The organism is Albimonas marina (assembly GCF_029223255.1).
Classification (GTDB): domain Bacteria; phylum Pseudomonadota; class Alphaproteobacteria; order Rhodobacterales; family Rhodobacteraceae; genus Albimonas.
Genome location: NZ_JARHUC010000011.1, coordinates 56,040 through 166,504 on the forward strand (window position 1 = coordinate 56,040; position 110,465 = coordinate 166,504).

The 110,465-nt window shown below is 73.5% G+C and carries 97 protein-coding genes (1 of these 97 only partly in view); 32 read left to right on the plus strand and 65 right to left on the minus strand.

What is annotated here, in order from left to right; translation table 11 throughout:
• The 4 genes from P2H44_RS23675 to P2H44_RS23690 all read left to right on the plus strand — a co-directional run.
• Positions 1 to 1,178 carry the 3' portion of an MATE family efflux transporter gene (locus P2H44_RS23675; RefSeq protein WP_275767690.1) on the plus strand. The gene continues 253 nt to the left of window position 1, outside the view, so only the last 1,178 of its 1,431 coding nucleotides appear in the window; its start codon lies beyond the left edge, outside the window; the stop codon is at positions 1,176 to 1,178.
• Between the two features lie 161 nt (positions 1,179 to 1,339).
• On the plus strand, positions 1,340 to 1,660 hold the full coding sequence (locus P2H44_RS23680) for a 2Fe-2S iron-sulfur cluster-binding protein (protein WP_275767692.1): 321 nt from the start codon (positions 1,340 to 1,342) through the stop codon (positions 1,658 to 1,660).
• Positions 1,661 to 1,812: 152 nt separating this feature from the next.
• Positions 1,813 to 2,115, plus strand: coding sequence for a hypothetical protein (locus P2H44_RS23685; RefSeq protein WP_275767694.1), 303 nt, complete (start codon positions 1,813 to 1,815; stop codon positions 2,113 to 2,115).
• Between the two features lie 412 nt (positions 2,116 to 2,527).
• On the plus strand, positions 2,528 to 3,391 hold the full coding sequence (locus P2H44_RS23690) for an urea carboxylase-associated family protein (RefSeq protein ID WP_275767696.1): 864 nt from the start codon (positions 2,528 to 2,530) through the stop codon (positions 3,389 to 3,391).
• Positions 3,392 to 3,486: 95 nt separating this feature from the next.
• Here P2H44_RS23690 and pip read toward each other — a convergent pair whose 3' ends face one another.
• Positions 3,487 to 4,452, minus strand: coding sequence for a prolyl aminopeptidase (pip, locus tag P2H44_RS23695; protein WP_275767698.1), 966 nt, complete (start codon positions 4,450 to 4,452; stop codon positions 3,487 to 3,489).
• Between the two features lie 60 nt (positions 4,453 to 4,512).
• Here pip and ubiG point away from each other — a divergent pair, with 60 nt between their 5' ends.
• The 3 genes from ubiG to P2H44_RS23710 all read left to right on the plus strand — a co-directional run bounded on the left by ubiG (position 4,513) and on the right by P2H44_RS23710 (position 7,308).
• On the plus strand, positions 4,513 to 5,295 hold the full coding sequence (gene ubiG, locus P2H44_RS23700) for a bifunctional 2-polyprenyl-6-hydroxyphenol methylase/3-demethylubiquinol 3-O-methyltransferase UbiG (RefSeq protein WP_275767700.1): 783 nt from the start codon (positions 4,513 to 4,515) through the stop codon (positions 5,293 to 5,295).
• On the plus strand, positions 5,292 to 6,107 hold the full coding sequence (locus P2H44_RS23705) for an MBL fold metallo-hydrolase (RefSeq protein ID WP_275767701.1): 816 nt from the start codon (positions 5,292 to 5,294) through the stop codon (positions 6,105 to 6,107). The genes ubiG and P2H44_RS23705 overlap by 4 nt, the downstream gene beginning before the upstream one ends.
• Before the next feature lie 454 nt (positions 6,108 to 6,561).
• Positions 6,562 to 7,308: a hypothetical protein gene (locus P2H44_RS23710; protein WP_275767703.1), complete on the plus strand. Its 747-nt coding sequence runs from the start codon at positions 6,562 to 6,564 to the stop codon at positions 7,306 to 7,308.
• A 40-nt stretch (positions 7,309 to 7,348) separates the two neighbouring features.
• On the opposite strand, the gene P2H44_RS23715 is transcribed toward P2H44_RS23710, so the two are convergent.
• From P2H44_RS23715 to P2H44_RS23740, 6 genes are all read right to left on the minus strand, one after another.
• On the minus strand, positions 7,349 to 8,167 hold the full coding sequence (locus P2H44_RS23715; RefSeq protein ID WP_275767705.1) for a hypothetical protein: 819 nt from the start codon (positions 8,165 to 8,167) through the stop codon (positions 7,349 to 7,351).
• Position 8,168: 1 nt separating this feature from the next.
• Positions 8,169 to 8,786, minus strand: a complete 618-nt coding sequence (locus tag P2H44_RS23720; protein ID WP_275767707.1) for a cysteine hydrolase family protein — start codon at positions 8,784 to 8,786, stop codon at positions 8,169 to 8,171.
• 12 nt (positions 8,787 to 8,798) lie between these two features.
• Entirely contained in the window at positions 8,799 to 9,599 is an 801-nt protein-coding gene (locus P2H44_RS23725; protein ID WP_275767709.1) for an ABC transporter permease, read from the minus strand.
• Positions 9,596 to 10,543, minus strand: a complete 948-nt coding sequence (locus P2H44_RS23730) for an ABC transporter permease (RefSeq protein WP_275767711.1) — start codon at positions 10,541 to 10,543, stop codon at positions 9,596 to 9,598. The genes P2H44_RS23725 and P2H44_RS23730 overlap by 4 nt, the downstream gene beginning before the upstream one ends.
• Positions 10,544 to 11,399: 856 nt before the next feature.
• A complete protein-coding gene (locus P2H44_RS23735) occupies positions 11,400 to 12,512 on the minus strand; it encodes an ABC transporter ATP-binding protein (protein WP_275767713.1) in 1,113 nt (370 codons plus the stop codon).
• A gap of 10 nt (positions 12,513 to 12,522) precedes the next feature.
• Positions 12,523 to 13,644: an ABC transporter substrate-binding protein gene (locus tag P2H44_RS23740; protein WP_275767714.1), complete on the minus strand. Its 1,122-nt coding sequence runs from the start codon at positions 13,642 to 13,644 to the stop codon at positions 12,523 to 12,525.
• Between the two features lie 486 nt (positions 13,645 to 14,130).
• Here P2H44_RS23740 and P2H44_RS23745 point away from each other — a divergent pair, with 486 nt between their 5' ends.
• Positions 14,131 to 15,231, plus strand: coding sequence for an isopenicillin N synthase family dioxygenase (locus tag P2H44_RS23745; RefSeq protein ID WP_275767715.1), 1,101 nt, complete (start codon positions 14,131 to 14,133; stop codon positions 15,229 to 15,231).
• Positions 15,232 to 15,473: 242 nt separating this feature from the next.
• Here P2H44_RS23745 and P2H44_RS23750 read toward each other — a convergent pair whose 3' ends face one another.
• From P2H44_RS23750 to P2H44_RS23765, 4 genes are all read right to left on the minus strand, one after another.
• Entirely contained in the window at positions 15,474 to 16,439 is a 966-nt protein-coding gene (locus P2H44_RS23750) for a transglutaminase family protein (RefSeq protein ID WP_275767717.1), read from the minus strand.
• Positions 16,436 to 19,060: a circularly permuted type 2 ATP-grasp protein gene (locus P2H44_RS23755; RefSeq protein ID WP_275767719.1), complete on the minus strand. Its 2,625-nt coding sequence runs from the start codon at positions 19,058 to 19,060 to the stop codon at positions 16,436 to 16,438. The genes P2H44_RS23750 and P2H44_RS23755 overlap by 4 nt, the downstream gene beginning before the upstream one ends.
• Positions 19,061 to 19,703: 643 nt before the next feature.
• Entirely contained in the window at positions 19,704 to 23,108 is a 3,405-nt protein-coding gene (locus P2H44_RS23760) for a transglutaminase family protein (RefSeq protein ID WP_275767721.1), read from the minus strand.
• 394 nt (positions 23,109 to 23,502) lie between these two features.
• A complete protein-coding gene (locus tag P2H44_RS23765) occupies positions 23,503 to 23,703 on the minus strand; it encodes a CsbD family protein (RefSeq protein ID WP_275767723.1) in 201 nt (66 codons plus the stop codon).
• A 175-nt stretch (positions 23,704 to 23,878) separates the two neighbouring features.
• On the opposite strand from P2H44_RS23765, the gene speB reads away from it, so the two are divergent.
• The 6 genes from speB to P2H44_RS23795 all read left to right on the plus strand — a co-directional run bounded on the left by speB (position 23,879) and on the right by P2H44_RS23795 (position 29,999).
• Entirely contained in the window at positions 23,879 to 24,841 is a 963-nt protein-coding gene (gene speB / locus P2H44_RS23770) for an agmatinase (RefSeq protein ID WP_275767725.1), read from the plus strand.
• 182 nt (positions 24,842 to 25,023) lie between these two features.
• Positions 25,024 to 25,569 carry a gamma carbonic anhydrase family protein gene (locus tag P2H44_RS23775; protein WP_275767727.1) on the plus strand — a complete coding sequence of 182 codons (546 nt, stop codon included), beginning with the start codon at positions 25,024 to 25,026 and terminating at the stop codon, positions 25,567 to 25,569.
• Between the two features lie 569 nt (positions 25,570 to 26,138).
• Positions 26,139 to 27,863 carry a tyrosine-protein kinase domain-containing protein gene (locus tag P2H44_RS23780; RefSeq protein ID WP_275767729.1) on the plus strand — a complete coding sequence of 575 codons (1,725 nt, stop codon included), beginning with the start codon at positions 26,139 to 26,141 and terminating at the stop codon, positions 27,861 to 27,863.
• Between the two features lie 285 nt (positions 27,864 to 28,148).
• The gene (gene efp, locus P2H44_RS23785) at positions 28,149 to 28,709 is read left to right on the plus strand and encodes an elongation factor P (RefSeq protein ID WP_275767731.1); all 561 of its coding nucleotides are present in this window, start codon (positions 28,149 to 28,151) and stop codon (positions 28,707 to 28,709) included.
• 2 nt (positions 28,710 to 28,711) lie between these two features.
• Positions 28,712 to 29,032: a cupin domain-containing protein gene (locus tag P2H44_RS23790; protein WP_275767733.1), complete on the plus strand. Its 321-nt coding sequence runs from the start codon at positions 28,712 to 28,714 to the stop codon at positions 29,030 to 29,032.
• A gap of 169 nt (positions 29,033 to 29,201) precedes the next feature.
• Complete coding sequence (locus tag P2H44_RS23795) at positions 29,202 to 29,999, plus strand: inositol monophosphatase family protein (RefSeq protein ID WP_275767736.1); 798 nt, start codon at positions 29,202 to 29,204, stop codon at positions 29,997 to 29,999.
• Positions 30,000 to 30,352: 353 nt separating this feature from the next.
• On the opposite strand, the gene P2H44_RS23800 is transcribed toward P2H44_RS23795, so the two are convergent.
• Positions 30,353 to 30,754: a GFA family protein gene (locus P2H44_RS23800; RefSeq protein ID WP_275767738.1), complete on the minus strand. Its 402-nt coding sequence runs from the start codon at positions 30,752 to 30,754 to the stop codon at positions 30,353 to 30,355.
• Between the two features lie 355 nt (positions 30,755 to 31,109).
• Here P2H44_RS23800 and P2H44_RS23805 point away from each other — a divergent pair, with 355 nt between their 5' ends.
• The gene (locus P2H44_RS23805; RefSeq protein ID WP_275767740.1) at positions 31,110 to 31,892 is read left to right on the plus strand and encodes a dimethylsulfonioproprionate lyase family protein; all 783 of its coding nucleotides are present in this window, start codon (positions 31,110 to 31,112) and stop codon (positions 31,890 to 31,892) included.
• A 294-nt stretch (positions 31,893 to 32,186) separates the two neighbouring features.
• Here the strand turns inward: P2H44_RS23805 and P2H44_RS23810 are convergent, their stop codons facing one another.
• Positions 32,187 to 34,100 carry a peptidoglycan -binding protein gene (locus P2H44_RS23810; protein WP_275767742.1) on the minus strand — a complete coding sequence of 638 codons (1,914 nt, stop codon included), beginning with the start codon at positions 34,098 to 34,100 and terminating at the stop codon, positions 32,187 to 32,189.
• A gap of 3 nt (positions 34,101 to 34,103) precedes the next feature.
• Positions 34,104 to 35,312 carry a coiled-coil domain-containing protein gene (locus P2H44_RS23815; protein ID WP_275767744.1) on the minus strand — a complete coding sequence of 403 codons (1,209 nt, stop codon included), beginning with the start codon at positions 35,310 to 35,312 and terminating at the stop codon, positions 34,104 to 34,106.
• Between the two features lie 404 nt (positions 35,313 to 35,716).
• Between P2H44_RS23815 and P2H44_RS23820 the strand changes: the two genes are divergently transcribed.
• From P2H44_RS23820 to P2H44_RS23835, 4 genes are all read left to right on the plus strand, one after another.
• Positions 35,717 to 37,291 carry a flagellin gene (locus P2H44_RS23820; protein WP_275767745.1) on the plus strand — a complete coding sequence of 525 codons (1,575 nt, stop codon included), beginning with the start codon at positions 35,717 to 35,719 and terminating at the stop codon, positions 37,289 to 37,291.
• A gap of 181 nt (positions 37,292 to 37,472) precedes the next feature.
• Positions 37,473 to 37,898, plus strand: coding sequence for a flagellar biosynthesis regulator FlaF (flaF, locus tag P2H44_RS23825; RefSeq protein WP_275767747.1), 426 nt, complete (start codon positions 37,473 to 37,475; stop codon positions 37,896 to 37,898).
• Position 37,899: 1 nt separating this feature from the next.
• Positions 37,900 to 38,316: a flagellar biosynthesis repressor FlbT gene (flbT, locus tag P2H44_RS23830; RefSeq protein ID WP_275767749.1), complete on the plus strand. Its 417-nt coding sequence runs from the start codon at positions 37,900 to 37,902 to the stop codon at positions 38,314 to 38,316.
• A 12-nt stretch (positions 38,317 to 38,328) separates the two neighbouring features.
• Positions 38,329 to 39,171: a DUF1217 domain-containing protein gene (locus P2H44_RS23835; protein WP_275767751.1), complete on the plus strand. Its 843-nt coding sequence runs from the start codon at positions 38,329 to 38,331 to the stop codon at positions 39,169 to 39,171.
• Between the two features lie 508 nt (positions 39,172 to 39,679).
• Here P2H44_RS23835 and P2H44_RS23840 read toward each other — a convergent pair.
• Entirely contained in the window at positions 39,680 to 40,105 is a 426-nt protein-coding gene (locus P2H44_RS23840; protein WP_275767753.1) for a hypothetical protein, read from the minus strand.
• Positions 40,102 to 40,419, minus strand: a complete 318-nt coding sequence (locus P2H44_RS23845) for a rod-binding protein (protein WP_462976321.1) — start codon at positions 40,417 to 40,419, stop codon at positions 40,102 to 40,104. The genes P2H44_RS23840 and P2H44_RS23845 overlap by 4 nt, the downstream gene beginning before the upstream one ends.
• A gap of 103 nt (positions 40,420 to 40,522) precedes the next feature.
• On the opposite strand from P2H44_RS23845, the gene P2H44_RS23850 reads away from it, so the two are divergent.
• Both P2H44_RS23850 and P2H44_RS23855 read left to right on the plus strand, forming a co-directional pair.
• Complete coding sequence (locus P2H44_RS23850; RefSeq protein WP_275767755.1) at positions 40,523 to 42,148, plus strand: flagellar hook-length control protein FliK; 1,626 nt, start codon at positions 40,523 to 40,525, stop codon at positions 42,146 to 42,148.
• Positions 42,149 to 42,157: 9 nt separating this feature from the next.
• Positions 42,158 to 42,847 carry a flagellar hook capping FlgD N-terminal domain-containing protein gene (locus tag P2H44_RS23855; protein ID WP_275767757.1) on the plus strand — a complete coding sequence of 230 codons (690 nt, stop codon included), beginning with the start codon at positions 42,158 to 42,160 and terminating at the stop codon, positions 42,845 to 42,847.
• Positions 42,848 to 42,943: 96 nt separating this feature from the next.
• On the opposite strand, the gene P2H44_RS23860 is transcribed toward P2H44_RS23855, so the two are convergent.
• From P2H44_RS23860 to P2H44_RS23885, 6 genes are all read right to left on the minus strand, one after another.
• Positions 42,944 to 43,885, minus strand: a complete 942-nt coding sequence (locus tag P2H44_RS23860; protein ID WP_275767759.1) for an ABC transporter permease — start codon at positions 43,883 to 43,885, stop codon at positions 42,944 to 42,946.
• Between the two features lie 499 nt (positions 43,886 to 44,384).
• Entirely contained in the window at positions 44,385 to 45,434 is a 1,050-nt protein-coding gene (locus P2H44_RS23865; RefSeq protein ID WP_462976323.1) for an ABC transporter permease, read from the minus strand.
• 73 nt (positions 45,435 to 45,507) lie between these two features.
• The gene (locus P2H44_RS23870) at positions 45,508 to 47,061 is read right to left on the minus strand and encodes an ABC transporter ATP-binding protein (RefSeq protein WP_275767763.1); all 1,554 of its coding nucleotides are present in this window, start codon (positions 47,059 to 47,061) and stop codon (positions 45,508 to 45,510) included.
• Positions 47,058 to 48,464, minus strand: a complete 1,407-nt coding sequence (locus P2H44_RS23875) for an amidase family protein (protein WP_275767765.1) — start codon at positions 48,462 to 48,464, stop codon at positions 47,058 to 47,060. Before P2H44_RS23875 ends, P2H44_RS23870 begins: the two co-directional genes overlap by 4 nt.
• Before the next feature lie 68 nt (positions 48,465 to 48,532).
• Positions 48,533 to 49,522, minus strand: a complete 990-nt coding sequence (locus tag P2H44_RS23880) for a BMP family protein (protein ID WP_275767767.1) — start codon at positions 49,520 to 49,522, stop codon at positions 48,533 to 48,535.
• A gap of 502 nt (positions 49,523 to 50,024) precedes the next feature.
• Complete coding sequence (locus tag P2H44_RS23885; RefSeq protein WP_275767769.1) at positions 50,025 to 51,329, minus strand: amidohydrolase family protein; 1,305 nt, start codon at positions 51,327 to 51,329, stop codon at positions 50,025 to 50,027.
• 249 nt (positions 51,330 to 51,578) lie between these two features.
• Here P2H44_RS23885 and P2H44_RS23890 point away from each other — a divergent pair, with 249 nt between their 5' ends.
• Positions 51,579 to 52,694: a CaiB/BaiF CoA transferase family protein gene (locus P2H44_RS23890; protein ID WP_275767771.1), complete on the plus strand. Its 1,116-nt coding sequence runs from the start codon at positions 51,579 to 51,581 to the stop codon at positions 52,692 to 52,694.
• 16 nt (positions 52,695 to 52,710) lie between these two features.
• On the opposite strand, the gene P2H44_RS23895 is transcribed toward P2H44_RS23890, so the two are convergent.
• The 11 genes from P2H44_RS23895 to P2H44_RS23945 all read right to left on the minus strand — a co-directional run bounded on the left by P2H44_RS23895 (position 52,711) and on the right by P2H44_RS23945 (position 65,003).
• A complete protein-coding gene (locus tag P2H44_RS23895) occupies positions 52,711 to 53,463 on the minus strand; it encodes a sulfite exporter TauE/SafE family protein (RefSeq protein ID WP_275767773.1) in 753 nt (250 codons plus the stop codon).
• A gap of 375 nt (positions 53,464 to 53,838) precedes the next feature.
• Positions 53,839 to 56,094, minus strand: a complete 2,256-nt coding sequence (locus P2H44_RS23900) for a hybrid sensor histidine kinase/response regulator (RefSeq protein ID WP_275767775.1) — start codon at positions 56,092 to 56,094, stop codon at positions 53,839 to 53,841.
• A gap of 46 nt (positions 56,095 to 56,140) precedes the next feature.
• Entirely contained in the window at positions 56,141 to 57,370 is a 1,230-nt protein-coding gene (locus tag P2H44_RS23905; RefSeq protein WP_275767778.1) for an FIST N-terminal domain-containing protein, read from the minus strand.
• A gap of 146 nt (positions 57,371 to 57,516) precedes the next feature.
• Complete coding sequence (locus P2H44_RS23910; RefSeq protein WP_462976322.1) at positions 57,517 to 58,260, minus strand: LuxR C-terminal-related transcriptional regulator; 744 nt, start codon at positions 58,258 to 58,260, stop codon at positions 57,517 to 57,519.
• A 130-nt stretch (positions 58,261 to 58,390) separates the two neighbouring features.
• Positions 58,391 to 60,154, minus strand: a complete 1,764-nt coding sequence (locus P2H44_RS23915) for a PQQ-dependent methanol/ethanol family dehydrogenase (RefSeq protein ID WP_275767780.1) — start codon at positions 60,152 to 60,154, stop codon at positions 58,391 to 58,393.
• A gap of 230 nt (positions 60,155 to 60,384) precedes the next feature.
• On the minus strand, positions 60,385 to 60,933 hold the full coding sequence (locus P2H44_RS23920; protein WP_275767782.1) for a tetratricopeptide repeat protein: 549 nt from the start codon (positions 60,931 to 60,933) through the stop codon (positions 60,385 to 60,387).
• Positions 60,930 to 61,721 (minus strand): ABC transporter permease, encoded by a 792-nt coding sequence (locus P2H44_RS23925; RefSeq protein WP_275767784.1) that lies wholly within the window; start codon positions 61,719 to 61,721, stop codon positions 60,930 to 60,932. The genes P2H44_RS23920 and P2H44_RS23925 overlap by 4 nt, the downstream gene beginning before the upstream one ends.
• Complete coding sequence (locus P2H44_RS23930) at positions 61,718 to 62,443, minus strand: ABC transporter ATP-binding protein (protein WP_275767786.1); 726 nt, start codon at positions 62,441 to 62,443, stop codon at positions 61,718 to 61,720. Before P2H44_RS23930 ends, P2H44_RS23925 begins: the two co-directional genes overlap by 4 nt.
• Entirely contained in the window at positions 62,440 to 62,865 is a 426-nt protein-coding gene (locus tag P2H44_RS23935) for a hypothetical protein (protein WP_275767788.1), read from the minus strand. Before P2H44_RS23935 ends, P2H44_RS23930 begins: the two co-directional genes overlap by 4 nt.
• A 3-nt stretch (positions 62,866 to 62,868) precedes the next feature.
• Entirely contained in the window at positions 62,869 to 63,831 is a 963-nt protein-coding gene (locus P2H44_RS23940; protein WP_275767790.1) for a YVTN family beta-propeller repeat protein, read from the minus strand.
• A 2-nt stretch (positions 63,832 to 63,833) separates the two neighbouring features.
• Complete coding sequence (locus P2H44_RS23945) at positions 63,834 to 65,003, minus strand: ABC transporter substrate-binding protein (protein ID WP_275767792.1); 1,170 nt, start codon at positions 65,001 to 65,003, stop codon at positions 63,834 to 63,836.
• Positions 65,004 to 65,172: 169 nt separating this feature from the next.
• Here P2H44_RS23945 and pedF point away from each other — a divergent pair, with 169 nt between their 5' ends.
• The 7 genes from pedF (at position 65,173) to P2H44_RS23980 (ending at position 72,177) form a co-directional block, all read left to right on the plus strand.
• Positions 65,173 to 65,892, plus strand: a complete 720-nt coding sequence (gene pedF, locus P2H44_RS23950; protein ID WP_275767794.1) for a cytochrome c-550 PedF — start codon at positions 65,173 to 65,175, stop codon at positions 65,890 to 65,892.
• A complete protein-coding gene (locus P2H44_RS23955; protein WP_275767796.1) occupies positions 65,892 to 66,803 on the plus strand; it encodes a substrate-binding periplasmic protein in 912 nt (303 codons plus the stop codon). The genes pedF and P2H44_RS23955 overlap by 1 nt, the downstream gene beginning before the upstream one ends.
• A 116-nt stretch (positions 66,804 to 66,919) precedes the next feature.
• Positions 66,920 to 67,516 (plus strand): SRPBCC family protein, encoded by a 597-nt coding sequence (locus P2H44_RS23960; protein WP_275767798.1) that lies wholly within the window; start codon positions 66,920 to 66,922, stop codon positions 67,514 to 67,516.
• 81 nt (positions 67,517 to 67,597) lie between these two features.
• Positions 67,598 to 68,083, plus strand: a complete 486-nt coding sequence (locus P2H44_RS23965) for a (2Fe-2S)-binding protein (RefSeq protein ID WP_275767800.1) — start codon at positions 67,598 to 67,600, stop codon at positions 68,081 to 68,083.
• A 14-nt stretch (positions 68,084 to 68,097) separates the two neighbouring features.
• Positions 68,098 to 70,476 (plus strand): xanthine dehydrogenase family protein molybdopterin-binding subunit, encoded by a 2,379-nt coding sequence (locus P2H44_RS23970; RefSeq protein ID WP_275767802.1) that lies wholly within the window; start codon positions 68,098 to 68,100, stop codon positions 70,474 to 70,476.
• A gap of 52 nt (positions 70,477 to 70,528) precedes the next feature.
• Entirely contained in the window at positions 70,529 to 71,326 is a 798-nt protein-coding gene (locus P2H44_RS23975; RefSeq protein ID WP_275767804.1) for an FAD binding domain-containing protein, read from the plus strand.
• A gap of 287 nt (positions 71,327 to 71,613) precedes the next feature.
• Positions 71,614 to 72,177, plus strand: coding sequence for a manganese efflux pump MntP (locus tag P2H44_RS23980; RefSeq protein ID WP_275767806.1), 564 nt, complete (start codon positions 71,614 to 71,616; stop codon positions 72,175 to 72,177).
• Between the two features lie 19 nt (positions 72,178 to 72,196).
• Here P2H44_RS23980 and P2H44_RS23985 read toward each other — a convergent pair whose 3' ends face one another.
• The 23 genes from P2H44_RS23985 to P2H44_RS24095 all read right to left on the minus strand — a co-directional run bounded on the left by P2H44_RS23985 (position 72,197) and on the right by P2H44_RS24095 (position 96,641).
• Positions 72,197 to 73,357: a M24 family metallopeptidase gene (locus tag P2H44_RS23985; RefSeq protein ID WP_275767808.1), complete on the minus strand. Its 1,161-nt coding sequence runs from the start codon at positions 73,355 to 73,357 to the stop codon at positions 72,197 to 72,199.
• Between the two features lie 150 nt (positions 73,358 to 73,507).
• Positions 73,508 to 74,431 (minus strand): FAD:protein FMN transferase, encoded by a 924-nt coding sequence (locus P2H44_RS23990; protein ID WP_275767809.1) that lies wholly within the window; start codon positions 74,429 to 74,431, stop codon positions 73,508 to 73,510.
• A complete protein-coding gene (locus P2H44_RS23995; RefSeq protein ID WP_275767811.1) occupies positions 74,428 to 76,569 on the minus strand; it encodes a 4Fe-4S binding protein in 2,142 nt (713 codons plus the stop codon). The genes P2H44_RS23990 and P2H44_RS23995 overlap by 4 nt, the downstream gene beginning before the upstream one ends.
• 307 nt (positions 76,570 to 76,876) lie before the next feature.
• Positions 76,877 to 77,944: a hydrogenase expression/formation protein HypE gene (hypE, locus tag P2H44_RS24000; RefSeq protein WP_275767813.1), complete on the minus strand. Its 1,068-nt coding sequence runs from the start codon at positions 77,942 to 77,944 to the stop codon at positions 76,877 to 76,879.
• A gap of 10 nt (positions 77,945 to 77,954) precedes the next feature.
• Positions 77,955 to 79,091, minus strand: a complete 1,137-nt coding sequence (gene hypD, locus P2H44_RS24005; RefSeq protein ID WP_275767815.1) for a hydrogenase formation protein HypD — start codon at positions 79,089 to 79,091, stop codon at positions 77,955 to 77,957.
• Positions 79,088 to 79,378: a HypC/HybG/HupF family hydrogenase formation chaperone gene (locus P2H44_RS24010; RefSeq protein ID WP_275767817.1), complete on the minus strand. Its 291-nt coding sequence runs from the start codon at positions 79,376 to 79,378 to the stop codon at positions 79,088 to 79,090. Before P2H44_RS24010 ends, hypD begins: the two co-directional genes overlap by 4 nt.
• A 3-nt stretch (positions 79,379 to 79,381) precedes the next feature.
• Positions 79,382 to 80,863, minus strand: a complete 1,482-nt coding sequence (locus P2H44_RS24015) for a sigma-54-dependent transcriptional regulator (RefSeq protein ID WP_275767819.1) — start codon at positions 80,861 to 80,863, stop codon at positions 79,382 to 79,384.
• A 4-nt stretch (positions 80,864 to 80,867) separates the two neighbouring features.
• Entirely contained in the window at positions 80,868 to 81,797 is a 930-nt protein-coding gene (gene hypB / locus P2H44_RS24020; RefSeq protein WP_275767821.1) for a hydrogenase nickel incorporation protein HypB, read from the minus strand.
• The gene (gene hypA, locus P2H44_RS24025; RefSeq protein ID WP_275767823.1) at positions 81,797 to 82,138 is read right to left on the minus strand and encodes a hydrogenase maturation nickel metallochaperone HypA; all 342 of its coding nucleotides are present in this window, start codon (positions 82,136 to 82,138) and stop codon (positions 81,797 to 81,799) included. Before hypA ends, hypB begins: the two co-directional genes overlap by 1 nt.
• Positions 82,138 to 83,019: a hypothetical protein gene (locus tag P2H44_RS24030; protein ID WP_275767825.1), complete on the minus strand. Its 882-nt coding sequence runs from the start codon at positions 83,017 to 83,019 to the stop codon at positions 82,138 to 82,140. Before P2H44_RS24030 ends, hypA begins: the two co-directional genes overlap by 1 nt.
• 53 nt (positions 83,020 to 83,072) lie before the next feature.
• Positions 83,073 to 83,882 (minus strand): [NiFe]-hydrogenase assembly chaperone HybE, encoded by an 810-nt coding sequence (hybE, locus tag P2H44_RS24035; protein WP_275767827.1) that lies wholly within the window; start codon positions 83,880 to 83,882, stop codon positions 83,073 to 83,075.
• Positions 83,879 to 84,721, minus strand: a complete 843-nt coding sequence (locus P2H44_RS24040; RefSeq protein ID WP_275767829.1) for a hydrogenase expression/formation protein — start codon at positions 84,719 to 84,721, stop codon at positions 83,879 to 83,881. The genes hybE and P2H44_RS24040 overlap by 4 nt, the downstream gene beginning before the upstream one ends.
• Positions 84,722 to 84,740: 19 nt before the next feature.
• Complete coding sequence (locus P2H44_RS24045) at positions 84,741 to 85,154, minus strand: thioredoxin domain-containing protein (protein WP_275767831.1); 414 nt, start codon at positions 85,152 to 85,154, stop codon at positions 84,741 to 84,743.
• Positions 85,155 to 85,166: 12 nt separating this feature from the next.
• Positions 85,167 to 85,490: a HypC/HybG/HupF family hydrogenase formation chaperone gene (hypC, locus tag P2H44_RS24050; RefSeq protein WP_275767833.1), complete on the minus strand. Its 324-nt coding sequence runs from the start codon at positions 85,488 to 85,490 to the stop codon at positions 85,167 to 85,169.
• Entirely contained in the window at positions 85,490 to 86,137 is a 648-nt protein-coding gene (locus P2H44_RS24055) for a HyaD/HybD family hydrogenase maturation endopeptidase (protein ID WP_275767835.1), read from the minus strand. The genes hypC and P2H44_RS24055 overlap by 1 nt, the downstream gene beginning before the upstream one ends.
• A 360-nt stretch (positions 86,138 to 86,497) precedes the next feature.
• Entirely contained in the window at positions 86,498 to 87,250 is a 753-nt protein-coding gene (cybH, locus tag P2H44_RS24060) for a Ni/Fe-hydrogenase, b-type cytochrome subunit (protein ID WP_275767836.1), read from the minus strand.
• A 10-nt stretch (positions 87,251 to 87,260) separates the two neighbouring features.
• Entirely contained in the window at positions 87,261 to 87,464 is a 204-nt protein-coding gene (locus P2H44_RS24065) for a hypothetical protein (protein WP_275767838.1), read from the minus strand.
• A 14-nt stretch (positions 87,465 to 87,478) separates the two neighbouring features.
• A complete protein-coding gene (locus tag P2H44_RS24070) occupies positions 87,479 to 89,269 on the minus strand; it encodes a nickel-dependent hydrogenase large subunit (protein WP_275767840.1) in 1,791 nt (596 codons plus the stop codon).
• 3 nt (positions 89,270 to 89,272) lie between these two features.
• Positions 89,273 to 90,382, minus strand: coding sequence for a hydrogenase small subunit (locus P2H44_RS24075; RefSeq protein WP_275767841.1), 1,110 nt, complete (start codon positions 90,380 to 90,382; stop codon positions 89,273 to 89,275).
• A 206-nt stretch (positions 90,383 to 90,588) separates the two neighbouring features.
• Positions 90,589 to 92,871, minus strand: coding sequence for a carbamoyltransferase HypF (hypF, locus tag P2H44_RS24080; RefSeq protein WP_275767842.1), 2,283 nt, complete (start codon positions 92,869 to 92,871; stop codon positions 90,589 to 90,591).
• A gap of 1 nt (position 92,872) precedes the next feature.
• On the minus strand, positions 92,873 to 94,300 hold the full coding sequence (locus P2H44_RS24085) for a nickel-dependent hydrogenase large subunit (protein WP_275767844.1): 1,428 nt from the start codon (positions 94,298 to 94,300) through the stop codon (positions 92,873 to 92,875).
• Positions 94,297 to 95,289, minus strand: coding sequence for an NADH-quinone oxidoreductase subunit B family protein (locus tag P2H44_RS24090; protein WP_275767846.1), 993 nt, complete (start codon positions 95,287 to 95,289; stop codon positions 94,297 to 94,299). The genes P2H44_RS24085 and P2H44_RS24090 overlap by 4 nt, the downstream gene beginning before the upstream one ends.
• On the minus strand, positions 95,286 to 96,641 hold the full coding sequence (locus tag P2H44_RS24095) for a sensor histidine kinase (RefSeq protein ID WP_275767848.1): 1,356 nt from the start codon (positions 96,639 to 96,641) through the stop codon (positions 95,286 to 95,288). The genes P2H44_RS24090 and P2H44_RS24095 overlap by 4 nt, the downstream gene beginning before the upstream one ends.
• Before the next feature lie 140 nt (positions 96,642 to 96,781).
• On the opposite strand from P2H44_RS24095, the gene P2H44_RS24100 reads away from it, so the two are divergent.
• A complete protein-coding gene (locus P2H44_RS24100) occupies positions 96,782 to 98,062 on the plus strand; it encodes a DUF3422 family protein (protein ID WP_275767850.1) in 1,281 nt (426 codons plus the stop codon).
• Positions 98,063 to 98,080: 18 nt separating this feature from the next.
• On the opposite strand, the gene P2H44_RS24105 is transcribed toward P2H44_RS24100, so the two are convergent.
• The 8 genes from P2H44_RS24105 to P2H44_RS24140 form a co-directional block, all read right to left on the minus strand.
• The gene (locus tag P2H44_RS24105) at positions 98,081 to 98,923 is read right to left on the minus strand and encodes a fructosamine kinase family protein (RefSeq protein ID WP_275767852.1); all 843 of its coding nucleotides are present in this window, start codon (positions 98,921 to 98,923) and stop codon (positions 98,081 to 98,083) included.
• Between the two features lie 232 nt (positions 98,924 to 99,155).
• Positions 99,156 to 99,758: a hypothetical protein gene (locus P2H44_RS24110; protein ID WP_275767854.1), complete on the minus strand. Its 603-nt coding sequence runs from the start codon at positions 99,756 to 99,758 to the stop codon at positions 99,156 to 99,158.
• A gap of 50 nt (positions 99,759 to 99,808) precedes the next feature.
• Positions 99,809 to 100,381: a hypothetical protein gene (locus P2H44_RS24115; RefSeq protein ID WP_275767856.1), complete on the minus strand. Its 573-nt coding sequence runs from the start codon at positions 100,379 to 100,381 to the stop codon at positions 99,809 to 99,811.
• The gene (gene parE / locus P2H44_RS24120) at positions 100,374 to 102,404 is read right to left on the minus strand and encodes a DNA topoisomerase IV subunit B (RefSeq protein ID WP_275767858.1); all 2,031 of its coding nucleotides are present in this window, start codon (positions 102,402 to 102,404) and stop codon (positions 100,374 to 100,376) included. Before parE ends, P2H44_RS24115 begins: the two co-directional genes overlap by 8 nt.
• A gap of 167 nt (positions 102,405 to 102,571) precedes the next feature.
• The gene (locus tag P2H44_RS24125) at positions 102,572 to 102,805 is read right to left on the minus strand and encodes a DUF1413 domain-containing protein (protein WP_275767860.1); all 234 of its coding nucleotides are present in this window, start codon (positions 102,803 to 102,805) and stop codon (positions 102,572 to 102,574) included.
• Between the two features lie 2 nt (positions 102,806 to 102,807).
• Complete coding sequence (locus P2H44_RS24130) at positions 102,808 to 103,674, minus strand: alpha/beta fold hydrolase (protein ID WP_275767862.1); 867 nt, start codon at positions 103,672 to 103,674, stop codon at positions 102,808 to 102,810.
• A gap of 54 nt (positions 103,675 to 103,728) precedes the next feature.
• Positions 103,729 to 104,541, minus strand: a complete 813-nt coding sequence (locus P2H44_RS24135; RefSeq protein WP_275767864.1) for a DUF1194 domain-containing protein — start codon at positions 104,539 to 104,541, stop codon at positions 103,729 to 103,731.
• Positions 104,542 to 104,548: 7 nt separating this feature from the next.
• Positions 104,549 to 104,977, minus strand: a complete 429-nt coding sequence (locus P2H44_RS24140; RefSeq protein ID WP_275767866.1) for a VOC family protein — start codon at positions 104,975 to 104,977, stop codon at positions 104,549 to 104,551.
• Positions 104,978 to 105,068: 91 nt separating this feature from the next.
• Here P2H44_RS24140 and thyX point away from each other — a divergent pair, with 91 nt between their 5' ends.
• A complete protein-coding gene (gene thyX, locus P2H44_RS24145; protein ID WP_275767868.1) occupies positions 105,069 to 106,001 on the plus strand; it encodes an FAD-dependent thymidylate synthase in 933 nt (310 codons plus the stop codon).
• A gap of 359 nt (positions 106,002 to 106,360) precedes the next feature.
• Here thyX and pyrF read toward each other — a convergent pair whose 3' ends face one another.
• Positions 106,361 to 107,092, minus strand: coding sequence for an orotidine-5'-phosphate decarboxylase (gene pyrF, locus P2H44_RS24150; protein WP_275767870.1), 732 nt, complete (start codon positions 107,090 to 107,092; stop codon positions 106,361 to 106,363).
• A gap of 223 nt (positions 107,093 to 107,315) precedes the next feature.
• On the opposite strand from pyrF, the gene clpB reads away from it, so the two are divergent.
• Positions 107,316 to 109,922 (plus strand): ATP-dependent chaperone ClpB, encoded by a 2,607-nt coding sequence (gene clpB, locus P2H44_RS24155; protein ID WP_275767872.1) that lies wholly within the window; start codon positions 107,316 to 107,318, stop codon positions 109,920 to 109,922.
• The last annotated feature ends 543 nt before the right edge of the window (positions 109,923 to 110,465 follow it).

Below are 110,465 nucleotides of genomic sequence, written 5' to 3' on the forward strand. Positions count from 1 at the left end.
GCTTCTCGATCGCCGCCGGGGCGCTGGTCAGCCGGGAGCTGGGCGCGCGGGACCGCCAGGCGGCGCGGCGGATCGCGGGCTCGACCATGACGCTGGCCTGCGGGTTCCTGGTGCTGGGGGCGCTGGCGCTGGTGGCGATGCGCCGCCCGGTGGTGCGCCTGCTGGGCGCCGAGGGCGAGGTGCTGGAGGAGGCGGTCGACTTCCTGGCGATCACCCTGCCGACGATGCCGTTCATGACCTTCGGGATGCTGGGCTCCTCGGTGCTGCGGGCGGCGGGGGATGCGCGCCGCGCGATGATGGTGACGCTGTCGGCGGGGATCGTGGTGGCGCTGGCGGCGCCCTTCCTGATCTTCGACGAGGTGCTGGGCCTGCCGGGGCTGGACCTGGGCATCACCGGCGCGGCGCTGGCGCTGGCGCTGACCCGGTTCACCACCGCGACCATGGGCTACCGCTTCTGCGTGGGGGTGCACGACCTGGTGGCGCGGCCGACCTGGCGGGCGCTGCGCGCGGATACGGGGCGGGTGCTGCGGATCGCAGCGCCCAGCGGGCTGGCGCAGATGTCGACGCCGGTCGCGAACGCGATCCTGACCGCCGCGATCTCCCACTACGGGCCTAGCGCGGTGGCGGGCTGGGCGGTGGTCAGCCGCATGACGGTGCTGGCCTTCGCGGGCGTGCTGTCGCTGGCCGGCGCCATCGGGGGCATCTTCGGGCAGAACTACGGGGCGGGGCTGATGCACCGGGTGGTGCGCACCTATCGCGACGCGGTGGTGTTCTGCTTCCTCTACGTCGGCGCGATCTGGGCGATCCTCTACGCGGCCTCGGGCGCGATCTCGGCGGGGTTCAGCCTGTCGGAGGAGGGGGCCGAGGTGGTCCATGCCTTCGCCACGCTGGGGGCGGCGGGCTTCATGTTCGCCGGCTGCGCCTTCGTCGCCACCGCCGCCTTCAACACCCTGGGTCGCCCGCTGGGCGCGACCGCGGTGAACTGGGGCCGCGACGGGCTGGCGGTGCCGCTGATGCTGTGGGTCGTGGCCGGAACGGTCGAGGGGGCCGAGGGCGTGGTCTACGCCCAGGCCGCCGGCATGGCCGCCGCGGGCCTGGTCGCGGGCTGGGCCGGCTGGCGCTTCGTGACTGGCCTCGCCGAGCGCATCGAACGCTCCCGCGCCGCGATGGCCGCCTGAGGGCGGGGGCCCGCGGGCCCGGCCGAGTGACGTTGCGTGAGCTTCGGCGCGGCGGCGCGGCGGGTGACGCGCGCGTGCGGTTTGGCTCTGGCTTCCGGGCGAAAGGCGGGCTAGGACCGGCCGATACCCAATGCGACGCACCGGAGGCGGGAGAGGCCTGCATGGTCAAGATCACCTACATCGAATTCGGCGGAACCGAGCACGTCGTGGACGTGGAAGAGGGCCTGACGGTGATGGAAGGCGCGCGCGACAACGGGATTCCGGGCATCGAGGCCGACTGCGGCGGCGCCTGCGCCTGCTCGACCTGCCATGTCTACGTCGATCCCTCCTGGACCGGGAAGCTGCCGGAGAAGGAGGCGATGGAGGAGGACATGCTCGACTTCGCCTTCGAGCCCAAGGAGAACTCCCGCCTGACCTGCCAGCTGAAGGTGACGCCCGAGCTCGAGGGGCTGGTGGTGCGGATGCCGGAGAAGCAGATCTGAGACCGCGCCGTCCCGCCGCGCGGGAGGCTGACCCCGGCCGCGGCCGCCGCCTGATCGCGGCGGCGGCGGCCTTCGTCTGTCTGGCGGGCGCCGCTGCGCCGGCGGGCGGGCAGGAGGCGGGGCGCCTCGACGGCCCCGGCTTCGCCCGCGCGGTGGAGGGCTGGACCCTGCACTACGGGCTGGGCGGGCGGCTGTTCGGCTCGGAGCAGTATTTCCCTGGCGGCTCGGTGCAGTGGCGCGACGCCTCGGGCCTGTGCCTGCACGGGCGCTGGGAGGCCGACGACGGCCTGATCTGCTTTCTCTACGAGGACGACCCCGACGACCGCCGCTGCTGGGCGGTGGCGCTGGACAATGGCGCGGTGACCGCCTGGATGCCGGGCGCCCAGGGGCGCCTGCGCGAGGCCTGGCGGGAGAGGGCCCCCCTGGACTGCCCGGCCCCCGACCTCGGGGCCTGAGGCGCCGCGGCGGGCGTCGCGCGCGGGGGTCCTGAAGGGCTCGCGGCGCGGGGCGGGCGGGGGCGCGTTTGGGCGCCGTTTCCTGGGGCGGGCGGAGGGAGGAGCCTCCGACGTTGCGCCTCCGGGTCGTTTTCGCCTTTTGCTGAGACGGCCGGCAGGGCCGGCCTCTGGCGAGCGTGCTGGCCGAGTCGCGCCGCGCCTCAAGGCCAAGCCCGGCTTCGCCGGGTCGCCTCGCGAGCCTTGACCCGCGACCCGACTCGCCTCGTCCGCGGGCGGGGCGCATTGCGGAGCGCCGGGCGGGCGGGGCGCGGAGGCCTCCGGGGCCCCGTGGGCGAGGCGGTTGCGGGGCGCGCCTCTGGTCTCTGCGCGCGCCGCGGGGCAGGGTGGCGGGCGAGCCTTCCGGGAGAGATCCATGCCGCGTCCGCCCTCCGCCGTGCCCGAGCCCGAAGACGCCGACCTGCGCCGGGCGGCGCGGCCGGTGGTGGCCTATCCCGACGACGCGCTGCCGCCGCCGGACCTGGCGCGCTACGCCGCGGCGCTGGCCTCGGCGCAGGCGGTGGACGAGGCGCTGGTTCCCCCGCGCGAGGCACGCTGCATCGCGGTTCCGGCGGGGCACTTCCTGCGCATCGTCTCGGTCGACGGGCCGCAGGTGGGGGACCTGAACCTGTGGAACGCGGCGCGGCTGGAGGAGCGGTTCTTCTCCGGCAAGACCCGCGCCCTGCACGGGACCCACGTCACCCGCGGCCACAGGTTGTGGAGCGTGCTGCCCTGGCTGCGCCCGCTGGCGACGATCGTGGCGGACGACCTGGAATGGTACGGGTTCGACGCCGACGGGGGCGGAGTGCACGACGTGATCGGCACCCGCTGCGATCCCTACACCAACCGGCTGCTCTCGGGCGGCGACTACCACCACTGCTGCCATTCCAACCTGGTGCGGGCGCTGGCGGAGGCGACGGGGCTCGCGCCCGAGGCGGCCGAGCCGCTGGTGCATGACGTGCTCAACGTCTTCATGTGCACCGGCTTCACCCGCGACACCCACCAGTATTTCATGAAGGCGAGCCCGGTGCGCCCGGGCGACGCGCTGACCCTGTTCGCCGAGATCGACCTGCTGGCGGGCCTGTCGGCCTGCCCGGGGGGCGACTGCTCGGCCTCGCATTCCTCGGACGCCGCCGCCTGCTTCCCGCTGAGGATGGAGGTGCTGCGCCCGGATCCTGCGACGCTGGAGGGGTGGGAGAGCCCGGGGCCCTCGGCCTACGACCGCAGCCACGGGCTCTGAGCCCGGAGGGGGCCGCGACCGAGGGGGTTCGACGCCCCCGAGGACGCCCACCTGGCCTTTGAGAAACGTCGGAAGGGGCCGGGGGCCCGGCGGGATCAGCCGCGCAGGCCGTTCATGATCTCGACGAGCTTCACGGCGATGCCGGGCTCGGACAGCGCGTGGCCGCCCTGCTGGATCATGTGGAGCTGGGAGCCGGGCCAGGCCTCGTGCAGCAGCTGCGCCGAGAGGGGCGGGCAGATCAGGTCGTAGCGGCCCTGGACGATGTGGCCGGGGATGTTCGCCAGCCGCGGCGTGTTCGCGAGGATCTGGTCGTCGCGCTCGAGCCAGCCCTGGTGGACGAAGTAGTGGCACTCGATCCGGCTGAAGGCCCGCGCATAGGCGCCGTCGGGGCCGTGGCCGCCGCCGCCCTGCAGCGTGGCGCAGGCGGCCTCCCACCCGGCCCAGAGGCGGGCGAAGCGGGTCTGCTCCATCAGGTCGTCGGAGGTCAGGCGCTTGTGGTAGGCGGCGATCAGGTCGTGACGCTCGGCCTCGGGCACCGCCTCGGCGAAGCGCTTCCACTCGACCGGGCGGAACTGGCCGGCGCCGCCGCCGTAGAACCAGGCGAGCTCGCGCTTCATCATCAGGAAGACGCCGCGCAGCGCCATCGCCTCCACCCGCTCGGGGTGGGTCTCGGCGTAGAGCAGCGAGAGCGTCGCGCCCCAGGAGCCGCCGAAGAGGATCCACTTGTCGATGCCCAGCTTCTCGCGGATGCGCTCGATGTCGGCGACGAGATCCCAGGCGGTGTTCTCGGCGAGGCTCGAGTGCGGGCGGGAGCGGCCGCAGCCGCGCTGGTCGAACAGGATCACCCGGAACACCTCCGGGTCGAAGAAGCGGCGCATGCCGGGCGAGCAGCCGCCCCCCGGGCCGCCGTGCAGCACCACCACGGGCTTGCCCTTGGGGTTGCCGCATTGCTCGACGTAGAGGTCATGACCGCCCGGCACCTCGAGCCGCAGACGCGCGTAGGGCTCGATGGTGGGATAGAGGGCCTGTCGGGCCGATATGTCGGCGTCGCTTTCGCGCATGTCCGATCTATGTCACATCAGGCGCGGATCACAAGCGCCGGGAGCGGAGCGGATCGCCACATGACGTCCACGAACCACACCGAAGCCGACCGTTTCGCGGGAACCAACATCGACCCGGGCGAGATCGCCAAGTTCGAGGCGATGGCCGCGGAATGGTGGGACCTGAACGGCAAGTTCAAGCCGCTGCACATGATGAACCCGTGCCGGCTGGGCTATGTCGTCGAGCAGATCGCGGCCGAGTTCGGGCGGGACCCGGCGCAGCCGAACGCCTTCGCGGGGCTGCGCATCCTCGACATCGGCTGCGGCGGCGGGCTGCTGTGCGAGCCGATGGCGCGGCTGGGCGCGACCGTGGTGGGCGTCGATCCCGCCGAGCGGAACATTCCCGTGGCGCGCATCCATGCCGAGAAGATGGGGCTCGAGATCGACTACCGCGCCACCTCGGCCGAGGCGCTTGCCGAGGCGGGGGAGAGCTTCGACGCGGTGCTGAACATGGAGGTGGTCGAGCATGTGCCCGACCCCGCCTCCTATCTCGGCGCCTGCGCGCGGCTGGTGAGGCCGGGGGGGCTGATGGTCTGCTCGACCATCAACCGCAATCCCAAGAGCTTCATGATGGCCATCGTGGGGGCCGAGCACGTGATGCGCTGGCTGCCCAAGGGCACGCACGAATGGTCGAAGTTCATCACGCCCGACGAGCTGGCGGGGATGATCGCCGCCTCGGGGCTGGAGGTGGTGGACCGCAAGGGCTTCGTCTTCAACCCGGTGACGTGGAGCTGGTCGATCTCGGGCCGGGACCTGTCGGTGAACTACGTGACCTGCTCGGTGAAGCGGGAGGGCCGGGGATGAGCGCGCCCGATCCCGTCGGCGCCGAGGTCCGCGCCCGCGCCCGCGCCCTGCCGGTGGCGGAGTGGTGGACGGCCGAGGCGGTCGCGCCCGGCGTGACCAAGATCGTCGAGCCGCATCTCGACCCGCTGCTGCAGGCGAACCTGTGGTTGGTCGAGGGCTCGGAGCGCGACATGCTGATCGACTCAGGCATGGGCGTGGGCCTGCTGGCGCCCTTCGTGGACGGGCTGCGGGAGGCGTCCAAGCCGCTGGTGCATGTGCTGAGCCACGCGCATATCGACCACATGGGCGGGTCGTGGGAGTTCGACAGCCGCCTGATCCACCCCGCCGAGGCGGCGGACCTGGAGAAGACGGACGCGGGGCTCGCGACCCTGTTCCGCGACGAGATCCCCCAGGCGATGCGCGACGGGTTCGAGGCGGAGGGCTATCGCCCGCTGCCCGACCTGCTGATCGACGCGCGCCCCTCGGAGCACTACGACCCCTCGGCCTACCGGCTGAACGCGGCGCCGGCGACGGGGCTGCTGGAGGAGGGGGACCGGGTGGAGCTCGGCGCCCGCGCCTTCACGGTGATCCACCTGCCGGGGCACTCGGCGGGGGGCATCGGGCTGCTGGACGAGGCGGACGGGACGTTGTTCTCGGGCGACGCGATCTACGACGGGCCGCTGCTGCCGATCGGGGTGATGGAGGACTATCTCGTCACGCTGAAGCGGCTGGCGGGGATGGAGGTGTCCATCGTCCACGGCGGGCATGACCTGAGCTTCGGGCAGGCGCGGATGCGCGAGATCTGCGCGGAATACCTGGCGAAGTGGAGCTAGGCGCCCTGCGGGCGGGCTTGGCTGGCCCGGCTGCGCCGGGGCGCGGTTCCCGCGCAGGAGGCAGGCCCGACTGCGCCTGAGCGCGCATCGCGCGCAGGAGGCCTGTCCGGCTTCGCCGGAGCGCGCATCGCGCGCAGGGGCGCTTCCGGAACCCACCCAAGAACAGGCCCGCGCCTGTCCTCCGGATCCGTCCATCGCTGAAGATGCCTGAGCGAGTCGCCGGGCGGGGTCAAGGACAAGCCCCGCGCAGGCGCGGGGTCGCTTCGCGATCCCTGACCCCGCCCGGCGACTCGCTCTTCACGGCATCAGCGATGGACGGCTCCGGAGAACAGGCGCTCGCGAGGAGGCTTGCGGCGCCGGGCGCGCGGGGCGGGCGGTCGGACGGGGATCCATGGGGGGATCCGAGGGGGGGAGGCGGGTTGAAACGGGGCGTGCAGGCGCCACGTGGGCGGCTATGCTGGACTGGCTCTCCGAGAACGCGACGCTGGTCCAGATCGCCGTGCAGGGGCTCACCGCGGGGATCTGGATCGTCTATCTTCACCTTCTGCTGGCGGGCTTCCGCCGGCAGCGACGGTCGAACCTGTTGATCAGCCGGGCGGCGGGGGCGGGCGACCGGGCGCACCTGATGGTCTCGAACCTCGGGGCGGAGCCGATCGACGTGGTGAGCGTGATCGCCGACCTGGAGTTCGAGATCGGGGCCCGGCGCGTCGGCGAGGGGACGCGATGGGCGAGCCGCACGGCGGTGGCGAGCGACCGCAACAGCGACTCGCGCCGCGCCGCCGACGACAGCCTGCAGGCCACGCTCAAGGGGCCGCTGGAGAGCGGGGAGCACCGCGACCTGGGCAGCTTCGCGGACCTGATGGAGGCGGCCATGGCCGATCTGGAGCCCGACGGGCCGGAGGGCGCGCTGCGCGGCGTCGCCCTGACCGTCGTCGCCGAGAGCGGCTGCGACGCGCTGCTGGTGGCGGGGCGGCAGAGGTTCTCGGTCGTCGAGATGCAGGACGGGCGCCGGGCCTGGCTGCCGCGCAGCGCCCGCACCGAGCAGGTGCGCGCCGGCCGCGCCCGCCGGGCGCTGGCGCGCCGGCTGGACGCGGCGCTGCGCGACGAGGCGCGACGCGTCGAGCGCGCCGCCCGGCGCGGCGGGGACCGGCCGGGCGCGCGCGCGGCGCCGGCCGGCGGCGGCATCCGCGACGCGGCCTGAGGCGCGGCCGGGGGCCTTGCGGCGGGACAGGCCGGGCGCCTCAGACGGGGAACCAGGCGCTCTCCTCGGTGACGCCGTCGAAATCCTGGGCGGTGAGGTGGACGACCTCGGCCGTGAAGGCGTCCGGGGGGAAGGCGAGCGCGCCCTCGCGCAGCGGGTTGGTCGAGCGCTCGATGATCCCGCCCCCGGGGGTGAGGCGGCCGTGGCAGAACTCCTGGTCGAACAGCCGGCGCAGGGCGCCGCGGTGGCGGTGGGCGAGCGCCCGCTCCAGCCGGACGGGGAGGGAGGCGGGGGCGGCCAGCGCCTCGGGCGCGCCGCGGCCCAGCAGGAAGCGCTCGCCCGCGCGGGCCAGCACCGCGGCCTGGCCGTCGGCGCGGCGGAGCTGGCGGGCGGCGAGCGGGCCGGCGCCGGGCAGGCGGCGCCAGAGCTCGGCGTAGTCGGCGAAGACGCCCCGCTCCATGAGGTCGCCGTTCTCGAAAAAGAGGGCGCCGACGTCGGGCCCGTCGAGGGGCCCTCGCCAGTTCACCCGGCGGGTCCAGGTGCACACGCCCCGCTCGACCGCGGTGGCGCCGGCGAAGCCCTCGGCCCGCGCCAGCAGGCGCAGGACCCGGGGCGGCAGGTCGGAGAGGGAGCGGGCGCCGCGCACGTCGGGGGGATCGGCGGGCAGGCGCAGGTCGACGTGCAGGGGACCGGCCTGGAGCCAGTGGACCTCGGTCGTCGCGTCCTCCGCCGCCGGGGTGCGCAGCCACAGGCGCCGCCACAGGCCCTGGACGTCGGCGAGCGTGGGCTCGACCGAGAGGGCGCCGGGCAGGCCCGGCGGCGGCGGCGGCGGTTCGGCGGCGGAGGGGGCGGCGGTCATCTCAGGCGGCCGATCTCAGGGCATGGAGGCCAGCGACGATCTCCTGCGTCGAGCGCACGGCGCCGGTTTGGAGATACTCCATGGCCGCCAGCGAGGCCGCGTGGGCGGCGTCGGAGCTGCCGCCGACCGCGTCGCCGACGATGCGGCAGTGGTAGTCGTGCTGGTGGCCGTCGGCGAAGGTGTAGTGGCAGCACACGTCGGTCAGCCCGCCGATCAGGATCAGGGTCTGCGCCTTGAGGCCCTTGAGCAGGATCTCGAGCTCGGTGCCGAAGAAGCAGGAGTAGCGGCGCTTGCGGATGAAATAGTCCTCGCCGGGGCGGTAGCCGGTCTCCTCGATCGCGATCTCGGTGCCCTCGCGGCCCTCGACGCAGTGGACGGTCTCGGTCCCGTCGAGCTCGCGGCCGAAGTCGATCATGTCGGGGCGGTGCGCCTCCTGGAAAAAGATCAGCGGGGTTCCGGAGGCGCGGGCGGCGTCGATGACCTGGCGGGCGCGGCCCATGTTGGGGCGCCAGTCGGCCATCTTGGGGATGCCGCCGTCGTAGCCGTCGAGGAAGCCGCCCTTCTGGATGTCGATGACGAGGACCACGGGATTGCCGACGATCATGGGCTGGCGGGGCATGGGCAGGCTCCTCTAGCGGCGGGTAGGGTCGGCCCCCATCAGCCGGGGCAGGTCGCCGAAGCGGGCGACCAGGCCGAAGACGGCGACGGAGGTCAGGATGAAGGCGATGGCGCCGACGGCCATGGTGGGGGTGAAGCCGTTGCGCAGGGAGTTGAAGATCTGCAGCGTCACCGTCGCGTAGGCCGAGGCGGAGACGAAGAACATCACGATGAACTCGTTGAAGCTGAGCACCAGCGCGAAGAAGAAGCCGGAGACCGTGTAGGGCAGGGTCTGGGGCAGGACGACGGTGCGGAAGATCGTGCGCTCGGTCGCGCCGAGTGTGGCGGCGGCGTCGAGATGGGCGCGCTCGATCGACTGGAGGCCGATGGAGACGGTGGCGAGCGGCAGGGCCGCGTGCAGCGCGGCGTGGGAGAGGACTCCCGCGCCGAGCGTGCCGATCAGCCCGGTGAAGGACCACAGGAACCCCAGGCCCACGCCGAAGACGATGGGGGGCAGGGCGAAGGGCATGGCGAGCGAGCCCGCCAGCAGGCGCGAGAGGCGCGAGCCGCGCCGCCACAGGCCGTAGGCCGCGGGCCAGGCCAGCAGGGTGGCGAGCGCCGCCGAGGCGACCGCGATCAGGACCGAGCGCTCGAGCGCGCGGGTCCAGACCGGGTCGGAGACGAAGAACTCGACGAAGCGGTCGAGGGTGGGATCCTCGGGCGGGAACAGCATGGTGCGCCCGCCGTTGAGCGCCGCCGCGCAGACCACCGCGATGGGGGCGAGCACGAAGAGCGCGCACCAGGCGAGGTAGAGGCGGCCGAGCAGGCGGCTCATCGTCCGGCCTCCGACAGGCGCGCGAGGCGCAGGGAGGCGAGCAGGAAGGCCCCCGCGGTCACCAGCAGCACCACCGCCTGGGCGGCGCCGAAGGGGGCGTTGAGCGTGGCGCCGCGCACGGATTCGTAGATCGTGATGGTCAGGGTCTGGCGGGCGGGATCGGCGAAGACCGTCACCGCCACGTAGGCCCCCAGCAGGTAGACGAAGAGCAGCAGCGCCGCCCCCATCAGCGGCAGGCGCGCGGCGGGCAGCACCACCGTGCGGATCACCGTGGCGGGGCGCGCGCCCAGGGTGCGCGCGGCCTCGAGCATCGCGGGATCGAGGCGCGAGAGCGCGGGGTAGAGCAGGATCACCGCGTAGGGGAAGACCAGGTAGCTCATCGTCAGCACGGTCGCGAAGACCGAGGTTTTGAAGCGCACGTCGCGCGGCGTGGCCATGCCGATCTCGCGCAGCGCGTCGAACCAGCCCGTGGCCTTGAGCCAGTCGGTGACGCCCGTCTCGCGCAGCACCATCGGCAGGCCCGAGCGGTTGGAGAGCAGCACGTCCCAGCCCATCACCACGAAGACCTCTGAGAGCGAGAGCGACGACAGCAGGAACACCAGCCACAGCGTCTGCGCGCGGCGGGAGCGGCGGGTCATCAGCCAGGCGAAGGGGAAGGCGAAGCCGACGGCGAGCAGGGCGCCCGCGGCGGCGTAGGCGAGCGTCCACCACAGCTTCTGGAGGTAGAGGAAGGAGGTGGAGGCGGGCCAGTCGAGCCCGGCGAAGAAGCGGACGTAGTTCTCGGGCGTCAGCGCCCAGCGCCAGGCCGCGCCCTCGACCACCTGGCCGAAGGAGACCGCGAGCACGATGGCGAAGGGCGCGACGCACAGGACCAGGAGCGCGAGGCCCAGCAGCGCCTGGAGGGCCCCGAAGCCGGGGCGCGGGAGGCGGGCCGCGCGGCTCACGGCGCCCAGGCGCCGCGTCGGCGGTCGCGCTCTTGGGGGGCGTGGCGCGCGCGGCGCGCGGCGGGCGTGGCGCCGGGGGCGGGCCTCGCGAGGCGGGGCGCCTGCGGACCGCGGGGCGGGAGGATCGCCGCGGCGAGGGGGCGAGGGCGCGGAAAGAGGAGCGCAGGCGCGTCGGTCGCGCAGGCGCCGCATCGGCGGTCGCGCCCGTGGGAGTCGGGGCGTGCGCGGCGCGAGGCGGGCATGGCGCGCGGGACGGGCCTCGCGAGGCGGGGCTCGCTCGGCGGGCGCGCTGCGCGCGGGGAGAGCTTCGGGAGCTTTCCCCGGAACAGGGGCCGCGCCTGCTCCGCGGAGCCGTCCTTCGCGTCGGATGCCTGAGCCCCGCGGCCCGTCCGGTCAAGGACAAGCCGCGCAAGCGCGGTCGCTTCGCGATCCTGGACCGGACGGGCCGCGCGGCTCCGGGCGGCATCCGCGAAGGACGGCTCCGCGGAACAGGCGCTCGGCGCCCCGGGGCGGGCGCCGCGCCGGGGCGCCCGGAGCCGGCGGAGGAGAGAGGGGGCGAAGGGGGAGGGGCGCGCCGTCGGCGAGCGGGGCGAGCGGGGCGAACGCTGCGACAGGACGCCGACGAGGCGCGAGGGCGAGGGCATGGGCCTGGGCGGCGTCGCGCAGGCGGCGACTGCGTTGACGGCGGGGGCCTCGGGGGCGGCGACGGCCGGGGCTTGGGAGCGGGCGGCGCGGATCCCGTAGATGGCGGGCGCTGCGCGCGGTGGGGGAGAGAACGTCTGCGCCGGGGTGGGGCGGGTCGGCGCCGGGCGGCGCACGGCGAGGGTCTCGCGCAGGGGCGGCGGGACGGCGGGGGTCATGCGGCGTCCGCCCGGTCCTGGGCGGGGAAGACGCGGATCAGCTCGGGCGGCAGGAACAGGTGGACCTCGTCGCCCAGCGCGGGACGGGCGGGGTTCGAGAAGGGCAGCTCGCAGACCTGCGCGCCGTGGGGCGTCTCGACGTGGATCTCGCGCACCTGGCCGATGTCGCGCACGAAGGCGACGCGGCCGGTCAGGGTGTTCGCCCCGGCCTCGGGGACGAGGTGGGTCCACTCCGGACGGCAGGCCGCCTGCACCGGCGCCCCGTCGCGGAAGTTCGCCGCCGGCGCCACCGTCAGGCGCGGGCCGGACGGCAGGGCCACCGCGCCGCCCTCGGCCGTGCCGGTCAGGAAGTTGGCCTTGCCGATGAAGCCCGCCACGAACCGGTTGGCCGGGCGCTGGTAGACCTCCTGCGGGGGGCCGACCTGCTCGGCCCTTCCGCGCGACATCACCACGATGCGGTCGGCCATGGTCATCGCCTCGCGCTGGTCGTGGGTGACCACGATGGTGGTGATCCCCAGGCGCTGCTGGAGGAGGCGAAGCTCGACCTGCATCTCCTCGCGCAGCTTGGCGTCCAGCGCCGACATCGGCTCGTCGAGGAGGAACACCTGAGGCTCCTGCGCGAGCGCCCGGGCGATGGCGACGCGCTGGCGCTGGCCGCCCGAGAGCTCCCCGATCCGGCGGTCGCCGTAGCCGGGGAGCTGGACGAGATCCAGCAGCGCCTCGGCCCGCGCGCGGCGCTTCGGCTTCGCCACGCCCTCGATCGCCAGCGAATAGGCGACGTTCTCAGCCACCGTCAGGTGGGGGAAGAGCGCGAAGTTCTGGAACACCATGCCGAAGCGGCGCTTGTGGGCGGGGACGTCGGTGATGTCCGTCTCGCCCAGGTGGATGCGCCCGAAGGAGGGGCTCTCGAGCCCCGCGATCATGCGCAGGAGCGTGGTCTTTCCGCAGCCCGAGGGGCCCAGCAGGGCGGTCAGCTCCCCGGCGGGGAAGCGGAGATCGACGTTCTCGACCGCCGCCGTCCCGCCGGGGAACGTCTTGCGCACATCCCACAGGCGCAGGTCCGCCGCGTCCCCTGCGGGGACGCCTCGTCCGGGCTCTCCGGAGGTCATCGCGGCGGCCTCAGGCGGCCGCCAGCATCTTCTCCCACGTCTCCTTGATGAACTCGCCCATGTCGAGATAGGCCTCGTAGGCGGGCGTGATGGCGGGGGCGCCGGAGACGGCGGCGAACTCCTCGTCGGTCAGGTCGGTCGAGGCCTGGGGGAGGAGCGGCGCGGTGCCGATCATGCGGCTCATCAGGGCCTGGGTGGCGGGGTCGGAGGAGAAGTCGATGAAGGCCGCGGCCTCCTCGGCCTTCTCCGAGCCCTCGGCCAGGCACCAGGAGCCGTAGTCCTGGGGGTTGCCTTCCTTCGGGAAGATCGAGGCGATGGGGAAGCCCTCGGCGGCCATGATGCCGGCGACGTCGTGGTAGTAGATGCCGCCGATCACGTCCTCGTTCTTCATGCCCTGCTCCATCTGGCTCTCGGCCGACCACCACAGCGCGACGTTGGGCTTCAGCTCGGCCACCTTCTCGACCACCGCGACGATGCCGTCCTTCGACATCATCGTGGCCTCGCCCTCGAAGAAGGTGGCGGCGGTGATGTCGAGGAAGTGGGAGTTGTGGAGCTTGGAGATGCCCAAGCTGGCCTCGTAGGTCGCGGGATCCCAGAACTCGGTCCAGGAGGCGGGGGGCGCGACGACGTCGGGGTTCACCACCATCGAGGTGAACCAGGACATCGCGCCCACGCCGACCAGGCCCGCGTCGGCGGTGTAGAGGAACTTGGCGTCCAGCCCCTCGGCCCGGGGCATGGCGGCGGGGTCGAGCGGGGCCAGCAGGCCGCCGATGCGCGAGGCGCGGATCATCGTGTCGCGCGCGTAGAGCGAGAGGTCCGCGGGGACCGAGCCGGAGCGGGCGGCGTTCTGCATCGTCACCAGCCAGTCGGAGGAGTTGGGCTGGGTGACGGATTCGACCGCGATGCCGGTCGCCTCGGTGAACTTGGGGTACACGTGCTCCTTGAACGAGTTCTCGAAATAGCCGCCGTAGGAGCCGATCTTGAGGCTGCGCGCCTGGGCCAGCGCCGGGGCGCCGAGGCCGGAGGCGGCGGCGAGGCCGGCCATGCCGGCGGCCCCCTTGAGGATCGTGCGGCGGGAGACCCGGACGGCGCCGGTGCGGGCGAGGAGCGGCGAGGCGGGGCGCGAGGTCATGAACGCTCTCCTGTCGGGCGAGGGCGCGGAGGCCCTGTTGGATCCGATGCCCCGGACTGGCGCCGGGTTGCGCGGAGGAGCCATGCAGGGGGCGTGCCAGAGGGGCGCGAGGCGACCGGTGACGGAGGCGCCCTGCGGGCGGGCTTGGGCCTCCGGCCGGTGGGCGTGCCGGGATGGGCGAGGGAAAGGGAGCGGCGGCAGGGGGGGGCCTCCGAGGTGGGGCTCGTCGGCGGGCCGCTGCGCGGGGGCGCGCGTTGCGCGCCCGGAAGGTCGCTTCGGGAGCTCACCAAAGAACAGGCGCTTCGCGCGGGCCTGCGGGCGTTGCGCAGGGCGCGCCTGGCGCGAGCGGTGGGTGGGGTTTGCCTGCGTTCGGCGCAGGCGGGAGGCTTTTGGTGGTCATTTGGTAGGCGGTTGCGTTTGCGTGGTCAAATGAATTGCAGGGTGGCAGAGTGCAGGGGACTCGTTCTCTCTCTGATGGAGCCGGCCATGCATGACGGTCCCGCCGACGCCCTGCCCGTGGAACATCGCGCGCTGACGCTCGAGGATGCGCAGCTGCCGGTGGTGGACCTGGGGCCGCTGGACGACGGCTCGCCCGAGGGGATCGCGCGCGTCGCCGAAAGCCTGGGACGGGCGGCGCGGACCTCGGGCTTCTTCTACATCGTAAACCACGGCGTGCCGCAGGCGCTGGTCGACGGGGTCATGGCGGCCTCGAAGGACTTCCACGGGCGCACGCGCCGCTTCAAGATGCGCAGCTGGTGCGGGTTCTCGACCCACCATCGGGGCTACGTGCCCTACGAGGAGAACGGATCGAAGTTTCCCAGGCGGATCAACTTCAACGAGGCCTGGGACATGGGCTTCGAGGCGCCGGCGGACCATCCCGACCACCTCGCCGGCTGGCGGATGACCGGGCCGAACGTCTGGCCGGAGATCCCCGGCTGGAAGGAGACCGTCTCGGCCTACTACGAGGCGGTCTTCGCGCTGGGGCTGCGGATGCTCGACTGCCTGGCCTTCGAGCTGGGGGTGGACCCGGCCGAGCTGCGCGCGCAGTGCGACTGCCCGACCTCGCAGCTGCGGCTGCTGCGCTACGTGCCCAACGACATGCCGAAGTCGGCGGACTACGTGGGCATCGACAGCCATTCGGACTTCGAGTGCTTCACCATCCTGCACACCGGCGGGCCGGGGCTGCAGGTGATGAACGCCGAGGACCAGTGGGTCGAGGCGCCGCCGATCCCCGGCGCCTTCGTGGTCAACATCGGCGACATCTTCGAGGCCTGGTCCGGGGGCGCCTACAAGTCCACCCAGCACCGGGTGCTGAACCAGGGGACGGAGCGCTTCTCCTGCCCGCTGTTCTTCGGGCTGAACTACCACGCGATCGTGCAGCCGCTGGAAAAGTTCCGGACGCCCGAGACGCTGGCCAAGTACCCGCCGTTCAAGGCGGGGGACCACCTGATGCGGATGACCATCGGGGGCTTCCGCTACATGGCCGACGCGCGCGAGAAGGGCGAGCTGGTGCCCGATTTCGAGGTGCCGGACAGGAACCCGTTCGCGCGCGAGGCGAAGCCGATCGAGGGCCAGGACGCCGGCTGAGGCGGGCGCGGGGGCGCCGCCCGCCACCGCGGCGCCCCTCGCCGGAGAGGAGGCCGCCGCGCCGCGCCCGCGCCGGTCGCGGCCCGCGCGCCCGCGGCGGCGGGGCCGGCCGCGCGCAAAGGGAGACGGCCGCGAGCGGCGCGCCGCCCGCCCTGCGCCGCGGGCGCGCGCGGGGCAGGCGGCGCCCGCCTGACGCGGCGCCTGCGCGCGGCGGGCGGATCCGGGCGGGCGAGGCCGCGGGGTCAGGCTTCGGGGGGCTCCGGCGCCGGGTCGGCGACGGGGGCGGGGTCGGGCCCCGGGCCAGGCGCCGGGGCGGCGGGCCGCGGGCGGGGCGCGATCTCGTCGGGGTCGGCGACGTCGACCGAGACCGACAGCATCTGCCCGCCGGAGCCGACCACCAGCCCCGTCACCGGGGCGCAGTCGGCGTAGTCGCGGCCCGTGGCGGCGAGGACGTGGTCCTCGCCCGGCTCGACGTCGTTGGTGGGGTCGAACTGCACCCAGCCGTGGCCCGGATCCCAGACCGAGACCCAGGCGTGGGTGGCGTCGGCGCCGATCAGCCGCTCCTGCCCCGGCGGCGGGAGAGTGCGCAGGTAGCCCGAGACGTAGGCGCAGGGCACCCGCAGCGCGCGCATCGCCGCCAGCATCACGTGGGCGAAGTCCTGGCACACGCCCTCGCGCGCGGCGAAGCTGTGGGCGGCGATGGTGTCGGCCCCCGTCGCGCCGGGCACGTAGGCGAAATCGGCGTGGACCGCGGCGCAGAGTTCGCGCGCCGCCTCCAGCACCGGGCGGCCGGGGGTGAAGATGCGCCGGGCGTAGGCCTCGATGGCGTCGTCGGCCTCGGTGTAGCGGGTGGGGAAGGCGAAGAGCGCGGCGGCCAGCCCCGCGGGCGCGGCGGCGGCGGCGGCCGCGGCCTCCCACGGGGTCGAGGCGCCGGGCATGATCTCGGGCGCGGGCAGACGCTCGACCACCGTCTCGGCCACGATCTCGAGCGTGTCGTGGGGCTCGGAGACGGTGGCGGTGGCGAGGTGGTTGCCGAAGCCGTCGTCGAAGCGGTCGAGGTCCTGGGGCTCGGGCGTCACGGTCAGGCTGTGGGAGAGCACCTTCTGGTCCGGCCGCTCCACCGGCGTCAGCCGCAGCAGGTGCTGGGAGAAGGCCGCCGGAGCGCCGTAGACGTAGCGCGTTTCGTGGCGGACGCGCAGGCGGCTCATGCGCCGCCCTCCGCCGGGCGCATGCGCTGGGCGGCCTGCACCTGGGCGTGGGTCTGGGTATGGGCGAAGAACGACCGCGCCAGCTCGTCCGACAGTTCCGCCAGCGCCTGGCGCACGTCCTGGATCAGGGCGCGCAGCAGCGGGCGCGCGCCGTCCTCGTCCTCCTCGGCCAGGGTCTCGGGGTCGGCGAGGCGCACCTCCATCAGCACCCGCATCGCCATGCGCAGCTCGCGCGAGCGGCGGGGGCCGGGGGAGGGCAGGCGCTCCAGCGCCTCCTCGAGGCGCATCAGCTGGAAGACGAGGGAGCGGGGGTTGCGCTCGTCGAGGATCAGCAGGTCGATGGCGGGCGCGGGTGCGGGCGTGGTCATGTAGCGCGTGCGGTAGGCCGAGCGGCTGTCGAGCAGGGTCAGCCAGGCGCGCAGCCAGGTCTCGTCCGGGTCGCGGCGCCGGCCGGCGAGCGCGTCGGCGGCGCGGGCGAAGGTGAGGCCCCGCTCCACCCCGCGGCCGAGCTCGAGGAACCGCCAGACGTGGTTGCGGGTCTGGTTCTCGTGCGTGGCGCCGGCGAAGGCGGCGAGCGCCAGCAGGCTGTCGTCGATCAGGCGCAGGAGGGCCGAGGCGTTCTGCGGCGGCGGCGGAGAGCGCCAGCCCCCGTCCGAGCAGAGCCGGTCGATCGAGCGCCAGCTCTCCTCCGACAGGTAGGGGCGCACCCGCTGGCCGGTGCGGCGCAGGGCCGACAGCAGGGCCGCGATGCCCATCGGCTCGTGCGGGTCGGCGGTGAGGCGGGCGATGGCGTCGCGCACGCGGACCATGCCGGTGCGCCGCTCGTCCGCGCCGGCCTGGATCTCGAGGATGGCGGAGAGGACCTCGGGGCTCTCGTCCTCCTCCTGGCCCGAGAGCATGCGGTCGATGGCCACCCGCAGGGCGCGCAGGGTGCCGTCGGCGCGCTCGGTGGTGCGGCCGAGCCAGAACAGGTCGTCGGCGACGCGGGAGAGCAGGTCGCCGCCGGTGCGGCGCAGGTGGGCGCCGGCCAGGCGACGCTCGATCGAGGGGGCGGTGCGGGCCTCGTCCTCGGTGCGCGCGGGGATCCAGACGTCCTTGCCGAAGGCGAGCGGCGGCGGCGGGCAGCCGGGCTCGACCAGGGTGGCGACGCCGCCCGGCGCGACCGACCAGCCCTTGGGCGTCAGGCCCGCGAAGACGCGCATCATCCACTGGCGGGGGGCGAGGCCGCCCTCCTCCCACGCCGGGGTGGTCGAGAGCGGCGGCGTCGCCACCGCCGCCAGCCGGTCGCCGGAGCGCTGCAGGAAGCGGAACAGGGCGTCGCGGTCGCGCATGGTCAGCGTGGGGGCGCCGCGCTCGGTCAGCGGGCCGCGGGTGATGCGTTCGAGCCGCCAGAGCTCGGGTTCGTCCATCGCCTGTTCGCGCGCCTTGGGGTCGCCCATCCACAGGCAGGGCGCGTCGTGGAGGATCAGCGGCTCCTCCAGCAGGTTCTCGCACAGGATGTGGGCGAAGGGGGCCATGGCGCGGTAGGCGAAGGCGCCCGAGCCCAGGCCGTTGGCGAGCCGCAGGCGGCCCGAGCGGGCGGCGAGCGACAGGGCGGGGGCGCCGGGGGCGGCCTCGTCGGGCTGGAACAGCGCGTCGAGGTGGCGCGAGTGGACGCCGCGCAGCAGGACCGAGAGGGGCTTGAGCCCCTCGACCGTCTTCACGTAGGCGGCGCCGTGGCGCACGGTGACGTCGCCGGGCTCGATCAGCGCCGCGCCCAGGTAGCGGGCGAAGTAGGCGTGGGAGAAATAGCGCGCGTCGCGGGCGCCGCCGGACATCAGGGCGACGCGGCCGTCGGGGCCCATCGCGTCCTCGAGCGTGCGCTGGAGGGCGAGGTAGTGGCCGGCCAGCCGGCGCACCCGGGCGCCCAGGAAGGGCTCGGCGAAGGACTGGGAGGCGGCGACGCGGTTGGCGATCAGCCAGCCGTCGCCCAGCGGGCTGTCGACCCGGTCGGCGAGCACCATCCAGCGCCCGTCGGCGCCGCGGGCGAGGTCGACCTCGTAGAGGGTCATCCAGGGCGCGTCCTGGCGGGGCCAGTCGCGCCGCCACAGCGCGAAGTCGGGGTTGCCGTAGGCGAGGCCGGGGGGCAGCCAGCCTTCGTGCAGGGCCTTCTGGGGGCCGTAGAGGTCGCGCAGCGCCGCCTCGATCAGGCGGGCGCGCTGGGCGACGCCCAGCGAGATGGTCTCCCATTCCTCCGGCGCGATCACCACGGGGAAGGCGTCGGCGGCGGCGGCCATGGCGTCGGCGGCGCCGGCGGGATCGAAGGCGACGCCGGATTCGAGGCGCAGGCGGCGGTTCTCGGTCAGCACCGCCTCGTAGCCCTCGGGGCCGGCGCGGCGGGCCCAGTCGATGACCCCGCGCCAGTGGGAGCGCAGGCGCCCTTCGGCGTCGATGGCCTCGTCGAAGACCCGGGCGGGGGCGCCGGCGGGCGCGAGGGCGGCGGGCGGCTCCGCGGGGACCGTCGCGACCTCGCCGCCCGCTTCCGGCGCACGCCCGGCGGTCCGGCCGGACGCGGTCCGGTCGGCGGGGTAGTGCGCGAAGAGGGCCCGGAGGTCCTCTTCGAGGCGGTCGGCGACGGTCATGAAACTCCTTGCGAGGCCTCGATGGGGCGCGGGCGCCGGCGTCGCCCGGGCGGCCGTTCGCGACCGGCGCGGGGCCCGGGGCGGGCGCCGACCGGGCGCAAGGGGCGGAGTATGCACAGCCCCGCCGGGGGCGCCAAGCTGGGGATCGGTGCTGCGGCGACGCGGCCCCCGGCGCGCGCCCGCCGGACTCTCCGCCTCCGATCCCCGCGAGACGCGCGGTCCCGCGCGCCCATGACCGCACCGGTTCTCGCCTGCCCGGCTCCGCACGCGCGCCTGGCTCCGCGTCCGGCTCCCCCGCCCGCCCCGGGCGCCCCTGGCCCCACGCGCCCCCGGGAGCGCCTGTTCTCCGGAGCCGTCTCTCGCGGATGCCGTAAAGAGCGAGTCGCCGGACGGGGTCAGGGATCGCGAAGCGACCCCGCGTTTGCGCGGGGCTTGTCCTTGACCCCGTCCGGCGACTCGCTCAGGCATCCATCCGCGAGAGACGGCTCCGGAGAACAGGCGCGGGCGCTTTGTTCTTGGGTGAGTCAGGAGCCCGCCGGAGGCTCCCTCCGCAAGCCCCTCCGGGCGCGCCCGAGCCCAAAGGCCCAAGCCCGCCCGCAGGGCGCCTGTAGTCCGCCCCCCTTCGGGAGGGAGGCAGAGGGGCTCAGCGCTGGCGGCGCAGGTCCAGGGTCAGCGGCTGGTCCGGGCTGATGCGCGCGGGCGCGGGCTTCATGCGGCCGGGCGTATGGCCGATGGTCTCGAAGCGGGCCAGGCGGCGCCCTTCCGCCTCCAGGTCGTTGATCGGCTGGGTGTCGAAGGCGCGCCCGCCCGGGTGGGCCGAGCGCAGGACGCAGCCGCCGACGGAGCGGTCGGAGAAGGAATCCCACAGGTCGAAGACCATGGGCGTGTGGACGCCGATGGTGGGGTGGAGGCACTCGGGCGGCTGCCAGGCGCGGTAGCGCACGCCGGCGACCCGCTCGTCCTTGCGGCCGGTCTCGGTCAGGGGCACCTCGTAGCCGTTGCAGGCGACCTTGTAGCGGCCCTCGAGGTCGCCGACGACGCGCAGCTGCAGGCGTTCGAGGGAGCTGTCGACGTAGCGCACGGTGCCGCCGATGGCGCCGGTCTCGCCCAGCACGTGCCAGGGCTCGATGGCCGAGCGCAGTTCCAGCAGCACGCCCTTGTGGCGGACGTCGCCGGCCAGCGGGAAGCGGAACTCGAACTGGGCGCGGAACCACTCGGGATCGATGGTCATGCCCAGGAAGTCCTCGATGTCCGACAGGACCTCGAGGAAATCCTCCCACACGAAATGGGGGAGCATGAAGCGGTCGTGCAGGGCGGCGCCCCAACGGCGGAGCGGCCGCTCGAACGGCTCCTTCCAGAACTTGGCGATCAGGGCGCGCAGGATCAGGGACTGGGCCAGCGACATGCGCGGGTGGGGCGGCATCTCGAAGGCGCGGAACTCCACCAGGCCGAGGCGGCCGGTGGGGCCGTCGGGGGAGTACATCTTGTCGATGCAGATCTCGGCGCGGTGGGTGTTGCCCGAGACGTCCGTCAACAGGTTGCGGAAGATGCGGTCGACCAGCCACAGCGGCGTGGACCAGCCGGGCTTGGGCGCCTGCTCGAGCGCGATCTCCATCTCGTAGAGGATGTCGTCGCGCGCCTCGTCCATGCGCGGCGCCTGCGAGGTCGGGCCGACGAACTGGCCCGAGAACAGGAACGACAGCGACGGGTGCAGCTGCCAGTAGCGCACGATCGAGGCCAGCATGTCGGGCCGGCGCAGGAAGGGCGACTGTTCGGGCGTGGCGCCGCCCACGACGATGTGGTTGCCGCCGCCGGAGCCGGTCTGGCGGCCGTCGTAGAGGAACTTGGTGGTGGCCAGCGAGCAGTGGCGGGCGTCGTCGTAGAGGCCCTCGGCGATCTCGACCAGCTCCTCCCAGGTCTCGGCGGGCTGGATGTTGACCTCGACCACGCCGGGGTCGGGGGTGACCATGATCTTCTGGAGGCGCGGGTCGGAGGGGGGCGAGTAGCCTTCGAGCTGCACGGGCAGGCCGGTCACCTCGGCCGCCTCCTCGATGGCCGCGATCAGGTCGACGAAGCTGTCGGCGGAGGGGAGCGGCGGCATGAAGATGTGCAGCCGGCCCTCGCGCGGCTCCACCGTCACTGCGGTGCGCACCAGGTTGGTGTAGATGGCGATGCCGGGGTCGGGCATCGAGGCGGCGTTCATCGCGGCCTCGGGGTGCAGCTCGCCGGCGATGGGCATGGGGGTGTGGCCGGGGGCGGCCTCGCCCATCCCGGGGCCGTAGCCCCAGACGCCCGACTGCGGGTTCTCGGCGGTCGCGGCCCGGCCCTGCATGGCGGTGCGCCGCGCCAGCGGGGCGCGGGGCGCGAACGGGTCGAGCGGGTTCATCCAGGGCCGGTCGATCTCGGTGATCCAGGCCAGCGACGACAGCGGCAGGCGGTAGCCCGCGGCGCTGTCGCCGGGGGCGAGGAACAGCTTGCCGCGGCGGGTGCGCCAGCGCTCGGTCGCCCAGAAGAAGCGGCGGCGGGAGCGGTCGCGCGCCTGCTGGGCCTGCACCGGCAGGACCATGCAGACCGGCTTGCCGAGGCCGCGGTCGAAGACGCGGGCGAGCCGCTGCCGCTCCATCGGGTCGTCGAGCTTGTTGTCGACGGGATCGAGGTTGATCGGCAGCTCCTGCTCGCGCAGCAGGAAGGGGGCGGGGTCCTCGTAGGCGGCCTCGGCGGCGATGGGGTCGATGTCGAGGGCTTCGCACAGCGCCTCGGTGAACTTCTTGGCCTCGGGGAAGCCGGCGCCCGAGGCGGTCTCGGGCGCGATCAGCTCGGGCTTCTCCCACAGGGGTTCGCCGTCCTTGCGCCAGTAGAGGCCGAAGGCCCAGCGGGGCAGCTGCTCGCCCGGATACCACTTGCCCTGGCCGTGGTGCAGCAGGCCCTGGGGGGCGAAGCGGGCGCGGAGGCGGCGGATCAGCTTGTCGGCGTAGATGCGCTTGGTGGGGCCGACGGCGGCCTCGTTCCACTCGGGCGCGTCGCGGTCGTACTCGGCGACGAAGGTGGGCTCGCCGCCCATGGTCAGGGCGACCCCGTCGGCGGCGAGGCGGCGGTCCACCTCCTGGCCGGCGGCGTTGATCGCGGCCCAGGCCTCGTCGGTGAACGGGTAGGTGACGCGGGGTTCCTCGCGGACGCGCGCGATCTCCATGTGGAAGTCGAAGTCGACCTTGTCGGTCTTCTCGTGCCCGCCCGAGATCGGGGCGGCGGAGCGGGGCGAGGGGGTCGCAGCGAGCGGGATGTGCCCCTCGGAGGCGAAGAGGCCGGAGGTCGGGTCGAGGCCGATCCAGCCGGCGCCGGGCACGTAGACCTCGCACCAGGCGTGCAGGTCGGTGAAGTCGGCGTCGGGGCCCGAGGGGCCGTCGACGGACTTCACGTCGGGCGTGAGCTGGATCAGGTAGCCCGAGACGAACCGCGCCGCGAGGCCGCGGCGGCGCATCAGGTGCACCAGCAGCCAGGCGCTGTCGCGGCAGGAGCCCGACCCGATCTCGAGCGTCTCCTCCGGCGTCTGCACGCCGGGCTCCATGCGCACGAGGTAGGCGACCGCGTTCTGGACGACCTGGTTGACCTTCACCAGCCAGTCGACGGTGTGCTCCTCCGCCTCGGGGAGGGAGGCGAGCACGGTCTCGAACAGGTCGCCCTGGGGGCCGGTCTCGAGATAGGGGGCGAGGTCCTTGCGGTCCTCGGGCGTGTAGTCGAAGGGGAAGGACTGGGCGTAGTCCTCCATGAAGAAGTCGAACGGGTTCACCGCGGCCATGTCGGCCACGAGGTCCACCTTCACCTCGAAGTGGTCGACCTTCTCGGGGAACACCAGCCGCGCCAGCCAGTTGCCGAACGGGTCCTGCTGCCAGTTGATGAAGTGCGGCTCGGGCGAGATCTTCTGGGAGTAGCTGAGGATCTTGGTGCGGGAGTGAGGCGCCGGGCGAAGTCGGACCACCTGCGGGCCCATGGTGATGGGCTTGTCGTAGCGGTAGGTGGTGCGATGGGTGATCGCCGCGTTGATGCTCATTCGGTGCGTCCCTCGTCCGGCTGCGCCCAGTGGGCGGCGCAGACGCAGCGCAGCATATTCCGGAGACGATTCCTAGGGGAGGCTGGCCCGGCAGGCGGGATGCGCCGGCGGGGAGGGGGCGGATGATGAAATCGCAGGCGCCGCAGGCGGAGGCGGGGCGGCGGTCAGGGCAGGAGAGGTCCGGGCAGGGTCGGTGCTGGGAGGGTCGGGCCTGGCAGGGTCGGACCCGGCAGGAGCGGACCGGCGCGGCGCCGGGGCCTCGGCCGGGATCTCGCCGGGACGCCGCGGCGCCGGCGGGAGGGCCGGAGGGGCGTCGGACAAGCGACCGCCGCGCCGAAGGGGACGGCGCGGCGGCTCGGTCAGGCGGGGAGGGCCTCCCCGCGGAGCGGAGGGCTCACTTCTGCTTGGCGAGCCACTCGTCGACCTGCTTCTGGGCGTCTTCCTTGGCCACGCCGTAGCGCTCCTGGATCTTGCCCTCGAGGCGCTCGCGGTTGCCGGCGACCTCGTCGACCTCGTCGTCCGTCAGCTTGCCCCACTCGGCCTGGGCCTTGCCGGTGAATTGCTTCCACTTGCCTTCGATCTGGTCCCAGTTCATGGCGGTCTCCTTCCTTCAACCGATGTTGGCCGCTCCGCGTGCGCCGCGTTGGGGGGATGGCGGACGAACGCGTCGCGACCGGCTATGCAGGGAAGATGGAGAGCGACCGTGCCGGAAGGGCGGCGGGCATGCGGCGAGGGCGCGGGTTTCGCGTGGCGATTGGAGGGCGACGGAGATGAGCGGCAACGCCTATGACGCGGGCGGGTTGAACCTGCCCTTCACCGGCATCTGCAGCTTCGGCAAGTATCCGATCGCGCCGCAGGGCGCGCCGATCGACGCCGACGTGTGCATCCTGGGCGCGCCCTTCGACGCGGGCACCCAGTGGCGCGCGGGCGCCCGCTTCGGCCCGCGCGGCGTGCGCGAGGCCTCGACCCTGTTCAGCTTCGGCCACGCGGGCGCCTACGACCACGAGGACGACGCGGTCTATCTCGACGGCGCGCGGATCGTGGACCTGGGCGACGCGGACATCGTCCACACCGACACCGTCCGCTCCCACGCCAACATCGAGGCGGGGGTGCGCCGGATCCTCGCGGCCGGGGCGCTGCCGGTGGTGATCGGGGGCGACCACTCGGTCAACATCCCCTGCATCGAGGCCTTCGAGGAGGACTGCGCGCGCAACGGCCCGATCCACGTGGTGCAGCTGGACGCGCATCTCGACTTCGTGGACGTGCGCCACGGGGTGACGCGGGGCCACGGCAACCCGATGCGCCGCGCGGCCGAGAAGCCCTGGGTCCGCGGCCTGACGCAGCTGGGCATCCGCAACGTGAGCTCGACCGCGCGGGAGGGCTACGAGGACGCGCGCGCCCGCGGCTCGGACATCCTGAGCGTGAGGCAGGTGCGCGCGCTGGGGATCGAGGCGGTGCTGGCGCGGATCCCGGCGGGGGCGCGGGTCTACGTGACCATCGACATCGACGGGTTCGACCCCTCGATCGCGCCGGGGACGGGCACGCCCTCCCACGGGGGGTTCCTGTATTACGAGGGGCTGGAGCTGCTGGCCGGGATCGCCGCGCGCCACGAGGTGGCGGGGGTGGACCTGGTGGAGGTGGCGCCGGACTACGACCCCACCGGCTCGACCTCGATCCTGGCGGCGCAGCTGCTGCTGAACTTCATCGGCCGGATCCTGCACGCGCGCGGCTGAATCATTCAAGCGAGGGGGGGAGGCGCGGCCGGCGGGCGACGTCGCCGGGGGATGGGGTTCCGCGTCCCGAGGGGGTAGGCTCGCGCCGCAAGGCGCGTCCCGGCCGCGGTCGGGGCGCCGGACATGGCCGGCCGCCGCGCCCGCGACCCTCGCGCGCCGGCGCCCGGCGGCGGAGGAAACGGATGATCGGAAAGATGCCCCAGATGCGCGCGGGCCGCGCCTTCGGCCCCCTGGTCGAGGTCGCCGAGGACGCGCTGATCCACGACACCGCGCTGATCCACGGCAAGGTCAGCCTGGGCCCGCGGGTCTCGGTCTGGCCCAACGTGGTGATCCGGGCCGAGCGCGACGCGGTCGAGATCGGAGAGGGGACCAACCTGCAGGACTTCGTGATGGTCCACGTGGGGACGAACTCGGGGACGAAGGTGGGGCGCAACTGCTCGATCACCCACCACGTCACCATCCATGGCTGCGAGATCGGCGACGACTGCCTGATCGGGATCAACGCCACGATCATGGACGGGGCGAAGATCGGCGCGGGCTCGATCGTGGCGGGCCACGCCATCGTGACCGAGAACGCGGAGTTCCCGCCCAACTCGATCATCGCCGGCGTGCCGGCGAAGCGGGTGGCCGAGCGCGACTGCACCGCGCCCAACCGCGGCAACGCCGACTGGTACTGGCGCAACGCCCAGGCCTACGCCCACGGGGTGCATCGCGAAGAGGACTGGTGACCCGGCCCGGAGGCGCGCCGTCGCCGTTGGCGGACGGGCGCGCCTCCTGCGGGAACGGCCGGCCCGCGCCGGGCGTGGACCGACGGCTCGCCCTGGCGCAGGCTGACCGACGCGCCTCCGGCGAGATGGTTACCGGATCTTAATGGGTGAAATCCTAGCGTCCTCCCGAGCCGGTCCGCCCTGTGCGCCCGGCGTCCGCAGGCGTCGAATGCGCCGCGTCAGGGAGAGCTGAAGTGACCCCACCGCCGCCCGGACGACGCTTCGCGCAGCCCCGGTCCCGCGACGGGGAGGCGGGCGGGAAAGCGCCCGAGGGGTTCGCCGACGCCGGCGCCGGATCGCTGTTCCGCGCCCGGCTGGAGACGGCCGAGCCCGTCGCGAGGCGGGGCCTCGCACACCCCGGCGCGCCTCCGGCTCGGCCCGACGGCCTGGAACCGGATCGGGACGGTTCCGCCTCCGACCGGGGCCCGGCGGGCGCCGCGCGGACGGCGACGGGACGGGCGCCGGCCTCTCCTGCGCCTGAGCCGACCCTGCGCAGCTCCGCGCCGGCCGTCGTCGTCTCGGGGCTCGACATGCTGGCCTGGGCGCTGCGGCGTCGCCGGCGCCTGGTCGCGGCGTGCGTGGCCGCGGGGGCGATTGCGGCGCTGGCTCTCCTCGCCGCGGCGCCGGACCGCCACGCGGCCGAGGCGGTGATCGAGATCGCCGCCCCCGCCCCCGACGGCTGGTCCGAGGCCCCTTCCGCCCCCGCTCCGCCCGACGCCGCGGCGATGGAGACCGAGCGCCGTCTGCTCCTTTCGCGCGAGGCGATGGAGCGGGTGGCCGCGCGGCTGGACCTGGCCGCGACGCCAGGGTTCTCCGGCCCCGGCGGCGCCCGCGGCCTCGCCGCGCTGTGGGCGGGCCCGGCGGAGGCGGGCGCGACGGACACGATCGCGGCCGCCCGCCGCCTCGCGGCCCGGGTCACGGCCGAACGCCTGGGCGACAGTCGCCTGATCGCCCTGCGCGCGGTCGCCGCGGAGCCGACGCTCGCCCGGCGCATCGTCGAGGCGCTGGTCGCGGACCGGCTGGCGGCGCAGTCGGCCGCCCGCGGCGAGCGCGCCGCCGCGGCGGCGGAGCGGCTGGCGCGGCGGCTGGCGACGCTCGAGCAGGCCGGCGCCGTCGCGGCCGGGACCGAGCCCGACGCCGGGGCGCGACCGCGCCTCGCGAACCGCGGCGACGGCGCCGCGAGGACGACGCTGTGGGCGTCCGCCCGATCCTCTCCCGACGCGGCCGGGCAGGCTGCGCCTCCGTCCGACGACGCCCGCCTCGCCCCCTCGCGGGACGAGGAGCGGCGCACGCTGGCGGCCCGCCTCGCCGCGGCGCGGCTGGCGGCGGCGACCGCGGCGCCGGACGCGCGGGTGGTCTCGGCCGCGGCGCCGGTTCCCCCGGATCTGCTCCCGGCGGGGCTGACGCTGGCGCTGGGTCTGGGCGGGGGGCTGGCGCTGGGCGGCGCCCTCGCCTGGCTGCGCGAGACGCAGGACGGCGCGCCGCTCTCGGCCGCGATGGCCGCGGCCGACGCGGGCGCGCCGACGCTCGCCGCGCTGCCGCGGGTCCGCGGGCGCCTCGATCCCGTCGTGCAGGCCCGGCGTCGCCCCGGCTCGCCGCTCGCCGAGGGCGCGCGGCGGCTGCGCCAGGCGCTGGCGACCACGGCCGACGCCCGCACGCCGGGCACGGTGGTCGCGGTGCTCTCGCCCGGCCCGGGGGAGGGCAAGTCCACCGTCGCCGCCCTGCTCGCCGAAAGCTGCGCGCTGGCCGGCCTGCGCACGGCGCTGGTCGACGCGGACCTGCGCGCGCCCTCGCAGGCGCGGCGCTACGGGGTCGCGGGCGCGGCCGACCTGCTCTCGGCGCTGGGCGGGGAGGCGACGGTGGAGCAGGCCCTCTCCCGCCCGGTGGAGCGCGGGCCCTGGCTGCTGCCCGCCGATCCCGCCGGCGCCCGCCGGGCCGAGCTTCTGGCCGGCCCCGCCATGGCGCGGCTGGTGGCGGAGCTGCGCCGGCGCTTCGACGTGGTGATCCTCGACACGCCGCCCCTGCTGTGCGCGGCCGAGGCGCGGACGCTGGCGACCCTCGCCGACCGCCGGGTGCTGGCGCTTCGCTGGGGCGAGACGCGGCGCGGCGACCTGCGCGCGGCCGCCGACGCGCTGCGCGAGGCGGGGGCGCCGGCCACGGGCCTCGCGCTCTGCGCCGCGCCGCGCCGCGGCGGCCCGGATCCCGCGGCGCGCCGGCCGCGCTACGGGGGCTTCCTGGAGGGATTCGACGTCTGAGCGCGGCTGCGCCCGCCGGGCGCGCCCGTCCGCCCTCCCGCCCAAGCCCGCCCGCAGGGCGCCTATGGGCCCGGCTCTCCGCCCCGCCCTGCCTGCGCAACCGAACGGCGAGAGACGCGGCGGCCCCGGGCCCGCTGCGGCTTGCCCCGGCGGCGGGGCGCGGCTATACCCCGCGCGGATCGCGCCCGGGCGCGGACCGCGCCTCGGCGGTCCGCGCCCGGCGCGCATGGCGTGCGCGGCCCCCCGCAGCGGAGGCGGCCGACGGAACCGAACATAGGCGCTTCGATGAAGATCAACGGCAACGAAATCCGCCCCGGCAACATCATCGAGCATGACGGCGGCCTGTGGGTGGCGGTGAAGACCGCCCACGTGAAGCCCGGCAAGGGCGGCGCCTTCGCTCAGGTCGAGCTGAAGAACCTGCGCAACGGCACCAAGCTCAACGAGCGCTTCCGCTCCGCCGACAAGGTCGAGCGCGTGCGCCTCGAGCAGAAGGACCAGCAGTTCCTGTTCGAGACCGACGGCATGCTGACCTTCATGGACAGCGAGACCTTCGAGCAGATCGCGCTGCCCGCCGACCTGCTGGGCGACCGCCGCCCCTTCCTGCAGGACGGCATGACCGCGGTCATCGAGTACTACGAGGAGGAGGCCCTCTCGGTGCAGCTGCCCGAGAAGGTGATCTGCACCATCGAGGAGACCGAGCCGGTGGTGAAGGGCCAGACGGCCGCCAACTCCTACAAGCCCGCGACGCTCGACAACGGCGTGCGCATCACGGTGCCCCCGTTCGTGGGCCAGGGCGAGCAGGTGGTGGTGAACACCGAGACCTTCGAATACGTCGAGCGCGCCTGACCATGTGCCTCTCGACCCCCGCGCCGGACGGCTACGTGGCCAAGCCCGCCGCCTCGCACACCCAGATGGTCGACAACGACCGCGTGCGGGTGACCGAGTGGGTCTTCGCCCCCGGCCAGGCCACCGGCTGGCACACGCACCAGATGGACTACGTGGTGACCCCGGTCACCTCGCAGCCCGTCGACATCGTCGGCCCCGACGGCGCGGTGACCCGCACCCAGATGACCGCGGGCGTGACCTACTTCCGCCAGAAGGGCGTGGCGCACGACGTGATCAACGCCGGCGACGGCGAGCTGCGCTTCGTCGAGACCGAGCTGAAGTGACCCCGGCCGGGCGGTCGCGCCCGCGGGATCCGACCCTGAAAGACGCCGCGCCGGCCTCCGGCGCGGCTCATGCATTCCGCAGGCCCCCGATCCGCGGCGGCCTGAGCTGACCGCGGCGCCGATCGCCTCCCGCCCGGGGCGGCGGGGCGCCTCGAGGAGAATCGAAGACATGTCCGCAAGCGGTTCCGCCAATCTCAACGTGATGATCAAGGCCGCGCGCAAGGCCGCCCGCGGGCTGCTGCGCGACTTCGGCGAGGTCGAGAACCTGCAGGTCAGCCGCAAGGGCGCGGCGGACTTCGTCTCGCGCGCCGACCTCAAGGCCGAGGAGACGATCAAGCACGAGCTGCTGGAGGCGCGCCCCGCCTACGGCTGGCTGGGCGAGGAGTCGGCCAAGGAGATCAAGGGCGCCGACCAGACCCGGCGCTGGATCGTCGACCCGCTGGACGGCACCACCAACTTCCTGCACGGCCTGCCGCACTGGGCGATCTCGATCGCGCTGGAGCACAAGGGCGAGATCGTCGCCGGCGTGATCCTGGACCCGGCCAAGGACGAGATCTTCGCGGCCGAGAAGGGCGCCGGCGCCTGGCTGAACGACCGTCGCCTGCGGGTGAGCTCGCGCCGCGACATGACCGAGATGCTGTTCGCCACCGGCATTCCCTTCGCCGGCACCTCGGGCCTGCCCGAGACGATGAAGGACCTGTCGCGCCTGATGCCGCGCTGCGCGGGCGTGCGCCGCTTCGGCGCGGCGGCGCTGGACCTCGCCTGGGTGGCGGCGGGCCGCTACGACGGGTTCTGGGAGCGGGGGCTGAAGCCCTGGGACATGGCCGCGGGCCTGCTGATGGTGCGCGAGGCGGGCGGCTTCGCCGAGTCGCTCTCCGACCCCGAGCGCAACCCGTTCGACACCGCCGACGTGGTCGCCGCCAACGCCGAGATCTTCGAGAAGTTCGCGGGCCTGCTGCGGGGCTGACCGCCGCGGCCGACGCCGCCGCGAGGCCCGGTCGCGACCGGGCCGGGCCCGTCCGGACGCAGGTCCGGTCGCGCGCGGCGTGGGCCGGTCCGGCGTCGGACCTCGGCCGCTCGCCCGCCGTCGTATGCGGCGCAGGCGCGGCCGTGCCTGCCGCCGCCCCCCGGCCCGCCTCCCGCCCGCCCACCCCGGCGCGCCGGGGGGCGGGGCGCGGGACGGCGAGGGCGCCTCGCCCCTGCCGTGGGCATGGGGCGCATGACGCCGCGCGTCGATCGCCTGGGCGGGACGTCGCCCCGCGCCGCGGCCGCCGGCCGTCGCCGGCGGGCCGCGTCGCGCCTCGGGGCTTGGGCCGGGGTTCAGCCGGGGCGCTTGTCGAAGACGGGCAGGCCCTCGGCCACCAGGTGATAGGGCTGCCGGTCGCAGGCGAAGATCGCCATGGCCGGGGAGAACACCGAGGGGTCGTCGAGCGTGCCGACCTTGACCACGGTCATCGGCGCGCGGGAGATCTGGGTGGCGACGTGGGTGCCGCACTCGGGGCAGAACTGGCGGGTGACCGGCTTCTCGAGGTCCTTGCGCGCGAAGTCCTTCGCCGCGCCCTGGACGATACGGAAGCCCTCGCGCGGGAACATCATGAACAGGTTCGGCGCGCCGCCGGTGATGTACTGGCACTCGCGGCAGTGGCACTGGGCCTGCATGACCGGCTCGCCCTCGACCTCGTAGCGCAGTTCGCCGCAATAGCATCGGCCTGACAGCTTCATCGCATCCTCCCGTTCAGCGCCCGTCTGCGCGGGCGGGGGCAGTCTGGATCCCGGGCGGCGCGGGAGCAAGCGGAAGCGGGGGCGATGTCGGAGGCCATGCGCAAGGCGTCGCTTTCGGCGCCGACGCGGCGGGCGCGCGGCGCGATGGGTGACGCTGCGTCGGCGATCTCGCGCCCGGCGCCCGCCCGCAGGCGCCGCCGCCCTCCGCCGCCGCCCTCCGCCGCCCCGCGCCGCCGGTCCGATCCGGCGCCCGCCCGCCCTCGCCCCGCCTTTCGTTCCGCGCCGGACCCGCCTTCGGCGGCGCCGGGGCCCTCAGGGAGCTACGCCGATGCAGCCGTCCCAGGGCGAGAGCCCGATGTCCCCGACCCAGACGCCTGCGCCCGTCGACGCGCCCGTCGAGGCGGCGGCCTCGGACGTCGCCGCCGCCGAGCCCGAGCCCTCCCCGGCCGCCGCGGCCGAGCCCGGTCCGCGCCTGTCGGAGGCGCCGGACTGGAGCTACCTGCTGCTGGAGTTCGAGACGATGTACCGCGCCGGCGGCTCGGCGGGGGGGAGCAAGGCGATCCGCGGCCATCGCAAGCGGGTGCGCGAAACGCTGTCGGCGGTGCTCGACGCCGATCCGCGCCTGATCGCGCGCGCGCCGCAGGAGAAGCCGGTGACCGCCTACCTGCCGCGCGCGCTGGACGTGGGCGAGCGGGGGGCGATGTCGGCGCTTGCGCGCGCGCTGGGCCGGGTCGCGGGGCGGCTGACCTGGGAATACGGCTACGCCCGGCCGCCGCGCCACCTGACGCGGCGCTACGCCTATTGCGAGGTGATGGGGCCGCAGGGACCGGTGCCCTCGGAGCGGCTGATCCTGGGGTTCGTGCTGCTCGCGCCCTCGACCACCTATCCTCAGCACAGCCACAAGGAGATCGAGGAGAGCTATCTCTCGGTCGCCGGCGCCTGGTCGGAGAACGACACCGCGGTCTATGCGCCCGGCTCGCTGATCCTCAACCGGCCCGAGCACGAGCACCGGATCACCACCGGCGACCTCGAGCCCTGCCTGCTGGCCTACGCCTGGACGGGGCCGGCGGGGCGGCTGGCGGCGCCGGGGATGAAGCTGTCGGCCTCGCGCAAGGCGCGGGTGGCGCACGGGATCTGAGGGGCCTGCAGAGATCGCCCGGAGAGCCCGGCGCGGCACCCCGGGCCTGACCCGGGGCCTCTCGCGGCCTGCGGCTTCGCGCGGACCAGGGGAAGGCAGGGCGGGCCGCCGGCGCGGCGGTCTCGCTGGACCTTTCGAGAGGTCCGGGGGTGGGTCGCGCCTGACGAGGCGAGCCGCCGGAGGCCGGAGGCGCGGATTTCCGGGAGGGACCGCCGCGGGCGGGGCGACGGCCCTGGGCGCTCCGGCAGGCGGCGCGAGGGCAGCCAGAGCCGGCCCGCAGGCGCGGCGCCGGGCTCAGCGCTCGGTCAGCTTCAGCTCGATGCGGCGGTTGCGGGCGCGGGCCTCGGGCGTGTCGGCGGGGTCGATGGGCTGGTACTGGCCGAAGCCGTTGGCGGCCAGGCGCTCGGGCGGGAAGCCCTGGGCGTCGGCGAGGTAGCGCACCACCGACAGCGCGCGCGCCTGCGACAGCGCCCAGTTGTCCCGGTAGCGGCCGGCGCCCGACAGGGGCACGTCGTCGGTGTGGCCGTCGACGCGCAGCACCCAGGGCAGTTCGTTGGGCAGCGCGTCCTGCACGTCGCGGAACAGCTGGGCGAAATCGTCCAGCGCCGCGCGCCCGTCTGGGCCGAGATCGGCGGAGCCCTGGTCGAACAGCACCTCGGACTGGAAGACGAAGCGGTCGCCCACGACCTCGACGCCCTCGCGCCCCTCGATCGCCTCGCGGATGCGGCCGAAGAACTCGGAGCGGCGGGCCTCGAGCGATTTCTTCTCCGCTTCCAGCCGGGCCACCTCCTGGGCGTTGCGCTCGGCCTCGCGGCGCTTGAGCTGGAGCTCGCGGGCGAGGGCGGAGTTGAGCTGGCTGCCGAGGTTGGAGACCTGGACCTTGAGCGTGTCGTTCTTCGACTCCTCCGCGTCCAGCAGCTCCTGCAACCCGGCGAGCTGGCGGCGCAGCTCCTGGGCCTGGGCGTTGAGCAGGGCGACGCGGCGGGCCTCGTCGGCGGCGGAGGTCTGCTCCTCGGTCAGGCGGCGCTGGGCGGCGGCGAGGATCGCCTCGCGCTCGGTCATGTCCTTGCGGACGGCGGCGAGCTCCTCCTCCGTCGCCTCGACCTTGCCTTCCAGCTCCGACTTGGCGGCGTTGGCGGCGGCGAGGAGGGTCAGCGTCTCCTCGGCCTTGCGGCGCTGCTCCTCGAGGGCGAGCTCCATCGCGGTCAGCTCGTCGCCGCTGTCGGCGAGGCGGGCGCGCAGGGCCTCGGCGGCGGCGGCCTCGGCGGCCTTCTGCTTCTCGGCCTCGGTCAGGTCGGTCTGTAGGGCGGCGAGGAGCTTCTCCTTCTCCGCCTCGGTGACCCGGAGCTGGACGAGCTCGGTCTGCGCGGCCTCGCGGGCGGCCTCCTGCTCGGCGCGGGCCTGCTCGGCGGCCTCGACGTCGGCGTTGAGCGACGCGATGGCGGCGTCCTTCTCCTCGATCGCGCGGTTGCGCTCGGCCAGCGACTGGAGGGTCTCGGAGAGGGTGGCCTGCGTCTCCTCGGCCTTGGCGCGCAGGTCGGCGGTCAGGGCCTCGAGCGCCTCGGTCTTGGCGGCGGCGAGGCGGGCGGCCTCCTCCTGCGCGGAGATCTCGTCGCGCATCCGGGCGAGCGTGAGCTGCATCGCCTCCTGCTCGGAGATCGCCTTCGTGCGCGCGGCCTCCAGCTCGTCGATGGAGGCGCGGGCCTGGGTGAGGTCCTGGGTCAGGTCCTCAGCCCGGGCGGTCTGGGCGTCGCGCTCGGATTCCACCTCCGAGACGCGGGCGGTCAGGGTCCCGATGCGGTCGCGCGCGGCGCCGATGTCGTCGAGCAGGGCGGCGACGCGTGCCTCGTATTCGTCGTTCTTCGCCGCCGCCGCGTCGCGCTCGGCGGTCAGGGAGTTCGACAGCGCCGTCAGCCGGTCGATCTCGGAGCGTTCGCGCGCCAGCGTGGCGGTCAGCGTGTTCACCTCGCCCTGAAGGTTCTCCCCGCGGGAGCGTTCCAGCGACAGGACCTGGGCGACCTCGGCGAGCTGGGCGGTGAGGTTGTCGAGCTCGGCGTCCTTGCCGGTGACGAGGTCGCGCAGCACGAACTGGATGATCATGAAGATCGACAGGACGAAGATCAGCACCAGCAGCAGCGCCGTCATCGCGTCGACGAAGCCGGGCCAGACGTTGCTCTCGTAGCGCTGGTTGCGTCTGGAGAGCGCCATGCGTCAGCCCCGCTCGCCGGTCACGGCGCGGGTCAGGCGGGCGAGGTCCATGCGCAGCTCGGCCGTCGCCTCCTGCCGGCCGGCCGAGACCTCCTCCAGCAGGCGGGTGAGCTGGAGGTCGATGGAGCGCAGGCGCTGGCGGCCCTCGTCCGTCTCCTCCTTGTCCTGGGCGCGTTCCAGCAGGTGCACCACCCGCTCCTGCGCCGCGGCCACGCGGTCGAGACGGGCGGTGAGGTTCGTGTCGTCGAAGGCGACGGCGGCCTCGGGCGCAGGGGCCGCGGCGCGGGTCTCCCGCTCCTCCTCCAGCGCGCGGACGAGGCCGGAGAGGCCGGCGGCCAGCGTCTCGAGCCTCGCGTCGGCGGCGCGCTGGCGGTCCTCGGCGTCGCGGAGCGCGGCGACGAGGGATTCGATCTGGTCGGCGTTGCGGTCGAGCGCGTCGGCGGCGAGCGCGGCGACCGAGGCCTCGCCCTCGCCGCCCCCCAGCGAGATGCGGGAGATGGACGACAGCCACTCCTCCAGCTCGCGGTAGAAGCGGTTCTGGCCGTGGCCGGCGAAGAGGTCGAGCAGGCCCACCACGAGGCTGCCCGCGAGGCCCAGCAGCGAGGAGGCGAAGGCGGTGCCCATGCCGTCGAGCTGGCTGTTCAGCCCCGCCATCAGGTTGGCGAAGACCTGCATCGAATCGGTGTTCGAATCCTGCGCGCCGGACAGCGAGCGCATCGTCTCGACGATGCCGGGGACCACGTTCGACAGGCCCCAGAAGGTGCCCAGCAGGCCCACCAGGATCAGCAGGTTGATGATGTAGCGGGTGATGTCGCGCTGTTCGTCGAGACGGGTCGCCACCGTGTCGAGCAGCGAGCGCGAGGAGGTCGCGGTCAGCGCCTCGCGCGCGCGGCGGTCGCGCAGCAGGGAGGCAAGCGAGGTCAGCAGGCGCGGCGGGTTGACGAACTCATGCCCCGGGCGGTCAATGGCGAAGCCTTCAAGCCAGGACACCGCGCGCACCAGCGCGACCACCTGGTAGAAGCAGGCCAGCACGCCGATCACGAAGACGCCGGCGATGAAGCCGTTGAGCCAGACGTTGGCGGAGAACACCGCCTCGATGGGCCCGAGCAGGAAGAACACCCCGACCGCGACCAGCGCCAGCACGGCGACCATCATCACGATCTGCCTGACCGGCTGCGAGAACTCGATCTTTCGGTCCTGAACGATGGCCATCCGCGGCTCCGGTCCCCCTGTTGCTCGGCCCCTGCGCGCGCCTGGCGCGTGTTGCGCGCCGCGCGTCCCGTCCGTCTGCGTTCGGGCGGATCAGGCCCTCGGTTCAGTTAACAGAGCCTGACCGGCCAAGGAAGAAAAGAGCGCGCGCGCGTTCGCGGGCGGATTTCCGCGGAGGTGTTGAAAAACCGAGGGAAGTCGCACCGCTCCGGGGCGCCTCGGTAACGCCTCGTTAGCGGCTGGCGGGCTAATCCCCTCGCTGCGGCCCCAAGGGGTGGGCCGGCGCGGCGGGTCGAACGCCCGATGCGCTCCGTCAGAAGGGCGGTTCTCTCCGGTCGGGGGAAATTCCCGGTCGGTCTGCACTCACGCGGCGCGTGGCGCGCCGCCAGCTACGGGAAACGGAGCACATGGCCAGCATTCTCACCAACACCAGCGCGATGGTCGCGTTGCAGACCCTGAACCAGACCAACCGCGGTCTGACCCAGATTCAGGAGCAGATCTCGACCGGCAAGAAGGTCGGGTCCGCGAAGGACAACGCCGCCGTCTGGGCGATCTCCTCGGTGATGCAGTCGGACGTGAAGGGCTTCAAGGGCATCAGCGAATCGCTGTCGCTCGGCCAGTCCACGGTCCAGGTCGGCCGCCAGGCGGCCGAGACGGTCACCGAGCTGCTGACCGACATCAAGGGCAAGATCGTCGCCGCGCAGGAAGAGAACGTCGACCGCGCCAAGATCCAGACCGACATCGACGCGCTGCGCGACCAGATCACCTCGGTGCTCGGCGCCGCCCAGTTCAACGGCAAGAACCTGGTCGACTCCTATGACGAGACCTCGGTCCTGTCGTCGCTCGACCGCGCGGGCAACGGGTCGGTCTCCTCGTCCTCGATCTCGTTCCGCGGCCAGAACCTGACTTCGGAGGCCGGCACGGTCGAGACCGCGAGCGCCATCGACCGCATCGGCACCGTGGCCGACGACGGCACCTACACCGTGGGCGCCGGCGCCACCCTGTCGAACGCCGCGAACGACGCGACGATCACCATCGCCACCGACATGGCGAACGGCGACACGATCACCATCGACTTCGCCGACCAGCAGTTCACCTACACCAACAACACCGGCGCCGCGATCGCGGTGGCCGACCTCGACGACATCGTCGCCGCGGGTCTCGCCAACCTGGGCGTCGAGGGGGTGACCACCGCGGTGACCGGCGCGGGCGAGGTGACGATCTCGTCGACCAACGCCTTCGACTCGATCACGATGCAGGGCTCCTCCACCGGCGCCACGACCTTCGTGGTCGACCCGGACGCCGGCGGCGCCATCGCGGCCGGCGCGGCCGGCGCGGCGGGCACCCTGACCGCCCGGGCCGAGACCGTGTCGCTGGGCGGCGCGGGCAACACCGGCGGCGTGGTGAACGAGGGCGACGGCTTCCGCATCTCGCTGGGCGGCCAGAACTTCGACTACACCGCGAAGGAGGGCGACACGCTCAACGACGTGGCGACCGGCCTGAAGCGCGTGATCGACGCGGGCGGCATCGACGGCATCTCGGTGCAGGTGAACCTGTCGGACGACCCGATCTCGCAGCCCCCGACGCTGCAGATCGACAACGACAACGCCGCCACGGTGGCGCTGACGGTCGACGACGGCTCGGGCGGCGTGTCCTCGGGCGGCCTGGTGGGCCTCGACGGCATCGACGTGACCACCGCCGACGGCGCCGAGAACGCGCTCGCCAACATCGAGTCGCTGATCCAGACCTCGATCGACGCGGCCGCCGAGTTCGGTTCCGTCCAGGGCCGGATCGACATCCAGGCCGACTTCGTGAAGTCGCTGTCCGACTCGCTGACCTCGGGCATCGGCGCCCTGGTCGACGCCAACCTGGAGGAGGCCTCGGCCCGCCTGCAGGCCCTGCAGGTCCAGCAGCAGCTGGGCATCCAGGCGCTGTCGATCGCCAACCAGGCGCCGCAGAGCGTGCTGTCGCTCTTCCGCTAAGGGAGACGACGGGGAAGGCCGGGAACCCGGCCTTCCCCACCACCGCCCCCGCCCCGCGCGCGGGGGGCGCGCGCCGCTCGCGCGCCGCCGCCGGGGAACGGGGCGCACGGGATTTCACGGCGGGACGCGCAGCCAGGGCCTGAATCGCCGGCGCCGGACCTCGCCAGACCCAGGAGCCGCCATGACCGCCGCCGCGCTCTCTCCCTCCCGATCCGGTCTCGGCCGCGGCGCCGACCGCCGGCCGGCCTATGGGGACGCCGCCCACGCGGCGCTGACGCCCCGCCAGGCCGAGTACCGCATCTTCGCCCGCGTCACCCATCGCCTCAGCGAAGCCCAGGCGGCGCTGGAAGCCGGCGAGATCGGCGCCTACAGCCGCCTCGCCTCCGCCGCGCACGACAACCTGCGCCTCTGGCTGACCCTCGCCGCCGACCTGATGATCGAGGAGAACGGCCTGCCGGAGACGCTGCGCGCGGGCCTCCTGTCGCTCGCCGCCTATGTCGAGCGCGAGACGCCCCGCCTGGTGAAGCGCGAGATCTCGGCCGCCCCGCTGGTGGAGATCAATGCCAGCGTGATGAAGGGCCTCCGCGGCCAGGTCGAGGCGCCCTGAGATGCCCGGCCTGATCCTGAAGCTCGGCCCGGGCGAGCGGGTGATGGTGAACGGCGTGGTGATGGAGAACGGGCCTCGCCGGACGCGGATCAACATCCTGACGCCCGAGGCGAACGTCCTGCGCCTGCGCGACGCGATCCACCCCCACGAGGTGACCACGCCCGTGCGCCGGGTCTGCTACATCGCCCAGCTGGTGCTCGCCGGCGAGGCCGCACCCGCCGAGGGCCGCCGCCAGATCCTGGCGGGGATCGAGCAGCTGAGCCAGGTCTTCGACGACCCCGACAGCCGCGCTCGCCTGACCGAGGCGACCGAGCACGCGATCGCCGAGCGCTTCTACCAGTCGCTCAAGACCCTGCGCACGCTCCTCCCGCGGGAGGAGCGGCTGCTGGCCGTCTCCTCCGCCACCGCCGCGCAGTAGGCGGAGCCGGCCATGGCCTTCACCCCGCTTCTCCCCCTCGGCGGCGTCGCCGGCTGGTCCCTGTTGCAGCGCATCGAGGACCGGCAGCGCGAGACCTTCGAGAAATCCCCCGAGATCACCCGCGCGGTCGCCCATTTCCAGGAGACGATCCACAAAGCCGCCACCGCCGAGGATCTTGTGAACGACCGCCAGCTGCTGCAGGTGGCGCTGGGCGCCTTCGGCCTGGAGGACGAGATCGACAAGCGTGCCTTCATCCGCAAGGTGCTGGAGAGCGATCCGCTGGACACGCGGTCCTTCGCCAATCGGCTGGTGGACCCGCGCTATCGCGATCTGGCGAACGCCTTCGGCTACGGCAGCGTCCTGGGCGCGCGCGTGGTCGATGCGGGCTTCGCCGACAAGATCGCGACCGCCTACAAGGAGCGCCGGTTCGAGGTGGCGGTGGGCGACGCCGATTCCGATCTCCGCCTGGCGATGAACGCCCGACGTGAGCTTGCCAAGCATGCCGCCGAGGCCGAGCGGACCGGCCGCGACGGCTCGTCGTGGTTCGCGGCGCTGGGCGACCGCCCGCTTCGGGCCGTGATCGAGAAAGCCTACGGCCTGCCCGACGCCTTCGCCCAGATCGACCTGGATCAGCAGCGCGAGACCCTGCGTGCGAAAACGCGGGAGCTGTTCGGAGAGGAATCGATCGCCGTTTTCTCGGACCCGGAAAAGGTCGACACGATGATCCGCCGTTTCCTCGCGCGCTCGGCCGCCGAGAACGGGACGGGCGGCTATGTTCCCGGACAGGGCGCCGTGACGCTTCTCCAGGCGGGCGCGGCGAGTTTCGCGAACCTGGTGCAATCCCGCTTCGGCTGAAAACAATTGGGGCGGAGTCGGCATTTCCCTGGAGGCGAGCCCTCTGGGCGAGGAGAGCACCTGCCATGAACACCGGCGGCGAGAGTCATCGCCTTGCCTGAAGGCGCAAGCCCCGAACCCGGTTGGACATTTCGCGACGCCCCAAGCGCAGAACGCTTTCGGGTGACCGAGCGTGCGGCTTGCGAGAGATGGCGCGCATCCGTTTGCGATGCTGGGAGGGCGGCGATCTAAGCGCGCCCCAGCATCTCGAGAGCGAAACGCAAACGATGAGCCTCCCTTGGGAGTTGTCTCGGACATCAAGCGAGACGTGGCTGGAGTTGCGGCTGGCTCGCCGTTCGGCACGATGGTGAGGCGGCAGGCCGCCCATGGCGCCGAGAACTCGAATGATCGCGGCGAAAGCGTCGCCGAGGGGCGGCGCATGGGGGATCGCAAGTCGCGCCGGGCTGTCGGCAACGGGATCGGCTCCGCCGCTCTGTGATCCTGTGGGTCGAGACCCGAGCTGGATGGATCAGGCTCTTCGGCCGCGGCCCGGCCCTGATCCGGTGACCACGCCGCCGGACCGGTCATAGCCCAGCTGCGAGCGTGCTTTCTCGTGCTGCGCCAACTCCTGCCGGGCGGCCGCCGCTCCCTCGAGAAGCGCGGCGAGAAGGCGACGGTTGCGGGCGGCGGCGTCCCGGATCCGTTCCAGCTCCCGCTCAGGCGTCTCGCCGGCGGGCGGGCTCGACAAGAAGTCCTCCAGCGCGGTGCGGCTCCGGGCGGCGTGGCCGGCCAGTCCCCGCAGGTCGCCCTGGAGAATCAGCTCCCGCTCCTCCTCGAGCAGGGCGCGCACCTGCCGCGCGCGGCCTCGCCATGCGGCGCCGCGCAGGGCCGCGCCAATGCGGCTGCCTTCGGGGGCCGGACTAGGGGACGCCGAGGCGGGACGATCGTCGCTCATGTCGCCGCCGCGTCGCGGACGAGGGATCGGTAGATGCTTTCCGCGAGGCCGATCCCCCCCCGCTCGGCCCAAAGCCGGGCCTGTTCACGGACCAGGAGGCCTGCGAACGCCTGCTCCCCCACGCCGCCGCCGAACCCCTCGGGGGGGCGGCCCAGGCCGGCGGCCGTCAACATTTCCGCCAGGAACATCGATTCGAATTCGACCGCCGCCGCCCGCATTCGCGCGTCCTCGGCGCCGGGCGGCGGACGGCGGATCGACGGTTGCGCCAAGGGCGCTTCGCGGCTTGGGCGCAGAGGGGCGGGGGCGTCGGTCATCGCGGATCTCCTTGCGCCATCGCTACCCCGGCTTCGGTAAACGTTGGGTAACGATTCGCGGTCATCCTGCGCCCCGACCCAAGAGCGGAGCAGAATGCGTCCCATGCCCCATCTCGAGATCCCGGACGGCGCGTCCCGTCCCCCAGGCGTCCCGCTTCGCGACCGACCTGGGGCGCGCCCGGACGCGCAGTCGACCGCCCAGCTTCCCGCATCCGAAGCCGCCGGTCGAGCTTCCCAGCGGGAGCCTGTCGGGCGTGCGCGGCACGAGAAAGCGGAAGCCGCTCCCCCCACGCCCGGCGTCGCGGTCGACTTCGGCGCCGCGTTCGAGGCGTCGAGCCAACCGTCAGAGGGGGCCTGGCCGGCGCTCGGCCCGTACGTCGCGGCCACCGCCGTCCCTCCGCGCATCGCCATCGAGCGGCGAACAGGCGTGGCCGCAACGGCGTTCGCCGATGGAACAGGCGACGAGACGACCGGCTCGGGTCCCGCCGCTCGGAAGGGAGCGGCGACGAACGGGACGACTCGCGCGCTTGCCGGGCCGGCGGTCGCGGGGTCGACGGGGGCGTCGGCGGCTCCGACCGGCGCCGAGGTCGGGTCCCGCGCTTCGCCTGCGATGTCTCCGGGGCCGACGACGACCTTCGCCTCGCCGCCGGAGTTCTTCTCTTGGCAGGGGCTTGGACGGGAGCCTTCGGTCGCGCGCGACACGGCTGCGGTCCCGTCAAACCCTGTCGGGCCGGCGACCGTCGCCTCTGGTCGCACGACGATCGTCGAGGGCGCGGGGCCTCCGCCGGCGCCCATGGAGGAGCAGGCCGAAACCGCCAAGGGATCCCGGCCCGAGATCGCCCCTGCCGGTGCGCGGTCGGCGCCGGCGACCGAGTCTCGCGACGCGGTTCTTCGTTCCCTCGAGGCCACGGCGCCGCCTCGTCCGGATGCTCCGATCATGTCCGCGGCGTCGCGAGCGCCCAGTCCGCCCGTCCAGCCTGGTCTCGCCGCCGCGACTCAGCGCTTCGAGCCCGATCTGAAGCCGAGCGAAAGCCGTTCGAAGCGAGAGGAAACCGGGGAGGGCGAGCCCTCGCGCCGTTCGGCGGTTATCGCCGCGCCGCCGCCGCGGGCCGGACCGGGCTTCGCTGCAGTTGGGGGAAGCGCCGCGGCGACAGCGTCCCCGCCGCTCGTCACGGCAGGACCGGCCGGCATGACCTTTTCCGAGCAACAGCAGGCGTCTCGACCAGACGCTTCGGTCTCGGGCGCTCCTGCCTTGGGAGAGACGGAAGCGGGGCCCGTCGTCACGTCTGCAAGCGGAAGCGCTCCGTCAGGGCAGACCGCGCCTTCGGCCCCGACGGCCGCACCCGCGCCGCCCGCGGCGCAGGCGGTGGCCGAGCAGGCGGTGCGCTTGGCGCGCCGCGAGACGCCCGGGGAGATCGAGATCACCCTCGACCCGCCGGAGCTGGGGCGCGTGCGCATGTCGATGTCGCGGCATGAGCATGGGCTGGTCGTCGCGATCGTCGCCGACCGGCCCGAGGTTGCGGACCTGTTGCGCCGACATTCCGAGATGCTGGGTCAGTCTCTGGCCGACGCCGGGCACGCCCAGGTGGACCTGCAGTTTGGCCAGGGCGGCGACGGCGGGCGCGCGCCGGCCGACGGCCGCGTCGCGGAGAGCGGCGATCCCGCGGTCGAGCCGCCGCCGCCGCGTTTCGGCGGCGCGGCGCAGCGCGGCCTGGATCTCAGAGTATAGGAGCCTGCCATGTCAGACATCGCCACCTCGCCCGTCGCCGCCGGCATCCGGGGCGCGCCGACCTCTCCGCCGGGGCCGGCTTCGAGCGCCGAGTCCGGGGCCGCCGCGAAGGCGGCCGGCGATTTCGAGACCTTCCTCAGCCTCCTGACTACGCAGATGCGCAACCAGGATCCGCTGAAACCGGTGGAATCGACCGAGTTCGTGGCCCAGCTCGCCAGTTTCTCGGCGGTGGAGCAGCAGATCCGCTCGAACGACCGGCTGGACGCGATCCTTCAGGCGCTGGGCGGCGACGGCGCGGGCCTGGCGGAATGGATCGGCAAGGAGGTTCAGTCGGCCGCGAGCGTGCCTTTCGACGGCGACCCGATCTCGCTGGACGTGGAGCCCGTCGCGGAGGCCGAGCGCGCGGTTCTGGTGGTGAAGAACGCCGCAGGGACCGAAGTGGCGCGGGTCGAGGTGGACCCGGCCGCGACGGAGCTGGTCTGGGCGGGAGAGACCGCCTCGGGCGAGGCGCCGGAGGGCGCCTACAGCTTCTCGTTCGACTACCTGGGCGACGCCGAACTGCTGGAGAGCCGGCCGGGCCGCGCCTATGCGCGGGTGACCGAGCTGCAGCTCGGCGGCGACGCGCCCCTGCTGGTGCTGGAGGGCGGCGAACGCATCGGGGCGGACGAGGTCGTCGCCATCCGGGCGGCGGAGGGATGACCGGTCTCGCGGCCGGCTGGCCGGTGCGGCTGTGGGCTGTTGGATCCTGCTGGGACCCGACCCGACGAGGGCCGCGGCGTCGATGCGGGGACGGGCTCAGCGTTCTCCGCGGCGGTAGGGGGCCATCAGGGCCTCGGGGGCGCGGCCGCGGCGCGCGACGACGATGAGGGCGACGATGGACAGGACGTAGGGCGCCATGAGGAACAGCTGGTAGGGCAGGCCCTCGACGACGTGCTGGAGGCGCAGTTGGTAGGCGTCGAAGAAGGCGAAGAGCAGCGCGCCGAGCAGGGCCTTGCCGGGACGCCAGCCCGCGAAGACCACGAGCGCGATGCAGATCCAGCCGCGACCCTGGACCATCTGGGGAAAGAAGCTGTTGAAGGCCGCGGTGGTCAGGAAGGCCCCGCCGAGCGCCATGAGGGCGGAGCCGACGACCACCGCCCCGGTTCGGATGCCGAGCGGGTTGAGGCCCTGCGCCTCGACCGCGTGGGGGTTCTCGCCGGCCATGCGCACCGCGAGGCCGAGCGGCGTTCGAGCCAGGACCCAGGCGGCGAGCGCCACGGCGGCCAGCGCCACGTAGGTGGGCGCCATCTGGGAGAAGAGGACCGGGCCCACGAAGGGCAGGTCGGAGAGGCCGGGGATGGCCAGCGGCTGGAAGGGCTCGATGGTGGGGGGCGAGTCGCCGACGACCACCACCAGTCGGTAGACGTAGTAGGTGAAGGAGGACGCGAACAAGGTGATGCCAAGGCCCGAGACGTGCTGCGACAGGCCCAGCGGCACGGTCAGGAAGGCGTGAAGCAGGCCGAAGCAGGCGCCCGCCGCGGCCGCGGCGAGCAGCGCGACCCAAAGGTCGGCGCCCTGGTAGGCGGCGAGCCAGGCGATCATCGCGCCCAGGGTCATGATGCCTTCGATCCCGAGGTTGAGAACCCCGGAGCGCTCGCAGATCAGCGCGCCGAGCGCGCCGAAGATCAGGGGCGTCGCGATGCGCAGGACCGCGGCCCAGAGAGAGGCGGTGGTCAGGATCTCGAGCGCGTCGATCATGGCTCGACCCCTTGGTTGAGGATGACGGACGGGGCCGGTCCTCGAGACGGTGTGCCGGTCCGCCCGAGGTGCGTGGAGCTCTGTCGATCCTGTGCGGTGGAGTACGGAGAGCCTGCGCTTGGACGAGCGGGCCACGGGTCGCGCGCCATCGCAAGACCGGTTGCGTGGGCTTCGCGTCGCCGGGCGGGCCGGTCCGCGCTGTGCCAGGCGACGGCAAGGGCGGCGTCGGCGCCGCGGAGGCGGCGCGCGGGTGCGCAGGGGCTCGACGCCCCTGCGGGGCCGCAGCTCCTGTCCGGCAAGGGGATCGGGCGCGGGGCGGAGCGGGGGGCCTCGGCGCGAGATTGGGCTCTCGTTGCGGCGCAGGCGGGGCGCGAGGTTGGAGGATGCCCGCCGGGGAGCGGGTTCCGGCCGGATCGGGAACACGGGCGCGAGGAGCCGACGCGGGCGTCGGCGCAGGGCTCGGGCGATAGGTCGGTCATCCGGTGCAGCGGCGGCAGGGTCATCGGCGCACCCGGTAGGTCGCGAAGAGGAGGGCGACGAGCATCGTCAGCAGGGAGACCGCCACGATCACGTCGGCGATGAAGGTGGGGGCGCCCAGGGCGCGGGACATCGCGTCGGCGCCCACGAAGACCACCGCCACGAAGACCGCGGCGCCGACCACGCCGATCGGGTGAAGGGCCGCGAGCATCGCCACCACGATCCCGGAATAGCCGTAGCCGGGCGAGAGGTCGGTGGTGACGTAGCCCTTCACGCCCGCGACCTCGATCGCCCCGGCGAGCCCCGCCAGCGCGCCCGAGATCAGCGCCACGCCCAGCAGCGTGCGCGACAGCGGCACGCCCGCGAACTCGGCCGCGCCGGCCGAGAGACCCGCGGCGCGGGCGCGGGCGCCGAAGACCGTGCGCGCCAGCATCAGCCACACCAGCCCCGCCACGGCGACGGCGATCAGCAGGCCGACGTGGAGGCGCGTGCGCTCGATCAGCTTGGGCAGCATCAGATCGTCGGCGACGGGCACGGACTGGGGCCAGCCGAAGGCGAGCGGGTCCTTCAGCGGGCCCTCGACCATCATGCCGACGAAAAGCATGACGATGAAGTTGGTCAGGAGCGTCGTCACCACCTCGTCCACGCCGAAGCGCACGCGCAGGAAGGCTGGGACCAGGAGCAGCAGCGCCCCCGCGACCATGCCCGCGGCCATCACTCCGGCGATGCCGAGCGCGGGGGGGAGGCCCGCCAGCGCCTCGGACCCCAGCCAGGCGGCGGCGAGCGCGCCCATGTAGAACTGGCCCTCGCCGCCGATGTTCCACAGCCGCGCCCGGAAGGCGACGGTGGCGGCGAGGCCGGTGAGGATCAGCGGCGTCGCGCGGGCCAGCGTCTCGGTGATCGAGAGACGGGAGCCGAAGGCGCCGCGCAGCATCTCGGCATAGGCCTCGAGCGGGTTGACGCCGGCCAGCGCGATCAGCCCGGCGCAGAGGACCAGCGAGGCGAGCACCGCGGCGAAGGGCGCGCCCACGGCCCAGGCGAAGGAGGGCTGCGGGCGGCGTTCGAGGCGGATCATGCGCGGGCCTCCGGCAGGGGGGAGGCCGGGAGGCGGATCGCGACGGCGGTCGGGCGAGGGGCGCGGCGCATCAGGCGGGGGCCTCCGCAAGGTCGTCGCCGGCGGCCGCGAGGCGGTCGGCCTCCTCCCAGGCGCCGGCCATCATCAGGCCGATGCGGCGGGCGGAGGCCTGCTCGGCCGGGATCGGGCGGGAGAGGCGGCCCTTGACGATGGCCTGGATGCGGTCGGCGAGGCCGAGCACCTCGTCTAGATCCTCGGAGATCAGCACCACGGCGGCGCCCGCGGCGCGGGCGGCTAGCAGCTCGGCATGGACGGCGGCCACCGCGCCCTCGTCGAGACCGCGGGTGGGCTGGTTGGCGAGGATCAGCCGCGGGTTCTGCGCCAGGTTCCGGCCCAGGATCAGCTTCTGCATGTTGCCCCCCGAAAGGAGGCGGGCGCGGGTGTCGGGCTCGGCCCCGCGGATGTCGAAGCGGCGGATCAGCTCGGCGGCGTAGGCGCGGGCGGCGGCGCGGCGCACGAAGCCGCGGGAGGAGAAGGCGGGGGAGGAGAGCCGTTCCAGCGTGGCGTTCTCCCACACCGTCATCTCGCCGACGACGCCCTGCGCGTGGCGATCCTCGGGGATGCGGCCGACGCCGGCGGCGACGCAGTCCGAGGGAGTCATGCGGCCGAGGTCGTCCGTGCCCAGCGTGATGCGGCCGCGGGTCGGGCGGGCGAGGCCGGAGAGCAGGCGGCCCAGCGTGGCCTGCCCGTTGCCTGCCACGCCGACGATGCCGAGGATTTCGCCCGCGTGGACGGTGAAATCGGCCTCGTCGAGCAGGTCTCGGCCGTCCTCGGTGATCGTGACGGCCGAGGCGATGCAGACGGGGGCGCCGGGGGCCTGCGCCTCGCGCACCGGGCGGGCGACGCGGCGGCCGACCATCAGCTCGGCGAGCGCGGAGGCGGAGGTGTCGGAGGTGCGTCGTTCCGCGGCCACCCGGCCGCGGCGCAGGACCGTGACGCGGTCGGAGGCGGCCATGACCTCGTGCAGCTTGTGGGAGATGAAGATCAGCGACAGGCCCTCGGCGGTCATGCCGCGCAGGGTCTGGAACAGGCGCTCGGCCTCGGGGCGGGCGAGGACGGCGGTGGGCTCGTCCAGGATCAGGATCTTCGCCTCGCGATACAGGGCCTTGAGGATTTCCACCCGCTGGCGCTCGCCGACCGAGAGGTCGCCGACGCGGGCGTCGGGGTTCACCGGCAGGCCGAAGCGCTCCGCCAGGTCGCGCAGGCGGCGGCGGGCGGGGCGGGTCGAGGACATCAGGCGCGACAGCGGCTCGGACCCGATCAGGACGTTCTCGAGGACCGTCAGGTTGCCGGCGAGGGTGAAATGCTGGTGCACCATGCCCACGCCCGCCTCGATGGCGGCGCGGGGACGGCCGGGGGGAAGCTCCCGGCCGAAGACGCGCACCGCGCCCGCGTCGGCGGTGTAGTGGCCGAAGAGGATGTTCATCAGCGTCGTCTTGCCGGCCCCGTTCTCGCCCAGCAGGGCCAGGATCTCGCCCTGCGCCAGCGTCAGGGAGACGTCCTCGTTCGCCACCAGCGGCCCGAAGCGCTTGGTGATGCCGTCGAGCTCCAGCACCGGGCTCATCGCAGGTCCTCCGGCAGGCCGGCGAGGCGGGGGAATGGCGGGCAGGGCGCCAGGTCCTCGAGCCGGGCGGCCAGCGCCAGCAGGGCGCGGCCGGAGCCGAAGGGCGCGATCATCTGGAAGCTGCGGGGCAGGCCCCCCTCCATCCCGAAGGGCAGGGCGAGCGCGGGGAAGCCCGAGACGTTGGCGAGCGCGACGCCCGGGGCGGTCGCGTCCATCTTCGCGTGGTGGGCGTCGAGGTCGGTGGAGGCGGGATCGAAGGCGCCGATCTCGGGCGGGCCGTCGGCGAGGACGGGGGCGACGATCACGTCGGCGTCCGCGAAGAGGGCCCACATGGCGTGGGCGACGCCGGCGGCCTCGCGCGTGGCGGCGAAGAAGGCGGGGGCGGAGAGGGCGCGGCCGTGGCGGGCGGCGGCGGCCGAGATCGGGGCGATCTCATGCTCGGCGAGGCCCGCGGCGTCCACCCATTCGGCCAGCGAGACGGCGAGCACCAGGTCCGCCACCGCCGCGGCGCGGTCCGAGAGGGCCGCCCAGGCGGCGGGGTCGAGCGCGTGGACGGGGCCTCCGAGGGCCTGGGCCGCCTCGCGCGCCGCGGCGGCGGAGGCCTCGGAGACGGCGGGGGAGATCGCCAGCGCCACGCGGGGCGTCGCGGGGATGCCGCGCAGGGCGGGGTCGGGGACGGGGCCCTGCGCCTCGCCCGAGATCGGGGCGAAGATCGCGGCCACGTCGCGGACCGAGCGGGCGAGCACGCCCTCGCCCACCAACCCGTTCAGCCAGTTGGAGAAGCCGGGCCCCATCGGCGTCGCCCCGCGGGAGGGCTTCAGGCCGACCAGCCCGCAGCAGGCGGCGGGCACCCGGATCGAGCCTGCGGCGTCGGTGGCGTGCGCCATGGCGACGATCCCGGAGGCCACCGCCGCCGCCGCCCCGCCCGAGGAGCCGCCGGGCGAGAGCGCGGGGTTCCACGGGTTGCGGGCCGGGGGGGCGCCGGGGGGCTCGGAGGTCAGGGCGTTGCCGAACTCGGGGACCGTGGTGAGGCCGAAGGGGACCAGGCCGGCGGCCCGGAAGCGGGCGAAGAGCGCGTCGTCCGCCTCGGGGTCCGGGGTGCGTTCGCGAAGCGCCGCGTTGCCCCCGCAGGCCGCGAGCCCGCGGGCGGAGGCGCCGAGGTCCTTGCCCAGGAAGGGCAGGCCGCGGAACGGGGCGGAGGCGGCGGTCGCGCCGGCCGCAAGGATCGCATCGGCGCGCGCGGCGCCGGCGCGGCCCAGGGCGGGGTCCAGCCGGGCGATGGCGCCCAGCGGGTCGGTCTCGGCGGCCAGCAGGGCGGCCTCCATCGCCTCGGCCGCGGTCAGGCGGCCGTCCGCGATGGCGCGGGCGAGGGCGGTTGCGTCTCCGCCGATGCGGCCGGACATGGGCGTCCCCCCTGGGAAGAGGCGCGGGGGCGGACCCCCGCGCCAGACTTGGATCAGGCGGGCTTTGATCAGGCGGGCTCGGACTCGTCGATCGGCACGTCGAACTCGCCGGCCTGGATCGCGGCCTGTTTGGCCTGCATCGCGGGGATCGCCTCGGCCGGGACCATGGACTCAACGTAGACCAGCTCGTTGCCGCCGTACTTCATGAAGGAATACTCGGTGTAGTCGCGCCCCGTCGCGGCGCCCTCCGTGATGTCCTTGACGATCGCGTCGACGGTCGGGCGGTAGTTCCAGATGGCGTTGGCGAAGACCGTGTCGGGGTAGCGGGGCGTGTAGTCGATCAGCGAGCCCACGGCCTTGATCCCGGCCTCCTTGGCGGCGTCGGCGGTGCCGATGCGCTCCCCGAACAGGACGTCGGCGCCGGCGTCGATCTGGGCGAGCGCGGCCTCCTTCGCCTTGGCGGGGTCGAACCAGGCGCCGATGAAGCCGTTGAGGAACTTCGCGTCGGCGTTCACCTCCTTCACGCCGGAGCGGAAGGCGTTGATCAGCATGTTGACCTCGGGGATCGGGTAGCCGCCGACGGAGCCGAAGGTTCCGGTCTTCGAGAGGCTCGCGGCCAGCATGCCGGCGAGGTAGGCGGCCTCGTGGTTGCGGGTGCCGAAGACGCCGAAGTTGTCGCCCTGCGGCCCGCCGGAGGAGCCCATCAGGAAGGCCGTCTCGGGATAGTCCTTGGCCACCGCACGGGCGTCGCGCTCGACCGCGTAGGACTCGCCCCAGACCAGCTGCGCGCCGGCCTCGGCGTATTCGCGCATGGCGCGGGGGTAGTCGGTGGCGCTGACGCCCTCGGAGAACTCGTAGGTGATCAGCCCGTCGTCGGCGGCGGCCTGCATGGCGGAGTGGATGCGGCTGTTCCAGGCGTTCTCGACGGGCGAGGCGTGGACGGCGGCGACCTTCACCGGCCCGGCCGCGCGGGCGCGCGGAAGGCGCAGCACGGCGGGGGCGGCGAGGAGGGTGGCGGCGCCGGCGAGGAGCTGGCGGCGGGAGGGGGTGATGGGCATGGGCTGTTCCTGTCGGGAAGGCTCCGGCCTTGGGGCCGTTGTGATGGACGCGGGCGGGGACGCGATGCGCCGGCGTGGGGCGCAGCATTTTTGACCGATCAGGAAATGAGACGGGAGAAGCGACGCGGCTGTCAACAGCGCGCTTGTGCGCTGCGGCGAAAATCGAAAGGGGAGGCGGGGACGGAGGCGCCCTGCGGGCGGGCTTGGGCTTGTGGCGGGCGGGATCGCCTTCAGCCGGGGGGGCGCTGGGGGCGGGCGTCGCGGCGCTCCTGACTCACCCAAGAACAAAGCGCCCGCGCCTGTCCTCCGGAGCCGTCTCTCGCTGGTGATGCCTGAGCGACTCGCCCGCCGGGGTCAAGGACAAGCCCCGCGCAAGCGCGGGGTCGCTTCGCGATCCCTGACCCCGGCGGACGAGTCGCTCTTTACGGCATCAGCGAGAGACGGCTCCGGAGAACAGGCGCTCCCGGGAGGGCTTGCGGCGGCGGGCGCGTGGGGCGGGCGGTCAGCCCTCGGCGGCGGGGGCGTAGGCGGCGGGGTCGACGGCGGAGGGACGGCCGGGGAGGGAGAGGGCGGCGACGCGCTCGGGCGTCTCGGAGATCACCCGGCCGGCCTTCACCACGGCTAGGCGCGTGGCGCGCAGGCGCACGGCCTCGATCGCGTCGCGGGCCTGGAGGAGGACGAAGTCGGCCGGGGCGCCGGGGCGCAGCGTCGGGTCCGGCAGGCCCATGGCGAGGCGGTTGTTCACCGTCACCGCGTGGTGGGTCCAAGCCATCGCCTCGCGGCTCGTCATCGGGACGGCGTGGACCGCCATGTGGGCGACGTCGAGCATGTCGCCCGAGCCCAGCGGATACCACGGGTCCATGGTGCAGTCCTGGCCCAGCGCCACGTTCACGCCGGCGGCGCGCAGCTCGGGGATCCGCGTCAGGCCGCGGCGGCGGGGGTAGGTGTCGGAGCGGCCCTGCAGGGTGATGTTGATCAGCGGGTTGGGGATCGCGTGCAGCTGCGCCTCGGCGATCAGGGGGATCAGCTTCGAGGCGTAGTAGTTGTCCATCGAGTGCATCGAGCTGAGGTGACTGCCCGCCGCCCGGCCCTGGAGGCCGCAGCGCACGGTCTCGGCGGCCAGCGTCTCGACATGGCGCGACATCGGATCGTCGCTCTCGTCGCAATGCAGGTCGAGCATCAGGCCGCGGTCGGCGGCGAGCTCGGCGAGCTCGCGGACCGAGGCCGCGCCGTCGGCCATGGTGCGCTCGAAATGCGGGATGCCGCCGACGACGTCGACGCCCATGTCCAGCGCGCGCAGCAGGTTCGCGCGGGCGGTGGGGTCGCGGTAGAGGCCGTCCTGGGGGAAGGCGACGAGCTGGAGGTCGATCCAAGGGGCGACCTGGCGGCGGACGTCCAGCAGCGCCTCGACGGCGGTCAGGCGGTCGTCGCAGACGTCGACATGGGTGCGGATGGCGAGCAGGCCCTGGGCCACGGCCAGGTCGCAGTAGCGGAGCGCCCGCTCGGCCACCGCCTCGACCGTCAGCAGGGGCTTGAGCTCGCCCCAGAGCGCGATGCCCTCGAGCAGGGTGCCGGAGGTGTTGAGGCGCGGCAGGCCCAGCGAGAGGGTCGCGTCCATGTGGAAATGGGGATCGGCGAAGGGGGGCGAGAGCAGGCGGCCCCCGGCGTCGATCGTGCGCTCGGCGGGGGCGTCGATGACGGGGGCGATCTCAACGATCCGGCCCTCGGCCACGGCGACGCAGACCGGGTCGGTCGCCAGGCCGGAGGCGGCGGGCAGGCGCGCGTTCTCGATCTTCAGCTGCAGCATGGGGTCCCCTCGTTCTCGACCGGCGCGGCCAGATCAGCACGCGGGGCGCGGCTGCGCAACGCACGGCGCGTCGCGGCCCCCATGCCTCCGCCCCGCCCGGCGTCCGGGCGGCTCGACCGGCCGGACGGTTGACCCGGAGCCCGGCTTCCGGTGGAAAGAGGCGCCGGACCCGCGCCGGCCAATCCGCCGGCGCCGACGCCGGCCGAAGATCCCGCCGGCGCCCCCGCCGGCCGATGCCCCGGAGGACACATGCGCGATCTCGAAGGACTGCTGGTGGTGGCGGTGGAGCAGGCGGTCGCCGCCCCCTACTGCTCGGCGCGCCTGGCCGACGCCGGCGCCCGCGTCATCAAGATCGAGCGGCCCGAGGGCGACTTCGCCCGCGGCTACGACCGCATGGTCGAGGGGCAGAGCGCCTATTTCGTCTGGCTCAACCGCGGCAAGGAGAGCCTGCGGCTGGACCTGAAGAACCCCGACGACCACGCCCTGCTGGGCCGGCTGTTGGACAAGGCCGACGTGTTCATCCAGAACCTCGCCCCGGGCGCCATCGGGCGCATGGGCTACGGCATGGCGGAGCTGAGGAAGAAGCGGCCGGAGCTGATCACCTGCTCGATCTCCGGCTATGGCGAGGACGGGCCGCGGCGCGACCAGAAGGCCTATGACCTGCTGATCCAGGCGGAGACGGGGCTCGCCTCGATCACCGGGTCGCCGACGGAAGAAGCGCGCGTGGGCGTCTCGATCTGCGACATCGGCGCGGGGATCACGGCCCATGCCGCGATCCTGCAGGCGTTGATCGGGCGCGGGCGCACGGGGCAGGGGCGCCAGATCGAGGTGAGCCTGTTCCACGCCATGGCCGACTGGATGAACGTGCCTTACCTCCAGGCCCGCTACGGCGGCCGCCCGCCCCAGCGCGAGGGCCTGCGCCACCCCACAATCGCGCCCTACGGCGTGTTTCCCTGCGCGGACGGGGCGATCCTGATCTCGATCCAGAACCAGCGCGAGTGGCGGATGCTGTGCGACCAGGTGCTGGGGAACGCCGAGATGGCCGACGACCCGCGCTTCCACGACAACACCGCGCGGATCGAGAACCGGGCGGAGCTCGACGCGCGGGTGGCCGACCTGTTCCGGCAGCACGGGCGCGAGGAACTGGCGGCGAAGCTGGACGCGGCGAAGATCGCCTACGGGCGCCTGAACGGCATGGCCGACCTGATGGAGCATCCGCAGAACCGGCTGATCTCGGTCTCGACCGACGGCGGCCCGGTGGAGCTGATCGCGCCGGGCGCGATCGTGGCGGGCGACGCGCCGACCTACGGCAAGGTGCCGGGCGTGGGCGAGCACGACGAGGCGATCCGGGCCGAGTTCGGCTGAGGGCGCGCCGCCGGCCTCAGAGCAGGTCGGCGGCCCCGCTCCAGATCAGGCGGGCGGCGAGCAGGCACAGCAGGGCCGCGAGCGCGCGCTTGAACATCCGGTCGTCGATGCGCATCAGCGCGCGCTTGCCGGCGAGCGTGCCCAGGAAGCCGGTCGCGGCCATCAGCGCGACGGGCAGCAGCCAGGGGCCGAAGGCGAAGCCGAGGAAGCCGAAGGCGATCACCTTCAGCAGGTGCTGGGCGGTCATCATCGCGGCGTGGGTGGCCACATGCTCCATCCGCCCCAGCGAGAGGGTTTTCACGTAGGCCGCGACGAACGGGCCGGTCGCGCCGAAGAACATCGTCAGAAGGGTCGAGACGAAGCCCGCCGGGCCGGCGCCCGCGCGCAGGGCCTTCGGCGGGGTGAAAAGGGCGGACCAGAGCACGAAGAGGCCGATTCCGATCTCGACGGCGGCGGGGGGGAGTTCGACCGCGACCAGCCCGCCGGTCGCTGCGCCGAGCGTCGAGCCCACGAGAAACGGTAGAAGCGGGCCGCGCTGGATATGCGGGCGCAGGGTCGCGGCGCGGCCGGCGTTGGAGGCGAACTGCACCAGCCCGTGCACCGGGATCAGGGCGGCGGGCGGCAGCAGCGAGGCGAGGATCGCCAGCATCGCCACCCCGCCGCCGATGCCGAAGGCCGCGGTGATGAAGGAGGTGCAGAACGAGGCCGCCGAGATCAGCGCCAGCGTCAGGGGGGCGAGCCCCTCGGGCAGGAGGGCGGCGGGGTCCATGGATCTCTCCGGGCGGGTCCTCTCGGTGTCCGGTCTGCGGCTCGGCGGGCGCCGCGTCAAGCGAAATGTATGCGGTTGTATGCAGAGCGCGCCTCCGTGGGGCGAGAGGCCTGCGGCCGGGCGCCGGGCCGGGCTTCGCCCGGGTTTCGCGCTGCGCGCGGGGGAGGACGCGGCGCGGGGCCGGGCTTCGCCCGGGCTGGCGCTTCGCGCCGGGAGGAACGGCGGGGGGCGGAGCCGCGGAGGGCGGCTCGGCGGATCGGAGGCGGAGAGGGGCCGGCGCGGGGGGCGAGCCGGGCTGCGCCCGGCTTCGGCGCTGCGCGCCGGGCGAGGGGCCGGGAGAGGGCTGGCCGGGGCGCCGGGCGAGGGGGCGGGCGCTCAGACCACGGGGCCGGAGAGAGGGCCCCAGCCGGGGGGGGCGGCGCGGGTCTCGGCGAGGAAGCGCATCAGGCGGTCGGGGTCGACCGGCTTCTCGAGATAGGCGGCGCCCGTGGCATGGCAGGCGGCGCGCAGTTCGGGCGTGCGGTCGGCCGAGAGGATCGCGGCCGGCGTCGGGCCGCAGCGGCGGCGCAGGGCGGCGATCGCGTCGATGCCGTGGCGCCCGTCGTCGAGGTGGTAGTCGACCAGCATCACGTCCGGCGCCACGCCCACCTCGTCGATCAGGGCCAGCGCCTCGTCCTCGCCCGGCACGTCGAAGCAGGAGACGCCCCAGCGCTCCAGCAGCGTGGTCATCGCGTGGCGCACCTCGGCGTCGTTCTCGATCACCAGCACGATGATGTCTTCCAGCGCGCGGGACGAGGGCGCCTCCCCCGCGCCGGGCTCGGGCGCGCGGACCGGGACGCGGGCGGGGGCGACGGGCACGCCCACCAGGAAGCCCGCGCCGCGGCCGGGCTCGGTCTCCAGCTGCAATGGGTGGCCCAGGAGCTGGCAGGCGCGCTCGACGATGGCGAGGCCCAGGCCCACGCCCTCGGGGCTCATGCCCGGCTTGTCGATGCGGTGGAACTCCTTGAAGATCAGCTCGCGCTTGTCCTCCTCGATGCCCGGGCCGGTGTCGCGGACCTCGATGCGCATGGCGCCGCCGCGCCGCCGCGCGCCCACCAGCACCCGGCCTTCGGGCGTGTAGCGGATGGCGTTGGCGATCAGGTTCTGCAGGATCCGGCGCAGGTGCGAGGGGTCGGAGCGGACCCAGGCGGAGCTGTCGATCACGTCGAGGCGCAGGCCGCGGGCGCGGGCCAGCGGCTCGAACTCCTCGCGCAGCGGCCGCAGGATGCGCGAGAGCGGGAAGGTCGAGATCTCCACCGCCGCCAGCCCGCTGTCGAGCCGGGAGATGTCGAGCAGGCTGCCGAGAATGGCCTCGACGCTCTTCAGCGCGTTCTGGGCGCGGCCGGCCATGCGGCGGGGCTCGTCGTCGAGGTCGAGGCTGTTGAGCGTCGACAGGAACAGCTTCGCCGCGGACAGAGGCTGGAGCAGGTCGTGGGAGGCGGCGGCGACGAAGCGGGACTTGGAGGCGTTGGCGCGCTCGGCCTCGGCGGCGGCGTCGGCGAGCGCCAGGGTGCGCTCGCGCACGCGCTGCTCCAGGGTTTCGTTCGCCTCGGCCATGGCGTCGATGGCGCGGCGCTCGGCGGTGACGTCGGTGAAGGAGACGACGAAGCCCTGGTCGGGCATCTCCTGGGCGAAGACGTCGAAGATGCGGGCGCCGCGGTGGCTGACCTCCAGCTTCAGGGGCGGGCGCACGCGGCCCTTCACCCAGGCCATCAGCCGGTCGGCCCCGTCGGGATCGCGGAAGGCCATGTCGGGGGAGAAACGGTCGAACAGCGTGTCGAAGCTGCGCCCGACGCGCAGGAGGCCGGCGGGGGGCGAGAGCAGCTCGTCGAGGCGGATGTTCCAGCCCACCAGCCGCTCGTGCCCGTCGAAGATCGAGATGCCCTGGTTGATGTGGTCGAGCGTGGCGCGGATGAAGCGGGCCTGGTCGTCGAGCATCCGCTCGCGTTCCTGCCGCTCCAGCCGGATCCAGTCGGTGACGTCGGTCTGCAGGATCGCGGTGCCGCCCTCGGGCGTGCGGTATTCCGAGACCTGGATCCAGCGGTCGCCGACGAGGCGGACGTTGAAGATCGCCTTGGTCTCCCGGTGGCGCTGAAGGCGGCTTTCCACCCAGTCCTTCGGCGTCTGGCCCCGGGGCAGCGACAGGGAGGGGGAGCCGGCGACGCGGGCGACGTAGTCGGCGAAGGGCAGGCCCGGGCGCAGGAAGCGGCGCATGTCGGGCATGCCCATGCCGAAGCGGGAGTTGAACATCACCAGCCGGTCGTCGGCGTCGAAGAGGGCGAACCCCTCCTGCACCGCCTCAATGGCGTTGGCGAGGTCGGCGCGCGCCTGGTCGGCGGCGCGGTTGGCGCGGGTCAGGCGCAGGTTGGTGTCGTTGAGCAGCGAAAGCGCGCGCTCGAGCTCGGAGGTGCGGGCGCGGACCTCGCCTTCCAGGGTCAGGGCGCGCTGGAAATGGGCGTAGGCGGCGCCGTCGGCGTCGGTCGCCTGCTCGACCCGGCGCATCAGCACGCCGGCGATCTTGGCGAGCTTGGCGTTCTGCCGTTCGAGGCTCTCGTTCGCGTCGACGAGGGAGCGGGGGTCGAAGGTGGTCATGGCCGGGGATCCGGCCGGGCGAGGGCGCAGGGTCCGGCGGGGCGGGTCATGCCGCGGGCTCCTCGGGCGGGTAGATGGCGACGCCGGTGAGGGTCTGGTTCACGTGCACGCCGTTGATCTGCTCGCCATAGGTCGAGAAGCCGACCACCTCGTTGCGCGCCAGGATCTCGGACAGGGCCCGGACGCTCTGGTCCCGCTCGGCCGCCACCCGGCGCAGAACGCAGTCGCAGGCGAGGATGCCCGAGGGGGCGCCGCCGGCCGACAGGCCGTCGAGGGAGCGGGCCAGGTGCTCGGTCGCGTCCATCGGCTCGGCCAGCGTCAGCACCAGCCCCTCGTCGATGGCGCAGAAGAAGGTCAGGTCGCCGTTGGGCTCGACCTTCTGGATGGCGCGGACGTGGTGGCGCCCGCCCACGCGCACCATCACCGGGTGGGCCGAGAAGGTGAAGGGCGAGAGCTGCGCGGGGTCCATGCCCAGCAGGCGGGCGTATTCGCGGGCCGCCGGCTCGCCGTTGATCTCGCGCACCAGTCGGCGTTCGGGATCGGCCTCGGTCACCACCATGCGGGCCTCGGCCGGGCGCAGGTTGTCGAAGTTGAAGACCTGCACGCGGCAGGCGGTGCGGATCAGGGCCAGCACCGCGGCGTCGGCGTGAAAGCGCCGCTCGTGCAGCACGAAGGCGCGCCCGAAATCGAGCGCGTCGCCCGCCGAGCCGCCGAAGAGCGGCACCCCGTCGAGCGCGGCGGCGAGGGTGGCGACCAGCTGCTCCTCCATCAGGGACATGCCGTCGACCATCAGGAAGGCGAATTCGTTCGACCACTCGGGCGCGGCGGCGCGCAGGGCGGCGCGGCGGCCCTGCACCTTCTCGGCCGCCCCCACCCGGTCGAGGCCCGAGAGGTCGGCGACGAAGCAGACCTGGGCGGAGAACAGCGCCGCGGGGAAGGCGGCGGCGGCGATCATCCCGTCCGCATAGCCCGCGGGGCCGATCTCTCCGGCCGTGGTGCAGCCGATGACCGGCGCGCCCGCGAAGGCGTCGGCGGCGAGGCGGGCGACCGCCTCGAGATCGGCCTGGGGAGAGACGAAGAGCGCGACCAGCGCCAGCGGCGCCTCGCCGAGGGCGGCGCGCAGGGCGGCGATCGCGGCGGCAGGGTCGGAGGCCGGGGCGGCGGCCGAGAGCAGGTCGCGCCGAGGCAGGGCCTGCCCGGCGGCGGCCCGCGCGTCGCGGACATGATCCGGCCGGGGCCCGTCGGCGCGGGTCCCGGCGCACTGAGCCCCGTCCATGGGCTCCCCTCCCTTTCGTCTCGCCGCGGTCCCTGCGCAAACAAGGGGTTGGGCGAGTTGACGGCTGTCGACGACCGCGCGCCGGCTCCCCCGCGATCGCGGGGGCCTCCCTGCCGGCGGTGCGGTCGGCCGGTTCCGACCTCAGGTTAGTTCGCCCCCGAGGCGTCGTGCAATATCTTGCGGTAGCGGGCGTTCTGCGCCAGCAGCACCGCCTGCGTGCGCGAGCGGACGTTGAGCTTGCGCAGGATGGCGGTGATGTGGGCCTTCACCGTCGTCTCGGCGATGTCGAGCTCCCAGGCGATCTGCTTGTTGAGCTGGCCCTCGCAGACCAGCTCCAGGATCCGGGCCTGCTGGGGGGTCAGGAGGGCCAGGCGCTCGATCGCCTGCTCGGTCTCGTCGGGGGTGTCGTCGCCTTCGACGAAGCCGTCGGGGCGGAAGACCTCGCCGGCGGCGATGGCGGCGAAGGCGCGGGTGAAGACGTCGCGCGGGCTGTGCTTGGGCACGAAGCCGGCGGCGCCCGAGCGCAGGACCGAGCCGACGATGCGGTTCTCCTCCAGCGAGGAGACGACCACGACGGGGGTGTTGCGCGCCAGGCGGCGGACCCGCAGCAGGCCGTCCATCCCCTCGGCGTCGGGCAGGGTGAGGTCGAGCAGGATCACCTCGGGCGCGGGGGCGGCCTCGAGGCGGGCGTAGGCCTTGGCGAGGCGGTCCGCGGTCTCGATCCGCTCGACCCCCATCTCGCGCAGCATCAGGGTCAGCGCCTCGCAGAACAGGGGGTGATCGTCGATCACCAGGGCCGAGGCGAAGGGGACGCCGGCGGCGTCGCCGCGGCCGGGTCCGGCCGCGCCCGAGGGGGCGGCGCCGGTGGGGCGGGGTGGGCTGGCGGTCAAGGCTCGCTCCATCGCCGGTTGCATGCCGGTCTCCCTTCCTGTGTAGCGCGATGCGCCGGCGCGGGCGATCCCCGGACCGGCGCCGCGGAGCGTGAAGCGGGCGCGCCCGCGAAGGCGCGCCCGTCCGGGCTCAGTTGGAGGCCACCTGGTCGGGGACGCGGAACGTCCAGACCATGCCGCCCTGGTTGAGGTAGCTGACCTTCTTGGCGACCTCGCCGCCCCACAGCGGCACCGCGCCGCCCCAGCCCGAAAGGACCGTGACGTACTGCACCCCGTCCTGGTCCCAGGTGATCGGCTGGCCGACGATGCCGGAGCCGAGCTGGAAGGACCAAAGCTGCTCGCCGGTCTCGTCGTCGAAGGCCTTGAACTCGCCCTCCGGCGTGCCGGTGAAGACGAGGCCGCCGGCGGTGGTCATCACCCCGCCCCAGAGGGGGGCGTCGTTCTTGTATTCCCACTTGATCTCGCCGGTGGTCGGGTCGATCGCCTTCAGGGAGCCGATGTGGTCCTCGAAGATCGGCTTGATGGTGAAGCCGGCGCCCAGGTAGGCCGCGCCCTTCTTGTAGGAGATCGGCTCGTTCCAGATGTCCATGCCCCACTCGTTCGAGGGGACGTAGAACAGGCCCGTCTTGGGAGAGTGGGCCATGGGCATCCAGTTCTTGCCGCCCAGGAAGGAGGGCACGGCGAAGATCGTCTCGCCCTTCTTGCCGTCGGCGGCCGCGGTCGGGTCGCCGGGGCGGTTCGCCTCGTTGAAGATCGGCCGGCCGGTGTCGTCGATGCCCGAGGCCCAGGTGATCTCGCTCACGAACGGGTGGGCGGCGACGAAGGCGCCGTCCTCGCGGTTCAGGACGTAGAAGAAGCCGTTGCGGTCGGCGGTGGCGAAGCGCTTGTTGCCCTCGCGGTCGGTGAAGGCCACGACCTCGTTCACGCCGTCGAAGTCCCAGCCCTCCCGCGGGGTGGTCTGGAAGTGCCACTTGATCTCGCCGGTCTTCGGATCGATGCCGATGCGGGACGCGGCGTAGAGGTTGTCGCCCGTGTTGCCCTCGGTGGGCGTTCCGGCGTTGCGCAGGTGGGAGTTCCAGGGCGCGGGGTTGCCGGCGCCGAAGACCAGCGTGTCGGTGTCGGCGTCGTAGGAGCCGCCGAGCCAGGTCGCGCCCCCGCCGGTCTTCCACATGTCGCCCGGCCAGGTCGCGTTCAGCGTCCCGGTCATGGTCGACTCCTTGCCGTTGAGGGTGCCCATGTGGCCCTCGATGACGGGGCGGGTCCACACCAGCTCGCCGGTCTCCGCGTCGCGGGCCTGCACCTCGCCGACGATGCCGAACTCGCCGCCCGAGTTGCCGGTGACGATCAGCCCGTCCACGATCAGGGGGGCGGCGGTGTAGGAGTATCCGGCCTTGTAGTCGGCGATCTTCTTGTTCCAAACCACGTCGCCGGTCTTGGCGTCGAGCGCGACCAGCCGCGCGTCCAGCGTGCCGAAATAGACCTTGTCGCCGTAGAGCGCGGCGCCGCGGTTGATCACGTCGCAGCAGGGCAGGATGCCCTCGGGCAGGCGGGCGTCGTACTGCCAGATCTCGCGGCCGGTCTTGGCGTCGATCGCCCAGATGCGGCTGTAGGAGCCGGTGACGTACATCACCCCGTCCTTGACCAGCGGCTGGGATTCCTGCCCGCGCTGCTTCTCGCCGCCGAGGCTGAAGGCCCAGGCGGGGACCATGCGGGCGACGTTCTCCTTGTTGATCTTGTCCAGCGGGCTGAAGCGCTGGAGGTGGCGGCCCATGCCGTTGGTGACCACCTGGGTGGTGATGGTCGCGTCGTCGGCGATGTCGGCCTCGGTCACCTCGGCGTTGGCGGCGGTGACGGCCAGGAGCGACACGGTCGCGCTCAGCAGAAGTCGTCTCATCGTTCCCTCCCTGGGATTCCGGGCGAGCCGATGCCGGCGACTCCGGCCTTGGGCGGCTCTGGGAAGGAGTATCCCCGGCGTCAGGCGCGGCCGAAATTGCACCATGGTAGGAGATGGCAAGTCGTTGGATCGGCTGCGTTTCGCGTCCGTTCGCCCGCGCGGCGGCGCCCGCCGCGGCGCGGGGGCGCCGGGGCGGGCGGGGGCGGTCGGAACGGGGCGCCCGCGGGGCGTCAGAAAAGCTTGGGGGCGTAACGGGGTTCGTCGGCGTCGGGGGTGACCTCGGCGGGGTCGTAGCCGGCGCCCTTCAGGCGCACGGCGTCGTCGAGGCCCTGGGCCGCGGCGCGGTCGACCATGGCGCGGCCGGCGGCCTCGTCCTGTTCGACGCCGCGGCCGCGGAGCAGGGCGAGGCCGTAGTTCAGTTCGCCCACGGGGTCGCCGGTCGCGGCGGCGCGGCGGGACCATTCGGCGGCGGCCTCGGGGTCCTCGGGGCCGCCGAGGCCGTTGTCCTCCATCTGGGACATCCAGGTCATCGCGGCGGCGTAGCCGGCCTCGGCGCAGGCCTCGAAGACCTCGCGCGCCTCGGCGTGATGGCCCCACTTGGTGATGAAGTAGCCGCTGGCGCAGACGACCATGTCGACCTCGCCGCGGCGGGCTTTCTCGATGGCGGACTGGAGGGTCAGCTCCTCGGGGTTGGTCTCGCCCTGCGGGGCGGGGTCGGCGCCGCCCTGCTGGGCGAGGGCGGGCGCGGCGAGGAGCGCCAGGGCGAGGGCGAGTCTCATGCCTTCCTCCGGATCAGGCCCCGGGCGGGGTCGTAGCCGCGCAGCGCGAAGGCGGAGAAGACCGCGAGCGCGAGCAGGGTCCAGCCCAGGGCCGCGGGGTTGGGGGTCGCGTAAAGGGCGAAGCGGATCAGCTCGACGGCGTGGGTGAAGGGGTTCAGGGCGCAGATGTCGCGCAGGAGGGGCGAGGACTCGGCCATCTTCCACAGCGGGTAGAGGGCGGTGGAGAGGAAGAACATCGGGAAGATCACGAAGTTCATCACCCCCGCGAAATTCTCCAGCTGGCGGATGAAGGAGGAGAGCAGGAGGCCCAGCGCGCCCAGCATCAGGCCGGTGAGGATCAGCGCGGGGAGGGCGAGGACGTAGCCCTCCCACGGCATCTGGATCCCGAAGGCGGCGGCGATGGCGAGGAAGGCGTAGACCTGGATCACGCCGATCGCGGCGCCGGCGGCGAGCTTGCAGAACAGGAGCCAGCCGCGCGGCAGCGGGGAGGTCAGGAGCAGGCGCATCGAGCCCATCTCGCGGTCGTAGACCAGCGAAAGGGAGCTCTGCATGCCGTTGAACAGCTGGATCATGCCGCAGAGGCCGGGGACGATGTAGACCTCGTATTGGATGTAGGTCGCGTAGGGGGGCGTGATCGAGAGGCCCAGCGCGGCGCGGAAGCCGGCGGCGAAGACGAGGAGCCACACGAGGGGGCGGACGAGGGCGGCGATGAAGCGCTCCCGCTGATGGATGAAGCGCAGGGCCTCGCGGGCGACGACGGCTTCGAGGGCGACGAGATGCGGGCTCATGCGGCGCGCCTTCCGGTCATCGAGAGGAACACGTCGGTCAGGGGGCGGGGGCCGGCGATCTCGGACGCGGCGCCGTCGGCGGCGACCCGGCCCTGGTGGAGGATCACCACCTGGTCGGCGGGGCGGACCTCGTCGACCAGGTGGGTGGCCCACAGGACCGTCAGGCCGGCGTCGCGGGCGAGGTCGTGGACATGGGCGGTGATCCCGGCGCGGGCCTGGGCGTCGAGGCCGACGGTCGGCTCGTCCAGCAGCAGGACCGCGGGGTCGTGCATCAGGGCGCGGGCGATCTCGACCCGGCGGCGGTGGCCGCCGTTGAGGTCGCGGGCGCGCTCATGGGCGCGCTCGGCCATGTCGAGGCGGGAAAGCGCCCGGATGGCGCGGGCCTGCGCCTCGCGGCGGGGGAGGCCGTGGAGGGCGGCGAAGTAGGTCAGGTTGCGCAGGACGGTGAGGTCGAGGTCCAGCGTGCTCTGCTGGAAGACCGCGCCGATGCGGGCGAGCGCCTTGCGGGGGTCCCGTCCGATGTCGTGGCCGGCGGCGGAGAGGCGCCCCGAGGGGGCGCGCATCAGGCCGGTCAGCAGGGAGAACAGCGTGGACTTGCCCGCGCCGTTGGGGCCGAGCAGGGCGCAGAAGGCGCCCGCGGGAACCTCGAACGACACGCCGTCCAGCGCGGTCTTCGGGCCGTAGTCGAAGCGGACGTCCTGGATCTGGAGGCCGGGGGTCATTCGATGGTCACCTCGAGCCGCATCAGGTCGCCGGTGGAGCCGGGGACGTGCAGCGTGTAGCGGCCGGGCTTGATGGCGAGGAAGCCGATCTCCATCGTGCCGGCCTCGTCGAACTCCACGCTGTCGAGGCCGAGCGGGCGGATCTCCAGGCCCTCGATGACGATCTCGTCGATCCAGATGGCGCGGAAGAACTCGGGGCCGACGAGGCCGAGTTCGGCGGAGCCGTCGGCGGTGATCTCGATCTCGTAGTAGGTCCCGGACTTCAGGGTCAGGGGGGCGTCGGCCAGCGGCATGCCGGCCGAGAGGGTGATCGGGGGCAGGTCCTGCTTGTTCTTGCCCGAGAGGATGCCGGCGGGGCCGAGGCCTTCGGCGAAGGCCGGCAGGGCGACGAGGCAGAGCAGGGCGGTCAGGGCGCGGCGCATGGGTCAGCCTCCGGTCGGGCGGGCGGCGGCGCCCCAGGGGAAGCGGCCGACCTTGATGGTCTTGATCGCCTCGCGGTTCGCCACGTCGATGACGGTGACGTCGCCGGAGACGCCGTTGGTCGTGAACAGCAGCCGGCGGTCGGGGGAGAAGGCCATGTGCCAGACCCGGCGGCCGACGAGAATGTAGTCCTCGACCTGATACGTCTCGGCGTTCACGACGGCGATGTGGTTGGCGGGGCCCAACGCGATGAAGACGGTCTTCTCGTCTTGGGAGAACTCGAAGCCGACGGGCTGGATGCGGTCGCGGTGGATGTTGGGGATCTCGAACCGGATCTTGGCGAGCTCGCGCTGGTCCTCGACGGCGAAGACGGCGACGGTGCCGCCGATCTCCGACGACACCCACAGCTCCGTGCCGTGCTTGGCGAATTCGGCGTGGCGGGGGCGGGCGTCGACCAGGGTGTTGGCGAAGAGCTCGTGCGTCTCGGTGTCGATCCAGTGCGCCATGTTGGTGGTCTCGGAGGTGGTGATGGCGATGGTCCCGTCGGGGGAGACGGCCATGCCCTCCGGCTCGATCCCCACGTCGATCTGGGCGATGACGCGGCGCGTCTCGGTGTCGACCACGGTGGTGATCGCGTCGTCCTCGTTGGCGATGTAGAGGCGCCGGTCGTCGGGGTGCAGGGCGAACTGCTCGGGGTCCTCGCCGGAGGGGAGGTCGTGCAGGATCTCGCCCGTCTCGGGGTCCATCACCTGCACGGCGTTGCTGTCGGAGACGCAGATGTAGAGCCGCGAGTAGTCGTGGGAGAAGGTGAGGCCGCGGGGACGCTCGCCGGTGGGGATCGTGCGGACGACCTCCAGCGTGGCGACGTCGATCACCGAGATCGTGTCGTCCTTCTCGTTCGTCACCCAGATCTCGTCGGCGAGGGCCGGGGTGGCGAGGAGGGTCAGGGCGAGAGCGAGGGGGCGCATGGTCAGTTCCTTGCGGCGAAGGCGCGGCAGGCGCTCTCGCCCTCGTCCTGGCCGAGGGTGTCGAGCGCGTTGACGGGGTGCAGGAAGCCGTCGAGCGGGGTCAGGGCGACCAGCGCGCGGGGGTGGACCAGCGGCATCGGCTGGCGCAGCTGGCCGTTCCAGGGGCGGAAGGTCATCGGGCTGCCCTTGAACCCGGCGAGCTCGAAGGCGTCGGAGAGCATGTAGGCGCGCAGGCTGGCGGGGTCGGAGGCGTTGGTGCGGGTGGCGGCCTCGCCGATTGAGCGGACCGCGGCCCAGGCGGCGTAGTCCTCTGGCCGCATGTCGCGGGCGGCCAGCGCCTCGAAGCGGGATTGCAGCTGGGCGGCGCCCCATTGCTCGAGCGCGGGGGACCAGGCGACGGGGGTCAGGCCCTCGGACCCCGCCATGATCGTGGGGGTCCAGGTGTTGAACATCATGTAGCGGGCGAAGTCGCCGGCCTCGTCGGCCACCACCATCACGTCGTGATCGCGGAAGTCCTGCGTGAACAGGGGCGTCTCGCGGCCGGCGTCGCGGCGGATGTCGGCGTTCCACTCCCAGGTCTCGTCGGCGCGGATCCGCAGGCCGAACTTCGTGAAGCTGCGGCGCAGGGCGGCGGCGAAGGCGCGGTCGTCGGGATGGGTCCCCTCGACCAGCGCCACGTCGGTCCAGCGGCGCACGGTCAGGAACTGGGAGAGGGCGTCGGCGCGCATCGCGTGGCTGGGGATGGCGTGCAGGAGGTTCGCGCGGCAGTCAGGCCCGCGAAGCCGGTCGTCCTGGGCGGAGGCGTTGAGGATCAGGGCGCCCTGCGCCTCGGGCAGGTCGGCGATGGCGAGCAGGGTCTCGGCGGGGGCGTGGACCACCAGCAGGGGGGTCCGGGCGAGCGCCTCGCGCGCGGCGGCGAGCGCGTCGCCGCCGGGGGGGACGATGCGGGGCTCCAGCGCGTAGGCATGGCCGAGGAAGCGGCCGGTCCTGGCGTCGTCCTCGATCCCCAGTCGGGCGCCGGCGAGACCGAGGTCCTCGGGGATCGGGTCGAGGTTCGACAGCACCGGGGGGCGGTCGACCTGCTGCTCCAGCCAGCCCACGCGCACCGAAAGCTCCGCCTGCGCGGGGACGGCGAGGGCCAGGGCGGCCAGGAGGGCGAGCGGCTTGAGCATGGTTCAGGACGCTGGCCGCGACAGGGCGCCGCGTCCATTCGACCATGGTCGGGGGTCCCGCGCCGGCGCGCCGCCGGCCTCTCGCCCGAAGGTCGAATACCGCCCCCGGCGGACGCTGCGGTAACGAATCCGCAACGACATCGAACCGCCTGACAGGGAGCCCGACCCCATGATCCGCTCGCGATCCCCCGCCCGCGCCGCCGGCGCGCTCGCCCTCGTCCTCGCCGGGACCGCCGGCCTCGCGCCGGGGCCGGCGGCCTGGGCCCATGGCGACGTGGCCCCGCAGCCGGTGAACACCGACGCGCTGCCCGACGTCGGCGAGGACTGGCTGACCGAGAACCCCTACCGCGCCATGGGCGACGAGGTCTGGGCCAAGGCCATCGAGATCGGCGACAGCGGCTACAACCAGAACTGCGCGCGCTGCCATGGCTTGGGCGTGGTGTCGGGCGGCCTCGCCCCCGACCTGCGCTTCCTGGAGGCGGAGGAGTACGGCGACGAGTGGTTCGTCGAGCGCTTCCGCCACGGCTACACCCAGAACGGCGCCACCAAGATGCCGGCCTTCGGCGAGCTCTTGGGCCAGAAGGCCGCCTGGGCGATCCGCACCTATATCGAGACCCGGCCCGACGGCGACTCGATGGAGGCCTACGCCGGCCGGCTGAAGGAGATCCGCGACACGCTCGCCGCCATGCCCGCGGGGCAGGCCGACGCCGGGCAGGTGGCGGCGATGGCGGGCGAGCTGCACGAGATCGCCGGCGAGATCGAGACCGCCTCGGGCGCGCCGGTGGCCGACTCGATCGCCTTCCGCGCGGCGAAGCAGCTTTCGGGCGAGGCGGCGGACCCCGCCCAGGCGGCCGAGACGCTGACCGTCGGGCTGAGCGCGGCGCACTGATGCCGGGCCGTCGCCCCCTCCTGGCGGCGGCCGCGGCGGCCGCGGCCTGGGCCCTGCTCCTCCCGGCGGGCCCGGCCGCGGCGCGGTGCGAGGACTGGACGCCCCAGCCCCGGCCGCAGAACGCCTCGCGCGACGTGGTGGGCCAGAGCCTGGACGACATCCAGGCGCGCGGCTGGATCGACTTCGCGGTCTACGAGGCCTTCCCCCCCTGGTCGTGGGAGGAGGACGGCGCGCCGAAGGGCGTGGACGTGGAGCTGGGGCGGATCATCGCCGCGGACCTGGGCGTCGAGCCGCGCTTCACCTTCGTCGCCGCGGGCGAGACGCTGGACGACGACCTGCGCAACCACGTCTGGAAGGGTCCGGTGGTGAACGGGCGGGCGTCGAACGTGATGCTGCACGTGCCCTACGATTCCGACTACGCCTGCCGGGTCGACCAGGTGGTCTTCGCCGGGCGCTACTTCACCGAGACGCTCGCCATCGCCTACGCCGAGGCGGAGTATCCCGACGGCGGCCCCGTGCCGGCCTATTTCCGCTTCGATCCGGTGGCGGTCGAGAACGACAGCCTGGCGGATTTCCACCTCTCGTCCATCGGGAACGGGGCGTTGCAGGGGAACATCCGCCGCTACGCCTCGACGCCGGCCGCCATGGAGGCGCTGGCGCGGGGCGAGGTGAAGGCCGCGATGGGGCCGCTGCACGAGCTGGAATGGGGGCTGGTCCCTGGGCTGGCGGTGCATTCGCCGCCGCTGCCGGGGCTCGCCCGCGGGACGTGGACGCTGGGCGTCGCCGTGCGCCAGTCCTGGCGGCCGCTGGGCTACGCCGTGGACGACGCGGTGCGCGCCGCGGTCGAGGACGGGCGGCTGGCCGCGGTCTTCGAGGCCTACGGGCTGAGCTGGACCCCGCCCGCGGACTGAGCGGCGGGGCCGCGGGCCCCCCCGCCTAAGGTCGAATGGCGCGGGCGGCCCGCGCCCTCCTACCCTCTCATCAACCCCACCGGCCCGCGACGGCCGGACCCGACAGGAGAAGCCCCATGGAACTCACCGGCGAACGGATCATCCGGGCGGACCGCGCCACGGTCTGGGCGGCCCTGAACGACCCGGAGGTGCTGAAGGCCTGCATTCCGGGCTGCGAGCGGCTGGAGAAGCTGTCGGACACCGAGATGGAGGCCGACGTCACCCAGAAGGTCGGCCCGGTGAAGGCGAAGTTCAAAGGGCAGGTGACGCTCGAGGACGTGCGCCCGGCCGAGGGCTATTTCCTCTCCGGCGAGGGCAAGGGCGGCGCCGCGGGCTTCGCCAAGGGGGGCGCGCGGGTGAACCTGTCCGACCACGCCGAGGGCACGCTGCTGAGCTACGTCGCCGAGGCGCGGGTGGGCGGCAAGCTCGCCCAGCTCGGCTCGCGCCTGATCGACGGGTTCGCGCGCAAGATGGCGGACGAGTTCTTCGCCCTGTTCCAGGCGCAGGTCGAGGGCGCCGCGCCGGCCCCCGCGGCCGCCGCGGTCCAGGCGCCGGCCCCCGCCGCGCCGGCCAGGGCGCCCGAGATGGCGGGCGCGACGTCCGCGCCGGCGCCTGCGCAAGCCGCCGCCGAGACCGGGGAGAAGAAGGGCTGGCTGCGCCGCCTTCTCTCCTGACCCATTCCGGCCGGCGCGCGGCATAGGGAGCGCGCGCCGCACCGAACCTCAAGCCAGATGCATCGCCAGGGGAGGATCAAGATGCCCGGCATTTCGATGACCGTGAACGGAAAGCCCGTCTCGGGCGAGGTCGAGGGGCGCACCCTGCTGGTGCAGTTCCTGCGCGAGGACCTCGGCCTGACCGGAACCCATGTCGGCTGCGACACCTCCCAGTGCGGGGCCTGCACCGTGCTGGTGAACGGGGAGAGCGTGAAGGCCTGCACCATGCTCGCCGCCACGGCGGACGGCGCCGAGGTGCGCACCGTCGAGGGCGAGGCCAGGGGCGGCGTGATGTCCGTCGTGCAGGCCGCCTTCCAGGAGCATCACGGCCTGCAGTGCGGCTTCTGCACCCCGGGCATGGTGATGTCGATCACCGACATGCTGCGCGTGAACGCCGACCCGACCGAGGGCGAGGTGCGCGAGTGGCTGAAGGGGAACATCTGCCGCTGCACCGGCTACCACAACATCGTCAAGGCGGCGCTCGCGGCCGCCGCCGAGCTGCGCGCGCAGCCCGTCGCCGCCGAGTGAGGGGAGGGGAGATCATGCCCAAGGACTTCGGGATCGGCGCCAGCTCGAAGCGGCGCGAGGACAAGCGGTTCCTGACCGGCAAGGGCCGGTACGTGGACGACATGAACCGGCCCGGCCAGGCCTACGTGCACTTCCTGCGCTCGGACATGGCGCATGGTCGGATCCTGTCGATCGACGTCTCGGCGGCCGAGGCCGCGCCGGGGGTGATCAAGGTGTTCACCTCGAAGGACTTCGAGGGCGTCGGCGGCATCCCCTGCGGCTGGCTGATCACCGACAAGAACGGCGAGCCGATGAAGGAGCCCAAGCACCCGATCCTCGCCGAGGGCAAGGTGCGCCACGTGGGCGACCCGATCGTGGCCGTGGTGGCCGAGACCCGCGCCCAGGCCAAGGACGCCGCGGAGCTGGTGGAGGTGGAGCTCGAGGAACTCCCCGCCGCCATCGACATGCGCGCCGCCGTCGCCGGCGGGGCGCTGGTGCATGACGAGGCGCCGGGGAACCTCTGCTACGACTGGGATTTCCCGGCCGAGAGCAAGGACGCCGTCGACGAGGCGATCCGCAACGCCCACCACGTGACGGTGCTGGAGCTGCGCAACAACCGCCTGGTCGCCAACCCGATGGAGCCGCGCGCGGCGCTGGGCGAATACGACGACGCCGACGACATGCACACGCTGTGGACCACGTCCCAGAACCCGCATGTGATCCGCCTGCTGATGGGCGCCTTCGTCCTGGGCCTGCCCGAGCACAAGCTGCGGGTGGTTGCGCCGGACGTGGGCGGGGGCTTCGGCTCGAAGATCTACCACTATGCGGAGGAAGCCTTCGTCACCTTCGCCGCCAAGGTCGTCGGGCGGCCGGTGAAGTGGACCTCGGACCGGGGCGAGGCCTTCATGTCCGACGCCCATGGCCGCGACCACGTCTGCAAGGTGGAGCTGGCGATGGACGCGGAGGGCAATTTCCTCGCCCTGCGCTCGACCACGCTGGCGAACATGGGCGCTTACCTCTCGACCTTCGCGCCCTGCATCCCGACCTGGCTGCACGGCACGCTGCTGGCGGGCAACTACAAGACCCCGCTGATCTTCACCAACGTGCGCGCGGTGTTCACCAACACCGTCCCCGTCGACGCCTATCGCGGCGCCGGGCGCCCCGAGGCCACCTACCTGATCGAGCGCGTGGTCGATAAAGCCGCCCGCGAGATCGGCATGGACCCCGCCGAGCTGCGTCGGAAGAACTTCATCACCGAGTTCCCCTACCAGACCCCGGTGGCTGTCCAGTACGACTCGGGCGACTACAACGCGACGCTCGACAAGGTGCTGGAGGTCGCCGACCGCGCCGGCTTCGAGGCGCGGAAGGCCGAGAGCGCCGCGCGCGGCAAGCTGCGGGGCTTCGGGCTCGCGCATTACATCGAGGCCTGCGGGATCGCACCCTCCTCCCTCGTGGGCGCGCTGGGCGCCCGGGCGGGGCTCTACGAGGCCGCGACGGTGCGGGTGAACCCGACGGGGTCGGTCTCGGTCTTCACCGGCTCGCATTCCCACGGGCAGGGGCATGAGACGACCTTCGCCCAGGTGGTGGCGGACATGCTGGGAATCCCCGAGGCGAACGTCGACATCGTCCATGGCGACACCTCGAAGGTGCCGTTCGGGATGGGGACCTACGGGTCGCGCAGCCTGGCGGTCGGCGGCTCGGCCATCGTGAAGTCGGTCGACAAGATCGTGGCCAAGGCCAAGAAGATCGCGGCGCACCTGCTCGAGGCGTCCGAGACCGACGTGACCTTCGAGAACGGTCAGTTCACGGTCGCGGGCACCGACCGGTCGGTGAGCTGGGCGGACGTGACGCTGGCGGCCTACGTGCCCCACAACTATCCCATCGACTCGGTCGAGCCGGGACTGGAGGAGACCTCCTTCTACGATCCGGCCAACTTCACCTACCCCTCGGGCGCCTACGTCTGCGAGGTCGAGGTCGATCCCGACACCGGCAAGGTGCAGGTGATGTCCTTCGCCGCCGCCGACGACTTCGGCAATGTGGTCAACCCGATGATCGTGGAAGGCCAGGTGCATGGCGGCCTCGCCCAGGGGATCGGCCAGGCGCTGATGGAGGGCTGCGTCTACGACGAGAGCGGGCAGCTGCTGACCGCCTCCTACATGGACTACGCGATGCCGCTGGCCCGCGACCTGCCGAGCTTCACCGTGGACAACTCCGCCTGCACGCCCTGCACGCACAACCCGCTGGGGGTGAAGGGCTGCGGCGAGGCGGGGGCCATCGGCAGCCCGCCGGCGCTGGTCAACGCGGTGCTGGACGCGCTGTCGGGCTACGGCATCGCCCATCTCGACATGCCGCTGACGCCCTCGAAGGTCTGGGAGGCGATCGACGCCGCCCGGCCCGCGGCCGCGGCCGAGTGAACCCTGTCCCCTCCCGCCCCGGCGGGAGGGGAACGTCAAGGGAGGACATGAGATGTACGATTTCGAACTCGCCCGGCCGACGACCCTCGAAGAGGCCCTGCTGGCGATGCAGGCGGACGAGGCGCAGCCGTTGTCCGGCGGCCAGACGCTGATCCCGACGCTGAAGGCGCGGCTGGGGATGCCGGGCACGCTGGTGGACCTGACGGGGATCGCCGAGCTGAAGGGCATTTCGCGCGACGGCGACGTGCTGCGGATCGGGGCGGCGACGCGCCATGCGGACGTGGCGGCCTCGGACGTGGTGCGGGCCGCGATCCCCGCGGTGGCGGCGCTGGCCGGCAAGATCGGCGACCCGGCGGTGCGCAACCGCGGCACCATCGGCGGCAGCCTCGCGAACAACGACCCCGCCGCCTGCTACCCCTCGGCGGCGCTGGGGCTGGGGGCGAGCTTGCGCACCTCGGCCGGGCGGGCGATCCCGGCGGACGACTTCTTCCTGGGCATGTTCGAGACGGCGCTGGAGGAGCGGGAGCTGCTGGTGGGCGTCGACCTGCCCGTGCCGATGGCGGCGAACTACCAGAAGTTCGAGCAGCCGGCCTCCCGCTTCGCGCTGGTGGGGGTGTTCGTCGCCCGCTTCGCCTCCGGCGTGCGGGTGGCGGTGACCGGCGCCTCGGAAGGGGGCGTGTTCCGCTGGACGGAGGCCGAGCAGGCCCTGTCGGCGAGCTTCTCCCCCTCGGCGGTGGAGGGGATGAGCCCCCCCGCCGAGGGCATGATCGGGGATCTCCATGGCGCTCCCCGGTATCGCGCGCACCTGGTAGGGGTCCTGACCCGGCGCGCGGTCGCGGCCTGCGGCTGATCCTCCTCCCCCAGCCGGGGTCCTGTCTCGGGGCGGTTCTTCGGAACCGTCCCGTTTTTTCGTTCCGGGGCGGGGGGATGCGGCCGCGGCGGCGGGCGGCTGCAAATGCGTCTCAACTTCAAGCGCATGATTCCGCTTTACTTTCTCCGGCGACGACCCTATCCGGCGCGTCCCGCGCGGGGCGGGGGGCTTCGGGCCCCGCGGTTCCGCGCGGGTCGATGGCGCGGCGACCCGGCGGGCGGGCCGCCCGGCGCGCCGGCCCCCCGACCGCCCGCAGGAGCGCGCGCATGACCCCCACGGCCATCGGCGTCCTGGCGCTGACCCTCTCGGTCGACGCCTTCATCGCGGCGCTGGGCAAGGGCGCGGTCGAGCGGCGGGTCGGCTTCCGCCGGGCCCTGCGCACCGGCGCGATCTTCGGCGCGGTCGAGGCGCTGACCCCCCTGCTGGGCTGGGCGCTGGGCGTCGCCGCCAGCCATTACGTCGCCGCGGTCGACCACTGGGTCGCCTTCGCGCTTCTGGGCGCGGTGGGGGCGCACATGATCCTCGTCGCGATCTCCGCCCCGCGGGAGACGCCCGAGGCCGGGCGCGGCGGGCTGTGGAGCACGGTGGCGGCGGCCGTCGGCTCCTCGATCGACGCGATGGCGGTGGGGGTCTCGCTGGCCTTCCTGGAGGTGAACATCCTGGTGGTGGCCGCGGCCATCGGGCTCGCCACCATGGCGATGAGCACCACGGGCGTGCTGGCCGGCCGCTTCCTGGGCCGGCGGCTGGGGCGGATCGTGGGCGTGGGCGGGGGGCTGGCGCTGATCGGGCTGGGCGCCTCGATCCTGGCCGAGCACCTGGGCTGGGTCTGAGGCGCGCCTCCGGGCGGGGTCAGACCACCGGGATCCCGGGGCCGATGCGCGGCGAGAGGAACTGCGGCCCGTCCTCGCGCACCACGATCACCTCCTCGTGCACCAGCAGCCGCCCGGGGCCGAGCGGGATCGAGGGCTCCAGCGTCAGCACCATGCCGGGGCGCAGGGGCGTGAGGTCGGCGGCGATCAGGGAGGGGGGCTCGGTCAGCTCCATCCCCAGCCCGTGGCCGAGGCGGCCGACGTCGATCTCCCCGCCGCCCAGCACCGCGCGCATCGCCTGCGCGAGGTCGGCGGGGGTGGCGCCGGGGCGGGCGAGGCCGGCGGCCACGTCGGTGGCCTCGACCAGCCGGGCGTGGGCGTCGGCCACCTCCGGCGCGGGCGGGCCCAGCGACCAGTTGCGGTCGAAGTCCGCGAAATAGCCGTCGCGCGAGAGGCCGGTGTCGAGCATCACCACGTCGCCCCGGGCGAGGGGGCGGTCGGAGGCGGGCGAGATCACGTCGCCGTAGCCGCCGGGCGCCGCGCCGCCGGCGAGGTAGGGCACCTGGTCGGCGCCTTCCTCGAGGCACAGGATCTGGAAGCGGCGGAACAGCTCCGACAGCGGCAGGCCGGGGCGCAGGATCTCGGGCGTGCGGGCGAAGGCGCGGCCAGCCACGGCGCAGGCGGCGGCGATCTTCTCGATCTCGGCCTCGGACTTCACCAGGCGCAGGTCGCGCATCAGGCCGCCGTCGTCGCGGAACCGTCGGCGGCCGATGCGCTCCGACAGGGCCAGCCAGTCGGCGAGCGGCATGCGCAGGCGCGTCTCGCGCCCCATCGGCAGGCCGATCTCGGCGTCGGGGGGCGAACGCTCGGCCAGGGTCGCGGCCAGCAGCGAGACGCCGTCGTCGGCATAGTCGGGCGAGGACCAGCAGCGGATGTCGCGGATCCAGGTCCGGCCCATCAGTTCGGCCCCGATGGAGGGGATCACCGCCACGGGATCGCCCTGCGCGGGCACGACGAGGAACCACGGCCGGGTGGGGCTTTCCCAGAAGCGGGTGAGGAAGCCGGTGACCCAGCGGATCTCCGCCTCGGTGGTCAGCAGCAGGGCGGCGAGGCCGCGGGCGGCCATGGCGGCCTGCAGGAGCGCGAGGCGGGCGCGGTGCTCGGCTTCCGGGAAGCCGCGGGGCGGGTCGGGCGCGGTCATGGGGCATTCGGACACGGGCGGGGCGCCGGCGTCAACGGGCGAGCGCGTCGGGCCGGGCCCCTGCCCCCGGGCGCGCCGGGTCCTGCGCGCCGCGGGCGGGCGGGCGGCCACGGGCGCGCGGGCCGACGCGGCGCCCGGCCTGCGGCGGGCTCAGGCCTCGACGGTCCGCACCTCCCCCTCCGCCGTGGCCAGAAGCAGGCGGCGCAGGCCGGGGAGGCGGGCGGGCAGGCGGCGGGCCTCGGCCTCGGTCAGGAAGACCAGCGCGGTGGAGACGGCGTCGGCCAGCGCCGCCGTCTCCGCCTCGACCGAGACGGTGGCCCACAGCGGCGCGAGCTCAGGCACCGCGGGGTGCAGGATATGCGCCCGCCCGTCGGCGAAGCGCAGGGCGCCGGGGGAGGAGGTGGCGAGCGCCGAGCGCGTCAGGCTGCGCGTCTCCAGCAGGGCGCCGTCGGGCGCGGCCACCCCCACCCGCCAGGCGCCGCGGCCGGCGCGCAGCTCCCCCGCGTCGACCAGCGCGTCGGGGAAGCCGTGGGCCGCGAGCGCCTCGGCGACCCGGTCCGCGGCCCAGCCCTGGGCGATGCCGTTGAGCGTCAGCGCCATGCCGGGGGCGAGGCGCACCGCCGCCGCCTCCGCCCGCACCCGTCCCCAGCCGACCGCCGCGAGCGCGCGCGCCAGCGCCGGGCCCGCGGCCTCGCCCCGCGCCTCCAGCGCCCACAGGGTCTGGACGGAGGGGTCGAAGAGGCCGCCGGTCGCGGCATGGACCTCTCCGGCGAGGTCGAGGACGGCGAGGAACGCGGCGGGCGGGGCGCGCAGGACGCCGTCGCGGTTGAGGCGGGAGAGGGCGCTGTCGGGGCGGTGGAGGCTGAACAGGGCCTCGGCCCGCGCAATCTCGGCGCGGGCGGCGGCGAGCGCCGGCTCGGCCAGGCGGGCGGGACCGCGCAGGCGGATCTCGGCGTCGGCCCCCAGCGCCCGGCCGCGCCAGGCGGAGACCTCGGGGCGCAGGGCGCCGTGGAGGCCGACGGCGGAGGCGCCGGCGGCGGCCGCGGCCAGCGCGAGGAAGCGCCGGCGCCTCATGCCGCGGGCTCCGGCCGGGGCGCCGGGCGCAGGCGGGGCGGGAGCGGCCCGGCGCGGCCCTTCGCGGCCAGCACCAGCGGCACGCACTGGCGCGGGTCGTCGTGGAGGGTCACGCAGTCGAGGCACTGGAAGCACTCGGAATAGGCGATCTCGCCGGTCTTCTCGATCGCCCCGTAGGGGCAGCGCACCCGGCAGAGCTGGCAGGGGGAGCCGCAGGCGGCGCGGCGGGGGATCCAGTCCCGCGCCCGGAGCAGCCCGCCGATGGCCATGACCGCGCCCAGCGGGCAGACGTAGCGGCAGAAGCCCTTGAACAGGACCGTGCCCAGCGCCAGCCACAGGGCGGCGTAGGCGACGAAGATCCACTCGCGCTGGAAGCCGGTGGTGACGGCGGTCTTGAAGGGCTCGATCTCGGCGTAGGTCTCGACGCGGGCGGGGTCGAGGAAGACGGCGGCGATCAGGCCGGCGAGGAGGACGTATTTCACGGCCTTCAGGCGGCGGTCCCAGCGGGGCGAGGGCTCGACGGTGGGCAGGCGCAGCAGGCGGCCAAGATGGTGAGCGAATTCCTGCATCGCGCCGAAGGGGCAGAGCCAGCCGCAGAACAGGCCCCGGCCGAAGGCGACGAAGCCCGCGATGGTCGCCGCCCAGATGAGCAGCGAAAACGGATCGTAGAGCAGGAAGTCGAAGGCGCCCCCGTCCCAGGCGGTGCGGATCACGCCCAGGACCGTGACGATCGAGAGCTGGCCCTGCCCCCACCAGCCGACGAAGCCGATCACCGCGGCCAGCACCGCCAGCCGGATCGGCGTGTAGACCGGGGCGCCGGCGAGGCGGCGCATCCCGGGGCCGAGGGCCGCGCCGAGCCCCGCGAGGCCCACGGCCAGGACGCCTAAGTCCACGGCGCGGCCGCGCAGGGCCTCGGCGAAGGGGGAGAGGGGTTTCGGCGTTGTGGGGCGCTTGAAGAACCGCTCGGGCGTCGCGTGCTGGACGCTCAGCGTGCGGGTTCCGACCTGGGGCTGGAAGGAGCCATGCTCGCGCACCGCCAGCAGGTCGAGGGTCCAGGGGCGGGAGGGGTCGAAGCCGAGGCGCCGGTCGGTGCGCAGGATCATGGCGCGGCCCTCGGGCGCGCCCTCGGCCAGCTCCACGTGGAGGTCGGCGTCGCGCAGGGACACCGGCAGGTCGTCCTGCGCGGCCGAGATCAGGTCGGGCGAGGTGTTGCGCACGAAGTCCTCGGAGACGAGGCCGTGGCGGCCCGCCTCGATCAGCAGGATCGGCTCGTCGTGGGGCGAGATCTCGCGGAAGGCGTCGAGCTCGCGCAGAGTGTCGGGGGCCAGCGCCGCGCGGGCGATGGACTTCGGGCCGAGGTCGGCGATCCACAGGTCCAGGTAGGGCGCCTCGGGGTCGACGCCGGGGTCGTCGTCCTCCCACAGCGAGCCGGCGAAGAGGGCCTGCACCTCGGCGTTGGTCACGATGTGGCGGGAGACGACGCCGCCCTCGATCATCTGCGCCCAGGTCAGGGGCTCGTCGTGGTCGGGGTCGGGGACGGCCGCGGGGGGGCGGGCGACGCCCTGCAGGTGTTCGCGGGCCACCGCGTGGGCGGCGGCCAGCACGCTCTCGTGCGCGATGCGGATCGAGGCCGTCGCCTTGGTCACCCCGTCCAGGTAGACGAGCGAGGAGGCCGCGTCCGGAGCGCCGTAGGGCGTGCCGACCACGAGGGTCGAGGAGATCGACTCGCCCCGGTACTGCTCGAAGAAGGCGTGGAACGGGGCCTGGCCGAGGCCGGAGACGAAGATCGGCTCGTTATGCGACAGCAGGCGGACGTCGATGAAGCGGCCCTGGTCGTCGAGCGTCACCAGCGCGTCGATGGGCGCGCCGGAGAAGCCGGGGAGGGGGGCGAGCGGCTCGGTCTGGAAGACGTGACCCGCGGGGGCGCCGCCGGAGTTGAGGATCGTCCAGATGCCGCGGGGGTCCACCTGCTCGCCGAGGGAGTAGGGGGGCAGGACCAGCTCGGCGAGCTCGTTGCGGGGCAGGGGATCCGCCGCGGCGGGGGCGCCGGCGAGGGCCGCGAGACCTGCGCAGAGCAGGCCGGCGAGGCGAAGCCGCCGTGCCGCGGGACGGCCGGATGGGGGGCGAGGGGCGCGCATGGCCCCGAGGTTACGCCCGCGCCCGGAGGCTTCGTATTCGACGTAGGTCGCAGGCGGGGGAGGCGCGGGCGGCGTCCATTGGACCGAAGGGCGACGCCGCGGCCGTGAGGCGACGTTGCGTCGGACGGATCGGGCCGCAGGGCGGCGTGCGAGATGCCCGTCGTCGGCGGCGCGGCCCGCGGCCCGCAGGAGGCCCCGGGTCGAGCCCGGGGGCGCCGGTTGGGGCAGGCGGAGAGAGGAGCGCGTCGGGCGTAGAACCGGCGGGGGCGGGCGGGCGAGGCCTCGCCCCCCGAGGGGGCGTGGCGCCTCAGCAGATGCGGGGCAGCTGCTCGCCGACCAGCATGTCGACGATGCGGCGGCCGCCGAAGGCGGTGCGCATGGTCACGCGGCCGGGCTCGCCCTCCTGCGCGCGGCCGACGATGCAGGCGCCTTCGCCCTCGGGCAGCAGGCGCATGGCGGCGAGGGCGGCGTCGGCCTCGTCCTCGGGGACGAAGCAGACCAGGGTGCCCTCGTTGGCGAGGTAGAGGGGGTCGAGGCCGAGGATCTCGCACATGCCCTTCACTTCCGCGCGCAGCGGCAGGGCGGTCTCGGAGAGCTCGATCTCGCAGGCCGAGGCCTCGGCGATCTCGTTCAGGGCCGAGGCGATGCCGCCGCGGGTCGCGTCGCGGGCGCAGCGCAGGTTGGGGGCGGCGGCGAGGGCGGCCTCCATCAGGCGGTTCAGCGAGGCGCAGTCGGATTGCAGGTCGGTGGACAGCGCCAGGTCCCCGCGGGCGGCGAGGATCGCGGCGCCGTGGTCGCCCAGCACGCCGTTGACGAGGGCGACGTCGCCGGGGCGGACGCGCTCGGCCGCCAGCTCCCGGCCGGGCGGGATCACGCCGACGCCGGAGGTGGTGACGTAGACCCGGTCGGCGGCGCCGCGCTGCACGACCTTGGTGTCGCCGGTGACGATGCGCACGCCGGCGCGGTCGGCCTCGGCCCGCATGGTGGCGGCGATGCGCTGGAGGAGGGCGACCTCGCAGCCCTCCTCGATGATGAAGGCGGCCGACAGCCACAGCGGGCGCGCGCCGCCGACGGCGAGGTCGTTGACCGTCCCGCAGACCGCCAGCTTGCCGATGTCGCCGCCGGGGAATTCCACCGGGGTCACCACGAAAGAATCCGTGGTGAAGGCGAGGCGGGCGCCGGGCTCGGCCAGGGCCGTGGAGGTCAGGCGGGCCTGGTCCTCCATCCCCGGAGGCTCGAAGGCGGCGGTGAAGACGCCCTCGACGAGGTCGCGCATGGCGCGGCCGCCGCCGCCGTGGGCCAGCGTCACGCGCTCGTCCCTCAGGGTGCGGGCGGGGCGTCGGGGGGCGGGGATCTGTTCCATGGCGTCCTTCATGGCCTGTCCCTCATTCCGCGGCGACGCGGGCGCCGCCGTATTGCCAGTAGGCCGCGCAGGCGCCCTCGGAGCTGACCATCAGGGCGCCGAGCGGGGTCTCGGGCGAGCAGCCGTTCCCGAAGCGGGGGCAGGCGGTGGGCTTGATGCGGCCGGTCATCACCTGGCCGCAGGCGCAGCCCTCGGGTTCCTCGACATGGCGGGGGCCGGCGGCGTAGCCGACGTTGAACTTCTCCTCCGCATCCCAGGCCGCGAAGGCCGGGCGGATGCGCAGGCCGGAGGCGTCGATCTCGCCCAGGCCCCGCCATTCGAAGCTGGGACGGGGTTCGTAGACCTGCTCGATGGCCGCCAGCGACACCGGGTTGCCGTGCTCGGGGACCACGCGGGCGTACTGGTTCTCGACCTCTGCGCGGCCGTCGCGGATCTGCTCGAGGACCATGAGGACGGATTGCAGGAGGTCGAGCGGCTCGAAGCCCGCCACCACGATGGGCTTGCCGTAGTCGGCGGCGATGAAGTCGTAGGGGTGGGTTCCGATGACCATCGAGACGTGGCCCGGGCCCACGAAGCCGTCGAGCATCATGAACGGGTCGTCCAGCAGCGCCTTCAGCGGCGGCGGGACGGTGATGTGGTTGCAGAAGATCGAGAAATTGGGGATCTGCTCGCGCGCCGCCTGCAGGAGGGTCAGGGCGGTGGAGGGGGTGGTCGTCTCGAAGCCGAGGCCGAAGAACACCACCTCGCGGTCGGGGTTGCGGCGGGCGAGTTCGAGGGCGTCCAGCGGCGAGTAGACCATGCGCACGTCGGCCCCGCGGGCCTTGGCCTGCATGAGGGAGCCCTTGGTCCCCGGCACCCGCATGGCGTCGCCGAAGGTGGTGAAGATGACGCCGGGCTTCTCGGCGATCTCGACGCATTCGTCGACGCGGGCCATGGGCAGGACGCAGACGGGGCAGCCGGGGCCGTGGATGAACTCGATCCCCTCATGCACCAGCTTGTCGAGCCCGTAGCGGAAGATCGCGTGGGTGTGGCCGCCGCAGATCTCCATGATGCGGACGGGCTCGTCCCTGGTGGCGCCGATCTGGTCGGTGACCTCGGCGATGCGGGCGATCAGGGCGCGGGCGGCCTTGGGGTCGCGGAATTCCTCGACGTATCTCACGACGTGCCCTCCAGGGACTTGGCGCCTTCGGCCATGGCGTCGAGGGCTTCCTGCGCCTCGCCCAGCTCGCGCAGGGCGTCGAGGGTGCGGGCGGCCTCGTCCTCGTCGATGCGCGCCATGGCGAAGCCGACGTGGATCAGGACCCATTCGCCGATGAGTGCGTCGAGGGGGCCGTCGGCGACGCAGGCCACCGAGACCTCTCGCCGGACGCCGGAGACGTCGGCCATCGCCATCTGGCGGGCCTCGTCGGTGATCGCGACGATCTTGCCGGGAATGCCCAGACACATGCCTCAGTCCTCCTCTTCGGCGTCGATGCGGGATGGCGGCGCCAGCCCGTAGCGGTCGAGCTTGGCGCGCAGGCCGACGCGGGAGAGGCCCAGCTCGGCCGCCGCCCGGCTCTTGTTCCAGCGCAGGCGCGTCAGCGTCTCGCGCAGGATGCGCATCTCCATCAGCTCGATCCGATCCTTCAGGGCGCCCTCGGCGGTCATCACGTCGGAGGCGCGGCGGTCGTCGGGGTCCTGGCCGGGCTCGGCCTGCAGGATGGGGCGGGAGATCAGCTCGGGGCCGAGGACGGGGCCCTGGGCGGCCACCAGCATCCGGGTGATCTCGTTCTCCAGTTCGCGCAGGTTGCCGGGCCAGTCGTAGCCCTCGAGGAACTCCAGCGCGGCGTCCGACAGGCCGCGCACCGGCTTGCCGTGGCGGGCGGAGAGGTCGGCGAGCAGGCTCTGCGCCAGCACCGAGACGTCGCCGGGACGGGCGCGGAGCGGCGGGATCGCGATCTCGGCCACCGCGAGGGCGAAGTAGAGGTCGGAGCGGAAGGCGCCCTCGGCCACCATCGCCTTCAGGTCCCGGTGGGCCCCGCAGATCAGGCGCAGGCGGGTGGTCTGGGTCTCCAGCGCGCCGACCTGGGCGAAGGCGCCCTCGGCGGCGACGCGCAGGAGGGCGACCTGGAGGCGAGGGCTCAGGCTGTCGACGCCGTTGAGGAACAGGGTCCCGCGGTCGGCCTTCTGGAACAGGCCGATGCGGGTGGACTGCACGCCCGGCGCGGCGCCGCGGCGGATGCCGAACAGCTCGGCCTCCAGCATCTCGTCGCTCATCCCGGCGCAGTTGAGCGCGAAGAACGGGCGGTCGGAGCGCAGCGAGGCGTAGTGCATGGCCCGCGCGATCTCGGCCTTGCCCACGCCGGGCTCTCCGGTCAGCAGGACGGGGATGTCGAAGCTGGCGTGGCGGCGGGCGGCGCCGATGACGGCGTTGAGGGGGGAGTTGGGGGCGCGCAGGATCTGCTCGAACCCCAGCCCCTCGCGCAGGGCCTTGCGGCGCTTCTCCAGTTTCGAGTCCGCGGCGGAGCTCAGGTAACGCATCTCCAGCGACATGCGCTCGTGATCGCGGGACAGGCGAAACAGGTGGACGGCGTTGCGGGCCGCCATCAGCAGCTGGTCGGGGTGCCAGGGCTTGGGGATGAACTGGTAGATCCCCGCCTCGTTGATCGCCGAGATCATGTCGTTGGTCTCGGTGTAGCCGGTGATGACGATGCGCACCGTCTCGGGCCAGCGCTCGCGGCATTCGGCCAGGAACTCCGCGCCCGTGCGCCCCGGCATCCGCTGGTCGCAGAAGATCGCCTGGACGTAGTTGTCCTGCATGCAGGCCATGGCCTGTTCGGCGTCGGCGGCCTCGAGACAGTCGAACTCGTCCTCCAGCGCCATGCGCATGGCGGCGAGCGAGTGCGGCTCGTCGTCGACCAGCAGCAGGGTGGGCAGGGGCGCGGGGCTCATCGGTCTATTCCGCGGCGCGGTCGCGCTGGGCGGCGCGCTCGGCCTCGGCGTCGAGCCAGGCGAGCCAGTGCTCCATGCCCTCGCCGGTGCGGGCCGAGAGGCGGATGACCTCGATCGCCGGGTTCACGCGGCGCAGGTTGGCTTCGTAGAGGTCGAGGTCCACGTCGCAGTGGGGGGCGAGGTCGGTCTTGTTGAGGACCGCGATCCGGGCGGCGGCGAACATGTCGGGGTATTTCAGCGGCTTGTCCTCCCCCTCTGTGACCGAGAGGATCGCGACCTTGGCGGCCTCGCCCAGGTCGAAGCCGGCGGGGCAGACGAGGTTGCCGACGTTCTCGATGAACAGGATCGCGCCGGCGGGCAGGGGCAGATGCTCCAGCGCGTGCTGGACCATGTGGGCGTCGAGATGGCAGCCCTTGCCGGTGTTGACCTGCACCGCCGGGGCGCCGGTGGCGCGGATGCGGTCGGCGTCGTTCGAGGTCTGCTGGTCGCCCTCGATCACCGCCACGTCGCGGGGGGCGGGGCGGGCGGAGAGGGCCTCGATGGTCTTCACCAGCAGCGTGGTCTTGCCCGAGCCGGGCGAGGAGACGAGGTTCAGCGCCAGCACCCCCAGCGCGCCCAGCAGGCGGCGGTTGACGGCGGCGTAGCCGTCGTTCTTGGCCAGCACGTCGGTCTCGATCTCGATCAGGCGGGCCTGGGACATGCCGGGGACCTCGACGCCCGCGGGGCCGTGGCCGAAGTGCAGGTCGCCGCCGGCGCGGGCGCCCTGAGGGTCGGGGCGGTGCACGTGGACCTCGGTCCCGCAGCCGCAGTCGGGGCCGTGGACGTGGTCATGCCCGTGATGGTGGTGGTGGCCGTGGTCGTGCCCATGCCCGTGGTCATGGGAATGGGAATGGCCTTCCAGCTTCGCGTCGCCGCATCCGCAGACGGTGCACATCACAGCGCCTCCATGTCCTTGATCCTCAGCTCGTCCCCGCCGGTGGCGATGACCTTCGTCCCCCCGCAGTCGGGGCAGGGGGCGAGCCGATCCTCGATCGTCACGTCCTTCAGGCAGTCGTAGCACCAGCCGCGGCCGGGAATGTCGATGAATTCCAGCGCCGCGCCCTCGGCGGGCGTGCCGCGCATGACCACGTCGAAGGCGAATTCCAGGGCCGGCTTCTCGACGCCCGAGAAGCGGCCGATCTCCAGCCGGATGCGGGAGATGCGCTCGACCGAGTGGCGGGCGGCCTGGTCGACCACCACCTCGCGGATGCCTTCGCAGAGCGACATTTCGTGCATCAGGGCGCCTCCGGTCCGCTCGGCGCCGGCGTCCCGTCCGTCTCCAGCACGACGGGGGCGCAGGGGTCGAGGATGGCGAGCAGCAGGTCCGCCCGGGCCTCGGCGTCCGGGCCGAGGGTGGCGAGGCTGCGCTCCAGCACGCCGCCGGGGGCGAGGAGGTGGTCGGTGGGCGTCACGCGGGCGAAGGCGCTCACGCGCCCGCCCTCGACGCGCGCCCTTACGGCATACAGGCCCCGGGCGGCCTCGACCAGCGCCTCGCCGCTCCGGGCGGCGGGGGGGAGGGGGCGCGCGGCGGGGCGGAGGGGGGCGTCGAGCTCGGCCGCGAGGTCGACCAGCCGCCCGATGGCGCGCCACAGCGGGCCGCGGCCGTGCAGGTCCTCGACCGCGCGCAGGGCCGGGTCGGCGGCGCGCCGGGCGGCGACGGAGTTCTCGACCGCCGCGGCGGGGTCGAAGGCCGTGACGGCGTCGACCAGCGGCAGCCGGACCGCCGCCTCGCCGGGGGCGAAGCGGGCGGCGAGGGCGGCGAGCACCGGGGCGACGCCGCGGGGGGAGCGCAGGAAAGCCAGCATCGCCTCGCCGGTCGCCGGGCAGGGGACGTCGCCGAAGAGCGCGCGGCGGATCAGGGGGCCGCCCTCGATCCGGTCGGCGGGCAGGGGCGCGGGCGCGAGGCCCAGCTTCGCCGGCCACAGGACCAGCAGGCGGGCGGCGTGGTCGCGCCGGATCTCGGCCCGGCGCGCCGCCTCGGACGCCGCGTCCTCGGGCAGGCCGAAGGCGCGGCGCGCGGCCTGCGCCTGCGCCCCCCCGCACAGCGCCAGCACGTCGGCGAGCAGGCGCGCCGCCTCCTCCGGCGCGCGGCCGAGCAGCAGGGGCTCGACCGCCAACTGCGGAGTGGGCCGGGCGCGGAGCCGGGGAGGGGCGGCGACGGGCATCGCGGTCAGCCCATGCCGCCGGTGATCAGGCCGCGGCGCGAGGGGGCGGCGAGGTCGGCGGCGCGGGCCGCGGCCGCCTCGGCCTCCGCCTCGGCGCGGGCTTCGGCGAGGGCGGTCTCCTGCACCTCCACCTCGCGAGCGGCGCGGATGTCGGCGGCGCGGTCCGTCTCGGCGGCGTTGGCGGGGTCGTGGATCGCCAGCAGCACCGCGCGCGCCACCTCGCGCGCCTGCTGCTGGGAGGAGAAATCCCCCATCGGCGAGAACAGCGAGCAGGCCCGGTAGGGGCCGGTCAGGGGGCGGGCGTTGCGGGTGAACTCGTAGTCGCCCGAGGCGAAGGCGCGGTCCTCCTTCTCGCCGGCCCTGAAGGCGGACCAGTCCTCGTCCGGGCCCGGAAGCTCGACGAGGTTCATGAACCAGGGCGAGATCAGCACGCCCAGCGGGCGGCCGTCGTGCAGGGCGAAGCCCACCGCCTCGATGTGCAGGGCGGCGTTGACCAGCGGCACGTCGCGCATGCGGGAGTGCCAGATCTCGCGGAAGTCGGCCTCGAGGTCCGCGGTGCGCGCCTCGATCCAGGCCTGGGCGGCGGCGGCCTCGGAGCCGGGGTCGGACTGCACCAGGAACTGCGCCTTGGGGGCGGAGCAGTTGGGGCAGACCCAGTCCTCAGGCAGATCGAGGAAGGCGGTGCCGGCGTCGATCAGGCGGGTCTCGTCGCCTTCCTCGGGGTCGTAGGGGGTCCAGCAGACCTTGCATTCCATGATCGCGCGGGCGGAGATCTTGTCCGCCGCGCCGAGGTAGGAGCCTTCGAAGCCGGTCATCGCAGGGTCTCCAGCACGTCGAGGATGCGCTCGGCCGAGTCCGCCAGGTCCTCCGGGGCGGCGAGGGCGGCCTCGGGGACGGTCGTCGCCTCGAACGTATCCAGGATCAGGACGTCCATGGCGTTGAAGAAGCGCACCCGCCACAGGCGCGGCAGGGCCGTCGCCTCGATCCGGCAGGCGCCGTAGCCGCGCGAGAGGATCGTGGTCGACCCCTCGCCGACGGCGGCGGCGAGGAAGTCGAGATCGCCCTCGGTGTGGGGCAGGAGGGTGAGGTTCACCACCTCCGGCGCGTCGTCCGCGGCGCGGGGGCGGGCGGAGAGGTCCTGCAGCTCGGTCAGGATCGAGAGGGCGTTGGCGAGATCGCCCGGCATCGGCGCCTTCAGCCCCAGCGCGGGGCGCACCGGATCGGCGGCGCGCGAGAGCGCGAGGGCGGGGATCGGGGCGACCTCGATCCGGTCCACGCCCACGCCCTTCAGCGCCCAGACGCCGGCGAAGACGCTTTCCTGCACCGCCACCGCGGGCACGCCGCGGATGCGGATCGAGACCTCGCCCTCCCCCAGCACGTCGGCGACGAAGGCGCGGTCGGCGGGGGGGAGGTCGGCGAGGTCGAAGCTCTGGCCCTCGCCGCCTTCGGCCGCGCGGGCGCAGGCGGCGGCGACGGCGCGCATCAGGGCTGCGCCCCGGGGCACGCGGGCGAGGTCGTCGACCTCGGGCGTGTGCTGGGAATAGGTGCGCATGCCCTGCGGCATGGCGGTGTACTGGAGCTCGTCGTCGGCCTGGAGCGGCTGCGAGCCGGGGCCGAAGCCCGTCGGGGGCAGGGTGAAGATGGAGCTGGACATGGGGAGGCCTCCGCCAGGTTCAGAGCGCCGCGCCGGCGGCGAGGATGCGGGGGATCGCGGTCATGTAGTCCGACCAGTCGCGCACGCGGGGCAGGCAGCCCTGCACCTGCCCGTCGCGCCAGAAGACGAGGTTGGGGGTCTTGTGGACCTCGGCCGCGAGCTTGGCGGCGGCCTCGGCGTCCGCGCCGGCCACGGCGCAGTCGAAGGCGCCCTGGAAGGCCTGGGCGAGCTCGGGGAGGATCACGGCGACGTCGGGCGTCTCGGGGTTCGGGCGGTCGGCGCCGGGCAGGAACAGGCAGTGCAGGCCCGGGCGCGCGGCCCAGTCGGCGAGCGCGGCGGCGTCCTCGACCAGCGGCATGCCGTGGTCGGAGATCAGGCGCGCGACCAGCGGATGCGCGATCCCGGCGGGCGCCACGGGGGCTTGGAAGGTCATGGCGGGGCCTCCTCAGGCGACGTCGCGGCCGGCGGCGAGCGCGGCGGCGAGATGGGGGGGAAGGGCGGGGCCGGAGGCCTCGAGATCTTCGAAGGCGTCGCCGAGGCCCCCGCCCAGCATGGCGGAGCGCAGGGCGGCGAGCGCGGCGGAGGTGCGCGCGGCCTGCTCGGGCGAGATCGCCTCGCGCGCGGCGCCGAGGAAGGTCAGGCACCACGCGCCCGGCTCGATCGGGCCGGTGAGGGAGAGGTCGATGGTCTCCTCGCGCCCGTCGGCGTCGACGGCGCGGGCGACGAGGCCGTCGCGCGAGAGGATGCGGAAGGGGACGCCGACGCACATCACGCGGTCTCCCCGACGGAGGGATGCGGCAGGGTGGAGGGCAGGAAGCGGTCGTCGCCGGTGCGGCAGGCGGCCTCGGCCGAGGGGCGGCCGCCCTCGTAGGCGTCCATGCGCAGGGCGGGGGCGGCGAGGGCGTCGGCCTGCGCGGCCTCGGGCGCAGGCTCGGGGCGGGGGTCGTGGCCCAGCGCGCGCAGGCGGTCGAGCGCGATGTCCAGCGCCTGGGGGATCCGGGCCGCGACGGCCGCGCGCAGGCCGCCGCCGTAGTCCTCCAGCTCCTCGGGCTGGCAGCCGATGAGGAGGACCGTGTCGGGGTAGCGGCCGGTGAACTGGGCGGCGGCCAGCACCTCCTGGAATCCGGTCTGGTGGAGCGACATCTTCTTGGCGCCCATGAAGGCGGGCACGTCGTCGCCCTCGACGATCTTCAGGGTTCCGGGGGGGAGGCCGTAGTCGACCGCGTCGAAGACGATCAGCGCCTCGGCGTCCTGGACGTGGTGGAGCAGGTAGAGGCCCTGGGTGCCGCCGTCGAGGAGCTGGACCTGCGGGCCGAAGGACCAGCCCTCGGCCAGGCGCTCGACGCAGCGGACCCCGAAGCCCTCGTCGGCCCACAGCACGTTGCCGATGCCCAGAACCAGCGTTCGCGGCGCCATGCGGTCGTCCTCCCCTTGGCTGCCGGGGCTGACGATCCCCGGTCTTGCTGGAAGGGAGGATACCGTTTCGGGCGGGGCGGGATCGCGAAAGGTCCAGATGTGGGCGATTGGGTGGAGATCCGCTTAAGCGTCAGAAATATATGAGAAATGCGGGAAGTGGATCCATCGCCGAATGAAAAGGCGATTTTCATGTGAGCCGAGAAACTGGAAAGAAACTGTCCAGTCGCGTCGGCGCGGCTTTCCGGCGAGCCGCGAATCTGGATGCGGCGCTGCCGATTCTCCGGGGGCGCAAACGGGAACGCGGGGCCCGGATCGCTCCGGGCCCCGCGCGGCCGTCCCGTGACCCGCGGGGGGAAACGGTCAGTCGGGGCGGTCGTCCTTGAAGGTCCGGTGGCCTGAGATCATCGTCGAGACGATGGACTGACGGCTCATGATGTCCTCGCGGATCGCCACGTAGATGTGGACGATCATGAAGATCACGATCCACCACATGCCCAGGTGGTGGACGGTGTGGACGACGTGGGAGTTGCCCCCCGCGAGGTCGAACACCCAGCCGAACATCGCGTAGAGGATCGAGCCGTGGCCGAGCCCCTCGGAGTAGAGGGCGAGGCCGGTGACGATCATGAAGCTGACGCCCAGCGTGATGAAGAAGAACATCGCGAGCTGCGCCAGCGGGTTGTGGCCGACGTATTTCTTCGGCTCGCGGGCCAGGAACAGGTACCAGCGGATCTCGAAGACCACCTCCCGCCACCAGTCGGCGCGCCAGATCGGCACGTAGAACAGCTGGCGGGCGTGATGGTTGCCGAAGATCGCCCAGTAGATCCGGCCGAGGAAGCCGACCGTCAGCACCAGGCCGGCGGCGAAATGGGCGAAGCGGATGTAGCCCATGACGAACTGGTGCGCCGCCTCCCCGATCTGCATCGAGGGCGGGGGCGAGCCGATGAAATAGCCCGTCAGGCACAGGATCATGATCGCCGCGGCGTTGATCCAGTGCCAGATCCGCACCGGCGCCTCGTAGACGTAGACGCTGGTCTGGACCGAGGCCTGGGCGGCCTCGTGCGGGCTCAGGTCGTGCAGGCCGTGAGGGGACGGGGCGGTGAGGTCGTCGCGCATGGTCCCGCCCTCATCGCCCGCGCGCCAGCAGCGCGATCGAGACGGTCAGCGCGGCGACCAGCCCGATCCACAGCAGCGTCTCGGGTCCGTGGAGATGGTCCCAGGCGGCGCCGTGGCCGGGATGGGCGGCGACGGACGCGGGGACCGTCCCCACCGCCGCCGCCCCGGCGAGCGCCGCGCCCCAGGCCGCGGTCTTGGTCTTGAAGCGTTTCATCCGGGCGTCCTCCCTCAGCGAACCTTCACGGTGGTCAGCTCCTGACCATCGGGGCTCATGACGTGGGTCGAGCACGCGAGGCAGGGGTCGAAGCTGTGCAGGGTGCGCAGGATCTCGACCGGCTCCTCGGGCCGCTCCATCTTGGTGTTCATCAGCGAGGCCTCGAAGGCGCCGATGTTGCCCTGCGTGTCGCGGGGGCTGCCGTTCCAGGTGGTCGGGACCACGCACTGGTAGTTCTCGATCCGGCCGTCCTTGACCTTGATCCAGTGGCCCAGCGCGCCGCGGGGCGCCTCGGTCATGCCCACGCCCTTGGCCTCCTTCGGCCAGGTCTTGGGATCCCACTTGGCGACGTTCGCGGTGCTCTCGTCGCCGTTCTTGATGTTCGCGATCAGCTTCTGGAGGAAGTGCTTCTGGAGGCGGCCGCAGTATTCGGACTCCAGCGCGCGCGCCGCGGTGCGGCCCAGCGTGGAGAAGATCGCCTCCAGCGGCAGGTCGAGCGCGCCGAGCAGCCCGTCGACCTGGTTCTTGATGTCCTCGTGCCCCTGGGCGTAGCCGACGACGTAGCGGGCGAGCGGGCCCACCTCCATCGCGTGACCCCGCCAGCGGGGCGCCTTGATCCAGGAGTACTTGGCCGCCTCGTCGATCTCCTCGATCGAGGTGCGGGTGCCCTTGGCGTTGGGGCCCAGCTCGAACTTCGGCGAGGTCTCGCCGTCCCAGGGGTGCAGGCCGCGGCCCTTCTCGGCGTATTCGTACCAGGAGTGGTCGACGAACTCCTGCACCTGCTCGGGGTCGCGGACGTCGACCTCGTGGACCTCGTTCAGGTTCCCGTTGATGATCGCCCCACGCGGCAGATGCAGCTGGCCAGCGGAAAAATCGTTGGCGTGCTCGGGGATGTCCCCGTAGGCCATCACCGCCTGGCTGGAGAGCCCGCCGCCGTAGAGCCAGGTCTTGTAGAAGGACCCAATGGCGACGACGTCCGGGATGTAGACGTTCTGCACGAAGTCGTAGGTCTGGTCGATGATCGAGCTGACGTGGTTCAGCTGGGTCATGTTGATCGCCCCGACCGCGCCCGTGGAGTGGACGTTGATCGGGCAGGGCACGCCCCCCACCAGCCAGTTGGGGTGCGGGTTCTTGCCTCCGAAGATCGTGTGGATCTTCACGATCTCCTTCTGCAGGTCCAGCGCCTCTAGGTAGTGGGTCGTCGCCATCAGGTCCGCCTCGGGCGGCAGCCGGTAGGCGGGGTTCGACCAGTAGCCGTTGGCGAAGATGCCCAGCTGGCCGGATTCGACGAACTTCTTCAGCCGGTTCTGCACGTCCCGGAAATATCCCGGAGAGCTCATCGGGTGGTTCGGCCCCACCGTCTGCTGCAGCTCGGAGGTCGCCTTGGGGTCCGCCTTCAGCGCGTTGACCGGGTTCACCCAGTCCAGCGCGTGCAGGTGGTAGAAGTGGACCACATGGTCGTGGATCTCCAGCGCCAGCTGCATCAGGTTGCGGATCGAGTTGGCGTTGTCGGGGATCGCGATCCCCAGCGCATCCTCGACCGCGCGCACGGAGGTCAGGGCGTGCGTGCCGGTGCACACGCCGCAGATCCGCTCGGTGAAGGCCCAGGCGTCGCGGGGGTCGCGGCCCTTGAGGATTACCTCCAGCCCGCGCCACATGGTGCCGGTGGAGACGGCGTTGCGGATCACGCCCTGGTCGTCGACGTTCACCTCGCAGCGCATGTGGCCCTCGATGCGGGTCACGGGGTCCACGACGATGCGCTTGCCGGTGGCGTCGAGGTCGAAGCCGTTCGGGGTCATGTTCATGGCTTATGCGTCCTCTCGCGCCCGGCTCTCGGCGCTGGGCCGGCTCTGGCTTTTCTTCTGGGCGGCCTTGAGGGCCGAGACGGCGGCGTGGACCGCGACGCCCGCGCCGACCACGCCGGCGGCGGCCATCCCCACCTGGTCGGCGTTGGACTCCGCCCCGAACTGGGTCAGGTCGGTCACTCGGTCGTAGAACGAGCCCTGGTCCCAGAACCCGTCCTCAGAGCAGCCGATGCAGCCGTGGCCGGCCTGGATGGGGAAGCTCAGCCCCTCGTTCCAGCGCACGGTCGAGCAGGCGTTGTAGGTGGTCGGGCCCTTGCAGCCCATCTTGTAGAGGCAATAGCCCTTGCGCGCGTTCTCGTCGTCCCAGGCCTCGACGAACTGGCCGGCGTCGAAGTGGGGCCGGCGGTAGCATTTGTCGTGGATGCGCTGGCCGTAGAACATCGCCGGCCGCCCCTGGCGGTCGAGCTCGGGCAGCCGGTCGAAGGTCAGCATGTAGGTGATCACGCCGGTCATCACCTCGGCGATAGGCGGGCAGCCCGGGACCTTGATGATCGGCTTGTCGGTGATGACCTTGTGCACCGGCGTCGCCTGGGTGGGGTTGGGCTTCGCCGCCTGTACGCAGCCGTAGGAGGCGCAGGCCCCCCAGGAAATGATCGCCTTGGCGTCCTTGGCGGCATGGCGGAGCTGCTCGACGAAGGGTTTTCCTCCGACGATGCAGAACATCCCGTCCTCGTTCAGCGGCGGGTTGCCCTCGACCGCGAGGATGTAGTTGCCCTTGTATTTCCGGATGGTCTCTTCGAGGGCCGCCTCGGCGTGGTGGCCGGCGGCGGCCATCAGCGTGTGGCTGTAGTCCAGCGAGATCATCGACAGGACCACGTCTTTCGCCAGCGGATGCGCGCCGCGGATGAAGGACTCCGAGCAGCAGGTGCACTCCAGCCCGTTCACCCAGATCACCGGGGTGCGGGGCTTGGTCTCCATGGCGTGGGCGATCTTCGGGACGAAGGCCGGCCCGAGGCCGAGCGCCGAGGCGGTCAGCGAGCAGTACTTGATGAAGCTGCGCCGGGTGATCCCCTGCTTGCGCATGACCTCGTAGAAGGTCTCGATCGGTTCCAAGGCGCCCTCCCCAGGCTGCTGCCGCGCTTTGCGGCGGTTTCGCATGCCGATGAATGCAGGGGCGGGAGGGGGCGATTCAACGCGATGACGACACAATCTCAGGCCGGCCGTGCGGGGTCGGTTCTTGCAGGCCGGTCAAGGGGTTGAGGGGCGAGGAGGGCGTGGGGGCGCCGGTCGCGTCGTGACCGGAGGGGCGCCGCGGGTGGTCAGCCGCTTTCCGATCCGCCGTCCGCGGCCCGGGCCATGGCGACCAGCGCCTGCCCGAAAGCGAGTCCCCCGTCGTTGGCCGGGACCGCCCGGTGGACCATCAGCGGCAGGCCCTCGAGCGCCTTCGCGGTCAGCTCCAGCAGCAGGGCGTTCTGGAAGCAGCCGCCGGTGAGGGCGACGGCGCAGGCCCGTCCGCTCTCCACCAGTTCTCGGGCCGGCGCGGCGAAGGCGCGGGCGAGGCCCGCGTGGAAGCGCATGGCCATGGCCGCGGGGGAGGCGGCGGTTTCGCGGTCGCCCAGCCACGCCTCGAACATCGGGGCGGGGTCGATCCGGGCGTCGGCCAGGGCGAAGGGGTAGGGCCGTGCGGCCTCGGCGGGGGTGCGGCGGGCGAGCGCTTCGAGGCGCATGGCGGCCTCGCCCTCGTAGGACTGGGCGCCCTCGACCAGCCCCAGCGCGGCGGCGAACGCGTCGAAGAGGCGGCCGGCGGAGGAGGAGAGGGGGGCGTTCACGCCCCTGGCGGCCGCCTGGCGGAGGAGGGCGATCGGGTGGGCGGAGAGGAGGTCATCGGCGACGTCCTCCATCCCCGCCTGGTCGAGGCGCATCAGCAGGTTCCGCCACGGCTCGCGCTGGGCGCCGTCGCCGCCGGGGAGGGGGGCGGGGCGCAGGTGGGCGATGCGCTCGGCGTGGCGGTAGCCGCCGAGCAGGATCTCTCCGCCCCAGACCGTGCCGTCCTCGCCCAGGCCCAGGCCGTCGAGGACGATGCCGGCCACCGGCGGGCCGTCGAGCGGGTGGGCGTTCTCGCCCAGGCATGCGGCGAGGTGGGCGTGGTGGTGCTGGATTTCCGCGAGAGGGAGGGCGGCGGCCTCGGCCCGCGCGGCGGCGTGGCGGGAGGCGCGGAAGTCCGGGTGCCGGTCGCAGGCGACCAGGGCGGGGCGATGGTCGAAGAGGGCGGCGTGGTCGGCGTCGGCCTTGAGGAATTCGTCCCAGGTCAGGGCGTCGTCGAGGTCGCCGAGGTGGTGGCTCAGCAGCGCCTGGCCGTTCTTGGTCAGGCAGATCGCGGATTTGAGCTGGCCGCCGTAGGCGACGGTCTGGGGGGCGCGTTCGAAACCGGGGGGGAGGGGGAGCGTGCCGGGCGCGCGGCCTCGGGCGCGGCGCAGGGTCATGGGGCCGAGCGCGGTCAGCGTCGCGACCCCGTCGTCGAGGCGGCGGGCGATCTCGCGGTCATGGAGCAGGAAGGCGTCGGCGATGGCGCCCAGCGTCGTGCGCGCCTCGTCGTCGCCGATCGCCTGGGGCTCGCCGGAGAGGTTGCCCGACGTCATCACCAGCGGGCCGTCGAAGGCGTCGAGCAGGAGGTGGTGGAGGGGCGTGGCGGGGAGCATCCAGCCGAGGCTCGACATGCCCGGCGCGACGGCCTCGGGCAGGGGCGTCAGGGTGCCGCCGAGGATCGAGAGGAGGACGACGGGGGCCGCGGGGTCCAGCAGCAGCTCGGCTTCGGGGTCGGAGACGTGGCTGTGGCGGCGGACGGTCTCCAGCGGGGCCATCAGGGCGAAGGGTTTGGCGGGGCGGCGTTTGCGGGCGCGCAGCGTGGCGAGGGCCTGCGCGTTGGTCGCGTCGCAGGCGAGGTGGAAGCCGCCCAGCGCCTTGATGGCGACGATGCGGCCCTCGCGCAGGAGGCGGGCGGTCTCGGCGATGGGGTCGCCCGGGACCTCGGCGCCTTCGGCTTCCAGCGTCAGGCGGGGGCCGCACGCGGGGCAGGCGATGGGCTGGGCGTGGAAGCGGCGGTCGGCGGGGTCCTCGTATTCCGCGCGGCAGGCGGCGCACATCGGGAAGGCGGCCATGGTGGTCTTGGCGCGGTCGTAGGGGAGCGACTTCAGGATCGTGAAACGCGGGCCGCAGTGGGTGCAGTTGGTGAAGGCGTAGCCCTGGCGGCGGCCGGGAGAGCGGATCTCGTCCAGGCAGGCGGGGCAGGTGGCGGCGTCGGGGGCAACGCGGGTCTCGGCCCCGGCGCCCCGGCTGGGGGCGATGCGAAAGTCGGCGGGCGGGGCCGCGAACGCGTGGGGGGCGCTTTCGACGGCGTCGACGCGGGCCAGCGGCGGGGCCTCGGCGCGCAGGGCGGTCTCGAAGGCGTCGAGGGCGGGGCCCGTGGCGAGGATCAGGACGCCTTCGGGGTCGTTCAGGACCTCGCCGACGATCCCCATCCGGCGGGCGAGCTGCCACACGAACGGGCGGAAGCCGACGCCCTGGACCTGGCCGCGGACGCGGATGCGGCGGGCGTCAGGCATGTCAGTGGACCGTGCAGACCATGCAGGGGTCGAAGCTGCGCACCACGTGCTGGACGGCCAGCGGCGTGGGCTGGTCGGCGGGGGCGGCGGCGCCGACGAGGGCGGCCTCGCACGGGCCCGGTGTGCCGGAGGCGTCGCGCGGCGAGAAATTCCAGGTGGTGGGGGCGACGATCTGGTAGCCGGCGATGCGGCCGTCCTCGACCCGGATCCAGTGGCCCAGCGCGCCGCGGGCGGCCTCGACGAGGCCGGCGCCGCGACCCTCGGACGGCAGGCGGACGTGGCGCATGTAAGGGGCGGCGGGGTCGAGGCGGCGGGCCCAGTCCTCGAGCAGCAGCTGGGTCAGGGCGATCTCGAGCAGGCGGCCGGCGACGCGGGCGTGGACGTCGCCGCCGCGAGCGGCGAGGGCGCGCGCCAGCGGGTGGCCGTGGACGGCCTGGCGGGCGAGGGCGCCGGTCTCGTAGGGGAGGCCCGACAGGCGGGGCGCCTTGCACCAGGAATAGGCGCTTTCGCGCATCTCCTCGTCGGGGGCGGTGTCGCCGTCGAACGGGTGGGCGGGGGCGCCGAGCATCCAGGCGTGGGAGGTGTCCTCGAGGATCTGCGCGGGGTCGAGGGTGGCCGGGCCCTCGGGCGTCCAGGTTCCGCGGGCGAAGGCGGGGCCGCCGGGGCCGGGGTAGGCGCCGAAGCTCAGGAAGCGGCCGGCGCCGCGGCCGAGGGTGGCGAGGGAAAGGTCCTCGGCGATTTCCAGGAACAGGGCGGCGTCGCCGGTGGACCAGGCTGCGAGGGCCTCGGGGGTGGAGAGGGCGGCGAAATCCTCCAGCGGGGCGCCGAAGAGGTGGGTTTCGAGGTAGCGGCGGAAGGCGCGCAGGTCGGCCTCGATGCGCACGCGGTCGCGCAGGGTCGGCGCGCGGGTGGCGCCGCCGGGCTGGATGGCCAGCGTGTGGGGCCACTTGCCGCCGAGGAGGCCGACGATGTGGAGGAGGCGGGCGCGGGCCTCGATCGCGGCGCGCACGGCCCCGCCCCGGGCGGCGGTGAAGCGCTCGACCGCGCGGGCGTGCCAGGGGCGGCCGGCGTATTCCGGACGCGCGAAGTCCGGCATGAAGAAGACGTTGAAGTGGGTGAGGTGGTCCGAGACGTTCTCGACCGCGTGCAGCAGGCGGGTGGCCTGGGCGCCCATGGGGGCGGGCTCGGCGCCGGCGAGGTCGGCCAGCGCCAGGGCGGCGGCGGCGGACTGGCTGATCGAGCAGATGCCGCAGATGCGGGGCGTGATGGTCAGCGCGTCGCGCGGGTCCTTGCCGATCAGCATCCGCTCGAACCCCCGGTAGAGGGGGGAGTTCACGCGGGCGGCGGTCACCCGGCCATCGGCGATGTCGAGCGCGATCTCCAAGTCGCCCTCGACCCGGTTGAACGGTCCGGCGATCAGGGTGGTCACGGCTTGCGGCCCCGCAGGGTGGGGGGCGCGACCACGCGGTCGGCGGTGGCGTTGGCGGCGATGCGCTTCGGCGTGGCGGCCTTCGACAGCGACGCCAGCGCCATGAACCAGGCCTTGGGCATGTCCGAGGGCAGGCCGACGGGGATGCCGGCGACCTTCGGCGTCTCGGTGAAGGCGTGGCGGGGCTCCTCGAACTCAGGCGCCGTGCAGGCGATGCAGGGGTAGCCGCCCGAGGTGCAGGAGCCCAGCCCGTTCCAGGGGCGGATGTTGCAGTCGCCGACGGCCTGCGTGCCGACGCAGCCCAGGTGCTCCATCATGCAGCCGAGATCGGAGAGGGTCTCGGCCGAGGCCTTGTACTCGTAGAACTCGTTGCGCGAGCAGCCGTGGTGGACGAGATGCTCGGCGTAGAAGAGCGGGCGGGCGAGCGCGTCGAGGTCGGCCTCGGTCAGGGCGTCTTCGGCGAGCATCATCAGCGTCTCGGTCACCCAGTCGGGATGGGTGGGGCAGCCGGCGACGTTGATCACCGGCAGGCCGCCGCGGGCGCGGAAGTCGGCGGGCAGGATGCCGCCCTTCAGGCGCCCCTCGTACTGCAGGCCCGCGGAGTCGGAGGGATTGTCGCCCGCGGTGGTCATGCCGCCGTAGGTGGCGCAGGTGCCGACGGCGACGACGTGGCGGGCGAGGGCCGAAAGCTCCCGCACCCAGTCGAGCATCGGGCGGCCGGTGCCCGCCAGCATGTGATATCGCCCGGTGCCGCGGGGCCCGCGGGGGACCGCGCCCTCGACGCACAGGATGTCGAGCGGGACGGCGCCCGAGGCGACGTCGGCCAGCAGCGCGCGCACCTCGTGCCCCGAGGCCTGGCTGACGGTGGGGTGCCACAGCAGGTCGATGCCGGCGCCCTCCAGCAGGTCGAGCGCATTGGGGCTTTCGGCGCAGAGCAGCGACATGGTGCAGCCGCCGCAGCCGGCGGACTGGAGCCAGAGCAGGTTCATGCGGGGTCTCCGCCGGGGGTCGGGGGCGCGTCGGCGACGTCGGCGCGCGCGGGCAGGTCGAGGCGGAAGCGGGCGCCGGTCTCGGAGGGCTCCAGCGACAGGCGCCCGCCATGCTCCTCGGCGATCTTGGCCGAGATGGCGAGGCCGAGCCCGGTGCCCTTGCCCACCGGCTTTGTGGTGAAGAACGGGTCGAAGATGGCGTGGTGGAGGTCCTCGGGCACGCCGGGGCCGTCGTCCGCGACCTCGAGCACGGCGCGGTCGTTATCGGCCCGCACGCTGACCCGCACGGCGCCGTCGCCGGCGGCGTCGTAGGCGTTCTGCACGAGGTTCATCACCACCTGCTGGATATGGCCCGCGCGGCCCAGGGCCGGGACGGGGCCGTCGGCCTCGAACCGCGCGCCCGCGCCCTCGCGCACGCCGCGCTCCACCCAGGCGACGGCGGTGCGGGCGGTGTCGGCGAGGTCGAAGATCGCCCGCTCGCCCGCCCCGTCGGCCGAGAGGCGGCGCAGGTCGGCGACGATGTCGCGGACCCGCTCGGCCCCCTCCCGCGCGCCTTGGATGGCGGAGCGGAGGTTGCGCAGCTCCCGGTCCAGCTTCAGCTCGGCGCGCAGCGCGATCAGCTCCTCGCGCCCGGCGCCGGCCTGCACGCGGTCGAAATAGGTCTCGAAGCGGGTGGCGTATTTCTCGAGCGCGTGGGCGTTGGCGTAGACGAAGCTGATGGGGTTGTTGAGCTCATGCGCGACGCCCGCCAGCAGGCGGCCCAGCGAGGCGAGCTTTTCGGAACGGACCAGGTGGGCCTGGGTGAGCTGCATCTGGCGGTGGGAGTCCTCGAGTTCCGCGTAGGCGCGGCGGAGCTCTCCCAGGGGCCGGCCGGTCAGGACCGCGCCGACGCCGCGGCCGCGTTCGTCGAGGCGGGGGGTGACCGAGAATTCGAAGGGGGCGGGGCCCTCGGGCGTGGCGAGGTCGGCCTCGACCGTGTCGGGGCGGCGGGCGGCGATCACCTGGGCCACGACCTGCATCAGGGGGGCGCCGGCGGCCTCGGGCAGCAGGTCGGCGAGCGGGCGGCCCAGCGTCGCCTCCCGGCTGCGGCCCAGCAGGGGGCCGAGCGAGCGGCTCGCCTCCTCGACCCGGCCCTCGCGGTCGACCACGATCAGCGCGTCGGAGACCGAGCCGAGGACGGATTCCATGAACCGGCGCAGCATCGCCATCTCGGCGTTCTGACGCTCGAGCTGCTCCTGGTAGTCCACCAGTTCCGCATAGGTCCGGTCGACCGCCTGGAGCACGTCCATCCAGGCCGCGTCGGTCAGACCGGCGGCTCCCGCTTCGGGGCCCTGGGACGATGCGCCGACCATGCCGATCCTCCTTGGCGCAGAGCCTAGCGCCGCGGGGGGCGGCGGGGAAGGGAGGGCGGGTGCGCGCAATTCGCCTCATTGCAAGGCGGCGTTTGCGCAACATTATTGCGCGGAGATGCGAGCCGACCGGAGGTCAGGGCATGGCGGAGGATCACCCCAGGCGCCAGGAGATGGTGAACGAGCTGCACGCGCGGCCGTTCCCGACGCTGCGTGCGCCGTGCCGGGCGGTGTATCTGGCGCTGCTGCCGCCCGAGGACGCGGCCCAGCGCGACCGGGCGGACGACATCGCCCAGCTTCGCGCGCTGATCCAGGCGCAGGGCGGGCAGTCGCCGGCGGACGGGGTGGGGCATTTCACCACCCCGATGGGCCGCGCCACGCTGAAGTGGGAGAGCCATACCGAGTTCGTCACCTACGCCGCCTTCACCGACGGCCCCTCGGCCCGCGCCTTCGATCCTGCCGACGCCGAGGTGTTCCCCGCCGACTGGCAGGCCGCCGCGCCGGGCCGGCGCATCGCCGCCGTGCAGGTGCGCGTCGAGCCGCTGCCCGAGGACGGCGAGGCCGGCGTGGTGGCGCGGCTGGAGGAGTGGCTGAGCCCCGACAGCCTCGCCGTCTCCTGGGTGCTGGGGGGGGACGCGGCGGTGGCGAGCGACTTCCGCCTGGACCCCTCGGGCTTCATGCGGGTGGCGGTCTTCGTGAAGCGGGGCGTGGGCGAGCGGCGGGTGGGCCGGATCGTGCAGCAGGCGGTGGAGATCGAGATCTACCGGGCGATGGCGATGCTGGGCCTGGCGCGGGCGCGCCTGCTGACGGCGCGGCTGAACGCGCTGGACCCGCGCCTGTCGGACCTGGTCGCGGCGATGTCGGGCGACGGCCGCGGGGCGGAGGAGACGCTGCACGACCTGCTGGCGATCTCGGCCGAGCTGGAGGCGCTGGCGGCGCGGCACTCGTTCCGCTTCGGCGCGACCTGGGCCTACGAGGCGATCGTGGCCCAGCGCATCGAGGCGCTGCGCGAGGAGCGGTTCCGCGGCCGCCAGACGCTGGGCGAGTTCATGCAGCGCCGCTTCGATCCGGCCATGCGCACCGCCCATTCCGCCGACAGGCGCATCGTGCAGATGTCCGAACGCGCCGCCCGCGCGGCGGAGCTGCTGCGCACCCGGGTGGACGTCGAGCGCTCGGCCCAGAACCAGGAGCTGCTGGCCTCGATGGACCGGCGGGCGGACCTGCAGCTTCGCCTGCAGCGCACGGTCGAGGGGCTGTCGGCGGTGGCGATCAGCTACTACGCGGTCAGCCTGCTGGGCTATCTGCTGGCGCCGGTCGCGAAGGCCGCCGGCGTGGACAAGACGGTGCTGCTGTCGGGGCTGGCGGTGGTGGTCTTCGTCGGCGTCTGGCTGATGGTGCGCGCGATCCGCAAGAAGATGCACTAGCGCAGGAGCGAGGGGACTTCAGGCGCGGGCCTCGGCCAGCAGCCCCTCGACCATGCCCTCGTAGCCGCCGCCGAACAGGCGCAGGTGCACGATGGCGGGCCAGAGCTGGTAGACCGGCCGCCGCTCGGCCGCGCCGGGATCGAGGGCGCCGTAGCCCGCGGCGAACTGGGGGCCGGGGGCGCCGAACAGGGTCAGCATCGCCAGGTCCACCTCGCCGGGGCCGTGGCAGCAGGCGGGGTCCACCAGGCCGCTGAGCCGCCCGCCCGAGGCCAGCAGGTTGCCGCTCCACAGATCGCCGTGGAGCAGGCCGGGCAGGGGGCGGCGGGGCAGACGCTCGGGCAGGGAGGCGGCCAGCCGCTCCAGCCGGCGGGCGAGGGCGGGGGCGAGGCGCGGGGCCTCGGCCAGCAGGCGCCGCTCCCCCCAGAAGGCGGGCCAGTCGAGCGCCGGGTCGGCGTTGGCGGGGATCGCCACGGGGCCGAAGGCGTAGGGCTCGGGCCAGCCGTAGGCGGGGCCGGGCGTCTCGTGCAGGCGGCGCAGCATGCGGCCGAGACCGCGCCAGCCCTCGTCGGAGAAGCCGCCGTCCTCGGGCAGCGCCTCGAGCGCGAGGGTGGAGTCGGAGGCGCCCAGGACCTCGGGCGTCGGGGCGCCGGCGGCGCGCAGGGCGACGAGCATCCGCGCCTCGGTGCGCGGGGCGGGGCCGGTCTTGGCCACGATCCTCCGCCCGTCGTCGAGCTCCACCAGGACCGCGAGGTTGAGGTCGCCGCCGGGCAGCCGGCGCCAGCCGTCGAGCCGCGCGCCCAGCAGCGCCGCGGCCTCCCGCGCCAGGGCCAGGCCGCCGGAAGAGGGGGCGCCGATGGTCACGGGCGCGGAGGGCCGGGCAGGGCGTGGGGGACGGCCGGGGCCGTGCGGTGCGCGTCGGACATGGTCGGACCCTCTGCGTCGCTGCGGGAGGCGGGGTCGCCGCCGTACGGGGCGGCGGGTCGGCCGATCATCGAAAACGTCGGCGCGTGTGGCAATGATTCAGTTCTATTTAAGGACCGTTCATCGCGCTCCGTCGGACCGGGTTGGGGCCTGGGCCGGGGCCCGGCCGGCGTCAGCGCGGGCGGCGGCGGGAGTCGCGGTCGCCCTGCTCGTCCGGGCCGCGGTTGGGCAGCAGCGCCTGGAAGGCCTGGTTCATCGCCCGCGCGAAGCCCGCGTCGCGCGGCCCCGCCGTGGCGGTGCTGCGCACGAGGACCGAGCTCAGCTCCCGCTCGCCCCGGCAGTAGGCGACCAGCGCCTCGAGCGCGCCGTCGGAGCGGGCGGCGCCGGTCGTGGCGGGGCCGCGGCAGCCGGAAAGGCGCTCGGCGGGGTTGAAGGCGACCACCACCCGCGTCTCGTGGCGCGCGTTCGGCGCCAGGACGAAGGGGCTGGAGCCGAAGCGGGCCGGCAGGGTCATCGCCGCGGCCACCTCGGCGGGGGAGGCGCCGTCGGGCGGCGCGCCGCGCAGTTCGAGCGGCATGGGCGCGCCGCGGAAGACCTGGCGGGGATCGTAGGCGGTGTCGATCATCGGCGTGGTGACCGAGGTCCAGCCCTCGCCCCCCGTCCCGCCCGCGCAGCCCGCCAGCGCCAGGGCCGCCGGCGCGAGGAGCGCGATGGGGAGCGCGCGACGGACGGGGCGGCGGATGGGGCGGCGGCGCGGGGATCGGCCGAGGGTCATGGCGAAGGCTCCTTCCTGCGCGCGACGCGCCGGGGCGGCGGCCGGGCGCGTCAGTTCTGCGCGCCGCGTCCCAGCACGCCCGACATCAGCTCCCCCAGCCGGGCGGAGACCCAGTCGGCGTCGAGGTCTCCCGAGCGGCGGGCCCGGATCCGCCCCTCGGCCAGCGCCGTGTCGCGCAGGCAAAGGGCGAGCGAGGCGGTGAACCGGTCCGCGAGCGGGGCCTGCGCCTCGATCGGCGCCTCGGCGGCGCAGAGGACGTCGCCCTCGACCGGGGTCTCGGGATTGAAGATCACGGCGAGGCGCAGGAGCCGCCCGTGTTCCGAGCGCGCCCAGCCCCCCGGCGCGACCGGGGGCAGGTCGAGCGCCTGGGGCAGCCCCTCGGGCATCCGGAACAGGCCCGCGACCTCTGCCGGGTCCAGGTTGGGCAGGGGGGCGTTGTGCGGCTCGACCGCGACGCGGCCGGGGCGCAGAAGGGAGGCGTCGTATTCCGGGCGCAGCTCGACGCCGGTGATCTCGACGTCCGAGGCCTCCGAGTCGCAGGCCGCCGCCGCCAGCGCCGCCAGCAGGACGGCCGCGAGCGGCCCCCGGCGGCGGGCGCGGGCGAGGGCGCGGCGATCAGACATCCAGGTCCTCGGCGAAGCGGGCGTTCTCCTGGATGAACTGGAAGCGCAGCTCGGCCTTGCGGCCCATCAGGCGTTCCACCAGCGCCGAGGTCTCGCCCTGTTCGCCGGGCTCGTCCTCGTCGATGGTCACCCGGATCAGGGTCCGGGTCTTGGGGTCCATCGTGGTTTCCTTGAGCTGCCTGGGCATCATCTCGCCCAGGCCCTTGAAGCGACCCACGTCGATCTTGCCGCGGCCCTTGGCGAAGACGGTCTCGAGCAGCTCCTCGCGGTGGGCGTCGTCGCGGGCGTAGAGGGTGCGGCCGCCCTGGGTCATCCGGTAGAGCGGGGGCGCGGCCAGGAACAGGCGGCCCGCGTCGACCAGCGGGCGCATCTGGCGGAAGAAGAAGGTCATCAGCAGGGACGCGATATGCGCCCCGTCCACGTCCGCGTCGGTCATGATGATCACGCGCTCGTAGCGCAGATCCTCGAGGTTGAAGCGCGAGCCGGGGGAGACGCCGAGCGCCTGGCAGAGGTCCTGCAGCTCCTGGTTCTGGGCGAGCTTCTCGACGGAGGCGTTGGCCACGTTGAGGATCTTGCCCCGCAGCGGCAGCACCGCCTGGGTCTTGCGGTCGCGCGCCTGCTTGGCGGAGCCGCCGGCGCTGTCGCCCTCGACCAGGAAGATCTCGGAGTTGTTGCGCGCGCTGTCGGAGCAGTCCGCCAGCTTGCCGGGCAGGCGCAGCTTCTTGGTGGCGGTCTTGCGCTGGGTCTCCTTCTCCTGCCGCCGCCGCACGCGCTCCTCGGCGCGGAGCATGGCGAAGTCGAGGATGGCGCCGGCGCGCTTGGGGTCGGCGGCGAGCCAGGTGTCGAAGCGGTCGCGCACCGCGTTCTCGGCCAGGCGGGCGGCCTCGGTGGTGGCGAGGCGGTCCTTGGTCTGGCCGACGAACTCCGGCTCGCGGATGAAGATCGAGATCATCGCGCAGGCGGCGCCCTGCACGTCCTCGCGCGTCAGCATCGCGGCCTTCTTCACCGAGGCGAGCTCGCCATAGGCGCGCAGGCCCTTCAGCACGGCGGCCCAGAAGCCCTGCTCATGGGTGCCGCCCTCGGGCGTGGGGACGGTGTTGCAGTAGGAGGAGACGAAGCCGTCGCGCGCCGGCGTCCAGTTCACCGCCCATTCGACCGAGCCGGGGGTGTCGGGGCCGAACTTCTCGACGAAGTCGACCTTGCCGGCGAAGGGCTGGTCGGCGCAGCAGGGCGCGCCGGCGAGGCTTTCGGCCAGGTAGTCGGCGAGGCCGCCGGGGAAGTGGAAGACCGCCTCGGCGGGGGTGTCGTCGCCCTCCTTCAGCAGTTCGGGCGCGCATTTCCAGCGGATCTCGACGCCCGAGAAGAGATAGGCCTTCGAGCGGGCCATCTTCATCAGCCGCGCGGGCTTCAGCGCCGCGCGGGGGCCGAAGATCTCGGCGTCGGGGTGGAAGATCACGGTGGTGCCGCGGCGGTTGGGGGCGGGGCCCACCTGCTCGACCGGGCCCTGCGGGATCCCGCGGGAGAAGGACTGCCGCCACAGCACCTTGTTGCGCGCCACCTCGACCGTCAGCGCGTCCGAGAGCGCGTTGACCACCGACACGCCGACGCCGTGCAGGCCGCCCGAGGTCTGGTAGGCCTTGCCCGAGAACTTGCCCCCCGCGTGCAGCGTGCACAGGATCACCTCCAGCGCGGACTTGCCGGGGAAGCGGGGGTGGGGATCGACCGGGATGCCGCGGCCGTTGTCGCGCACCTGGCACGATCCGTCGGCCAGCAGCTCCAGCTCGATGCGGTTGGCGTGGCCGGCGACGGCCTCGTCCATCGAGTTGTCCAGCACCTCGGCGACGAGGTGATGCAGCGCGCGTTCGTCGGTGCCGCCGACATACATGCCGGGGCGCTTGCGGACGGGTTCCAGCCCCTCGAGCACCTCGATGGAGGAGGCGTCGTAGGACTCGGTCGCGTCGGCGCCGGCGAAGAGGTCTTCGCCCGCCGTCTTGCCGGCGGTCTTGCGCGCGGGCTCGGCCATGGAGTTGGGTCCTGCTCGGTTCGTGTGATTTGGCGCGGAGTATCGCGCGCGGAGGGCCGCGGGATCAATGGGCGGCATGCGCGCAGAGGCTGCATCTGGGCGTCTGCGGCGTGAAAACCGCGAAATGTAGAGGCGGCGCGACGACGGGTCCCCGCCGCGCGGGGCGCTCAGGCCCCCGCCCAGAGATAGAGGCGCCCGCCCCCGGTCTTGCGGCCCGCGTCCGTGAGCCCCGGCAGCCGGCCGGCGCGCACGGCGTCGAGGAAGGCGTGGCCCAGCCTCACCCGCTCGCCGATGCCCAGCTTCTCCCAGCCGGGGCCCCAGAGTTCGGCGAAATGGACGGGACCGGCGGGGCGCTCGGCCAGCGCGCGGCGCAGGCGGGGGAGGTCGTCGTCGAGCTGCAAGGTCAGGGGCCGGGATGGCGGTCGAGGAACCCCTCGAGCGCCGCGTCGAAGGCCTCGGGCTGCTCGGCGTTGATCGAATGGCCGCCCTCGAGGTCCACGATCTCGAGGTCCGGGATCGCGGCGCGGGCGTGGGGGAGGTGGGTCTGGAAGCGCTTCTCCCACCGGCCGTTGACCAGCAGGGTCGGGGGGCGGAGCTCCGACAGGCGGGCCTTCACGGCGACGGAGGGCAGCAGCGCCTCCATCGCCAGCGCGCAGGCCTCGGGGTCCAGCAGCTGGGCGTCGGCCATCAGGCGGGCCTTGGTCTCGGCCGGGTAGCGGGTGGCCTTGGAGGGGTGGACGCGGGTCCGGGGCAGGCCCGTGCGCCCGCCGGCGCGGATCTCGGCGGCGGCGGCGCGCCGCTCTGCGATGCGGGCGGGGTCGCCCGCGACCGTCATCACGGCGCCGGAGTTGGTGAAGGCGTGGGCGAACACCGCCTCAGGGTGGGCGAGCACGTAGGCGACCGAGACGCCGGCCCCCATGCTCTGCCCGCAGACATGCCAGCGGGCGACGCCCAGCCGCTCGCGCAGCGCCTCGAAGGCGGCGAAGTAGCGGGGGGCCTCGTAGGCGGCGGGATCGGTCGGGGCGGCGGAGCGGCCGTGGCCCAGCAGCTCCACCACCGCCACGCGTCGGCGGCGCGAGAGGCGCGGGAGGTTGCCGTGCCACTGCGCACGGCTGGCCATGAAGCCGTGGACCAGCAGCAGGGGCGGCGTCCGCGGGTCGGCCGCGGGGTCGGTCGGGCCGTGCAGGTCCACGTGCAGGCCGTGGACGTGAAAGGACTCGGGCTCGCGCGCGGGCTCCGCGCCGGCGGCGGCGCGGCAGGCGGTCTGCATGAAGGGCTCCCTGTCTCGGTTCCGGTTTCCTGCGGGGCCGATCCCGGGGCGGGATCAGCCGGGGGGCGCCTCCTCGGGCGCGGGGGCCTCCAGCGCGCCGATGGCGAGGGGGGGCCGGATCTCCCGCAAGAGCTTGCGCTTCATCGCCTCGGCGTAGTCGCCGTAGTCCTCGGCCACCTCGGCGAAGGCGCCGACGCCCTTGATCACCATCGTCTCGAAATAGCGCACCAGTTGCGGGCGCGCGACGCCGCCCACGACCAGGGCGTTCACCGTCACGTCGTCCATGGGGAAGCTGGAATAGGCGGTCATCGGCTCGTAGCCGTCGTTGTTGGCGCCGTCGCCGGATACGTCGAGAACCCGCCGCTCGCACTCCTGCACGTCGTCGAGCAGACGGGAGGCGAAGCCGATCGCGTGGCCCAGCGCGGTGGGATAGTCCGAGTGGCTGCGCACGGCGGTGCGCACGCGGGCGGCCAGTTCGTCGATCGCCTGGGGCGAGGTCATCGGGCGCCAGTCGGCGACCAGCGCGTGCTGCCAGCGGCCGGACCATTCGTAGACGGCGATGCGCACCTCGCCCGTGCCGGGATCGAGCAGCGCCTCCTTCACGTCCGGGTCCTCGAGCGCCTCGGCCAGGCCCCGGGCCTGGAGCGCGTATTCCCCCTCGTCCACCGAGGAGGAGACGTCGAGCGCCAGCGCCAGCCCCAGCGCGCAGGCGGCCGATGCCGGCGCGGCGAGCCCCGCGACGAGCCCCGCCGCGACCAGGGCGAGGCGCGCGCCCCGCCCCCCCGGTTTTCGCCGGCCGCCGTCTTCGCGCCGGGCGGAGCCGGCGTGGGCGCGGAGGCGGGCGAGGGGGAGCGGGGCCATCGTCATCGGCGGGTCACCAGGTTCCGGTGTTCTCCATGCTGGCCCAGGGCTCCTGGACCGGCAGCGCGTCGCCCATCTGCAGCAGCTCGATCGAGACGCCGTCGGGGCTTTTCACGAAGGCCATGCGGCCCTCGCGCGGGGGGCGGTTGATGGTGACGCCGGCGGCCTGCAGCTTCTCGCACATCTCGTAGATGTTCTCGACCGAGTAGGCGAGGTGGCCGAAGTTGCGGCCCGAGCCGTAATCCTCGTCCGAGCCCCAGTTGTAGGTCAGCTCCACCTGCGCCTCCTCCTGCCCCGGGGGGGCCAGGAACACGAGCGTGAACTTGCCGGCCTCGTTGTCGATGCGGCGCACCTCCTTCAGGCCCAGCAGGTCGCAATAGAACGCCTTCGAGGCGTCTATATCCTTAACGCGGACCATGGTGTGGAGGTATTTGATCTGCATATGGGGGTTCCTTCTGTCGTGGGCGCCAGATATGGATGGGCGACGACTCGGCCGCCGCCGACGCCCGCACGTTTTGCCTCGGGGACAATCTATGACGCTCAGCCCGGAACAACAGGCCGAAATCGAGGCCGCGCGCGCGCAGACCCGCCCGACGCTGCGTCCGGTGGCCGAGGGGATCGAGGGGCTGCTGTATTCGGCGATCCCGGTGCTGGACCACGGCTTCGTGCGCGTGGTCGACTACATGGGCGACGACGCGGCCATCGTGCAGGCGGCGCGGGTCAGCTACGGCGCCGGCACGCGCAAGGCGCGCGACGACCGCGGGCTGATCCGCTACCTGATGCGGCACTGGCACTCGACCCCCTTCGAGATGTGCGAGATCAAGCTGCACGTGAAGCTGCCGATCTTCGTGGCCCGCCAGTGGATCCGCCACCGCACCGCCAACGTGAACGAGTATTCGGCCCGCTACTCGATCCTCGACCGGGAATTCTACATTCCCGCGCCCGAGCACCTGGCCGCGCAGAGCAGCTCCAACCGCCAGGGCCGCGGCGCGACCCTGCAGGGGGAGGAGGCGGAGACCGTGCTGCGGATGCTGCGCGACGACGCGGGGCGCGGCTACGACCACTACCAGTGGATGCTGAACGAGGACGCCGAGGGGAACCCCGCGGACGCGGACCGCGCGGGGCTCGCGCGGGAGCTTGCGCGGATGAACCTGACGGCGAACGTCTACACCCAGTGGTACTGGAAGATCGACCTGCACAACCTCTTCCACTTCCTGCGCCTGCGCGCCGACCCGCACGCCCAGTACGAGATCCGCGTCTACGCCGACGCGATGTGCGAGATCGCCAAGGCCTGGGTCCCCGCCGCCTACGAGGCGTTCGAGGAGTACCGCCTGGGCGCCGTGCAGCTCTCCGCCTCCGCCATGGCCTGCCTGCGCCGGATGCTGGCGGGCGAGACGGTCACGCAGGAGACGAGCGGCATGAGCGCGGGCGAGTGGCGCGAGTTCCAGGCGGCGCTGGCCGGCTGAGGCTCCCCGCACGTCATATATGAAGCGCCGCGCCGCCCCCGGGGCCGCGCTCCCCGATCCGGCGCGACGCCGGCCATGCCTCGCGGAGCGCCTGTTCCCCGGAGCCGTCCATCGCTGATGCCGAAAAGAGCGGCTCGGCGGGCGGGGTCAGGGATCGCGGAGCGACCCCGCGAAGCGGGGCTTGTCCTTGACCCCGCCCGCCGAGCCGCTCAGGCATCTTCAGCGATGGACGGCTGCGGGGAGCAGGCGCGGCCTTGTTCCCAGGTGAGTCCGGAAGCGGCCTTCCGGGCGGCCCCGAGGCCGCCCCCGCGCAGCGGCCAGCCGACGAGCCCCGCCTCGGAGGCCCGCTCTCGACGCTTTCAGGGCAGCTCCGCCTGGATCGCCAGCGCCGCGGCCGCCGGGTCGTCGGCCTGCCACACGGGTCGCCCCACCACGATATGATCCGCGCCGGCGCGCACCGCGGCGCCGGGCGTCGCGATCCGCTTCTGGTCGTCGAGCGCGCCGCCGGCCGGGCGGATGCCCGGGGTGACGATCAGCTTGCCCGCGCTCTGGGGCAGGGCGCGCAGGGCCGCGGCCTCCTGCGCGGAGGCGATGACGCCGTCGGCGCCGGCCTCCCAGGCGCGGGCCGCGCGCTCGACCACCAGGTCGGACACCTCGCCCGGCCGGATCAGCGCGGCGTCGAGGTCGGCGCGGTCGGAGCTGGTCAGCACCGTCACCGCCAGGATCTTCATGCCCGTCCCCGAGGCGCCGGCGGCGGCGGCGCGCACCACGCTGGGGTCGCCGTGGACGGTGAGGAAGTCGAGGTCGAAGCCCGCCAGGCGGCGCACCGCATGCTCGATCGTGGCGGGGATGTCGAAGAGCTTCATGTCGAGGAAGACGCGCTTGCCCGTCTCCTTCAGCTCCATCGCCGCGGCGAGCCCGCCGGTGGTCAGCATCCCCAGGCCGATCTTGTAGAAGGTGACCGAGTCCCCCAGCCGCCGGGCGAGGTCGAGCGCCGAGACCGCGTCGGGCACGTCGAGGGCCACGATCAGGCGGTCGCGGGGATCCGGTCCGGTCGCGGGCTTGCGCGTGGGGAAGGCGGCGACGGACATGGCGCGGCTCCTCTCTATATATACGGGGTCTGGCGGGACGCCTCTGGCGATACGCCCGCCCGCGCGAATCCGCAAGCTCAAGGTCTTGTGAGGGGGAAGAGCGCCGCCCATATCGGATACGAAACGGGGCGGGCCTTCGGGGCGCTCCGACAGATTGCAGGCCAGGCCGGGCGCGCCTCCGAGGAGGGCGCCCTGGGTCGAGGCGCTGATGAGGAGAGCGAGCATGAACTTGGAAAAGTTCACCGACCGCGCACGCGGGTTCGTCCAGGCGGCCCAGACCATCGCGATGCGCGAGAGCCACCAGAGGCTCACCCCCGACCATCTTCTGAAAGCCCTGATGGACGACGACCAGGGCTTCGCCAGCGCGCTGATCGCGCGGGCGGGCGGCGACGCGCAGAAGGTGCGCGCGGCCAACGACCTCGCCGTCGCCAAGCTGCCGAAGGTCCAGGGCGGGCAGGTCTATCTCGACCAGTCCTTCGCCCAGGTCGTCGACCAGGCCGAGCAGATGGCCAAGAAGGCCTCCGACAGCTTCGTCACCGTCGAGCGCCTGCTGACCGCGCTCGCCATCCAGAAGTCCGACGCCTCGAAGGCGCTGGCCGAGGGCGGCGTGACCGCTCAGGCCCTCAACAAGGTCATCGAGGACATGCGCAAGGGACGCACCGCCGACAGCGCCTCGGCCGAGGATCAGTTCGAGGCGCTCAAGAAGTACGCGCGCGACCTGACCGAGGCGGCCCGCGAGGGCAAGATCGACCCCGTCATCGGACGCGACGAGGAGATCCGCCGCTGCGTGCAGGTCCTCTCCCGCCGCACCAAGAACAACCCCGTGCTGATCGGCGAGCCCGGCGTCGGCAAGACCGCCATCGCCGAGGGCCTCGCCATGCGCATCGTCAACGGCGACGTGCCCGAGAGCCTGCAGGACAAGAAGCTGCTGAGCCTCGACATGGGCTCCCTGATCGCCGGCGCGAAGTATCGCGGCGAGTTCGAGGAGCGTCTGAAGGCGGTGCTGAACGAGGTGACCTCGTCCGACGGCGAGATCATCCTGTTCATCGACGAGATGCACACCCTCGTGGGCGCGGGCAAGTCGGACGGGGCGATGGACGCCTCGAACCTGCTGAAGCCGGCGCTGGCGCGGGGCGAGCTGCACTGCGTGGGCGCGACGACCCTCAATGAATACCGCAAGCACGTCGAGAAGGACGCGGCCCTGGCCCGTCGCTTCCAGCCGGTGTTCGTGACCGAGCCCTCGGTGGAGGACGCGATCTCGATCCTGCGCGGCATCAAGGAGAAGTACGAGGTCCACCACGGCGTGCGCATCTCCGACGCCGCGCTGGTGGCCGCGGCCACGCTTTCGAACCGCTACATCTCCGACCGCTTCCTGCCCGACAAGGCCATCGACCTGATGGACGAGGCCGCGTCCCGCCTGCGCATGGAGGTGGACAGCAAGCCCGAGGAGCTCGACCAGCTCGACCGCGACATCCTGCAGAAGCAGATCGAGGCCGAGGCCCTGAAGAAGGAGACCGACCAGGCCTCCCGCGATCGGCTGGAGAAGATCACCGCCGATCTCGCCCAGCTTCAGGAGCAGTCCGACGCGATGACCGCCCGCTGGCAGGCGGAGCGCGACAAGCTGCAGGGCTCGCGCGACCTGAAGGAGCAGCTCGACCACGCCCGCAACGAGCTGGAGACCGCCAAGCGGCGCGGCGACCTGGCCAAGGCCGGCGAGCTCGCCTACGGCGTGATCCCGGACCTGGAGAAGCGCCTCGCCGAGGCGGAGACCCAGGAGAGCAAGGACGTGATGGTCGAGGAGGCCGTGCTGCCTGAGCACGTCGCCGCCGTCGTCTCCCGCTGGACCGGCGTGCCGGTCGACAAGATGCTGGAGGGCGAGCGCGACAAGCTCCTGCGCATGGAAGAGGTGATCGGCGACCGCGTGGTCGGCCAGGACGAGGCGGTGCGCGCCGTCTCGAACGCGGTCCGGCGGGCGCGGGCGGGTCTGAGCGACCCCAACCGTCCCATCGGCTCGTTCCTGTTCCTGGGCCCGACGGGCGTGGGCAAGACCGAGCTGACCAAGGCGCTGGCCGAGTTCCTGTTCGACGACGACACGGCGATGGTGCGCATCGACATGAGCGAGTTCATGGAGAAGCACGCCGTGAGCCGCCTGATCGGCGCCCCTCCGGGCTACGTCGGCTATGACGAGGGCGGGGTGCTGACGGAAGCCGTGCGCCGGCGGCCCTACCAGGTCGTGCTCTTCGACGAGGTCGAGAAGGCGCACCCGGACGTGTTCAACGTCCTCCTCCAGGTCCTCGACGAGGGCCGGCTGACGGACGGGCAGGGCCGCACGGTCGACTTCCGGAACACGCTGGTGATCCTGACCTCGAACCTGGGCGCGGAGTTCCTGACCTCCCTGCCGGACGGGGCGCAGGCCTCGGACGCGCGGGAGGCGGTGATGGGCGCGGTGCGCGCGCATTTCCGGCCGGAGTTCCTGAACCGGCTCGACGAGATCGTCCTGTTCGAGCGGCTGAGCCGCGAGCACATGGACGGCATCGTGACGATCCAGCTCAAGGGGCTGGAGGCGCGGCTGGCGGATCGCAAGATCCACCTCGAGCTGGCCCCGCAGGCGCGGACCTGGCTGGCGGACCGGGGCTACGACCCGGTCTACGGCGCGCGCCCGCTGAAGCGGGTGATCCAGAAGGCCCTGCAGGACCCGCTGGCCGAGCGGCTGCTGGCCGGCACGATCCGGGACGGCGAGGTGGTGCCCGTGGGCGCCGGCCCCGACGGCCTGCTGATCGGGGACCGCGCGCGCGGCGCCTCGGCCGAGGCAGGGGCGACCCTGCACTGATCCGGGCCCGTCGGGCCTGAACGCGGGCGCGAGTCGGGACACCGACTCGCGCCCGACTCGTTTCCGGGGCCGGATTCGGCGCGGAGTCGGCGGGGAAGCCACGTCACCCGGGCGGGGGACGCAACGTCAGGACCGGGCGCCGAGTCGCCTCCGACCCCGTTTCGGCCCCCTGGCGCGGCCGGATTCGCCGTCCGCGCCCGGATCCGGTCGGCGAGGAGGGTCGGGCTGACCCAACGGCGATGGGCTTTCGGGCGGAAAATCGGCCGCCATGACATTTTTCTGACGAAGGCCTGTTGACGGCCCCCGGCCCATCCCTTAGATACCCGCTCACCGACGAGGGGCGCTGCTTCTCGGCCGGTTCAGCGGCAGCCGCGAGCGTCCAGAGCGTTCCGACAGGAACGAGCGGATGGGTTGTCGCCGGGCTCTTTGACATAGCGGGTTCTGGAAGGGACGTGCGGACGGTTCGGTTGTTGGGGATCTTTCCTGACGGTTTTGAAGTCTGCATGTCGCCTGCTGAGGAAGCTCTGATCTTTCGGGATTGGG

What these genes read in the sequence shown, in the direction of transcription:
- P2H44_RS23680 (WP_275767692.1), top strand. Translation starts at nt 1,340, where the DNA reads ATGGTCAAGATCACCTACATCGAATTCGGCGGAACCGAGCACGTCGTG.
- P2H44_RS23690 (WP_275767696.1), top strand. Translation starts at nt 2,528, where the DNA reads ATGCCGCGTCCGCCCTCCGCCGTGCCCGAGCCCGAAGACGCCGACCTG.
- pip (WP_275767698.1), bottom strand. Translation starts at nt 4,452, where the DNA reads ATGCGCGAAAGCGACGCCGACATATCGGCCCGACAGGCCCTCTATCCC.
- ubiG (WP_275767700.1), top strand. Translation starts at nt 4,513, where the DNA reads ATGACGTCCACGAACCACACCGAAGCCGACCGTTTCGCGGGAACCAAC.
- P2H44_RS23705 (WP_275767701.1), top strand. Translation starts at nt 5,292, where the DNA reads ATGAGCGCGCCCGATCCCGTCGGCGCCGAGGTCCGCGCCCGCGCCCGC.
- P2H44_RS23710 (WP_275767703.1), top strand. Translation starts at nt 6,562, where the DNA reads ATGCTGGACTGGCTCTCCGAGAACGCGACGCTGGTCCAGATCGCCGTG.
- P2H44_RS23715 (WP_275767705.1), bottom strand. Translation starts at nt 8,167, where the DNA reads ATGACCGCCGCCCCCTCCGCCGCCGAACCGCCGCCGCCGCCGCCGGGC.
- P2H44_RS23720 (WP_275767707.1), bottom strand. Translation starts at nt 8,786, where the DNA reads ATGCCCCGCCAGCCCATGATCGTCGGCAATCCCGTGGTCCTCGTCATC.
- P2H44_RS23725 (WP_275767709.1), bottom strand. Translation starts at nt 9,599, where the DNA reads ATGAGCCGCCTGCTCGGCCGCCTCTACCTCGCCTGGTGCGCGCTCTTC.
- P2H44_RS23735 (WP_275767713.1), bottom strand. Translation starts at nt 12,512, where the DNA reads ATGACCTCCGGAGAGCCCGGACGAGGCGTCCCCGCAGGGGACGCGGCG.
- P2H44_RS23740 (WP_275767714.1), bottom strand. Translation starts at nt 13,644, where the DNA reads ATGACCTCGCGCCCCGCCTCGCCGCTCCTCGCCCGCACCGGCGCCGTC.
- P2H44_RS23745 (WP_275767715.1), top strand. Translation starts at nt 14,131, where the DNA reads ATGCATGACGGTCCCGCCGACGCCCTGCCCGTGGAACATCGCGCGCTG.
- P2H44_RS23750 (WP_275767717.1), bottom strand. Translation starts at nt 16,439, where the DNA reads ATGAGCCGCCTGCGCGTCCGCCACGAAACGCGCTACGTCTACGGCGCT.
- P2H44_RS23755 (WP_275767719.1), bottom strand. Translation starts at nt 19,060, where the DNA reads ATGACCGTCGCCGACCGCCTCGAAGAGGACCTCCGGGCCCTCTTCGCG.
- P2H44_RS23760 (WP_275767721.1), bottom strand. Translation starts at nt 23,108, where the DNA reads ATGAGCATCAACGCGGCGATCACCCATCGCACCACCTACCGCTACGAC.
- P2H44_RS23765 (WP_275767723.1), bottom strand. Translation starts at nt 23,703, where the DNA reads ATGAACTGGGACCAGATCGAAGGCAAGTGGAAGCAATTCACCGGCAAG.
- speB (WP_275767725.1), top strand. Translation starts at nt 23,879, where the DNA reads ATGAGCGGCAACGCCTATGACGCGGGCGGGTTGAACCTGCCCTTCACC.
- P2H44_RS23775 (WP_275767727.1), top strand. Translation starts at nt 25,024, where the DNA reads ATGATCGGAAAGATGCCCCAGATGCGCGCGGGCCGCGCCTTCGGCCCC.
- P2H44_RS23780 (WP_275767729.1), top strand. Translation starts at nt 26,139, where the DNA reads ATGCTGGCCTGGGCGCTGCGGCGTCGCCGGCGCCTGGTCGCGGCGTGC.
- efp (WP_275767731.1), top strand. Translation starts at nt 28,149, where the DNA reads ATGAAGATCAACGGCAACGAAATCCGCCCCGGCAACATCATCGAGCAT.
- P2H44_RS23790 (WP_275767733.1), top strand. Translation starts at nt 28,712, where the DNA reads ATGTGCCTCTCGACCCCCGCGCCGGACGGCTACGTGGCCAAGCCCGCC.
- P2H44_RS23795 (WP_275767736.1), top strand. Translation starts at nt 29,202, where the DNA reads ATGTCCGCAAGCGGTTCCGCCAATCTCAACGTGATGATCAAGGCCGCG.
- P2H44_RS23800 (WP_275767738.1), bottom strand. Translation starts at nt 30,754, where the DNA reads ATGAAGCTGTCAGGCCGATGCTATTGCGGCGAACTGCGCTACGAGGTC.
- P2H44_RS23805 (WP_275767740.1), top strand. Translation starts at nt 31,110, where the DNA reads ATGTCCCCGACCCAGACGCCTGCGCCCGTCGACGCGCCCGTCGAGGCG.
- P2H44_RS23810 (WP_275767742.1), bottom strand. Translation starts at nt 34,100, where the DNA reads ATGGCGCTCTCCAGACGCAACCAGCGCTACGAGAGCAACGTCTGGCCC.
- P2H44_RS23815 (WP_275767744.1), bottom strand. Translation starts at nt 35,312, where the DNA reads ATGGCCATCGTTCAGGACCGAAAGATCGAGTTCTCGCAGCCGGTCAGG.
- P2H44_RS23820 (WP_275767745.1), top strand. Translation starts at nt 35,717, where the DNA reads ATGGCCAGCATTCTCACCAACACCAGCGCGATGGTCGCGTTGCAGACC.
- flaF (WP_275767747.1), top strand. Translation starts at nt 37,473, where the DNA reads ATGACCGCCGCCGCGCTCTCTCCCTCCCGATCCGGTCTCGGCCGCGGC.
- flbT (WP_275767749.1), top strand. Translation starts at nt 37,900, where the DNA reads ATGCCCGGCCTGATCCTGAAGCTCGGCCCGGGCGAGCGGGTGATGGTG.
- P2H44_RS23835 (WP_275767751.1), top strand. Translation starts at nt 38,329, where the DNA reads ATGGCCTTCACCCCGCTTCTCCCCCTCGGCGGCGTCGCCGGCTGGTCC.
- P2H44_RS23840 (WP_275767753.1), bottom strand. Translation starts at nt 40,105, where the DNA reads ATGAGCGACGATCGTCCCGCCTCGGCGTCCCCTAGTCCGGCCCCCGAA.
- P2H44_RS23845 (WP_462976321.1), bottom strand. Translation starts at nt 40,419, where the DNA reads ATGACCGACGCCCCCGCCCCTCTGCGCCCAAGCCGCGAAGCGCCCTTG.
- P2H44_RS23850 (WP_275767755.1), top strand. Translation starts at nt 40,523, where the DNA reads ATGCCCCATCTCGAGATCCCGGACGGCGCGTCCCGTCCCCCAGGCGTC.
- P2H44_RS23855 (WP_275767757.1), top strand. Translation starts at nt 42,158, where the DNA reads ATGTCAGACATCGCCACCTCGCCCGTCGCCGCCGGCATCCGGGGCGCG.
- P2H44_RS23860 (WP_275767759.1), bottom strand. Translation starts at nt 43,885, where the DNA reads ATGATCGACGCGCTCGAGATCCTGACCACCGCCTCTCTCTGGGCCGCG.
- P2H44_RS23870 (WP_275767763.1), bottom strand. Translation starts at nt 47,061, where the DNA reads ATGAGCCCGGTGCTGGAGCTCGACGGCATCACCAAGCGCTTCGGGCCG.
- P2H44_RS23875 (WP_275767765.1), bottom strand. Translation starts at nt 48,464, where the DNA reads ATGTCCGGCCGCATCGGCGGAGACGCAACCGCCCTCGCCCGCGCCATC.
- P2H44_RS23880 (WP_275767767.1), bottom strand. Translation starts at nt 49,522, where the DNA reads ATGCCCATCACCCCCTCCCGCCGCCAGCTCCTCGCCGGCGCCGCCACC.
- P2H44_RS23885 (WP_275767769.1), bottom strand. Translation starts at nt 51,329, where the DNA reads ATGCTGCAGCTGAAGATCGAGAACGCGCGCCTGCCCGCCGCCTCCGGC.
- P2H44_RS23890 (WP_275767771.1), top strand. Translation starts at nt 51,579, where the DNA reads ATGCGCGATCTCGAAGGACTGCTGGTGGTGGCGGTGGAGCAGGCGGTC.
- P2H44_RS23895 (WP_275767773.1), bottom strand. Translation starts at nt 53,463, where the DNA reads ATGGACCCCGCCGCCCTCCTGCCCGAGGGGCTCGCCCCCCTGACGCTG.
- P2H44_RS23900 (WP_275767775.1), bottom strand. Translation starts at nt 56,094, where the DNA reads ATGACCACCTTCGACCCCCGCTCCCTCGTCGACGCGAACGAGAGCCTC.
- P2H44_RS23905 (WP_275767778.1), bottom strand. Translation starts at nt 57,370, where the DNA reads ATGGACGGGGCTCAGTGCGCCGGGACCCGCGCCGACGGGCCCCGGCCG.
- P2H44_RS23915 (WP_275767780.1), bottom strand. Translation starts at nt 60,154, where the DNA reads ATGAGACGACTTCTGCTGAGCGCGACCGTGTCGCTCCTGGCCGTCACC.
- P2H44_RS23920 (WP_275767782.1), bottom strand. Translation starts at nt 60,933, where the DNA reads ATGAGACTCGCCCTCGCCCTGGCGCTCCTCGCCGCGCCCGCCCTCGCC.
- P2H44_RS23925 (WP_275767784.1), bottom strand. Translation starts at nt 61,721, where the DNA reads ATGAGCCCGCATCTCGTCGCCCTCGAAGCCGTCGTCGCCCGCGAGGCC.
- P2H44_RS23930 (WP_275767786.1), bottom strand. Translation starts at nt 62,443, where the DNA reads ATGACCCCCGGCCTCCAGATCCAGGACGTCCGCTTCGACTACGGCCCG.
- P2H44_RS23935 (WP_275767788.1), bottom strand. Translation starts at nt 62,865, where the DNA reads ATGCGCCGCGCCCTGACCGCCCTGCTCTGCCTCGTCGCCCTGCCGGCC.
- P2H44_RS23940 (WP_275767790.1), bottom strand. Translation starts at nt 63,831, where the DNA reads ATGCGCCCCCTCGCTCTCGCCCTGACCCTCCTCGCCACCCCGGCCCTC.
- P2H44_RS23945 (WP_275767792.1), bottom strand. Translation starts at nt 65,003, where the DNA reads ATGCTCAAGCCGCTCGCCCTCCTGGCCGCCCTGGCCCTCGCCGTCCCC.
- pedF (WP_275767794.1), top strand. Translation starts at nt 65,173, where the DNA reads ATGATCCGCTCGCGATCCCCCGCCCGCGCCGCCGGCGCGCTCGCCCTC.
- P2H44_RS23955 (WP_275767796.1), top strand. Translation starts at nt 65,892, where the DNA reads ATGCCGGGCCGTCGCCCCCTCCTGGCGGCGGCCGCGGCGGCCGCGGCC.
- P2H44_RS23960 (WP_275767798.1), top strand. Translation starts at nt 66,920, where the DNA reads ATGGAACTCACCGGCGAACGGATCATCCGGGCGGACCGCGCCACGGTC.
- P2H44_RS23965 (WP_275767800.1), top strand. Translation starts at nt 67,598, where the DNA reads ATGCCCGGCATTTCGATGACCGTGAACGGAAAGCCCGTCTCGGGCGAG.
- P2H44_RS23970 (WP_275767802.1), top strand. Translation starts at nt 68,098, where the DNA reads ATGCCCAAGGACTTCGGGATCGGCGCCAGCTCGAAGCGGCGCGAGGAC.
- P2H44_RS23975 (WP_275767804.1), top strand. Translation starts at nt 70,529, where the DNA reads ATGTACGATTTCGAACTCGCCCGGCCGACGACCCTCGAAGAGGCCCTG.
- P2H44_RS23980 (WP_275767806.1), top strand. Translation starts at nt 71,614, where the DNA reads ATGACCCCCACGGCCATCGGCGTCCTGGCGCTGACCCTCTCGGTCGAC.
- P2H44_RS23985 (WP_275767808.1), bottom strand. Translation starts at nt 73,357, where the DNA reads ATGACCGCGCCCGACCCGCCCCGCGGCTTCCCGGAAGCCGAGCACCGC.
- P2H44_RS23990 (WP_275767809.1), bottom strand. Translation starts at nt 74,431, where the DNA reads ATGAGGCGCCGGCGCTTCCTCGCGCTGGCCGCGGCCGCCGCCGGCGCC.
- P2H44_RS23995 (WP_275767811.1), bottom strand. Translation starts at nt 76,569, where the DNA reads ATGCGCGCCCCTCGCCCCCCATCCGGCCGTCCCGCGGCACGGCGGCTT.
- hypE (WP_275767813.1), bottom strand. Translation starts at nt 77,944, where the DNA reads ATGAAGGACGCCATGGAACAGATCCCCGCCCCCCGACGCCCCGCCCGC.
- P2H44_RS24010 (WP_275767817.1), bottom strand. Translation starts at nt 79,378, where the DNA reads ATGTGTCTGGGCATTCCCGGCAAGATCGTCGCGATCACCGACGAGGCC.
- P2H44_RS24015 (WP_275767819.1), bottom strand. Translation starts at nt 80,863, where the DNA reads ATGAGCCCCGCGCCCCTGCCCACCCTGCTGCTGGTCGACGACGAGCCG.
- hypB (WP_275767821.1), bottom strand. Translation starts at nt 81,797, where the DNA reads ATGTGCACCGTCTGCGGATGCGGCGACGCGAAGCTGGAAGGCCATTCC.
- hypA (WP_275767823.1), bottom strand. Translation starts at nt 82,138, where the DNA reads ATGCACGAAATGTCGCTCTGCGAAGGCATCCGCGAGGTGGTGGTCGAC.
- hybE (WP_275767827.1), bottom strand. Translation starts at nt 83,882, where the DNA reads ATGACCGGCTTCGAAGGCTCCTACCTCGGCGCGGCGGACAAGATCTCC.
- P2H44_RS24040 (WP_275767829.1), bottom strand. Translation starts at nt 84,721, where the DNA reads ATGTCCAGCTCCATCTTCACCCTGCCCCCGACGGGCTTCGGCCCCGGC.
- P2H44_RS24045 (WP_275767831.1), bottom strand. Translation starts at nt 85,154, where the DNA reads ATGACCTTCCAAGCCCCCGTGGCGCCCGCCGGGATCGCGCATCCGCTG.
- hypC (WP_275767833.1), bottom strand. Translation starts at nt 85,490, where the DNA reads ATGTGCGTCGGCGTCCCCTTCCGCATCCTCTCGCGCGACGGCCTCGTC.
- P2H44_RS24055 (WP_275767835.1), bottom strand. Translation starts at nt 86,137, where the DNA reads ATGGCGCCGCGAACGCTGGTTCTGGGCATCGGCAACGTGCTGTGGGCC.
- cybH (WP_275767836.1), bottom strand. Translation starts at nt 87,250, where the DNA reads ATGCGCGACGACCTCACCGCCCCGTCCCCTCACGGCCTGCACGACCTG.
- P2H44_RS24065 (WP_275767838.1), bottom strand. Translation starts at nt 87,464, where the DNA reads ATGAAACGCTTCAAGACCAAGACCGCGGCCTGGGGCGCGGCGCTCGCC.
- P2H44_RS24070 (WP_275767840.1), bottom strand. Translation starts at nt 89,269, where the DNA reads ATGAACATGACCCCGAACGGCTTCGACCTCGACGCCACCGGCAAGCGC.
- hypF (WP_275767842.1), bottom strand. Translation starts at nt 92,871, where the DNA reads ATGCCTGACGCCCGCCGCATCCGCGTCCGCGGCCAGGTCCAGGGCGTC.
- P2H44_RS24090 (WP_275767846.1), bottom strand. Translation starts at nt 95,289, where the DNA reads ATGAACCTGCTCTGGCTCCAGTCCGCCGGCTGCGGCGGCTGCACCATG.
- P2H44_RS24095 (WP_275767848.1), bottom strand. Translation starts at nt 96,641, where the DNA reads ATGGTCGGCGCATCGTCCCAGGGCCCCGAAGCGGGAGCCGCCGGTCTG.
- P2H44_RS24100 (WP_275767850.1), top strand. Translation starts at nt 96,782, where the DNA reads ATGGCGGAGGATCACCCCAGGCGCCAGGAGATGGTGAACGAGCTGCAC.
- P2H44_RS24110 (WP_275767854.1), bottom strand. Translation starts at nt 99,758, where the DNA reads ATGACCCTCGGCCGATCCCCGCGCCGCCGCCCCATCCGCCGCCCCGTC.
- P2H44_RS24115 (WP_275767856.1), bottom strand. Translation starts at nt 100,381, where the DNA reads ATGTCTGATCGCCGCGCCCTCGCCCGCGCCCGCCGCCGGGGGCCGCTC.
- parE (WP_275767858.1), bottom strand. Translation starts at nt 102,404, where the DNA reads ATGGCCGAGCCCGCGCGCAAGACCGCCGGCAAGACGGCGGGCGAAGAC.
- P2H44_RS24130 (WP_275767862.1), bottom strand. Translation starts at nt 103,674, where the DNA reads ATGCAGACCGCCTGCCGCGCCGCCGCCGGCGCGGAGCCCGCGCGCGAG.
- P2H44_RS24135 (WP_275767864.1), bottom strand. Translation starts at nt 104,541, where the DNA reads ATGACGATGGCCCCGCTCCCCCTCGCCCGCCTCCGCGCCCACGCCGGC.
- P2H44_RS24140 (WP_275767866.1), bottom strand. Translation starts at nt 104,977, where the DNA reads ATGCAGATCAAATACCTCCACACCATGGTCCGCGTTAAGGATATAGAC.
- thyX (WP_275767868.1), top strand. Translation starts at nt 105,069, where the DNA reads ATGACGCTCAGCCCGGAACAACAGGCCGAAATCGAGGCCGCGCGCGCG.
- pyrF (WP_275767870.1), bottom strand. Translation starts at nt 107,092, where the DNA reads ATGTCCGTCGCCGCCTTCCCCACGCGCAAGCCCGCGACCGGACCGGAT.
- clpB (WP_275767872.1), top strand. Translation starts at nt 107,316, where the DNA reads ATGAACTTGGAAAAGTTCACCGACCGCGCACGCGGGTTCGTCCAGGCG.